The following is a 115,343-nucleotide window of genomic DNA, read 5'->3' as shown; positions in this document are numbered from 1 at the left end:
GAAGAGCGATTCGCGGTAGGTGCCGTCCTCGTTGAAGGCCTCGTTGACCACGTCCCAGTGGATCACCTGGCCCTTGAAGTGCCGGACCTCCGTCTGGATGTGGTTCTTGAGGATGCCGCGCAGCTCGTCGGCGCTCCAGGTGCCCTCGGTGAGCCATGCGGGGAGCTGGTTGTGCCAGATGAGGGTGTGGCCGCGGACCTTCTGGTGGTGGGACTTGGCGAAGGCGACGACCTCGTCGGCTTCGGTGAAGTCGAAGACGCCGCGCTCGGGCTCGGTGGCGTACCACTTCATGGCGTTGCCGGGGGTGGTCTGGCCGAATTCGCTGCCGAGGAGCTTGAGGTAGGCGGCGTCGGTGAACTCGGGGTTGTCGGTGGCGGAGCCGAAGTACTTGTGGTGCTTCGCGGCCAGTTCGCCGAGCGTCCTGGGACGGGGCTCGGCGGCTGCGGGCGCCGCGGCGAGACCGGCCGAGAGGCAGATGGCGGCGGACAGGGCGGTGAGGATCCGGGACACGGGAACGGGCAGGTGTACGGGCATGGCGGGTTACTCCTCGGGGTGCGTGCGGTTCAGTCGAGGACGATCGTGGTCAGCGCCCGCGGGGCGAGCTTCGCAGTGAGGGTCGTGCCGTGCGTGGAGACGATGTCGGCCGGGGTGATGGAGCGGGTCCCGTCGGTGACGTAGCCGTCGGGGTTCCGGTCGTGCCCGCCGCGAAGGGAGAACTCGGTGGAGCTTTCGGTGGTCGCGGTGTTGAGGATTTCGATCACGCGGCTGCCGTCGGCGTTCCGGAAGGCCGTGATCTGCAGTGCCGGGTCGGCCTTCGTGACCGGTACGCGGACGGCGCCGGGTCGGATGAAGCGGCTGAAGGCTGCCAGGGCCCAGTACCGCTTGGACACCCGGTAGTCGTCACCGGGGTTGGCGAGCTGGATGAGCCCCCGGGTCGCGCCGAGGGACGCGCCGGTCCAGTAGACGTAGGCACTGGCGTTGCCGGTGGTCAGGGTGTTCTGGATGTCGGCGGCGACGGCGAGTCCGTCGTAGCCGCTGCCGTCGTCCCAGTTCTCGTTCCAGGTGGCGCCGTCCGGGGACCATTCCGACATCCACACGGGCTTGTCGGTCGGCTGCGGGACCGCGGTCGGCCCGCTGTAGCGGTGGCCGGTGACGGTCCGCACGGACGTGCCGGCGGCGGGGTCGGCCTCGACGGCCTCGGTGTAGGCGACCTGCCGGTCCCAGCCCGCGGCGTCGCAGCAGACCAGCCCGGTCTTCAGTCCGGACGCGCGGACGATCGGCTCGAGCACCTTGAGGAAGTCGACGGCCTGCTGCGGGGTGAACCGCATCGAGGCGTAGGTCGCCGTCCAGTCGGGCTCGTTGGTGAATCCCAGGTCGGTGATCCCGATGCCTTCCTGACGGTAGAACTTCGCGTACTGCACGAGGTAGTTCGCGTAGGCCTGGCGCCATTCGGGCAGCAGCTCACCGCCGTTGTTCTCGCTGCCGTTGGTCTTCATGAAGGCCGGGGCGCTCCAGGCGTCGGCGTAGAACCGTTTGACGCCGTAGGCCTTGGCCTCCTTGGCGAGCCAGACCTGGCCGCCGTCCTGGCCGTCCCAGACGTACTTCGGTGTGGCGTCCGGCCCGCCGGGATCGGTCGGCAGGATCGTCGGCATGTGGTCGTAGACCCTGTCGGTCGACGACCCGATGCCCAGGCGCAGGATCGAGAGGCCCGCGCCCTGGTCCTTGCTGAGCAGCAGGTCGAGCACTTCGCGCTGCTTGGCCGGGCTGAGGCCGCGCGCGCCGTGCAGCAGGTCGGCCCTCTGGAAGGCCATCGAGAAGCCGAATCCGTCGATGGGCTGGAGCGCTGTGCGGAAGTCGATGCCGGTTCGCGCGGGGGCGGGCGCGGGCGAGGGGGCGGGGGCGGCCACGGCCTGCGATGTTAGCGCTAACAAAAATGGGACTGCCAGTGCGATCAGACGTTTCACAATGTCTCCTCGGGGGTGGAGGTCGCGCGGGGCGGGTCAGCCCTTGGTGGCGCCCGCCGTGAGGCCGCCGATCAACTGCCGCTCGGCGACGGCGTAGAACGCGAGGGCGGGGACCATGGCGAGCACGATGTAGGCGAGGACGAGCGCGTAGTCGGTCGAGTACTGGCCCTGGAACTGCTGGACTCCGACCGGGATGGTCTGCCATTTCGGGTCGTTGAACACCAGCAGCGGCAGGAAGAAGTTGTTCCAGCTCGCTACGATCGCCAGCACCGACACCGTGCCGAGCGCCGGACGCGCCATCGGCAGCAGGATCTTCCAGAAGAAGCGGAACTTGCCGCAGCCGTCCATGACGGCCGCCTCCTCGACCTCCGCCGGGATGGTCCGGAAGAAGCCGCGCAGGATGATGATGGTCATGGGGAGCCCGAAGGCCGCCTGCGGGAGGATCACGCCGAGCGGGTTGTCGAGCAGGTCGAAGTTGCGCAGCAGCAGGAACAACGGCAGGACGGCCACGGCGAACGGGAACATGAGCCCGATCGTGAACAGCGTGTAGAACAGCTCCCTTCCCCGGAAGGCGTAGCGGGCCAGCACGAACGCCGCCATCGCGGAGGCCGCCACCGTGCAGCAGGTCGTGCCGATCGCGATGCCCGCACTGTTGGCGATCTGCCGCCAGAACATTCCGTCGCCGAGAATGCCGGTGTAGTTGCCGGCCTTCCAGTGTTCGGGCAGCCCGAACGGGTTGGTCGTCAGCTCGCCGGTGCTCTTGAACCCGGAGAGCACCGCGTAGACCAGCGGTACGACGACGAAGGCGCCGATCAGCCAGACCACGGCGTGCAGCGACAGGCCTCGTGCCGTCTTGCGTGCGTTCATCGGCCACCTCCCGAGGTGACGGCCCCGCTCAGGTCACGGCGGAGCACGTAGCGCTGGTAGAAGAGGGAGAAGACCAGGCTGATCATGAACAGGACCACGCTGATCGCACTGGCATAGCCGACCTGGTAGCGCTTGAACCCGAACTGGAACATCGAGATCGCCATGGTCTCGGACGAGTGGTTGGGGCCGCCCGCCGTCATGACCCACACCAGGTCGAAGAGTTGGATGGCGCCGATGATCGAAAGGAAGGCGCTGATCCGGATCGTCGGGCCGAGCAGCGGCAGCGTCACGTGCCGGAAGCGCTGCCATGCGCCCGCGCCGTCGATTGAGGCGGCCTCCAGGACCTCGCTCGGGATGCTCTGCAGTCCGGCGAGGAAGAGCATCATGTGGAAGCCGAAGTACTTCCAGGTCATGACCACGAACAGGGTCGGCATGACCGTCGAGGGATCCGCGAGCCACTTCCCCTGCAGCCCCTCCAGGCCGAGGGCGCCTGCGAGATGGTCGGCCATGCCGGCACCGGGAAGGAAGATCATGGTGAAGAGGACCGCCGTGACCACCTCGGACAGGATGTACGGCGCGAAGAACAGCATCCGGTAGACGGCCCGGCCGCGCAGCCGTTGGTTGAGCAGGACCGCGGTGAACAGCGCGAACGGCAACTGCACCGTGATCGACAGGGCGATCAGGTACAGCCCGCGCCTCAGATCGCCGAGGAAGACCTGATCGCGGAAGAGCGTGGCGTAGTTCTCGAGGCCGATGAAGTCGTCCAGGGGGCCGACCCCGCCCCACTTGAAGAAGCCCGTGTAGACGGCGACGACGATCGGCGCAAGGACGAAGACGAGGAAGAGGACCAGAGCCGGGACGAGGAACCAGGCGACCGACGCCCAGCTTCCCGACCCGCGCAGGAGCGGGCGCGCCGGCCGGGCGTGCGGGTGCGCCGGCACGGCTTCCTTCGTCCGCTCCTCGGTCAGGGTGGACACGGAGCTAGGCACCCTTCGCAGCATCGGTGATCGATTTCGTGACCTGCTCGGGCGTCTTCTTGCCCGCGATGAGGTCGGCGACGCTGTCGTTGACCTCCTGACCCACCGCGGGCGGGTAGGCCTGGTCGAGGAAGAGCTGGAAGCCCGTCGCCTTGACCAGGCTGTCGGCCACCACCTTTCTGTTGGGCTCGGTGAGCTGGCTCTCCGAGCCCTTGACCACCGGCAGGTAGCCGTTGGAAGCCAGCAGCTTGGACTCGTTCTCCAGTACGAAGAACTTCAGGAAGTCCAGCGCCTCCTTCGGGGCACCCTTGCGCAACGCGAAGCCGCTGCCACCGCCGAACACCTCGGCGGCCTGGCCGACGCCGCCGTCGACCGTCGGGAAGGGGAAGAAGCCCAGGTCCGCTCCGAGGTCCGCGCCAGCGTCCTTCTGTACCGACGGCGCCCACTGCCCCATCAGCTCCATGGCGGCCTTGCGGTTGCCCATGGTCGCGGCCTGGCCGCCGGGGGTGGAGTACCCGGCGCCGAGGAAGCCCGTCTGGAACGGCTGGAGGTCGACCAGTTCCTTGAGGTGGGTGCCCGCCTGGACGAAGCCGGCGCCGGTGAAGTCCTTGGTGGTCGCGGCCTGCTGCAGCGCGGGGAGGCCCGCGACGCGCATCGCGAGGTAGGCCCAGTAGTAGTGGCCCGGCCACTTCTCCTTGCCCGCGAGGGCGATCGGAGTGATGCCCGCCGCCTTGAGCTTCTTGACGTCTTCGAGGAACTCGGCCCAAGTGGCCGGCGGAGCGGTGATCCCGGCCTGGGCGAAGAGCTTCTTGTTGTACCAGAAGCCGACCATGCCGACGTCGTAGGGCACCCCGTAGGTCCGGCCCTCGAACTGGTAGGCCTGCAGCGAGACCGGGGTGAGTTCGGAGGACCAGCCGAGCGCCTCGGTGAGGTCCTCGACCAGCCCCGCGTCGATCTGCTGCCGCAGGACGCCGCCGCCCCAGGTCTGGAAGACGTCGGGGAGCTTGCCCGATGAAGTGTTGGCCGTGAGCTTGGACTTGAACGCCTCGTTCTCCAACGAGGTCGTCTTGATCGTGATGTTCGGGTGAGCGGCGGTGAACGCCGAGGAAATCTGCGGGAACAGGGACTTGCCCGGTTCCGTCGTGGCGATGTTCCACCACGCGAAGGTCACCTTGCCGTCGGCCGCCGACCCCGAGCCGGAGCCACCGCCGCCGCAGGCCGCGGTGAGCGAGACGGACAGAGCGGTCAGGCCCGAGAGCGCGAGGAAGCTTCGTCGACTCGGGGGGGTGCTGGCCATGGGACCTCCGGGATGGGGAATGCCGGTTCGCTTCGAAAATGTTTCGTAACATTCTCGAATTGGTGCTGCCACAAACTAGGAACGGGAAGCCCCCCGGTCAAGCCTTCTTACCGAATTTCCCTCCGCAGCAGCCGACTTATGGCTTGACAACCAGGTCGCGCCGACCGGAAACTCTTCGAAAGTTTGCGATACATGTCGCTCACACAAAGCGTCAGCGCGGAGGAGAGAATTGAGCGAGCAGCGCCCCACCCTGGCCGTCATCGCCGCGGAGGCGGGGGTCTCCCAGGCCACCGTGTCCAAGGTGGTCAACGGCCGCTCCGACGTCGCACCCGCGACACGCGAACGGATCGAGAGCCTGCTGCGCTCCCACAACTACCTCCACCCCGGCGCGCAGGCCAGAGCCCGCAGGTCCGGTCTGGTCGACCTGATCATCGGCGGTCTGGACAGTGCGTGGGCAGTGGAGATACTGCGCGGCGTAGAAGCCGAGTGCGCCCAGCGCAGCGTCGGCACCGTCGTATCGCTCGTCCCGCCGGGCGAGGCCACGCCTTCGAGTTGGGCCGCACTGCCGGTCCTGCACCACAGCGACGGCGTCATCCTCGTCACCGCGTCGGTCACCCAGGCCCAGCGCGCCCAGGTCGAACAGGCCGGGGTGGCACTCGTCGTCATCGACCCGATCGACCTGCCGGGCAACGGTGTCCCGAGCATCGGCGCGACCAACTGGGCGGGCGGCCTCGCCGCCACGGAACACCTGCTGGAGCTGGGGCACCGCCGGATCGCCGCGATCGGCGGGCGCAAGGAGATGCTCTGCAGCCAGGCCCGCATCGACGGGTACCGCGCCGCGCTGGAGCGGGCCGGGATCGAGGTCGACCGCGACCTGATCCGGTTCGGCGACTTCGGGCACGAGGGCGGGTTCCAGCGCGCCCGGGAACTGCTCGCCCTCCCCGAGCCGCCGACCGCCGTCTTCGCCGGCAGCGACCAGCAGGCGATGGGCGTCTACGAAGCCGCCCGGCAGGTCGGACTGAGTATCCCGCACGACCTCAGCGTGGTCGGCTTCGACGACCTGCCGATGTGCGAATGGCTGTCCCCGCCACTGACGACGGTGCGTCAGCCGCTGGAGGAGATGGGCCGGCTCGCCGCCCGCACACTCTTCCAGCTCCTGGACGGCCAGTCCCTGGTCAGCCCCCGGATGGAGCTCTCGACCGAGCTCAAGGTCCGGCTCTCCACCGCCCCGCCCCCTTCCTAGGCGGATCCGGCCTGAGCGACAAGACACCCCCTAGGAGAACTCCTTGACCGAGCCCTGGCGTGACCCCCTCATGCCCGTTTCCATACGCGTCGCCGATCTGCTGAAACGGATGACGCTGGAGGAGAAGGCGGGTCAGCTCGCCGGCTTCTGGGCGCTGCCCTCGGATCCAGGCGCACCCGTCGCGCCGATGGAGGACGACTCCGGCGAGTCGGCGCCCGGACTCGACGACATCGTCGCCCACGGCCTCGGCCAGCTCACCCGGGTGTACGGCACCGCGCCGATCACCGCGGAAGCCGGGATGGAGCGGCTCGCCTCGCTCCAGCGGCAGGTGACCGAAGCCGGCCGGTTCGGGATTCCGGCGGTCGCTCACGAGGAGTGCCTGACCGGCTTCATGACGTTCGGAGCGACGGTCTTCCCCGGGCCACTGGCCTGGGGCGCCTCCTTCGATCCCGGACTCGTGCGCCGGATGGCCGCCGCCATCGGCGCCGGGATGCGGCGGGTCGGCGTCCACCAGGGGCTGGCTCCCGTGCTCGACGTGGTCCGCGACTACCGGTGGGGCAGGACCGAGGAGTGCATCGGCGAGGACCCCTATCTCGTCGGAGCCATCGGCACCGCCTACGTACAGGGCCTGGAGGGCGCCGGGATCGTGGCGACGCTCAAGCACTTCGCCGGGTACTCGGCCTCGCGCGGCGGCCGGAACATGGCCCCCGTCGCCTCGGGACCGCGCGAGTTCGCCGACGTACTTGTCGAGCCCTTCGTACGGGCACTGCGCGAGGGGGGCGCCCGGTCGGTGATGAACAGTTACACCGACGTGGACGGCGTTCCGGTGGCCGGCGACGAACGACTGCTGACCGAACTGCTCAGGGGCGAGCTGGGGTTCGGCGGTGTGGTCGTCGCCGACTACTACGCCGTCTCCTTCCTGGAGACCCGGCACGGCGTCACCGGATCGCGGGGCTCGGCCGGCGCGCTGGCGCTGACCGCCGGAATCGACGTCGAGCTGCCCACCGCCCGGTGCTACGGCGAGCCGCTGACCGAGCTCGTACGGGCGGGAAGCGTGCCCGAGGAGCTCATCGACCGGGCCGCGCAACGGGTCCTGCTCCAGAAGGCCGAGCTCGGCCTGCTCGACCCCGACTGGGAACCCGTCAAGCCCGAGCCGGTCGACCTCGACCCGCCGGAGAACCGCGCACTGGCCAGGCTCCTGGCCGAACGGTCCACCGTGCTGCTCGCCAACGACGGCATCCTGCCGCTGCGGCCGTGCCGGGTCGCGATCAGCGGGCCCTACGCCGACGACCCCCAGTCCTTTCTCGGCTGCTACTCCTTCCCCAACCACGTCGCGCTCCCCGGCGACCTCGGGCTGGAGATCCCGACGCTCGGCGAGGCGCTCACCGCTGCCGGGTTCACGGTCACCGACGAGGAGCCTGACGTGAACCTGCTCGTGCTCGGGGACCGGGCCGGCATGTTCGGCCGGGGCACCTCCGGAGAGGGCTGCGACGCCGAGACCCTCGACCTGCCCGGCGACCAGGCCGCACTCGCCTCCGCCGTGCTGGACTCGCAGGTGCCGACCGTCATGGTCCTCGTCTCCGGACGGCCCTACGCGCTCGGCACGCTCGCCGAACGCGCATCGGCCGTGGTGCAGGCCTTCTTCCCCGGCGAGGAGGGCGGGACGGCGCTGGCCCGGATCATCAGCGGCGCCGCGGAACCGTCCGGGCGGCTGCCCGTCTCCATCCCCCGCCAGGTCGGCGGCCAGCCCGGCACCTACCTGCACGCCAGGCTCGGCGGGCACACCGACTGGAGCTCGGTGGACCCGACCCCGCTGTTCCCGTTCGGCCACGGGCTGAGCTGGACCAGCTTCACCTGCTCGGAGCTCTCCGTGGACCCCGTCGCCGCGACGGACGGGACCGTCGCCGTTTCGGTCACCGTACGCAACGTCGGCGAGGTGGCCGGGACCGAAGTGGTCCAGCTGTACCTCTCCGACCCCGTGGCGTCCGTCGTCCGGCCGCAGCGGTGGCTCGCCGGATTCGCCAGGGTCGAACTGGGGCCGGGCGCCGCCTCCCGGATCACCTTCTCGGTCCATGCCGACCGGACCTCCTTCACCGGGCTCGACCTGCGCAGAAGGGTGGAGCCCGGGGAGATCGGCGTGGCCGTCGGACGGTCCAGCGGCGATCTTCCGCTCCACGGCTCCTTCACTCTGGAAGGCCCCGTACGCCATCCCGCGGACGACCGGGTGCTGTCCGTGCCGGTCGAGATCGTCCCGGCTCCATGAGCGGTTGCTTCGGTGATCCCGTGCTGCCCGGGTTCCGGCCCGACCCGTCCGTCTGCCGGGTGGGAGCGGACTACTACCTGGTGACGTCCAGCTTCGAATGGTTCCCGGGCCTTCCCGTGTTCCACAGCCGCGACCTCTTGAACTGGCGGCGCATCGGCTCCGCGCTCGACCGGGCGTCCCAGCTCGACCTCGACGGGTGCGAGCCCTCCCGGGGTCTGTTCGCACCGACGATCCGGCACCATGACGGGGTCTTCCACCTCGTCTGCACGCTGATGGACGGCCCGGGCCATTTCGTCGTCACCGCGACCGACCCGGCGGGGCCGTGGTCGGAGCCCCACTGGTTGGAGGGCGAGGGCTTCGACCCGTCGCTGTTCTTCGACGACGGGCCCGACGACGGGGAGGGCGAGGGGGACGAGGGCGACGGCGACGGCGACGGCGACGGCCGGGCCTGGTTCACGGCGGCACGAGTCGTGGACGAAGCCGCGGGCCGCACCGAGATATGGATGCGCGAGTACCTTCCCCGGGAACGACGGCTGACGGGACCCGAGCACGTCCTGTGGTCGGGGAGCCACCCCGGCGCCCGATGGTCGGAAGCCCCGCACCTCTACAAGACCGGCGGCACCTATCTCCTGGTCACCGCCGAGGGGGGCACCGATGTGGAGCACAGCGTGGTGGCCGCCCGCGCCGCCCGCGTGACCGGCCCCTACAAGGGCGCCCCCGGCAATCCGGTACTACCGCCCGCCAAAGGTCCGGTCACCTGCACCGGGCACGCCGACCTCGTCCAGACCCCGAACGGCGACTGGCGCGCCGTCCTCCTGGGCGTCCGCCCCGGCTCCGCCCTCGGCCGCGAGACCTTCCTCAGCCGGATCACCTGGGACGCGGGCTGGCCGGTCTTCTCCCCCGTCGACCACACGGACCTCCGCCTCCCCGTCCAGGACGACTTCGCCACGCTCGGCGCGGACTGGAGCATCCTGCGCACGCCGCGGGAGCGGTTCTGGACCACCGGCGACGGGCTCCGCCTCGAGCTCCGCCCCGATCGCCTCGGCGAACGCACCACCCCGTCCCTCCTGGCCCGCCCCCAGGAGCAGCCCGACTGCGACGTCTCCACCGAGCTGCACTTCACCCCCACCGCACCGGAGGAACAGGCCGGCCTCGCGGTGGTCTTGGACGACGACACCCATCTCCTCTTCCTCCGCACCGCGGAAGGACTCAGCCTCCGCCGCGGGGCCGAGGTCCTGGCCGCCCTGCGCGTCCCTGCGGGCCCCATTCGCCTGGGGGTCCGAATCCGCGGGTTCAGCCACACCTTCGCCCACACGGCACCCGGCGGAGCCTGGCAGGACCTGGCCACCGTCGAAGCCACCTTCCTCACCCCGCTGTTCACCAGCATCCAGCTCGGCCTCTACGCCACCTCCAACGGCCGTCCCTCCAGCAACCAAGCCCACTTCACACGTTTCGACATCACTTACCCGAGCCCACAGGAACCGCCGGGCAGGCGGTGACACCGCCGACGCCGCGGGCAGGTGGCAATCAGCCTCCACCACCTGCCCGTTCGCACCCCCACCTCCCGCCTAGTGCTGCGACCGGAAAGGTTCACCGGGTCACGGCGCCCGGCACGGCAAACCTTCCCGGCCACAGCACTAGCCGACCCCGTTGACCTCGGGGTACGTGGCCGCGATGCACCTCGCCGGAGCGGATCGACTGCCCGGACCAGCAGCGCGCGGAGTGCGGGACGGCCTCGTCGCCGCCGCCCGTCGAAGGTATTGACAGGCCAATTGTGAGCGTTAACACTCGTGCGCAGCAGGCGGCTGCCGCACCGACCTCGCTGCCGCCTGCCGACGCCCGACAGCCCTTGTGCGCGGCACCTCATCCCCCACGGACCATGGAGTTCGCCATGCCGGTTCCGCCCTTCAGCCGCCGCTCCATGATCAAGGCGACCGGTGTCGCGGCCGTAGCCGCAGCTGTCGGCCCCGTACTGAACACCGTCTCCGCGGCGGCGCAGACGCCCCCGGTCAGGTCCGACATCGGAGTGTCGGCGTTCCCGTTCGACCTGGGTCAGGTCCGGCTCACCAGCAGCCGCTGGCTCGACAATCAGAACCGCACCCTGGCCTATCTCCGCTTCATCGACGTCGACCGCCTGCTGTACAACTTCCGCTCCAACCACCGGCTCTCCACCAACGCCGCGGCCCCGACCGGAGGATGGGACGACCCGGCGTTCCCCTTCCGCACCCATGTGCAGGGCCACTTCCTCACGGCATGGGCCCAGGCCTACGCCGCGGTCGGGGACACCACCTGCCGAGACAAGGCCGACCGCATGGTGGCCGAGCTCGCCAAGTGCCAGGCCAACAACTCCACCGCGGGCTTCTCCGCCGGCTACCTGTCGGGCTTCCCCGAGGCCGACTTCACCAACCTCGAAGCAGGCACGCTGAAGAACGGGAACGTCCCGTACTACTGCGTCCACAAGACCATGGCCGGTCTGCTCGACGTGTGGCGCCTCATCGGCAACACGCAGGCCCGTGACGTGCTCCTCGCGCTCGCCGACTGGGTCGACCGGCGCACCGCCGCGCTCAGCCGGAGCACGATGCAGTCGTTGATGGGCGTGGAGTTCGGCGGCATGAACGAGGTACTGGCCGACCTCCACCAACAGACCGGCGACGCACGCTGGTTGACCACCGCCCAGCGGTTCGACCACGCGGCGGTCTTCGACCCCCTCGCCGCGAATCTGGACCAACTGGGCGGTCTGCACGCCAATACGCAGGTGCCCAAGTGGATCGGAGCCGTCCGCGAGTACAAGGCCACCGGGACGACCCGCTACCGCGACATCGCCGCCAACGCGTGGACGATCTGCACCACCTCGCACACCTACGCCATCGGCGGCAACAGCCAGGCGGAACACTTCCGGGCCCCGAACGCCATCTCCGGCTTCCTCGTCGACGACACCTGCGAGCTCTGCAACTCGTACAACATGCTCAAGCTCACCCGAGAACTGTGGCAGCTGGACCCCGGCCGGGCGTCGTACTTCGACTTCTACGAGAAGGCCCTGCTCAACCACGTCATCGGCGCCCAGAACCCGGCCGACCCGCACGGGCACGTCACCTACTTCACCCCCCTCAACCCGGGCGGCCGCCGCGGCAGGGGCCCGGCGTGGGGCGGCGGCACCTGGAGCACCGACTACGGCACGTTCTGGTGCTGCCAGGGAACGGGCATCGAGTCCCACACGAAGCTGATGGACTCCGTCTACTTCCACGACGGCGGCACCACCCTCACCGTGAACCTGTTCCTCCCCTCCGTCCTGGACTGGACTCAGCGAGGCATCACCGTCACCCAGACCACCTCCTATCCGGCCGACGACACCACGACGCTCAAGGTCACCGGCGGCATGGGCGGGACCTGGTCGATGCGCGTCCGCATCCCCGGATGGACTTCGGGCGCCACCCTCAGCGTCAACGGCGTTGCCCAGAGCGTCACGGCCAGTCCGGGCACCTACGCCACGCTCACCCGGTCCTGGGCCTCCGGCGATACGGTCACCGTGAAGCTGCCCATGCGCGTGGCCCTCCAGGCCGCCAACGACAGCCCTGGTATTGCGGCGATCACCTACGGCCCCGCCGTCCTCGCCGGCAACTACGGCAGCACCAAACTGTCTTCCCTCCCGACCCTGGACGCCTCCTCGATCACCCGAACCAGCAGCACCTCCCTCGCCTTCACGGCCACCGCCGACGGGACGAAGGTCGGTCTCGCCCCCTTCCACGACGCCCAGGGTTTCAACTACACCGTCTACTGGCGGACGGACACTCCCGGCTTCCGTCTCGTCAACGCGGCCAGCGGACTCGTCCTCGGCATCCGTGACATGTCCACCGCCGACGGGGGCCTCGCCCTGCAGTGGGCCGACTCCGGCACCGCCGACCACAATTGGCTCCTTCTCGTCGACGGCACCGCACTGCGGCTGCGCAACCTCAACAGCGGCAAGGTCCTCGGCGTGAAGGACATGTCCACCGCCGACAACGCCCCGATCCTCCAATGGGCCGACACCGGCACCCCCGACCACCGGTGGACCGTCGTCGACGCCGGCAACGGGTACCACGAGCTTCACAACGTGCACACCGGCAAGCTGCTCGGCATCGAAGGCGGCGCCACCGCCAACGGCGCCGCGGCCGTACAAGTGCCCGACACCGGAGCCTCCGCCAGCCAGTGGCAGTTCGTCCCCGACGGCGCCAGGCGCATCCAGAGCGTCGCCAGCGGGCGGGTACTCGGTGTGCGGGACATGTCCACCGCCGACGGCGGCCTCGCCGTCCAGTGGGACGACAACGGCACCGCCGACCACCTCTGGACGGCCGTCGTCGACACCGGCGGCCACCTGCGCCTGCGCAACTCCCACAGCGGCAAGGTCCTCGCCGTGGAGAACGGCGGCACCGCCAACGGCGCCCGGATCGTCCAGTGGGCGGACAACGGCACCGCCGACCACCGGTGGCGCCTGCGCCACGGCGGCGGCGACACCTTCAAGATCCAGTGCGCCAACAGCGGCCGCGTCCTCGGCGTCTCCGGCGCCTCCACCGGCCAGGGAGCACAGGCCGTCCTCTGGGACGACAACGGCACCAACGACCACCTGTGGCGATTCATCTGACCCCGTTGACCCCGCCGACCTCGCGCCGGGTCCCCCAACCGCCACAGGCCGCTCGCGGCGAAGGGAACTCGGATGGGAGGCGCTCGGGTCAGATCGGGCCGATTCTGCCGGAAGCGCCCACCGGTCAGGCGGACGCGGGCAGATCGGGGGCGGACTCGCGCACAGTCAGGCGGGTCGGGAGGATCAAGGGGCTGGGGCGGTGTCCTTCGATGGCACTGACCAGCATCCTGGCCATCTCCTGCCCCAGCGCCCGTACCGGCTGATGGACCGTGGTCAGCGGCGGGCTGGTGTGCCGGGCGCTCGCCAGGTCGTTGAAGCCGATCACCGCGACGTCCTCGGGCACCCGGAGTCCCCGTTCCCGCAAGGTGCGCAGCGCGCCGATGGCCATCGCGTCGGAGGCCGCGAACACCGCGTCGGGATCGGGGTGCGCCCGGAGCAGCCGCTCCATCGCCTCGGCGCCGCCCTCCTCGGTGAACTGCCCGGGCTCGACCCCCAGCAGGGGCAGGCCGGACAAGGTCAGACCGTCGGTGAACCCCTGCTCCCGCGCGACCGCGGCCCTGGCGTCCACCTGGCCGGTGATCATGACGGGCCGTCGGCGGCCCGTACGCGCGAAGTGCTCGGCGGCCAGGCGGGCACCGCCCCGGTTGTCGGCGTCCACGTACCACGTGGGCTCCCCGATGAGCGGGAGCCCGCCGAAGACCACGGGCAGATCGACCTCCTCGCCCAGGCGGCCCAGCGGATCGTCACCCCGCAGCGCCATCAGCATGACGCCGTCGGCCCGGCGGGAGCGCAACAGCCGCTCGAACCTCTCCCGGCCGCGCGGGGTGTTGGCCAGCAGCAGGATCAGTTCCAGCTCGGTCTGCTCCAGCGCCGCGCTGACGCCGACGATGACCTCCGCGAAGAACGGGTCCGCGAACAGCCCCGGTTCGTCGCTGGAGAGCGCCAGCACCACCGCTCCGACCTTGCGGGTCGCGAGGGCCTGCGCGGACGGATTGGGCACGAAGTCCAGCTCGCGCACCGCCCGTTGGACCGCCTCACGCTTGGCGCGGCTGACGTGCGGGGCGTTGTTGATCACCCGGGAGGCCGCGGTGCGCGACACACCGGCGCGTGCGGCCACCTCGTCGAGGGTCGGCATGCGCTTGGGTGACGGCTCCATGGAAGAACTGCTCCTCGGGCTCACGCGGACGGTGGACGGCGGACAGCGAACAGCGAACAGCGAACAGCGAACAGCGGCCATGATTCCATGCACCGCCCGACTTCGGACCTGCACTCGGACGTCGTCCTCGGTCTCGATCTGGTAGCGCTTCCAACCAATGACGCCATACCGGCCACGCCGGTAATTCCGCGTTCAACCACTTGACACACCCCGGTTACGGCCCCAATCATCCCCTCAGCGCGATTCGACCCCACACCAAAACTGGAAGCGCTTCCACTTCCCCACCCCCACCGGAGGAAGAACCATGCGCAAGTCCGTCCGAGCCGCATCCGCCCTGCTGGCCGGTGCCCTCACCGCCGGTCTCTCCCTGCTCAACGCCGGCCCGGCCTACGCCGCCGACCCGACCACCATGACCAGCGGCTTCTACACCGACCCCGACAACTCCGCCCTGCGGTGGACCAACGCGAACGCCGGAGACGGGCGGGCGGCGGCGATCCGGACGTCCATCGCCAACACCCCGGCGGCCCGCTGGTTCGGCAACTGGAGCGGCGACATCGGCGCCGCCACCGGCGCCTACGTCGGCCGCGCGGACTCCTACGACAAGTTGCCGGTCCTGGTCGCGTACAACATCCCCAACCGGGACATCTGCGCCGGCCAGTCCGGCGGCGGCGCCGGGAGCCGCGCCGCGTACGACGCCTGGATCGCCGCCTTCGCCAGTGGCATCGGCAGCCGCCCGGCCGTCGTGGTCCTCGAACCCGACGCGCTCGGCCACGAGAGCTGCATGACGGCCACTCAGATCGCCGAGCGCAACGCCATGTTGAAGAACGCGATCGCCCAGTTCAACGCCAAGGCACCCAACACCTGGGTCTACCTCGACGCAGGGAACCCCGGCTGGGTCGGCGCCTCGACCATGGCGCAGCAGCTCGCCACCGCCGGGGTCAGCGGGGCGCGGGGCTTCGTGCTGAACGTCTCCAACTACTTCACCACCGACCAGAACACCTCGTACGGCAACGCGGTCAACTCCGCCCTGGCCTCCTACGGCTACACCAAGCCGTTCGTCGTCGACACCAGCCGCAACGGCAACGGCTCCAATGGCCAGTGGTGCAACCCCGCCGGCCGCCGGATCGGCACTCCCACCCAGCGCGGCGGCGGCGCCGAGATGCTGCTATGGATCAAGGTCCCCGGCGAGTCCGACGGCAACTGCGGTGTCGGGTCCGGTTCCTCGGCCGGACAGTTCCTGCCGGAGGTCGCCTACAAGATGATCTACGGCTACTGACCCGCCCCCACCCCCCTTCCCTCGCCGAAGACCGGGCCCCTGCGCCGGGCGAGCCCAGCGGTCCGACGCCAGGGCCCGGCACCCGAGCAGCCCTACCGAAGGAACCCCGTGCGCATCCCCCTGCACCGATCAGTCCCGGCAGCGAGCGCGCTCACGCTGCTCTTCGGCGCCGTCACCCCGGCCTCCGCCGCCGAGGCGGGCTCCCACACGCTTCCCGCCAACACCCGCTTCTACGTCGATCCCGACAGCGACGCGGCCCACCAAGCCGTCACCGACCTCATCCACCGGGACTTCGAGGACGCCAAGTCGATGGCGAAGCTGGCCAGTTGGCCGGAGGCCGCCTGGTTCACCGACGGCACCCCGGAGCAGGTCGAATCCCGCGTACGCGACCTCGTGCGCCGGGCCGAACGGACCCGGACCGTTCCCGTTCTGGTGGCCTACGACATCCCGCTGCGCGACTGTTCCCAGTACTCCTCCGGCGGTGCGCGGTCAGACGCCGAGTACCAGGCCTGGATCAGCGCCTTCGCCCGGGGGATCGGCCGCAGCAAGGCCGTCGTCATCCTCGAACCGGACGGGCTGGCCAACCTCCCCTCCGACTGCGGGCCCGACAGCGACCCCACCGGCGCGATCACCACCGGACGCTACGCCGACCTCACCCACGCGATCGACGCCCTGGAGCGGCAGCCGAACAGCGTGGTCTACCTGGACGCCGGCAACAGCCACTGGCGCAGCGTCGGCGACGTCGCACAACGCCTCCTCCAGGCAGGTGTCACCCGTACCCAGGGCTTCTCCCTGAACGTCTCCAATTATCTGGCCACCGATCTGTCCACCCACTACGGCACCTGGGTCTCCCAGTGCCTGTGGTTCGCAACCAAGGGCCCGGACTGGGCCAAGGGGCACCCCGATTGGTGCGCGAGCCAGTACTACTCCCCCGCGGCACCGAACGACGGGCAGCCGGGGAACGCCGTGAACGTGGACGACCCGTCCACCTGGCACTGGACCGACCTGTGGTTCCAGCGGAACGTCGCCGCCCCGCCCGCCCAGGAGCTCACCCATCTCGTCGTGGACACCGGCCGCGACGGCCGGGGCGCCTGGACCCCGCCCGCGGGCAAGTACAGCGGCGATCCGCAGACCTGGTGCAACGCTCCCGGTCGCGGCATCGGGGCCCGGCCGACCGCGAACACCCGTGTCCCGCTCGTGGACGCCTACCTGTGGATCAAGACCGTCGGCCAGTCCGACGGCGAGTGCAACCGCAGCATCCCGGGCGGCACCATCGACCCGGAGTACGGCGTCGTCGATCCCGCGGCCGGTGTGTGGTGGCCGGAGCAGGCCAAGTCCCTCGTTCGCAACGCCGCCCCCGCACTGGAGTTCAACACGGCCCTGCGCTGACCGGAGACGCGAACTGAAGGAATTACCCGTTCATGGCGGAATCCCGCATGGCGGGATCTCGCCTAGCGGCCGCCGTTCTGATTTCGTCTGAGCTTCGGCAGCAGCCCAGTCGAGCGATCCTCATCGAAATATTTTCGATGAGGATCGCTCTATGAAAAGCGGCTATCGGGCTATTCAGAGGGACCGAATTCTCGAAAGCCTTTCGAAAGTCTTGACATGTTTCTGTCGTGTTTCCAGACTGAAGCCCGAGGCGGTACCCCCGCCTGTGTCCGGGTGCTGGGTTCCGGCCTTGGATCTTTACGCCCCGGCTGTGAGCGTCCTTTGCCAATGGACGCGGGGTCGTTCGCGCGGATTGTCCCTGCCGCGCTCCAATCCCTTCCGTGATTTCTGTCCTGGAGGCTCTTTCATGGGCTCAAATGCCATTCCCCCATCCACCGTCCGCCGGAAGGTCGGCGTTCTTCGTACGGCGCTGGTCGCCGGCGCCCTCGCTTCGGCCGCCGTGCTGGTGGCTCCGCCGGCCTCACACGCCGCCGCGAACACGCTCGGTGGCGCCGCGGCGCAGAGCGGCCGCTACTTCGGCACCGCCGTCGCCTCGGGCAGGCTGGGCGACTCGGCGTACACGACGATCGCGGGCCGCGAGTTCAACATGGTGACCCCCGAGAACGAGATGAAGATCGACGCCACCGAACCCCAGCAGGGCCAGTTCAACTTCGCCGCAGGTGACCGCGTCTACAACTGGGCGGTGCAGAACGGCAAGCAGGTACGCGGCCACACCCTGGCCTGGCACTCGCAGCAGCCCGGCTGGATGCAGAACCTCAGCGGCAGCACGTTGCGCCAGGCGATGACCAACCACATCAACGGCGTGATGGCCCACTACAAGGGCAAGCTCGTCCAGTGGGACGTCGTGAACGAGGCCTTCGCCGACGGAAGTTCGGGGGCCCGGCGCGACTCCAACCTGCAGCGCTCCGGCAACGACTGGATCGAGGTCGCCTTTCGCACCGCGCGCGCCGCCGACCCGTCCGCCAAGCTCTGCTACAACGACTACAACGTCGAGAACTGGACCTGGGCGAAGACACAGGCCATGTACGCCATGGTCCGGGACTTCAAGCAGCGCGGAGTGCCGATCGACTGCGTCGGCTTCCAGTCCCACTTCAACAACGACAGCCCGTACAACGGCAACTTCCGCACCACACTGCAGAGTTTCGCCGCCCTCGGCGTCGACGTGGCCGTCACCGAACTCGACGTCCAGGGCGCGTCGGCCACGACCTACGCCAACGTGACCAACGACTGCCTGGCCGTCCCGCGCTGCATGGGCATCACCGTCTGGGGTGTGCGCGACACCGACTCCTGGCGGTCGGAGCAGTCGCCGCTGCTGTTCGACGGCAACGGCAACAAGAAGCCCGCCTACACCTCCGTGCTGGGCGCGCTCAACGCCGGTTCCTCCACCCCCACCCCGACCCCCACGCCCGGTTCCGGACAGGTCAAGGGCGTCGGTTCGGGCCGCTGCCTGGACGTGCCCGGCGCCGGCACCACCGACGGCACCCAGCTCAACCTGTGGGACTGCAACAACCGCACCAACCAGCAGTGGTCCTACACCGCCGCGGGCGAGCTCAGGGTCTACGGCGACAAGTGCCTGGACGCCGCCGGCACCGGTAACGGCACCAAGGTCCAGATCTACAGCTGCTGGGGCGGCGACAACCAGAAGTGGCGCCTCAACTCCGACGGATCCATCGTCGGGGTCCAGTCCGGCCTCTGCCTGGACGCCGCCGGCACCGGCACCGCCAACGGCACCCTGATCCAGCTCTACTCCTGCTCGGGCGGCAGCAACCAACGCTGGACCCGCACCTGACGAACCGTCACGGCGAAAGGGTGAACCGTGGAACCGATGAAGACCTACGGTGCGGCCTCCCCCGCCCCTCCACGAAGGCATCCCTGGTGGCCCCGGTTGGCCGCCGTGGTGGCGGCGACGCTCGCGATCGGCATGCTCTTCGCGGTGAAGCCGGCGCCCGCCGAGGCGGCGACGGTGGACGGCAATGCCTGGTACGTCCTGATCAATCGCAACAGCGGCAAGGCGTTGGACGTCTACGGCGCGTCCACCGCCGACGGCGCGCGGGTCAGTCAGTGGACGCGCAACGACGGAGCCAACCAGCAGTGGCAGTTCGTGGACTCCGGCGGCGGCTTCTACCGGCTCAAGGCCCGGCATTCGGGCAAGGTCCTCGACGTGGCCGGCGCCTCGACCGCCAACGGCGCCGCGATCACGCAGCGGACCGACGGCAACGCGGCCAACCAGCAGTTCCGACTGGCCGACTCCGACGCGGGCCACGTCCGGCTGATCAACCGCACCAGCGGCAAGGCCGTCGAGGTGCAGGGCGCTTCCACCGCCGACGGCGGCAACGTCGTCCAGTACGGCGACTGGGGCGGCGCCAACCAGCAATGGCAGCTGGTCAAGCTGTCGTCCGGCGGCGGCGGATGCGGCAGCGCCCCGACGCTGGCGAGCGGTACGCACACGATCCAGAGCGGCGGCAAGAGCCGCAGCTTCATCCTCAGGGTTCCCGACAACTACTCCACCAGCCATCCCTACCGGCTGATCTTCGCGTTCCACTGGCGGGGCGGAACCGCCGGCGACGTCGCCTCGGGCGGAACGAGCGGGAGCGCCTGGTCCTACTACGGCCAACAGGAGCAATCCAACAACAGCGCGATCCTCGTCGCCCCCCAGGGCCTCGACAACGGCTGGGCCAATCCGGGCGGTGAGGACGTCACCTTCGTCGACGACATGATCCGGCGGATCGAGGGCGGCCTCTGCGTCAACCCGGCGCAGCGTTTCGCCACCGGTTTCAGCTGGGGCGGCGGAATGAGCTACGCACTCGCATGTACCCGGGCGAACGTCTTCAGAGCCGTCGCGGTCATGTCCGGCGCCGAGATCAGCGGGTGCAGCGGCGGCACCCAGCCCATCGCCTACTTCGGAATCCACGGCGTCAGCGACTCCGTCCTCAACATCGCGCAAGGAAGGTCCCTGCGCGACAAGTTCGTCAGCAACAACGGCTGCACTGCACAGAGCCCGCGCGAGGCCGCGCCGGGCAGCCGTACGCACATCACCACCACCTACTCGGGCTGCCGTGCCGGATACCCGGTCCAATGGGCCGCGTTCGACGGAGGCCACTTGCCCGGTCCGGTCGACGGCTCCTCCAACGAGAGCGGCGTCACCACCTGGACCAAGGGAGAGATCTGGAGGTTCTTCGCACAGTTCTAGCGACACAGTTCCAGCGACACGCCCGCACCATGGAGTGGAGCCAGGATCATCCTGGCTCCACTCCGTCGTGTCCACCGATCGCAGCGCTTCCCGCAAGACACCTTCGACAGTACGGTCGCGCGCACCACCTACGGCCGACGGAGGATTCCGCATGTCCGCACGCTGCTTCGAGCACTACGCGCCCGGTCAGCACGGCCGGCTGCCGCTGCCCCGGCTGGACCTAGTGCTGCGACCGGGAAGGTTCACCGGGAGCGGCCCACCGCACCAGGGTTTCCGGTGCGGCGGGCCGGCAGCAGGGCGTGGTGGGCGTTCAGGAGCAGAGCGCACCATTGAGCGTGTAGCGCGCCGGGATCGCATTGGTGCCCGAATACGTCGCCTGGAAGCCGAAGCCCACGCTGCCGCCGGACTCCAGCGTGCCGTTCCACCCGGCGTCCCGGGCGGTGACCGTACTGCCCGACTGGGTCACCGTGGCGTTCCAGCCGTTGCTGATCCGCTGATCACCCGCGAAGCTCCAGCCGAGGGTCCAGCCGGAGATCCTCGAGGTGCCGGTGTTCTTCACGGTCACCGTCGCGGTGAAACCGTTGCCCCAGGAGTTGTCGATCCGGTACGCCACCGTGCAGGCGGCCGCCGACGCGTCGTCGTCCGCCTCCGTCGCCGTGAACGCCGCCGACTGCACGCCAGGGCCCCCGACCGTGAAGGTCGCGCTGCCCGAAGACGCGTCGGAGTCCTGCGCGGCGAGGACCGAAACCTGCTGCGCCGTCGCCCAGTTGGCCGGGCTGAAGACCAGGGTTGCGGCTGCCGACAGGTCCTCGTCGCCGGAGCTCCGGGCCACCGTCACCGTCACGTTCTGCGCGGGCGCGGCCGAGAGCCGCACGCCCGCCGTCGCCGAGCCGCCCTCCGGGACCGTCACGGCCGCAGGCGCCACCTGGACCACGGGCGCCGCCGGGGCACCGCGCCGCTCGGCCGCGAAGGCCGCCAGCCAGGCCAGCGAGGCGTTCCAGTTGATGGCCACCTCGTTCGTGGAGTACGAGCCGATGTCGTCCACGTAGCACGCCGCCGGTGCGCAGCCCGTCAGCTTCTCCTTGGCCACCGGGTCCTCCAGACCGGCGTTCGGCCCTCCCGCGAAGGAACCGGCCGGCGGGTGCGGCAGCGAGGCGTCGTTCTGATGCGCCCAGAACCGGTGGTGCTGGTTCTCGGAAGTGCGGTCGCCGTAGCCGGTGACGTAGGAGAGGTCGAGCACGTTACGGCCGAGCAGGTAGTCCAATGCCTCCAACGCTCCTGAGCGGTAACGCTGTTGGCCGGTGATCTCGTACGCGACGGCCAGCACCATCGCGTTGTTGGTGACGGCACTGTTGGAGCCCCACACGTACCCGGTGGCGGCGAGCGGCACCGCGTAGCCCTGCCCCGACATCGTGGACAGGTGGCCGTCGGCCGCCGTGGTCAGCAGGCCGCGCAGCCGCGTCACGTCGTCGGCGGGCAGGCCCGCGCCGGGGACGGTGGCGAGGGTGATGCGGCCGAGCGTCGCGGTGCCGCCCCACCAGAACGCGTCGACGGGCTTGGCGTGGTGCGGGGAGGAGGTGACGGCGTCCCGGTACTGGGACTCGCCGGTGGTGGCCAGGAGTTCCGCCGCCGCCCAGTAGAACTCGTCGGAGACGTCGGCGTCCTCGTACGCCCCGCCGCCGGTGCTGTCGCTCGCCAGGGCGAGCACGTTCGGATTCGCCTTGGCGGCCGTCCAGGCCCGGCGGGCCGCGTCCAGGCAGCGCGCGGAGAACGCGGCATCGTACGGCGCGTACACCCGGGCACACTGCGCGGCCGAGGCCGCCAGGTTCAGCGTCGCGGCAGTCGACGGCTTGTGCAACTCCCGCTGCTCGGCGTCCAGTTCCGGCCGGGTCGGCAAGGCGGTCCACTTGGCATCGTGCATCTTGTGGAAGGCCATCCCGGCCATCGGCTTCCCGGCCGGGACCTGCATCCGCAGCAGGAACTCCAACTCCCAACGTGCCTCGTCCAGTACGTCCGGCGTCCCGTTTCCGCGCTCCGGCACCCGCAGCGTCGCATCGCCGAGGGCCGCATCGCCGCCCGAACGGCGAGCCCGCTCGAAGGAGTTGACCATCTCCCAGACCGAGATGCCGCCGTTGACCACGTACTTGCCCTGGTCGCCCGCGTCGTACCAGCCGCCGCGCACGTCCAGTTGGTAGTCGCACACCCCGGCTTGGCAGGGGACGGCGGTGTCGCCCTTGTTCGGGGCGACGCCCAGGTGCCCGGCGGGGCGGGCGTACGCGCTGCCGCCCACCAGGGCAGCATCGATCGCGATGCCGCTGCGCTGCTGGTAGAAGAACGACATGCTGTCGGCCCGCAGTCCGTCGTACAGCGAGGCGGAGATGCCGAAGGGGTGGCTGGTCCGGCCGTCGACGACCAGGGTGAAGCCTGTGCCGGTGCCGGTGTACGCGCCGAAGTCAACCAGGTGCGTGGACTGGCCGGACGCCTGGTCGGCGCCGCGCACCACGGTGGCGCCCGAAGCGGCCACGGTGCCGGAAGCGTCGCGCAACAGCCAGGCGAGCGGGGCGGTCGCGGAGCTGGCCACGGTGGCCCGCTTGGGGCCGTCGGGCAGGTAGCCGAGCTGGTTGACCCGGACGGGCGAGTCGGCAACGGCGGCCGCGGTGGCGGCAGCCGCGACCGGAACGGTCAGGGCGGTCGCGGACAGGGCGCCGACCGCCAGCGCGAAGCCGGCGAGCACTGCGGCCGCGCGACGTGGCACGCCGCGGGCGGAGGTGACAGGAGGCACGGTGAAGCCTTCCTCGGTGGATGAGGGGCAGAGTGGGAGCGCTCCCAATCAAGCCAGGCCCCTGCCGGACCCGTCAAGCCACCGGTACGAACCGGTAGTCGAGCGAACCGCACCCGAGACCGGGCCGACTGCCACCACAGCTCCGGCACACGTGCACGGGTGGCCCGAAACCGACGACCAGAGGTGACGTCGGCCCCGCGGAGCAGACTCGTCCGCCCCAACCCCCAACCGCTGAGCCACGCGCACCGCCCGCCGGGATCAGGGGATGCCTGGTCGATCAGGGTCGGATAGGCCTGGCCGGCTGGTGTCGTGGATTGCAGGGCGACCGTCGACAACCTGGCAAGGCGAGGCAAGGCGCGGCGCGGCACCAGCCGACCTTGCTCCACCAGACACTCCCCAGTGCCGTGGCCGGAAAGGCTTGCCGGTCGCGGCTTCCGGTGTGGTGCATCGCAAGGCGGAGGCCCACGTCTCGTACTGGACGTACTTGCGCAGTCCGACAACGCGGCGAGGTCCCGAGCCGGGCGCCGTGGCCCGGTGAACCCTTCCGGTCACAGCACCGGGCCGGTCGGCCACGCGCATGCCTGGGCGTCGACGGACGGCCGGCCAGTCGTGCACCACGTGGAGTCGGCGTCCGTCCGGGAAGGTGCCGGTCGCGGCGGCAGGGACACGGACAGGTCGCGCCTGCCGCCGCCGGGCGTCGGCGCCAGCCGGTCAACGTCGGCCGGTCGGCCGGTGACCGGGCAAGGTCGCACCCCGGCACCGGGCCGACCCAGGCGATCCGGCCCGCGCCGCCGCAGCGGGTGACGAGGGCGGGCCGACAACAGATGTGCAGGTAGTCGCACTCGGTCGGCACCGCAGCCTCGGCGACTGCGAAGGGTCTACCCACCGGGGGCGAGGTCACGCGGAGCGGGCGACGAACCTCCCGGCCGCCCGACACCCCTCACCGCCGGCGGAGCCGCGGATCGGCGTCCGCCTGCTGCAGGTCGCCGCACCGCGAGGTGGGGGGCCTCAGACGCCCGGGGCGTTGCCGTAGTAGGCGTCCGGTCCGTGCTTGCGGGTGAAGTGGCGTTCCAGTAGATGCCTCGGCGGTTCGGAGGTGTCTCCGAGGCGGGAACCCAGGGCCAGCGTGTGCAGCGCCATCTCCGCCACGGCCTCGCAGACGATGGCGTTCTCCAGCGCGGCCTTCGCGGTGGCTCCCCAGGTGAACGGACCGTGCCGTGAGACGAGCGCGCCGGGGACCTCGTCGGCCCGGCGGGGGTCGCCGTCGAGATGGGCGACGATCACCTGTCCGGTGTTGTACTCGTAGTCCTGCGCGCACTGCTCGGCGGTGAGGTCCGCCGTCACGGGGACGGGGCCGTTGAAGGTGTCGGCGTGCGTCGTGCCGAGCACGGGGATCGGGCGGCGCGCCTGGGCGAAGGCGACGGCGTGCGTCGAGTGCGTGTGGGTGACGCCGCCGATGGAGGGGAAGGCCCGGTAGAGGCACCGATGCGTTTCGGTGTCGGTGGACGGCCGGAGGTGTCCGTCGACGACCCGCCCGTCCTCCAGCGCCACCACCACCAGGTCGTCCTCGGTGAGGTCGGCGTAGGAGACCCCGGACGGCTTGATGACGAAGACGCCGGCGTCTCGATCCACTCCACTGACGTTTCCCCAGGTGAGGGTGGCCAGACCGGCCTCCGGGATGCGCAGGTTGGCCGCGAGGACCTCGCGACGGAGGTCCTTGGGAATGGTCTCGCTCACTACGCTCTCACCGTCTGTCTGACATGCGCGGCGGTTTTCTCCGGACCGGCGTCCCGCTGGCCCCGCGGTCGCGCATGAGCGGGCTGGACTGATCGGGGCCGCGCCCGGCGTCGCGGCTGCGCTGTCGCAGCTGTCCCACCCACCCGGCTACCCCGATCAAATGGAATTGTTAACGCTAACAAGCAGTAACCTCAAGAGGGTGGGAGAAGATTCATGCCCACACCATGCGACCCACGCTGCATAATGTGAACGCCCACATCGATCCTGATCGACGAACTCCCGGCCGGGCCGGGATATGCGCGCGCCGCGGCCGGTTCGGTACCTTGAGGGAAGGCCGCTCGATCTTGAGGGAAGGCCGCTCGATGAGGAAAGGAAGAGAGTTGACCCAGCTCCCAGACGTCTCGCGAGCGCCCACCATGACGGACGTCGCACGTGTCGCCGGCGTATCCCATCAGACCGTTTCGCGGGTGCTCAGCGACCACCCGAACGTCAGCGCCAAGACCCGGGCCGCCGTGACGCAGGTCATCGAGCAGCTGGGGTACCGCCGCAACTCGGCGGCCCGGGCCCTGGCCACTCGCCGGACCCACACGCTGGGCGTCATCGCGGTGAACACCACTCTGCACGGGCCCGCCAGCACCGTGGCGGGAGTCCAGGAGGCGGCTCGGGACCGCGGCTATCTGATGTCCGCCGTCACGCTTCGGACCGCCACGCAGACGGCCCTCGCCGAAGCCATGCAGCACCTCGCCGCGTGGGGCGTGGAGGGGATCGTCGCCGTCACCCCCCAACGCGCCGCGGTGAGGGCCCTGGCGGCATTGGAAGCACCGTGCCCGGTGGTCACCGTGGAAGGCGGCCACACCCTCGACCTGCCGGGGGTGTCGCTGGACCAGAGCCTCGGCGCTCGTATGATCACGGAACATCTCCTCGCGTCGGGCCATGCCACCGTATGGCATGTCGCGGGCCCTCCCGACTGGCTCGAGAGCGAGGCCCGCACCCAGGGATGGGAGGACGCGCTCCGAGACGCCGGCGCCGAGGTGCCGCCCCTGCTGCGCGGCGACTGGAGCCCGCTGTCGGGATACCAGGCCGGCCAGCAGCTCGCGGGCCGCTTCCTGGCGTCACGTGGGCAGGGCGCGGGCCTCACCGCCGTGTTCGTCGCCAACGACCAGATGGCCCTCGGCGTCCTACGGGCCTTGCGTGAGGCGGGCCTGCGCACGCCGGAGGACGTGGCGGTCGGCGGCTTCGACGACATCCCCGAGGCCGAGTTCTTCCCGCCCCCGCTCACGACGATCCGTCAGGACTTCGCCTCGATCGGCCGCGACAGCATCGGGCTGCTCCTGGACCACATCGAAGGCCGGACCGACGAGTCGACGCACCTGGTGGTGGCGCCCGAGCTCATCGTGCGCGCCAGCACGGCCCGCAGGATCACTCCCCCCGGCACATGACCCACGACTGCCCCCCGACCGACCGCTGTATGCCGTCCGTCGGCCCCTTCTACGGGAACCCGGGTCCCGGGGTCACCTCGTACGGGGAAGGGCGCCGCGGCCACGAACCACCGCCCGGCGCCCTTGCGGCACCGGACACGCAAGCCGCCGCCCGGCGCCCTCGCGGCACCGGACGGCGGCGCCGGCCGACGCCGCCCCTCTCAGGCGTCGACCGTGGTGAAACGGTGGATCGTGGTGGACCGGTACAGCTCGCCCGGGCGCAGCAGGACCGTCGGGTAGTCGGGGCGGTTCGGCGAGTCCGGGAAGTGCTGGGTTTCCAGCGCGATCCCCGCGTAGGCCTGGTAGGGCCTGCCTCCCTTGCCCGTGATGTCGCCGGTCAGGCCTTGGGCGGTGTAGACCTGGATGCCCGGTTCCGTGGTGAACACGTCCATCCGGCGGCCGGATGCCGGCGCGTACAGCACGGCGGCCTTGTGGGGACGGCCTCGCCGGGCGCCGTCGAGGACCCAGTTGTGGTCGAAGCCGCCACCGGCCAGGGCCAGTTGCGCATCCGTATGGGTCAGCGCGTCGGAGAGCCGCCGGGGCCGACGAAGGTCGAACGGGGTACCGCTGACCGAGCGGTGGGGACCGTCGGGGATCAGCTCGCTGTCGACGGGGGTGTAGCGGGAGGCCTCGACCTGGAGATGGTGGGCCAGGACGTTGCCGCGCCCCTCCCCTTCGAGGTTCCAGTAGGCGTGGTTGGTGAGGTTGACGATCGTCGGCGCGTCGGCGACTGCCTGGTACGACACGGTCAGGTTGTCGTCCCGGTCCAGCGTGTAGGTGACGCGGACGTTGAGGGCGCCGGGGAATCCCTGGTCGCCGTCGGGGCTGTGCAGGAACAGGCGGACACCGGTGCGGTGCATGGAGTGGAAGGGTTCGCACCGCCATACGCGCTGGTCGAACCCGTCGGGACCGCCGTGCAGCGCGTGCCCCGTCTCCTGGGTGGCGAGCCGGTGGTTGACGCCGTCGACGACGAGCCGGCCGCGCGCGATCCGGTTGGCGTAACGGCCCACCGTAGCGCCGAAGTAACGTGCGGAGCCCTCGCAGGCTGCGGGGTCGCGGGAGGCGAGCACCACGTCGGCGGTGTGGCCCCAGCGGTCCGGCAGGATCAGGGAATGGAGGCGGGCGCCGCGCGTGTGGACCTCCGCGCAGGCCCGTCCGGGGAAGCCGAACCGCCATCTCTCCCCCGGTCCTTCATCGTCCAGGCGCAGGGGGCGGACCGTCCGCGGACCGGCGGCGGTCCGCCTGGGCTGGGCGGCCTGGTCGACAGATTCGTATGCGTGTTCCATTGCGGCATTCCCTGGAAGTCGGTCCACCGCGGTCGCGCGCCGGGAAGCGGGCTGCGATCGCGGCGCGCGACCGCGGTGGCACGGGCTGATGGAGTCAGTCGGTGGCGGGGCGGCGGCCGCTCATCAGACGTTGCAGCACGATGAACACGAGCAGCAGGGCGCCGATGACGATCCGGGTCCACCAGGAGCTGAGCGTGCCCTGGAAGTTGACGACCGTCTGGATCATGCCGAGGACGAGCACGCCGAGGGCGGTACCCAGGACGAAGCCCGAACCGCCGGTCAGCAGCGTGCCGCCGATCACGGTGGCGGCGATCGCGTCGAGTTCCATGCCCATGGCGTGGAGGGCGTAGCCGGAGAGCATGTAGAAGGTCAGCAGCACGCCGCCGAGTGCGGAGCACAGGCCGCTGACGGCGTACACGGCGATCTTGGTGGAGCCCGCCGGAAGACCCATCAGGCGTGCGGAGGACTCGTTGCCGCCCAGCGCGTAGACGTTGCGACCGAAGCGCGTGTGGTGCAGTACGACGAAGGCGATCACCAGCACGGCCAGGGCGATGACCACCGGGATCGAGACGAACAGGCCCCCCGGGCCGTACAGCCGGGTCTGCGCGATCCCGGCCGTGGTGGGGTCGCTGATCGTGATGGATTCGGTGCTGATCGTGTAGCAGAGCCCGCGGGCGAGGAACATGCCCGCCAGGGTGACGATGAACGGCTGGATCTCGAAGGTGTGGATGATCCAGCCCATGAGCGTCCCGCTCGCGGCGCCGACCAGCAGGACGAGGGGGATGACGGCGGCCAGTGGCCAGCCGTGCGACTCGACCAGCCAGGCGGTGAGCATGGTCGACAGGGCCACCATGGAGCCGACGGACAGGTCGATGCCGCCGGTGAGGATGACGAAGGTCGCCCCGACCGCTACGACCAGGAGGAATCCGTTGTCGATCAGCAGGTTCAGCACGACTTGCGCGGAGAGGAAGCCCTCGTAGCGCAACGATCCGACGCTGAACATGGCGACCAGCAGGGCGGCCGTGACGATCAGTGGGATACGGGTCCGGGTGCGCGGCGACACGGTCGCGAAGGGGCGGGTGAGCCCAGCGGCGGCGCTGGCGATGCCGGTACTCATGCGCCTGCCTCCTGCTGCTGCGGGGCGGCGCCCGCTGTGGTGTGGGACCGGGGGGTGGTCGTCCTGCGGCGGCGCAGGACCTTGGCCCGGAAGACCGGGGACTGCACGAGGCAGACGACGATGACGACGAAGGCCTTGAAGACGAGGGTGGTCTCGGGTGGGACACCGAGGGTGTAGACGGTCGTGGACAGGGTCTGGATGATCAGGGCGCCCAGGACGGTGCCGCCGAGGGAGAAGCGTCCTCCGGTCAGGGCGGTACCACCGACGACGACGGCGAGGATCGCGTCGAGTTCGATCCACAGGCCGGCGTTGTTGCCGTCGGCGCTGGAGACGTTGGAGCTGATCATCAGCCCGGCTACGGCGGCGCACAGCGCGCTGAAGACGTAGACCAGGGCGAGCAGACCGCCGGCCCGGATGCCGACCAGGCGGCTGGCGGCGGGGTTGCCGCCGACGGACTCGATCAGCATGCCGAGCGCGCTGCGGCGGGTGACGAAGGCGGTGAGCGCGACGAGGGCGGCCGCCAGCAGGACGGCGAACGGGAACGTCAGCCAGTAGCCGCCTCCGATCATCTTGTAGGGGGCGCTGGTCACGGTGATGATCTGGCCGTCGGTGATCAGCTGGGCCACGCCTCGGCCCGCGACCATGAGGATCAAGGTGGCCACGATGGGCTGCACCCCCAGCCCGGACACCAGGAAGCCGTTGGACAGGCCCAGCACGAGGGCGACGCCGAGCGCGAGGGCGGCGGCCGTGAGCATGGTGGCGACACTGCCGGGATCCGGGGCCATGGAGATGTGCCCGCAGGCGAGGGCGCCGGCGATGGCGACGGTGGAACCCACCGAGAGGTCGATCCCGCGGGTGGCGATGACGAGGGTCATGCCGAGCGCCACCAGGACGAGGGGTGCGCCGAACTGCAGGATGTCGATGAGGCTGCCGTAGAGATGGCCGTCGCGTACCCGGACCGAGAAGAAGTCGTGCTGGAACGCGAGGTTGCCGAGGAGCAGGGCAAGCAGGATGAGCGCGGGCCACAGCAGGCGGTGGCCGGCCAGTCGTCTCCCGATTCCGCCGGCCGCCTCGGACTTGGCGGGTTGTGTGGTCATGAGTCCGTTCCGGTGGCGATGGTCGTGAGGATGCGTTCGGGCGTGACGGTGTCGTCGTTCGCGAGGGTGGCCACCATGCGGTGGTCGCGGAGCACGGCGATGCGGTGGCTCAGGCGCAGGACCTCTTCGAGTTCCGCCGAGATGAACAGCACGGAGGTACCTTCGCCCGCCAGGCGGGCCACCAGCTTCTGGATCTCCGCCTTGGCCCCGATGTCGATGCCCCGGGTGGGTTCGTCGAGGATCAGGAGCCGGGGGTCGGTCAGCAGCCAACGCGCGAGGAGGACCTTCTGCTGGTTGCCTCCGCTGAGGTGGCGTACCTGCGCTTCGGGGTCGCCGGGCCGGATGTCCAGGGCTTCGATCCAGTGCCGCGCCAGTTCGTCCTGCTTCGCCCGGGACAGCGGCCTGGTCCAGCCGCGGGCGGCCTGCAGGGCGAGGATGATGTTCTCGCGGACCGTGAGCTCGCCCACCAGCCCCTCGGACTTGCGGTTCTCGGAGCAGAACGCGATGCCCCGGGCGATGGCGTGGCGGGGGGTGCGCAGGGCCACCTTCTCGCCCTCGATGCTCACCTCTCCGGCGTCCGCGCTGTCGGCGCCGAACAGGAGGCGCGCCACCTCGGTGCGGCCCGAACCCAGAAGCCCCGCCAGCCCGATGACCTCGCCGGCGTGGATGTCGAGGTCGTACGGTTCGATCGAGCCCGTGCGGGTCAGTTGTCGCGCCCGGAGGAACGGCACGTCGGCCGCGCGTACGGCCGCTTCCTCGCGGGCCCGGCCGGACAGCTGGTCGAGGGTGGCCAGTTCTCCGCCGATCATGCGCTGTACCAGCGTCACCGGCGTCAGTTCCCCGATGGGGTACTCGCCTTCCAGTTGGCCGTTGCGCAGGATGGTGACGCGGTCGCAGAGGTCGAAGACCTGGTCGAGGAAGTGCGTGACGAAGAGGATGGCCACGCCGCGATCCCGCAGGCGCCGCACCAGGGTGAAGAGCTGGGCGACCTCCTCGCGGTCCAGGCTGGAGGTGGGTTCGTCCAGTACGAGCACCTTCGCCGAGACGTCCACCGCCCTGACGATGGCGACCAGTTGCTGTACCGCCAGCGAATGCGAGTCGAGCAGACTGGTGACGTCGAGGTCGAGGTCCAGTTCCGTCAGCAGCTCGGCCGCCCGCTGCCGCATCGCAGACCAGTGGATGAGACCGAACCGGCGCGGTTCGCGCCCGATGAGGATGTTCTCGGCGACCGAGATGTTCGGGCAGAGGTTCACCTCCTGGTAGACGGTGCTGATGCCGGCCTGCTGCGCCTGGAGGGGGTCCGCGAACGCGTGGGGCCGGCCGTCGACCACGAGGGTGCCGCCGTCGGCGGGGTGGACACCGGTGAGCACCTTGATCAAGGTGGACTTCCCGGCGCCGTTCTCGCCCATCAGGGCGTGCACCTCACCGGGGAAGAGCCGCAGGGCGACTCCGTCGAGGGCGAGCACGCCCGGGAACTGCTTGCGGATGCCCTGGGCTTCCAGGACGGGTCGCGGGGCGCCCGCGGCCGTGGGCCGCGGGGTGGACGGGGATGCCATCCGCCCTCCTCTCATGGGTGGGGTGGTGGAGCGGGCTGCCGACACTGGAGGAGGCACCTGGGTCGTCTCTTTCCGGTCTTGTCGACCGAGTTCCGGCCTGGTCGGCCGAGCCGAAAGAGACGCCTGGGACGGGCCTCCTCCCGCACTGGAAGCTGCCGCGTCAGTAGCTCCGGGACGGCAGCGCGGCCGCGGCCTTGTCCTGCGGGAAGACACCCTCCTGGGTCTCGATACGAGGCGGCACGCTCTCCCCCGCCGCGACCTTCTTGGTCAGCTCCATCAGCTGGTCACCGAGCATCGGGTTGCACTCCACCACGACGTTGATCTTGCCCTCGGTCATCGCGACGAAGGCGTCCTTGATCCCGTCCACCGAGATCACCTTGATGTCCGTACCGGGCTTCTTGCCGGACTCCTCGATGGCCTGGATGGCACCGAGGGCCATGTCGTCGTTGTGGGCGTAGAGGACGTCGATGTCCTTCTGGGACTTCAGGAACGCCTGCATGACCTCCTTGCCCTTGGCGCGGGTGAAGTCGCCGGTCTGCGAGGCGACGATCTTGAACTTGCCGTCGGCGTGGATGGCGTCGGCGAAGCCGGCCTTGCGGTCGTTGGCGGGTGCGGAGCCCGTGGTGCCCTGGAGCTCGACGATGTTGACCGGGCCCTGCTCGTTCGCATAGGCGGCGGTCAGCCACTCGCCCGCGGACTTGCCCTCCTTGACGAAGTCCGAGCCCAGGAAGGTCTTGTAGAGGGAGGTGTCCTTGGTGTCCACGGCGCGGTCGGTGAGGATGACCGGGATGCCCGCGTCCTTGGCCTCCTTCAGCACCGTGTCCCAGCCGGACTCCACGACCGGCGAGAAGGCGATGACGTCGACCTTCTGCTGGATGAAGTTGCGGATCGCCTTGATCTGGTTCTCCTGCTTCTGCTGCGCGTCGGAGAACTTGAGGGTGATCCCGGCCTTCTTCGCCGCCTCCTGGACGGACTTGGTGTTGGCGGTGCGCCAACCGCTCTCGGCGCCGACCTGGGCGAAGCCGAGCGTGATCGTCTTGCCGGATCCCGCCTTGGCCTCCGAGGGGGAGCTGGAGGCGGGGCTGCTGGTCGAGCAGGCGGTCAGCGAGGAGGTGAGGAGGGCGGCGGTGAGGACGAGAACTGCTCTGCGAGCCATGTCGGGATTCCTTTCAGGGTGTACAGGAAGAGGCGCCGCACGGCCGGGGCCGGGCTTGCCCACCAGGAGTCCCAGGAGTGCCGCGGGGCACGACGACCTTGGGTGGCCGGCGTCCGGATCCGCAGGAGAGGGACCCCCTTGGGAGGGGGCACCGTGGCATTGTGAGCGCTAACAAGCCCGGTACTCAACCCCCTTGCGCACGTTACCTCCCCGTTACCGCCTCGAGCGGGCCGACGAGGCAGGCCTCGATCCGCTCGCCAGGCCATCGGCTTCACCACCCGGATTGAGGGCGCAACCCGCTCCACATCGACGACGGATCACTGCCGGCTGGTCGCATACGGAGGCCACTGCGCCGATGGCGCTCACACGTGATCCATGCAGACCCCTTGCCCCTCGACATTGTTAGCGCTCACAATGCATTGCATTGGACCACCCGGCCGACCGCCACGATCGCGGGCGGCATCGCCGCCTGCCGGGCCGCCGCCTGCCGCCCCGCGGCTCCTTCGAAAGGCACTCCGTTGACCTCACCCAGTCCCCTCGCGCCCACCCCGTTTCCCGAGGAATCGGAGCGGTACACGGTCGGCGTCGACTTCGGCACGCTGTCGGGCCGCGCCGTGGTGGTGCGGGTTCGCGACGGTCAGGAGCTGGCCGCGGCGGTCCACGTGTACCGGCACGGCGTCATCGACCGCTACCTGCCGCACGGCGGTGCGCCACTGCCTCCGGACTGGGCCCTGCAACACCCTCAGGACTGGCGGGACGTACTGCGCCACGCCGTCCCGCAGGCCGTGGCCGCGGCCGGGATCGACCCCGCCGCGGTGATCGGCATCGCCACCGACTTCACCGCCTGCACCGTCCTGCCCACCCTGGCCGACGGGACCCCCCTCGCCGAGACCGACCTCGCCGGACGGCCGCACGCGTGGCCCAAACTGTGGAAGCACCACTCCGCCCAGTCGCATGCCGACCGCATCAACGAACTCGCCCACGCCCGCGGCGAGAAGTGGATCGCCCGCTACGGCGGCCGGATCTCCGCCGAGTGGCAGTTCGCGAAGGCCCTCCAGGTCCTGGAGGAGGATCCGCTCGTCTACGCCACCTGCGCGCGGTGGATCGAGGCCGCCGACTGGATCGTGTGGCAGCTCACCGGCGCCGAGTCCCGCAACGCCTGCACGGCCGGATACAAGGGCATCCACCAAGACGGCACCTACCCGAGCGAGGAGTACCTGGGCGCGCTGAACCCCCGGTTCGCCGACTTCGCGCGCACCCGCCTCGAATTCCCCCTCTCCGCGCTGGGCTCACGAGTGGGCTCGCTCAGTACGGAGGCGGCAGCGTGGACGGGGCTGCGCCCCGGCACAGCCGTGGCCGCGGGCAACGTCGACGCCCATGTCACCGCGGCGGCGGCCCAGGCCGTGGAGGACGGCCAGCTGCTCGCCATCATGGGGACCTCCACCTGCCATGTCGTGAACGCCCCCGTCCTCGCCGACGTACCCGGCATCTGCGGTGTCGTGGCCGGCGGGATCGTGGAGGGGACCTACGGCTACGAGGCCGGCCAGAGCGCGGTCGGCGACATCTTCGCCTGGGTACTGGAGCAAGGCGTCCCGGCGGACTACCTCGCCGAGGCCGCCGACCGCGGCGAGGACCTGCACACCCTGCTGACCCGCAAGGCCGCCGGCCAGCCGGTCGGCGGACACGGACTGGTCGCCCTCGACTGGCTGAACGGCAACCGTTCGGTCCTCGTCGACCACCACCTCTCCGGAGTCATCGTGGGGCTCACCCTCGCGACCCGCCCCGAGGACGTCTACCGCGCGCTGCTCGAAGCCACCGCCTTCGGCACCCGCGTCATCGTGGAGGCGCTGGAGAGCGGCGGCGTACCGGTGCACGAGTTCATCGTCGCCGGCGGACTGGCCAAGAACGAGCTGCTGATGCAGATCTACTCCGACGTGCTGCGCCGCCCCGTCTCCCTGGCCGCGTCCGACCAGGGCCCCGCCCTCGGGTCGGCCATCCACGCCGCCGTGGCCGCCGGCGCGCACGCGGACGTACGCACGGCCACCGCCGCCATGGGCCGCCGCCTGCCCGCCGTCTACACGCCCGACGCCTCCCGGGCCGACGCCTACGACGCCCTCTTCGCCGAATACCGGCTCCTGCACGACCACTTCGCCGTCGGCGGCCTGCTGCACCGGCTGAGGAGCATCCGCGACACGACCCACACGGGGGGCTAGGAGGTTGTCCGGCGGGCCCGTCCCTGATCCCCCGGACACCACCTGAGCCCGCCCCGCTGTTCGTAAACCACTTCCCCACCCGCCCGCCGCCCTCACCCCCGTTGCGGGACGTCACCTTCAGGAGTCCATGTGCCCAGCCCGACATCTCCCGCCCAGGAAATCTGGTTCCTCACGGGCAGCCAAGGCCTGTACGGGGAGGAGACCCTGAAGCAGGTCGCCGAACAGTCCCTGCAGATCGCCACCACCCTGGCCGACGTCTCCGGCATTCCCGCACGTGTCGTGTGGAAGCCGGTACTCACCGACGCCGACGCCATCCGCCGGACATGCCTCGACGCCAACGCCGACGACCGGTGCATCGGGCTCATCGCCTGGATGCACACCTTCTCGCCGGCCAAGATGTGGATCGCCGGACTGGACGCGCTGCGCAAGCCGTTGCTGCACCTCCACACCCAGTCGAACGTGGCCCTGCCCTGGGACACCATCGACATGGACTTCATGAACCTGAACCAAGCCGCCCACGGGGACCGCGAGTTCGGGCACATCCAGGCCCGTCTCGGCGTCCCCCGCAAGACCGTGGCCGGCCACGTCTCCGATCCGGTCACCACCGCACGCGTCGCGGTCTGGGCGCGGGCGGCCGCCGCGCGATCCGAACTGGCCACCCTCAAGGTCGCCCGCTTCGGCGACAACATGCGCGACGTGGCCGTCACCGAGGGCGACAAGGTCGAGGCCCAGTTGCGCTTCGGCGTCTCCGTCAACACCTACGGCGTCAACGACCTGGTGGAGGTCGTCGACAGCGCGGACGAGAGCGAGGTGGCTTCCCTCGTCGAGGAGTACGCGGACCTGTACCACCTGGCGCCGGAACTGCGGCCGGGCGGCGAACGGCACGACTCGCTGCGTTACGCGGCCCGCATCGAAGCCGGCCTGCGCACCTTCCTCGAAGCGGGCGGCTTCGAGGCCTTCACCACCAACTTCGAGGACCTCGGCGGACTGCGCCAGCTGCCCGGCCTCGCGGTCCAGCGGCTCATGGCCCAGGGCTACGGCTTCGGAGGCGAGGGCGACTGGAAGACCGCCACCCTGCTGCGCGCCCTCAAGGCGGCCGCCACCGGTCTCCCGGGCGGCACCTCCTTCATGGAGGACTACACCTACGACATGACGCCCGGCAACGAGCTCATCCTGGGCGCACACATGCTGGAGGTCTGCCCCACCATCGCGACCGCCAGGCCCAGCTGTCAGATCCACCCCCTCGGCATCGGCGGCCGGGAGGACCCGGTGCGCCTGGTGTTCGACGCGGCCCCCGGGCCGGCCGTGGTGGTCGGGCTCGCCGACCTCGGCGACCGCTTCCGCCTGGTCGCCAACGACATCGACGTGGTGGCGCCCCCGCACCCGCTACCCGCCCTGCCCGTCGCCCGCGCCGTCTGGCGGCCCCGCCCCGACCTGCGGACCTCCACCGAATCCTGGCTGACGGCCGGAGGGCCGCACCACACCGTCCTCAGCACCGCCCTCACCTCCGACCACCTCGACGACCTGGCCGAGATGCTCCGCATGGAACTCGCGCTCATCGACGACACCACCACCCCGAAGGAGTTCCGGCGCGATCTCCGCTGGAACCAGGCCTACCACCGGCTCGCACTGGGATTGTGAACCGCTCGGAGAGCGTGTGACGGGGGACGCGTGGAGGCCGGGCAGGCCCTGAGGGCCTGCCCGGCCTCGTCGTACGCGGAGCCGTCTCCGGGCGGGGCGCTCTGTTATTCGAGCAGCTCCGCGTACGAGCCCATGGCCAGGGCGATGTCCGCCTGGGCCCAGAACCGGTGGTAGGTGAAGACGGGCGCGGCGCCGCCCGCGAGGTAGGCCTCGACCTTCGGCCAGGCCGGGTCGTTCTTGTAGAAGCCACGGATCGAGGCGAAGGTGGACGAGGAGTTCACCGCGTCGCCGTTCGGCATCTTTCCGGTCCAGGTGCTGGGCACGTACACCGGGTCGTTGAAGCGCTTGTAGTCGGTCCGGGTCTCCTGGACGGAGAGGCCCAGCGGGTCCTGGTGGTGGGCCCACATGCCGTCGAGCAGGGCCCTGGCAACCCTCTTGGCCTCGGCGTTCCCGGACTTCGCGGCGTAGTAGGTCAGGGTCTTGGCGTATGCGGCGGCCACGCCCACGTCATCGGTGTAGTCGGCGACAGTGACGTGCAGGCCCGCGTTGGCGCCGGGAGCCGACGCGTTCCAGGTGTCCGGGGCGCCGGACCACTTGAGGGTGGAGGGGATCCGGTAGGTGCCGTCGGGGTTGATCGTGGTCTTCGACAGGGCCCAGCCGACCCACTTCTCGAGCAGGGCCTTGGCGCCCGCGTCGCCCGTCTGCTCGTAGAGCTCGGCGACCCGCTCCATGGACCAGGCCTGGAAGCCGAACCACTGGTTGGACGGCGGGTCCTGGTAGACCGGCTTCTCGTCGTAGAAGAGGCCGTGGAAGGTGGGGGTCCCGGCCGGGGGCTGTGCGTAGCGCCCCTGCCAGCTGTTGGTGGCGCCGCCCGCGATGGCGCCCTCGTCGGACTGGAGCCAGCGGTAGAACTCCAGCTGCCGGTCGAGGCTGGTCGCCCAGTCCGTGGCCCCGGTCGGCGACTTGGGCTTCAGCGGGGCGTACTCGCTGAGCGCGTACGCGGCGAGGGGGTTCTGGTATCCGCTGTGCGCGTGGCTGGAGCCGATCCGCCAGGACCAGCCGGCCGCGGTGTCGGTGGCGCCGCCCCAGGCGTAGTACCAGGACATCAGGTAGTGCGCGCTGTCCTTGCCGGTGCCCGCGGGGCAGACGGTCGGGCCCACGCAGTTGCCGGCCTTCTTGAAGTACTTGTCGAACATGGAGTACCGCAGGTAGTCGCCCATCTTCGCCGCCTTGGAGACGGTCGCGCTGACCTGGGTTCCCTTGCCCTGCTCCTTGGCCCACACGTCGGCCCAGTAGGCGGCCTGGATGGCACGCGCGTCGGCGTCCGGGGCATCGGTGAACTTCCACTGCTTGGCGTAGGAGGCGTCCCCGGTGAAGAGGTCGAGGTAGCCGTTCTTGCCGCCGTAGGTGAAGTTGTCGCAGGTGGGGTGCGGCACGGTCTCCCAGACCGATTCCTCGGGGCCGCGCTGGAAGGTGTTGATGTACGAGGGTCCGGTCGCGGTGGGTCCGGCGGAGCACTTTCCGGGCTCGTTGCCGTAGCCGTAGACGTTGTCGACGTCCTGGAGCCAGTGCATGCCGTAGATGTCGTCCGTGCCGTACGCGCTCTTCAGCTCACCGGCGATCGGGTCCGCACCGGCGGAGACTCCTCCGTCGAGCTTGGCCGGGTACTGCGAGGGGAGGTCCTGCTCGGGCGCGTAGGTGGCGGGCTTGGAGGCGTTGTAGGTGCCCGTCGTGGGCTGATCGGCATGGGTGGGGATCATGAACTTCTCCATGGTCTCCCACGCACCGTTGAACTTGGTCCAGTCCCCGGTGATCTTCCCGTACATCGCCTGCAGCCAGATCAGGTAGCTGTAGGCCTCGGAGGTCGTCTCGTGGCCCTGGTCCGGGGCCTCCACGATCAGCGTCTCGACGGAGTGGTACGGGATGCCCTCGGGTGAGAAGTAGCCGTTGGCCGGGTTGGTGATCTTCCCGTAGAGGTCGAGGAAGTGGGCGTCGTACGTGGAGTCGGCGGCCAGCTCGGCGACCGTCACCTCGGCCTTGGCGTGGCCGGGGGCGGTGACGGTGAAGACGGCGGAGCCGCTGCCGGTGGTACCGGCGGTGACCGTCACCTTCTGGGCGGTGTTCCAGTTCGCCGGGGTGAAGGTGAGCGCGGCGGGTGCCGCGGTGAGGTCGGTGTTGCCCGAGGTACGGGTCACGCCCACCATGACGTTCGCGGCCGGCTGCTTGGAGAGCTTCAGGTCGAAGGTGCCCGTCTCCCCGCGGCGCACGGAGAGCTGCGCGGGGGTGGCGACGAGCGCGGGGCCCGCAGCGACGGTGATGCCGACGGGGGCCGACTCGGCGGAGGCCCCGAGGCTGTCGTAGGCCTTGGCGTAGAGGGAGTGGGAACCGGCTGCGAGGCCGGTGGCATCCAGGGTGAAGGGCGCCGTGGTGTCCGTGCCCAGGAGCGTGGTGTCGCTGTAGAACTCGACCTTGCCCACGGTGGCGCCGTCGGCCGCGGCGGCGGTGGCGGCCAGCGGGACGGGGGTGCCCGCCGTGTAGACGGCGCCCGCGGTGGGGCTGGTCAGGACGGCGACCGGGGGCTGGTGGGCTCCGGTGCACGGCGTGCCGTTGACGGCGAAGGAAGTGGGGGCGGCGTTGGTCCCGCTGTAGCTGAACTGGGCGCCGGCGGTGACGGCCGCGCCCGCGGCGACGGTCTTGTTCCAGTCCGGGGCCGAGACGCGGACGCTCTTGCCGGACTGGGCCCAAACGCCGTTCCAGCCGTTGGTCAGCTGCTGGTTGCCGGAGTAGTCGTAGGTGAGGTTCCAACCGTCGAGAGCGGTCGCGGACCGGTTGGTGAGGGTCAGTTCGGCGGTGAAGCCCGAACCCCAGTCGTTGGTCTTGTAGTCGACGCTGCACTGCACCGCTGCGGCCGCGGCGGTGGTGGCGCCGACGGCCGTGAGTCCCAGGGGGAGGGAGAGGGCCACGGCAGTGGCGGACGCGGTGAGCAGTTTGCGTCGTCCGTGGAATCTGGGTGGGGGGTGTGACGACATGCGGATGGTTCTCCTCGCGGCTCGGGGAGACGGGATGGGAGGAGCGGCAGCGCACAAGCTCTGAACCAGTGGGAGCGCTCCCACTGTGCAGACGTGTCGGGATGGCGTCAAGACGTGTGAAGAGTCGAAAGCAATCTGCGAGGAATTTACTCAACTCCTCTTTTGCTTGCCGACACTTGGCGCTACGGTCTGGCCCCAACCAGTGGGAGCGGTTCCATCGGTCGGCGCGCCGTCAGGGCGCGACGTGCTGCAAGGACCCGCTCATCGACACCCCCGCGCCTGTCGGCACTCCTCGGCGGAGCAGCGTCGACCTCGTGCGACGGCGGTGCACAGGACCTGGTGCAGGCCGTGCTTGCGACCGGGGCCCGCAGTTTCCTGCCGGTCCCCGGGATCGCATACAACGACCCGAGCCAGTGGCTCACCGCTTCCCCCCCTCGCCTCGGTCGCTGACCGGCCCCGGTCTCGGGCGAGAGCGGCGGACACATCCGCGGACACGCGTTCACCGACCGTGCCACGGCCCGGTTCCAAGGACCGCGTCCGCTCCGTACGACGGCACCCCTTCGCACCACGGCATCCCTTCGCACCACGGCATCCCTTCACTCAACGGCACTCCTCGCACCACGGCACTCCCCCCATTCGGCACCGGGTGCGCGACCGCCTGCGCACCTTGAACTGAAAGGCACCCCGCGAAATGAGCCGTACCATCCCCCGCACCGCCCTACTGGCGGCCCTCAGTCTCGTCACCGCCGCCGGCGCCACCGCCACGGCGTTCGGTACCAGCGCCGGCGCCGCCACCGCCGGCTGCAAGGTCGAGTACCAGATCTCGAACCAGTGGAACACCGGCTTCGGCGCCAACGTGATCGTCACCAACACCGGTGACCCGGTGGCCTCCTGGACCGTGGAGTGGTCCTACGCCAACGGCGAGCAGGTCACCCAGGGCTGGAACGCCACCATCACCCAGTCCGGGGCGGCGGTGACCGCGAAGAGCATGTCCTACAACGGGTCGCTGGCCATGGGCGGTTCGACCTCCTTCGGATTCAATGGTTCGCATACCGGTACCAATGCCGTCCCCGCGACCTTCAAGCTCAACGGCGTCACCTGCAACGGCGCCACCCCGACCCAGCCCCCCACCACACCCCCGACCACCCCGCCCACCACACCGCCGACCACGCCTCCGCCCACCGGCGGCAAGGTCGACAACCCCTACGCCGGCGCCAAGATGTACGTGAACCCCGAGTGGTCCGCCCATGCCGCCGCCGAACCGGGCGGCAGCAGCGTGGCCAACCAGCCCACCGCCGTATGGCTGGACCGCATCGCCCTCGTCACGGGCACCAGCGGCACGATGGGCCTGCGCGACCACCTGAACGCGGCTCTGACACAGAAGGGCAGCGGCGAACTCGTCGTCCAGCTGGTGATCTACAACCTGCCCGGACGGGACTGCTCCGCGCTCGCCTCCAACGGCGAACTGGGCCCCACCGAGATCGACAAGTACAAGACGCAGTACATCGACCCGATCGCGGCGATCCTCGCCGACCCCAAGTACGCGGGGCTGCGGATCGTCACCACCGTCGAGATCGACTCACTGCCGAACCTGGTCACCAACGTCTCGGGCCGCCCCACCGCGACCGCCAACTGCGACGTGATGAAGACCAACGGCAACTACGTCAAGGGCGTCGGCTACGCCCTGAACAAGCTCGGCTCGATCGCCAACGTCTACAACTACGTCGACGCCGGCCACCACGGCTGGCTCGGCTGGGACGACAACTTCGGCGCCTCCGCCGAGATGTTCAAGCAGGCCGCGACCGCCGAGGGCTCCACGCTCTCCAACGTGCACGGCTTCATCGTCAACACCGCCAACTACAGCGCGCTGAAGGAGGACAACTTCAAGATCGACGACTCCGTCAACGGCACCTCCGTGCGCCAGTCGAAGTGGGTCGACTGGAACCGCTACACCGACGAACTGTCCTACGCCCAAGCCATGCGGACCAAGCTGGTCTCCCTGGGCTTCGACACCAACATCGGCATGCTCATCGACACCTCCCGCAACGGCTGGGGCGGCACCGCCCGCCCGACCGGACCCGGCGCGCTGACGAGCGTGGACACCTACGTCAACGGCGGCCGCTACGACCGGCGCATCCACCTCGGCAACTGGTGCAACCAGTCCGGCGCCGGACTCGGCGAACGACCGAAAGCGGCCCCGGCCGCCGGCATCGACGCCTACGTGTGGATCAAGCCCCCGGGCGAGTCCGACGGGGCCAGCAAGGAGATCCCGAACAACGAGGGCAAGGGATTCGACCGGATGTGCGACCCCACCTACACGGGCAACGTACGCAACGGCAACAGCATGTCGGGGGCCCTCCCGGACGCACCGCTCGCCGGCCAGTGGTTCTCCGCCCAGTTCCAGGAGCTCATGAAGAACGCCTACCCGGCGCTGTGACGCAGGGCAGGTGACGAGCCCGGAGCCTTACGGATGCATTCCCTTCCGCGGGGCTCCGGGCCTCGGCACGCTCGGGACGCGGCGGCCGACAGGCTTCCGGGCGGCTCAGGAGGAGTCCCGCACGACCAGTTCCGTCGGGAGCACCCGGCGCGGCTCCTCGCCCATGCCCTGCCTCGGGGCGGCGCCGAGTCCGGACTCCTCCGCGATCTTCTGGAGCAGGAGCCGGGTCATCGTGCGGCCCATCTCCTCGATGGGCTGGCGCACGCTGGTCAGGGGCGGGTCCATCAGGCGGGCCACCGTGGAGTCGTCGACCCCTACGAGGGCGACGTCCTCGGGGACCCGTCGGCCGGCCTCGCGCAGCACGCCGCGCGCCCCGGCCGCCATCACGTCGGAGGCGGCGAAGACGGCGTCCAGGCCGGGTGCGCGTTCCAGGAGCTCGCGCATCGCCAGCCGGCCGCCCTCCTCGGTGAAGTCCGCGGTCGCCACGAGCGACTCGTCGGGCTGGATTCCGGCCTCGGCCAGGCCCGCGCGGTAGCCGCCCAGGCGGGCGCGGGCCACGTACATGTCCAGCGGCCCGCTGATGGTCGCGATCCTGGACCGGCCGCGCCCCGCGAGGTGGGCGACGGCCGCCCGTCCCGCACCGATGTTGTCGGAGTCCACATAGGCCACCGGCTCGGCCTCCGAACGCCGCCCGTTCATGACGACCGGCAGGCCCAGCCGCGTGATCCGGTCGGGCAGCGGGTCGTTCCCGTGGACCGATGCCAGCAGCACGCCGTCGACCCGCCGGGCCGCCAGGTAGTGCTCGAACCGCTGCCGCTCGGCTTCGGTCCGGACGAGGGTGAGCAGCAGCTGCCTGTCCGCCTCGGCCAGCTCGGCGCTGACCCCGCGGATCAGGTCGAGGAAGTACGGCTCCGAGAACAGCCGGGCCTCGGTCTCCGGAATGACCAGGGCCACCGCGTCGGTCCGACTGCCGGCCAGCGCCCTGGCCGCCTGATTGGGTACGTACCCCAGCTCTGCGACAGCCCGGGCCACGGCGTCCTTGGCCCGCTCGCTCACCCGCGGCGAACCGTTGATGACCCGGGAGACCGTGCCCCGGCCGACACCGGCCAGGGCCGCGACCTCTTCCAGAGTGGGCCTGCCGCCGCTCTGCCGTCCGCTCACGCTCTTAAACTCCCCTCGTATGCCACCGAACTCGCGCTGATCAGGTAAGCAGGACGGTGCAACCGCCCCGCAGCCTTGGACACGTTACGCCGACCAGGAGTGGGAGCGCTCCCACATTACTCCCGATCCCCTCCCGCCACCACGGTCGCGTTCACAATCTGACACGGGCAGCCCGCGGAGAAGCAAGCACCCCGCCCTTGAGGCCCGTCTGCAATGAATTCGCGTTCATCTCTTGACACCCGTGCCCGCCAGGCAGCAACCTTCCGGCAACGACGTGGGAGCGCTCCCATCCAGGGGTGCGACAGCGGCTTTCACATCAGGTCCGGGCGGGCCCCTGGCCGAGCCGCGAACAACCCGCCGGACCCCATGGCGCACAACGGGCAGCACCTTGGACGAGGAGAGTGGAATGCGTACTTCCAGCAGCAGACACGGACGCGGACGCCGCACCGTGATCAACGCGGTGGCCGCGGTCGCCGTCGTAGCGACCGGTACGGCCCTGCTCGCCGGCTGCGGCGGTGACAGCGACAAGGGCAAGAGCGACGGCGCGACCGGCGGCGAGCAGATCACGCTGCGGATCGGTACCTTCGGTTCCTTCGGCTACGACGACGCGACCGGGGCCAAGCTCTACGCCGAGTACACGAAGGCGCACCCGAACATCAAGATAGAAGAGTCGAACGTCGCGGACGGCCAGAAGTACTGGGACACCCTCAAGCTGCGCCTCTCCCGCAACAGCGGCCTCGCGGACATCCAGGCCCTGGAGGTCGGCTACATCGCGGAGGCGACCGGACCCGCCATGGCCGACAAGTGGACCGACCTCGGCAAGACGGGCGGCGCGGACGTCGGCGCGTTCCTCGACTGGAAGGTCAAGCAGGCCACGACGGGCGACGGCAAGGTGATCGGCCTCGGCACGGACATCGGCCCGATGGCCATCTGCTACAACAAGGACCTCTTCGCCAAGGCCGGCCTGCCGACCGATCGCGCCGAAGTCGCCAAGCTCTGGGCGGGCGACTGGGCGAAGTTCATGCAGACCGGCGAGGCGTACAAGAAGAGCGCCCCCGAGGGGACCTCCTTCCACGACTCCGCGAGCGGCCTGTTCAACGCCGTGATCTCCAGCGAGCCCGTGCAGTACGCCAACGCCAAGGGCGAGCTGGACTACGAGAACAGTCCGGGCGTGAAGAAGGCTTGGGACACCGCCGTGGCGGCCGCCAAGGGCGAAATGACCGCGAAGCTACGCCAGTTCGACGAGAAGGGCACGTGGAACGCGGCCTTCAAGAACTCGAAGTTCGCCACCGTGGCCTGCCCGAGCTGGATGACGGGCATCATCAAGGACCAGGCGGGCCCGGAGAACCAGGGCAAGTGGGACATCGCCGCACCTCCCGTGGCCGGGAACTGGGGAGGCTCCTTCCTCGCCGTCCCGAAGTCGGGCAAGCACACCAAGGAGGCGGCCGAACTCGCCGCCTGGCTCACCGCTCCGGCCCAGCACGCCAAGGTCTTCGGCGTGAACGGCAACATCCCCTCCTCCAAGGACACCCTCAGCTCTCCGGCGGTGCGGGGCGCGAAGCTGCCGTACTTCGGTGACACTCCGGTCGGCAAGATCTACTCGGAAGCCGCGGCCGGCATCACGCCCGCCCCGATCAGCCGCTGGGACGGACAGGTGAAGACCTTCCTCACCGACAACGGCATCCTCGACATCGAGCAGCGCGGCACCGATCCGGCGAAGGCATGGGAGAACGTCAAGAAGCTGGTCGCTGACAAGATCGACAAGTAGCGGGGCATGCGGCGGCCCGCCCCCACCGCCTCGCCTCACACCGCCTTCCCGCGGGTGACGGGTGGCGGCGGGCCCCCGCCGTCCGCAGAACCGCAGCACAGCAGCACCGCACGCATCGACCTGGAAGGACGCCCCCGTGGCCACCTCCGTACGGGCGACCAGCGGCGGCTCCCCGCCGCCCGCCGCACATCCCCCGGCCCCCAGCACCGGCTCCCGCAAGCAGCGGCCCTCCGGCCGGGGCGGACTGCGCAGCACGCTCTACCGCCTGGACCTGAAGGCGGTCCCCTACGTCTTCCTCGCCCCCTTCTTCCTCACCTTCGCGGCCTTCGGACTCTTCCCCCTGATCTACACGGGCTGGCTCTCGCTCCACCGGGTGGAACTCGGTGGCAGCGCGCAGTGGAAGGGGCTGGAGAACTACACCTCCCTGGCGGGCAGCGAGTTCTTCTGGAACGCCCTCGCCAACACCTTCACCATCGGTGTGATCTCCACCGTTCCCCAGCTGCTGATGGCCCTCGGCTTGGCCCACCTGCTCAACTACAAACTCCGTGGCCGCGGTTTCTTCCGCGTGGCGGTGCTCGCCCCGTACGCCACCTCGATCGCGGCGGCCACCCTCGTCTTCGCGCAGCTGTTCAACACCGACTACGGGCTGATCAACACGGCGCTGGGCTGGGCCGGCTTCGAGCCGGTCGCCTGGGAATCCTCCAAGTGGCCTGCGCAGATCGCAATTTCGGTGATCGTGACGTGGCGCTGGACCGGCTACAACGCCCTCATCTACCTGGCCGCGATGCAGGCCGTACCCCAGGACCTCTACGAGGCGGCCGCGTTGGACGGGGCTTCGCGCTGGCGCCAGTTCCTCAGCGTGACCATCCCCTCGATCCGGCCGACGATCCTGTTCACCGTCATCGTCTCGACCATCGGGGCCACCCAGCTCTTCGGCGAGCCGATGCTCTACGGCGGCAGCGTCGGCATCAGCGGCGGCAGCGGCAACCAGTTCCAGACGCTGAGCCTGCTCATGTACGAGAAGGGCTGGGTGACCGGCGCGCTGGGCCAGGCCTCCGCCATCGCCTGGATCATGCTCCTGCTCCTGCTGCTCATCGGCGGCCTCGAGGCGCTGGTCTCCCGCTCGAACCGCAGCCGCAGCCGCAGCCGCGACCGCAACCGCGCCGGCCGCATCAGCACGAAGGCGGGGAGCTGAACCCATGAGCCGCACACTCGACACGACCGCAGCCGCCCGGGCGCCGCGCGCCAGGCGCCTTCGCCCGTCGGCCGGCCGCCAGCACCACGCCGGACCGCTGACCTACGTCCTGCTCTGCCTCGCCGCCCTGGTCTCCCTCTTCCCCCTGTACTGGAACCTGGTCGCCGCCTCCCACACGGGCGAGCGCGTGGTCAAGGCTCCGGCCCCGCTCCTGCCCGGCCCCCGGCTGTTCGACAACCTCTCCTTCGCCTGGAACCAGGTGGACATGGGCGAGGCGCTGGTCAACACGACGATCGTGGCCGGGCTCGTGGCCCTGTCCACCGTCCTGTTCTCCACCCTGGCCGGCTTCGCCTTCGCCAAGCTGCCCTTCAGGGGCCGCGGCGCCCTGCTGGCGCTCGTGGTGGCCACCATGACGATTCCGCCGCAGCTCAGCGTGATCCCGCTCTACCAGATCATCACCGACCTCGGCTGGGTCGACCAGCTCCAGTCGGTCGTCCTGCCCTCGCTGGTCGCCGCCTTCGGCGTGTTCTTCATGCGCCAGTACCTCATCGAGGCCCTGCCCGTGGAGCTGGTGGAGGCGGCGCGGATGGACGGTGCGCACAGCCTGCGCATCATCTGGCACGTGGTGTTCCCGGTCGCCCGGCCGGCGATGGCGGTCCTTGGAATGCTCGTCTTCGTGCAGGCATGGAACGACTTCTTCTGGCCGTTCATCGCACTGACCCCCGACGGGAATCCCACCCTGCAGGTGGCCCTCTCCGGCCTCGGCGCGGGAAACCACACCGTCGACCAGGCCGTCGTCCTGACCGGGGCGCTCATATCCACCCTGCCGCTGCTGCTGGTCTTCGCCGTCCTCGGCAAGCACATCGTGGGCGGCATCACCGCAGGCGCCGTCAAGAACTGACGGCGTCCGTCGAGACGGCCGACACGTCGGTCCGTTCGCACACCCTGCCTTCCGCCACCGCTTCATCCGGCACGGCTTCATCGGGCACGACCTCGTCCGGCACGGCTTCATCGGGCACAACCGTCCGGCACGGCTTCATCCGGCACGACCTCGTCCGGCACGGCTTCATCCGGCACCGCTTCACCCGGCACCGCTTCATCCAAACCCGCGTTGGGAGCGCTCTCCTATGACCGCGTCCGAGACCCGGCCACTCACGGCCACCCGCACCTTCCCGCCCGACTTCCTGTGGGGCACGGCCACCGCCGCGTACCAGATCGAGGGCGCCGCCCGAAAGGACGGCCGGACCCCTTCCATCTGGGACACCTTCTCCCACACCCCCGGCAAGGTCTTCGAAGGCCACACCGGTGACGTGGCCGTGGACCACTACCACCGGTACCCCGAGGACGTCCGTCTCATGTCGGAACTCGGCCTGGGCGCCTACCGGTTCTCCGTCTCCTGGTCACGCGTTCAGCCGACCGGCCGGGGCCCCGCCGTCCAGAAGGGGCTGGACTTCTACCGCCGGCTCGTCGACGAACTGCTCGCCGCCGACGTCACACCCGCCCTCACCCTCTACCACTGGGACCTCCCCCAGGACCTGGAGGACGCGGGCGGCTGGCCCGAGCGCGCGACCGCGGAGCGGTTCGCCGAGTACACCGGCCTGGTGGCCGACGCCCTCGGAGACCGGGTGAAGCACTGGATCACCCTCAACGAGCCCTGGTGCAGCGCCTTCCTCGGCTACGGCTCCGGCGTCCACGCCCCCGGCCGTACGGACCCGGTCGCCGCCATGCGCGCCGCCCATCACCTCAACCTCGGTCACGGCCTCGCCGTCCAGGCCGTGCGGGCGGCACTGCCCGGGGACGGCCAGGTCGCGGTCTCCCTCAACCTCCACGAGGTTCGCCCGCTGACCTCCTCGGCCGACGACCGGGAGGCGGCCCGACGCATCGACGCCGTCGGCAACCGGATCTGGCTCGGACCGATGCTGGAGGGCGCCTACCCCGAGGACCTCCTCGCGGACACCGCGCACCTGACCGACTGGTCCTTCGTCCGGGACGGCGACACCGCCACCGTGCACCAGCCCCTGGACCTGCTCGCCGTGAACTACTACACCCCGACGGTCGTCTCGCACGCGGCGCCGGGCGCGGCGGCGCCGCAGGACGACGGGCACGGCAACAGCGAGCACTCGCCGTGGCCCGGAGCGGAGGGCGTGGCCTTCCACCGGGCGCCGGGTGAGCGTACGGCGATGGACTGGCCGATCGACGCGGGCGCCCTGTACGACCTGCTGACCCGGACCGCAGCCCGGTACCCCGGGCTTCCGCTCGTGGTCAGCGAGAACGGCGCGGCGTACGAGGACGAGGTCGGTCCCGACGGCACGGTCCACGACCCGGAGCGCGCCGCCTACGTCCACGCCCACCTCGACGCGGTGCACCGGGCGATCACGGACGGGGCGGACGTGCGCGGCTACTTCCTCTGGTCGCTGCTGGACAACTTCGAGTGGGCCTACGGGTACGCCAAGCGGTTCGGCGCCATCCACGTCGACTACGACACCCTGGAGCGCACACCCAAGTCGAGCGCGCACTGGTACTCCCGCGTGGCCCGGACGGGAGAGCTGCGCGCTCCCGGCGAGGCGTAGGGCCTGTCGTCAAAGTCCCGTCTGCCCCGCGGGCGACGACGCGACTTTGACGGCAGGCCCCAGTGCTGTGGGACGCGGGCGTCACGGCCGACTTCGCCCATCCGGAGCGGTTGAACGGCTACCGGCTGGTCATCGCCCCGTCCTCCTTCCTGCTGGCCGACAAGGGAGCCGATACCCTGCGCCGTTACGTCGACGGCGGCGGCACGCTCCTCGTCCAGCACGCGAGCGGATTCGTCGATGAACGCATGCACGCCCGGCCGGGCGGCTATCAGCCGGACCCGTGACGCCTTGGACAGCGCCCACCGGAACCACGAGCAGATCCTCGGCGCGCTGCAGTCCCGCGACGCCCTGCCCGCCGCCGCCGCGGCGACGGTCCACATCACGGCCGTGGAGCAGTGGCTGGCCGCCGGTCTGAGCGACGACGCGCTGCGGGCGATCGACGGCTGAATGCGCCGCCCATCCGACCCTGTTCCACCAGACGCCCCCTACAGGGGCGGCAGGCGGCCCGGGTCGGCGATGATCTGTCGGACGGTCGACCATGCCGCGCCCAGCACCGGTCCGCGCCGGCCCAGGGCGGAGGGGCGTACCGCCTCCGGGGTCCAGGGCCGGACGGTGATCCGGGCGGCGAGTTCGGCGCGGACGGCCGGGAGGAGCCAGTCGGCGAGTTCGGCGTAGGCGCCGCCCAGAACGAGGCCGTCCGGGTCGATCAGGTTCACGGCGGAGGTGAGGGCGAGGCCCAGGGCGCGTCCCGCACGGTCCAGGGCGCGCAGGGTCGCCGCGTCGCCGGCGCCCGCCCGCTCGGCCAGCAGGGCCACCGGGTCGCCGACGTGCGCGAGCCCGGCCTCGCGCAGGACGGCCGCTTCGCCCGCGTACTGCTCCAGGCAGCCGCGTGCCCCGCAGGCGCAGCGGGCGCCCTCCGGGTGGACGGGCAGGTGGCCGAGTTCCCCCGCGAATCCGCGGGCGCCGCGGAACAGCTGCCCGCCGACGACGAGTGCGGCACCGATTCCGGCCTCGGCGGAGACGTGCACGAAGGTCCCGGTGGGGTCTCCTCGGTGCCACTGCTCGGCCAGCGCCCCGAGGTTGGCCTCGTTCTCCGGCTCGGGCACGGTGTCGGGGTCCGGCCAGTGGTCGGCGGGGCGGACCTCTTGCCAGCCGAGGTTGGGGGCGTGTCCGACCAGCCCGCCCGGCTCGTTCGGCACCACCCCCGGCACGGCCAGGACGCGGCCCGCGACGCGCAGCCCGAGGGCGGCGGCCTCGGCCTCCGCCTCGGCGCCCAGCGCGGCGGCCTCCGTCAGCACCTGCCCGGCCGGCCGGCCCGCGTTGGCCCGCTCCACCCGGCGCCACACCCGGGGTTCACCTCGTAGGTCCACGACGCACGCGGCGAGGTGGGTGACGCCGATCTCCAGGCCGAGGCCCGCGGGACCCCGGTCGTTCAGGGCCAGCGCCCGCCCGGGGCGGCCGACGCGTCCGCTGGGTGCGGTCTCCGTCTCGGTCAGCGCGCCGCGGCCGATGAGTTCGTCGACCAGAGAGGAGACTGCCGGCCTGGTCAGGCCCGTGTGCCCGGCGACGTCCGCCCGGGAGAGCGGACCGTGCGCGGCGACCGCGCCGATCACCACCGCGAGGTTCTGCCGACGCATGCCCTGCTGCGAGGCGGGCACGGCCTCCGCGCCCCCGCTCGCCCTGCCGCTCCCCGCCATCGGGCCGACCTTCCTATCGTTGTGCCGGCGGGAGCTCCTGCAAGGCCCGCGCCCGCCGCAGCGTACTGGTGATCCGTTCGAGCGTGTCCTCGTCGCGGGGTACGGGGTCCAGGATCCGGCCCCCGGCGGTCCGCCAGCGCCGGGCGACGGCGTCGGCGGGCTCACCGGTGAGGAGTGCGGCGGCCTGGGCGGCGGCCCCGAGCGCGACCGGTTCCCGGGCCTCGGGCACCTGTACCGCTCGGCCGGACAACCGCAGCACGGTCCGCTGCCAGGCGCTGCCGCGGGCTCCGCCGCCGATCAGCAACAGTGGTTCGTCGGGGGCGGGGCTTTCGCCTCCGGCACGCAATACGTCGTCCAGGGCCACGAGGAGGGCGTGGGCGGCGCCGTCGTAGGCAGCCTGCAGCAGCTGACCGGGCGTGGTGTCGTGGCGCAGGCCGTGGACCAGGCCGGAAGCGCCGGGGAGGTCCGGAGTGCGCTCGCCGTCCAGGTAGGGAAGGGCCACCACCGTGCCGCCCGCCTCGACGTCCTCGCGGCCGCGTCCGACGAGGGTGGCGAAGCGGTCGACGGCGAGGGTGCAGTTGAGCGTGCAGGCGAGCGGCAGCCAGCCGCCGAGGGCATCGGCGAAGCCGGCGACGGTTCCGCTCGGATCGGCGGGGCGGGTCCGGCCGACGGCGTAGACGGTGCCGGAGGTACCGAGGCTCAGCACGGGACGTCCGGGGGTCAGGCCCAGCCCGAGGGCGGCGGCCATGTTGTCACCGGTCCCGGTGGCCACCAGCGCGCCTTCGCGCAGTGGCATCCCGGTCCGTACGGTGCCCGCGAGGGCGCCCGGCGGGAGGACTTGCGGCAGCAGCCCGGGGTCGAGGCCGATCCGGCCGAGGACCTCCCGGTCGTAACCGTCCGGGCCCCACCAGCCGGTTCCCGAGGCGTCACCGCGGTCCGTCACCGCCTCGCCGGTCAGCCGCTCCGTCAGGTAGTCGTGGGGAAGCCGGACGGCCGCGACGCGGTCCGCCGCGGCAGGCTCGTTCGCCCGCAGCCAGGCCCACTTGGCGGCCGTGAAGGCGGCCGTCGGGACGCTGCCGGTGCGGCGCGCGAGCTCGGCCGGGCCGAAGGCGGCTCCGAGCTCTGCGGCCTGCGGGGCGGAGCGGACGTCGTTCCACAGCAGCGCCGGGCGCACCGGCCGGCCCGCCGCGTCGAGGGTGACCAGGCCGTGCTGCTGGCCGGCGATCGAGCAGGCGGCCGCGCGATCCGCCCAGCCGGTGCCCGCCGCGGCCTCGCCGAGCGCCCGCCACCACTGTTCGGGGTCGCTCTCGCGTCCGGCGCCGGTGCTTACGGCATGCGAGGCGCGGCCCTCGCCCAGGACGGCGCCGGTTTCCAGGTCGACGGCGAGGGCCTTGGTGGACTGGGTCGAGCTGTCGACACCGATCACGACACGCTGAGCAGACATGCGTTCCTCCGGCGGGGTTCCTTCTGGCGTCCCGGCATACTAATTTGTTTTTCGTCATTACAAATAGCCCTCGGCCTGATCCGGAGCGCCTCATGACCCGCGACCCGCTCGTTCCCACCCCCGCGCACAGGTTCACCTTCGGCCTGTGGACCGTCGGCTGGCAGGGGCGGGACCCCTTCGGCGACGCCACCCGGCCCGCCCTCGATCCCGTCGAGAGCGTGGAGCGGCTGGCCGAGCTCGGCGCCTACGGCGTCACGTTCCACGACGACGACCTGATCCCCTTCGGCGCCGGCGACGCCGCCCGCGAGCAGGCGGTCAAGCGGTTCCGCACCGCACTCGACACAGCCGGGCTGAAGGTGCCGATGGCCACGACGAACCTCTTCACCCACCCGGTGTTCAAGGACGGCGCCTTCACCGCCAACGACCGGGACGTGCGCCGGTACGCGCTGCGCAAGACGATCCGCAACATCGACCTGGCCGTCGAGCTCGGCGCCTCGGTCTACGTCGCCTGGGGCGGCCGCGAGGGCGCGGAGTCCGGCGCGGCCAAGGACGTGCGTGCCGCCCTCGACCGGCTGAAGGAGGCTTTCAACCTGCTGGGCGAGTACGTCGAGAACCAGGGCTACGACCTGCGCTTCGCGATCGAACCCAAGCCCAACGAGCCGCGCGGCGACATCCTGCTGCCCACCATCGGCCACGCCCTGGCGTTCATCAACGAGCTGGACCGGCCCGACCGGGTCGGCCTCAACCCGGAGGTCGGCCACGAGCAGATGGCCGGACTGAACTTCCCGCACGGCATCGCCCAGGCCCTGTGGCACGACAAGCTGTTCCACATCGACCTCAACGGCCAGACCGGCATCAAGTACGACCAGGACCTGCGCTTCGGCGCGGGCGACCTGCGCCAGGCCTTCTGGCTGGTCGACCTGCTGGAGTCGGCGGGCTACGACGGCCCCCGCCACTTCGACTTCAAGCCCCCGCGCACCGAGGACTCCGACGGCGTCTGGGCCTCGGCGGCCGCCTGCATGCGCAACTACCTGCTCCTGGCGGAGCGTTCCCGCGCCTTCCGGTCCGATCCGGAGGTCCAGGCCGCGCTCGCCGCCTCCCGACTGCCCGAGCTCGCCCTGCCCACCGCCGAGGACGGCCTGGCCGGGCTGCTGGCCGACCGGTCCGCCTTCGACGATTTCGACGTCGACGCCGTCGCCCGCCGCGGCATGGTCTTCGAGCGACTGGACCAGCTCGCCCTCGAACACCTCCTCGGCGCCCGCTGAGCCGGTGCGCGCAAGAGCCGGGCCGTGACGATCCACGGCCCGGCTCCGCCACTCCCCATTACCTTCTTGGTGGCCCCGCAATGGGGCGCCCGGCCTCCGGAGTTGGCATGACTTTCTCCCCCTGTCGCTCGCATGACCTGGGGGGGGCACCGGCTCCGGAGGCATCGACAGACCGCTGATCAGGGGCATGACCGCCGACCCTTCCGCAGGTCGGGAGGCCCTTCCTCATGTGGATGTGGCGATCGGTGCCGTGGGGCGGCCGGGTGATGGGGACGACCGGAGGACGCACGTGATCGACATCAGCGACATCGGTGCCTTCCTCGGCTTGGACGTCGGCAAGGGCGAACACCACGCCACCGCCGTCACCCCGGCCGGGAAGAAGGCCTTCGATAAACGGCTACCCAACAGCGAACCCAGGCTCCGCGAGGTCTTCGGAAAGCTGCAGGCCAAGCACGGAACGGTGCTCGTGGTCGTCGACCAGCCGGCCTCGATCGGCGCCCTGCCCCTGGCGGTCGCCCGGGACATGGGCTGCCCGGTCGCCCATCTGCCAGGGCTGACGATGCGGCGAATCGCCGACCTTTGTCCGGGGGAGGTTAAGACTGATGCCCGCGACGCGTTCGTCATCGCGGACGGCGCCCGCGTCATGCCCCACACGCTCCGCTCGGTCGACCTCGAGGACGAGACCATTGCCGAGCTGGAGATGATCGTTGGCCCGGGGGCGGGTCAGAGCTCCGGGGCCAGGCCGCGCTCGCGCAGCCAGGCCAGTTGGACGGGCGGGTTGGAGCCGAGGCCGCCGCCGTGGTCGCCGAACGGCCACACGGTCATGGTGCGGTCCGCGCCCGCGTAGCGGTTGAAGGCGGCGTAGACCGTGGAGGGCGGGCAGACCGGGTCCATCAGGGCCACGCTGAACAGCGTCGGCGCGGTGGCCCGCCGGGCGAAGTGGACGCCGTCGAAGTAGTCGAGGGTGTCGAAGGCCGGCTCCACGCGGTGCCGGCTGTGCCAGCGCAGGTACGTGGCGATCTCCTGGTACGGGCCTTCGCCACATATCGCGGTGGCGTGGCGGAAGTGGCACAGGAACGGGACGTCCGGCATCGCGGCCGCCACGCGGTCCCCGGCGAGACCGGCGACGGCGAGCGCCAGACCGCCCCCCTGGCTGCCTCCGGCCACCACGATCCGACGGCTGTCGAGTCCGGGCAGCTGCGCGACCGCGTCCACGGCTCGCACGCAGTCGGTGATCAGTCGCCGGTAGTAGTAGTCGTCGGGAGAGTCGATGCCGCGGGTCATGAACCCCTCGACCCACTGGGTGCCGTCGCCCAGGCACCGGTCCGGGGTGTCGTGGCCCTGCCCCCGGCTGTCGACGACGAGTTGGGCATAGCCGGCCGCGGACCAGAGCAGGTGGTCGGTGGGCAGTCCGCGACCGCCGCCGTAGCCGATGTAGGTGATGACGACCGGCAGCGGTCCGGCCGCGTCGCGCGGGCGCAGCAGCCAGGCGGCCACCGGTTCGCCGTTCCAGCCGGGGAAGCGTACGTCCTCGACCTCGACGGTGCGCAGCATGTGCTGGGCGGTGACCCGCTCCACCTTGATCGCCCCGTCGCGTGAGCGGGCTTCGGCGAGGGTCCGCCGCCAGAAGTCGTCGAATCCTGTCGGATCGGGCAACTCAGGCCGGTAGTGAATGAGTTCGTCCGCGCCGAGGTCGGTGAGCGGCATGGGGGCTTCCTCCGGTCGGAGAGGTGACGTGGGTGTCTGGGTGACTGGGTGACGGAGCTCGGCGGCCTCGGGGGCCTTGCCTCGCAGCTCCGGGCGGTGGTACGGGGCGGGGGTGGCGGCCCGCCCCCCTGTGGCGGGCCGCCGGTCTCGCGGGTGCGGGCCTCAGCCGGTCCTGGCGGCCTCAGCCGGTCCCGCTGGACGCGGTGAAGCCGAAGGCGGCCAGGCGGAAGCCGCCGTGCAGCGTTTCAGCCGACGACCACGCGGGGCTCGGGGGCCGGTCCGGTCACCGTGAGCCGTGCGGTGCGCACCGGGTTCTCGGCGGAGCGGCCTCTCGGCGGAGCGGCCGGCGGTGATCTCGTACCTGCCGGGGTCGACGGTGAAGGCGCCGGTCGCGGTGGACCAGTGAGCGAGCCGGTCGGCCGGGAGCGAGAACTCAACTCCCGGCACTTGCCCCGCTCCAGGCGGACCTTGCGGAAGTCGGCGAGGCGCCTGCGGGGGGCCTCGTAGCGGGCGTCGAGCGCGCGGATGTAGAGCTGGACCACCTCGCTGCCCTCCCGTGGGCCGGTGTTGGCCAGGGTCACCGTGACGTCGACCGAACCGTCCTGGCCAATCGACGGCCGCGACAGGCCCAGGCCGCTGTAGGCGAAGTCGGTGAAGGACAGCCCGTGGCCGAAGGGAGAGAGGAGCGCGGCCTCGTGGTACTGGTAGGTCCAGCAGGCCTTCATGACGTCGTAGTCGAGCGGGTCCGGCAACGGGTCCCCGCCCCGGTACCAGGTCTGCGGCAGGCGGCAGGCGGGCTCGGCCTCCCCGAGCAGCGGCGAGCGGCGCGCCCCTCGGCAACCACCGGCAGGACCATTCGGATGGCGAGGCCTTTTGCGATGCCGATGAGGTGGGGGCGGGCTCAACGCCGGCGGCGGCGAGTACGGCGGGAAGGAAGGTGCGCAGCACCTCGCCCCGCCCTCGGGATGCCGCAGGGCCCGGCCAGGCGGCTTTGGGCGCCCGGCACCGGCCGACTGGCGCTCGATGGCGGCGCGCGGATACGCGCGCAGAATGGTCGCGAGCTCCCGTCCGCCATGCACGGCGACCGGCACAGCGTGTGCGGTGAGGCTGCCGGAGGGGATGCCGAAGACGACGAGCACGGTCACTTCCTTCCTCATCCCTCGGACAGGAAACAGCAATGGCTCCCGCGGAGTTGAAGCGTCACCTCTCTCGACAAGGCAAATTGTTAGCGCGCACAATCTTCCTGTCAAGGAACCGGAACCAGGCCTCGACAAGTGCGACCGGCAATCCGCACGGCCGATGTCCAGGGCACGAGCGAGGAGTTCCCCGCGGTGCTGACGGTGATCGGGGCGACCCGCCGGGGCCTTGGCCTCGAAGTCCAGCAGGGCCCCGTGCCGCCCTGCCCGGTGTGCCGGGCAGGTGCGCTGTCCATCGCCATCGGCTGATGCGCTCGTTCAAGGGCCGGGGCAGGACGGCGGCCCGCCCGGCCAGAGCGGGCAGTTCGAGCAGCGCGGAGGGCGCGAGCCGCGGCCGGTACAGCCCCGCCTGCGCGTGCAGCGCGGCGGCCAGCACGGCGATCGGGGCGGCCGCCTCGACCGGCAGCGCCGGCCCCTGGCCGGGCCAGAGCCGTCGTGGTGAGTACGGCGGCCGGCGCATCGGCGGTCAGCAGCGGGAGGGGACCAGCTCGCTGCCGGCGGACAGCACGACCACGCGCGTGTGCTCGACGCGGGCGCGGACCCTTCGGTGTTCGGCGTTGTCCTCCTGGCCGCGCAGGAGGTGGCGTCCGGCCCTTCTGCGGTGCGGGACGATCAGCCCGGTGCCCAGGTAGGCGCCGTCCGCGAGCACCGTTGTTCCGGCCGCCGTGGTCGGGAGGTCCGACTCCCCCCAGACTTGGACCTCGGCCTTGTTGCCCGGTGCCGGCCGGGCCGAGGCGACGACCAGGCGGGTGTCGGCGTCGATGATGACCTGCACGTTCGCCGAGAACCGGTAGTTCCTCGACGAGGCGACAACCTTTCGGTCGCGGACCGGGATCAGGGTGCCGTCCACGATCCACAGGCGTTCGACGTCGGCGACGGGCAGCGGGGCCGGCTCCAGTGCCGGCAGGGGCCGCAGCCGCTGGATGAGGCGGCAGACCGTCGCCGAGGAGATGCCGAAGAGCGGGGCGAGCTGCCGCATCGTGAGGTGGGTGCGGTAGTACACGGCCACCAGCAGCACCCGGTCCGCCAGCGGCAGACACCACGGGCGGCCACCGCCCGACCCGTTCCCGCCCCGCTCCCGCACCACCTTCACCAGCTTCGCGAACCGGTCCGCCCGCAGACCCGTGAACGTCTCCGCCCACACCGGCTCAGCCCGCAACACCCCACCCATACAAGGAAAATGCCCCGACCTGAGCCTTCTGCGACACCCTCTGGCAGGCTCTGGCAGGTCAGGGTCGGCTCGGCCGGGTTGGCTGGGCGTGGATCGCAAGGCGACGACAACCCGCAAGGCGCAACAAGGCGCGGCACCAGCCAACCCGGCCCCCGCCCTGATCCACCGCGCACCTTGAGGCCGGGCCCGCGGCGCCCGCGCGACGCGGGCCCGACCCGGACGGGCTCGGCAGGCGGCACCGCAGGTCCGCGCCCCACCCCCAGCTACCCGACGAGCAGTTTCCGGAGCCGACCGACCAGGCTCGCCGAAGCCCTGCCGCACAGCAGCCAAGGGCGGAGTGAAGCAGCTGAACTCAGGAATGCCGCCAAGGCCACCGAGCCGATGCATCCCGGAATCGAGCGGCCGGAGCCGTGCGGGACGCGCGCGCAGCACACCGAGCACCACGTCCGCGTCGACACAGGAGACGCCGCAACGTCGCCCAGTCCGTCCGGCGATCCGCAATCCCACCAAGTAGCCAGCCCCGGACCCCCTACCCCGCTCGGCAAAGCCGCAGAAACCGCGGAAGCCGTCCGCGACCGGCACGCCCGGACGCCCCGCTGCGGAGCCGTCCCGGCGAACTGGCTGCCCGCCTGGGGCGATGTTGCCCAAGGGTGATCTGAGTAGACCCTTGACGACACACTTGTGAGCGTTAACACTCAGGTATCGCCAGGCCGGAGCCGCTGCAAACCTGACTTCGCAACAGCGCGGGGAACGACTCCCGGCCGGCCCCGCTCGACCGCTTCCGGTTCTCCCAGCCGGGTCGCACTGTGCCGGTCGCGGAACGTCACTGGAGGAACTGTGCGGAAGCTTTCAGCGGGACTTGTCACCCTGGGCCTGACGCTGTCGCTGGCAGCCTGCGGCCAGAGCGCCAACGGAACCGGCGACGCCCCGGCCGGCGGGGACGCCAAGGGCGGCCTCGTCGGCATCGCGATGCCGACCAAGTCGTCGGAGCGCTGGATCAACGACGGCAACAACATGGTCAAGGAGTTCCAGGCCAAGGGTTACAAAACCGACCTCCAGTACGGCGACAACGTCGTGGAGAACCAGGTCGCCCAGGTGGAGAACATGATCACCAAGGGGGCCAAGCTGCTGGTGATCGCCGCCATCGACGGTTCCTCGCTCACGAACGTGCTGCAGAAGGCCGCCGACGCCCACGTCCGCGTCATCTCGTACGACCGGCTGATCCGCGGCACCGGGAACGTCGACTACTACGCGACCTTCGACAACTACAAGGTCGGCGTCCTCCAGGGCAGCTACATCGTCGACAAGCTCGGCGTCAAGGACGGCAAGGGCCCCTTCAACGTCGAGCTGTTCGCCGGCTCGCCTGACGACAACAACGCCGCGTTCTTCTACAACGGCGCGATGAGCGTCCTCAAGCCGTACATCGACGACAAGAAGCTGGTCGTGCAGAGCGGCCAGACCTCCCTCAACCAGATCGCGACGCTGCGCTGGGACGGCGGTCTCGCCCAGTCCCGGATGGACAACCTGCTGAGCAAGTCGTATACCGCCGCCCGCGTCGACGCCGTGCTCTCGCCGTACGACGGCATCTCGATCGGCATCATCTCCTCGCTCAAGGGCGTCGGCTACGGCGCCGGCCAGGCGCTGCCCGTCGTCACGGGCCAGGACGGCGAGCTGGCCTCGGTGAAGTCGATCATCGCGGGCGAGCAGACCCAGACCGTCTACAAGGACACCCGCCAACTGGCCAAGGCCGCAGTCCAGATGGGCGACGCGCTGCTGACCGGCGGCAAGCCCGAGGTCAACGACACCAGCCAGTACGACAACGGCGTCAAGATCGTGCCGGCGCAGCTGCTCCAGCCCGTCAGCGTCGACAAGGAGAACTACCAGAAGGTCCTGGTGGACAGCGGCCAGTACACCGCGGACCAGCTGAAGTAGCCTGCGGAGCCCCACCGACGGGTCCGACGACGACGAAACGGCGGTGCGACGCCCGGGAGACCGCCCGGCAGCGCCCCGCCCCGACGATACGGATGCACAACCATGGCCCGACCCGTTCTCGAGATGCGGTCGATCAGCAAGACGTTTCCCGGTGTCAAGGCCCTCTCCGAGGTCAACCTGACCGTCGCCGCCGGTGAGGTGCACGCCATCTGCGGCGAGAACGGTGCCGGCAAGTCCACGCTGATGAAGGTGCTCAGCGGGGTCTACCCCCACGGCGGCTACGAGGGCGAGATCTACTTCGAGGGCGAGCCCTGCCGGTTCCGGGACATCCGGGCCAGCGAGCAGCGCGGCATCGCCATCATCCACCAGGAACTCGCGCTGGTGCCCTACCTGTCCATCGCCGAGAACGTCTTCCTCGGCAACGAGCACGCCACCCGGGGCGTCATCAGCTGGCACAAGACGCTGACCCACGCCGCCGCACTGATCCGGCAGGTCGGGCTCGACGAGAGCCCGCACACCCGGATCGCCGATCTCGGCGTGGGCAAGCAGCAGTTGGTCGAGATCGCCAAGGCGCTCGCCAAGAAGGTCAAGCTGCTCATCCTCGACGAGCCGACGGCCGCCCTGAACGACGAGGACAGCCGCAAGCTGCTCGACCTGATCCTCGATCTCAAGGCCCAGGGCATCTCCTGCATCCTCATCTCGCACAAGCTGAACGAGATCGCCCGGGTCGCCGACTCCGTCACCATCCTGCGTGACGGGCGGACCATCGAGACCATCGCGATCGGTCCCGAGGGCATCTCCGAGGAGCGGATCATCCGCGGCATGGTCGGCCGCGACCTGGAGCACCGCTACCCCGAGCGCGCCCCCGAGATCGGCGAGGTCGCCTTCGAGATCGAGGACTGGAGCGTCCGGCACCCGATCGACCACCGGCGCAAGGTGGTCGACGGCGTCTCGCTCAACGTCCGCCGAGGCGAGATCGTCGGCATCGCCGGCCTCATGGGCGCCGGCCGTACCGAACTGGCCATGAGCGTCTTCGGCCGCTCGTACGGTCGGTGGACCGGCGGCCGGGTACGGCTGGACGGCCGGGAGATCCGTACCCGGACGGTGCCGGAGGCGATCGGCCACGGCATCGCCTACGTGACCGAGGACCGCAAGCAGCTCGGCCTCAACCTGGGCGACGACATCAGCCGGAACATCTCGCTGAGCGCCCTCGGCAAGGTCGCCCGGCGGGGCTGGGTCGACCGGCACGAGGAGGCCCGGATCGCCGAATCGTTCCGGCGGACCATGAACATCAAGGCCCCCTCGGTGTTCGCGGAGACCGGCAAGCTCAGCGGCGGCAACCAGCAGAAGGTCGTCCTCAGCAAATGGATCTTCGCCGAGCCGGAGGTGCTGATCCTCGACGAACCCACCCGGGGCATCGACATCGGCGCCAAGGCGGAGATCTACACCGTCATCGCCGAACTCGCCGCCCAGGGCAAGACGGTACTCGTCATCTCCTCCGAACTCCCCGAACTCCTGGGCCTGTGCGACCGGATCTACACCATGGCCGAAGGCCGGATCACCGGAGAGGTCGACCGCGCGGAAGCCACCCAGGAATCCCTCATGCGGCTCATGACCATGAGCGCGGCATACCCCGACAAGCAGGTGTGAGGCATGGCCCAGACCAAGACCAACCCAGAGACCACGCCCAGCACACCGCAGACCGGCCGGCGCGTGTCGGCCGGTGCCGTACTGGCCCGAGCGCTGCGCGGCAACCTGCGCCAGTACGGGATGCTGGTCGCGCTGGCGCTGATCGTGCTGCTGTTCCAGTTCTGGACCGACGGCATCCTGCTCCAGCCGCTCAACATCACCAATCTCATCCAGCAGAACGGTTACATCCTCATCCTGGCCATCGGCATGATGATCGTCATCATCGCCGGGCACATCGACCTGTCGGTGGGGTCGCTCGCCGCCTTCGTCGGGGCGGCCGCGGCGGTGATGATGGTCAAGCACCACGTGCCGTGGCCCGTGGCGCTGGTGGCCGCGCTGCTGATCGGCGCTCTCGCCGGAGCCTGGCAGGGGTTCTGGATCGCCTATCTCGGGATCCCCTCGTTCATCGTCACGCTGGCCGGCATGCTGCTGTTCCGCGGCGGGACCCAGATACTCCTGCAGGGCCAGTCGGTGGCGCCGTTCCCCAAGGCCTTCCAGAACATCAGCAGCGGCTTCCTCCCCACGGTCGGCCCCCAGACCGACTACCACAACCTCACCCTGCTGCTGGGCCTCTTGGTGTGGGCCGTCGCGATCCTGCAGGAGGTGCGCGGCCGGCGGCGGGCCGCCTCGTACGGGCTGGAGCCGCTCCCGGCCGGGCTGTTCCTGGTGAAGCTCGGCGCGATCTCGGCGGCCGTGGTGGCCTTCACGCTGCTGCTGGCCAGCTACCACGGGGTGCCGGTCGTGCTGCTGATCCTCGGCGTCCTGCTGGTCGGCTTCGGCTACGTGATGCGCAACTCGATCCTCGGCCGACACACCTATGCCATCGGCGGCAACGAGGCGGCGGCGAGGCTGTCCGGGGTGAAGAGCAAGCGGGTCGTCTTCCTGGCCTTCGTGAACATGGGAGTCCTCGCGGCCCTCGCCGGGCTGGTCTTCGCGGCGCGCCTCAACGCCGGTACGCCGCAAGCCGGCATCAACTTCGAGTTGGAGGCGATCGCCGCCGCCTTCATCGGCGGCGCCTCCGCGAGCGGCGGTGTGGGAACCGTCATCGGTGCACTCACCGGCGGTCTGGTGCTCGGCGTGCTGAACAACGGCATGTCGCTTGTCGGCGTGGGCACCGACTACCAGCAGGTGATCAAGGGCCTGGTCCTGCTGGCGGCCGTCGGCTTCGACGTCTACAACAAGCGCAAGGCCGGAGCCTGACCTCGCCCCCTCCTCGGCTGGGCGCCGCGGCCCGCACGAGGAGGGTGCCTCGCGTACCGGTGGCCCGCCTCGCGCGGCTCCGCTCGCGCGTCCACGATCCGCTCGAAGAGGAACGCGTGCTTGAGGAAGAGACGTCGTACGGCGGCTCGCCGCTGTCGCCCGTGGGGGGCGAGGTGCGGCCCGTGCCGTCGTACAGCGACCAGCCGACGACATGGGAGTCCAACGCCGAGCTGGCCAAGTACAGGACCAGCACCTGCTGCCGCAGCACGGGCGCGGCGTCTTGCGCCCGCTCGGAGAGGATCGCTCCGGTCGTCATGCCTGTGCCTCCGCAGGGCGGTTGGAGACCCTGGTCACCCAGTGGTCGAGGTCGAAGTTCTCGTCGCCGGTCGGCGCCCGCCCCAGCAGGATGGGGTGGTACCGCTCCAGCCGGCCGGTCGCCCCAACCACCTGACGCCGCTCCTCCGCGCCGCGACGGGGGAGACGGTCGTCGGCTATATCCGAGCCCGGCGAATGGTACGGGCCCCTGTCGCCGCGTACTCGGAGCGTCTCCGCGCGGCATCCGTGCCGCCCGGCCCATGTCGCCCCACTCCCCCGCCCAGTGAGCGGGCCGCCACGGCACCGGCGCGGCTGCCCGCAGGACCCGCCGCGCGCGCTTCCTCTCCGTCGGCAACCTTTTCGCATCCCGCGGCGACCAAGGAGTGCACCTCGACTCGAACTTTCGAACGGACCGACATGCAGACTGCACGGCAGGCCGCGCGGCAGCGCAGGCGTAGACACAGGCTGATCACGGGAACGGCGGTGATGCTGACTGCCGCGGGCGTCCTCATCTGCCTTGTGACGGCCATGCTCCCCGGCCCCGAGGCCGAGGCCGGGGCCGACCTGGCCGCGCCCGCCCTCACCCGGGCGGGAGCCACGCCCACGGCCCCGACGAGCCCCACGCCCCCGACGGACGGCTCGCCTGCCGCGGCGACGCCGACCGCGGCCGTCGGTACGACCACCGCGCCGCCACAGCCTTCGACGGAGACGAGCCCGCAGGCGGCATCCAGCACGGCGCCGTCGCCAGGACGCATCCAGCCCGGAACCACCTACAAGGGCGTCGCCACCGCGTACGCTGCCGGCGACGGCAACGGCGCCTGCCTGTTCGGCCCGAGCGACGACGACCTCATGATCGCGGCGATGAACACCACCGACTACGAGTCGTCCAGGGCGTGCGGCGCTTACGTACGCGTCCGCGCCGCGAGCGGCGCCTCGATCACGGTCCGGATCACCAACGAATGCCCGCTGCCCTGCGCACCTGGACAACTGGACCTCAGCGAACAGGCCTTCGCGAAACTGGCCGATCCCAAGCTCGGCCGCATCCCGGTCACCTGGAGCCTGCTGAGCCCCCACACGTCCGGCGCGCTCTCCATCCGGTACAAAACCGGGTCCAGCCCCCACTGGTGCGGCATCCAGGTGATCGACCACCGGAATCCCGTCGCGCGGCTGGAGGTACGCAGCGCCAAGGGCTGGCGGAGGCTGCCCCGTACCGACTACAACTACTTCCTCTCCGCCGACGGCAGCGGGTGCGGCGGCGCGTTGAGGATCACCGACATCTACGGAGAGCAGCTGACCGTCGACGGGATCGCGCTGCTGCCGAACGTCGCACAACCGACCCGGGTCCAGTTCGCCCCGCACTGACACCGCACCGCGGCCGGGTGGCGGGTACGGGGCCGGTGCATCGGAGCGCCCGGGGCGCCTGGGGCGCGCCGGGCGCTGGTACGCTGCCGCCCGGATGTTAGCGCACACATTTTCCAGAGGGGGCGATCGACGGACATGGTCTTCGATGACGCGTCCGCGGAGTTCCACGAATTCTTCGAACGCCACTACGCCGAACTCGCCCGGTTCGCCCACCTCCTGACGGGCGAGGCGGACGGCGCCGACGACCTGGCCGCGGACGCCCTGATCGCGCTGTGGCAGCGCTGGGACCGGCTGCGCCAGGCCGAGTACCCACTCGCCTACGCCCGCGGCGTGGTGGCCAACCTGGTACGGTCACGCATCCGCAGCGCGGTTCGCGAGCGCCGCCGCATCGCCCTGTTCTGGTCCCGCGGCCAGGAGCCGTCGGAAGGTCCGGACGTGGCCGCCGCAGTGGACGTGCGTACTGCTCTCGCCCGGTTGCCGTTCCGCAAGCGGACATGCGTGGTCCTGCGGCACGCTTTCGACCTGTCGGAGAAGGACACCGCTCTGGCACTGGGAATTTCGGTCGGTACGGTGAAGAGCCAGACCTCGAAGGGGATGGCCGAACTGGAACGGATGCTGGGCAGTACGGGAGCAGCCGGAGAACTGTTGGCGGGAAGGAGGGGCCGGTGAACGAGGATCTCACCAGGCGGCTGCGCACAGCCGCCGAGGCCCACCAGCCCGACCGCGCCCGCATCCTGGCACGCGTGGAACGCGGCATGTCCGGCGCCCCCGACCGCTACCGCGAGTCGTCCGGCGCGAGGCCGTGGCCCAGGGTGGCGCTCGCCTCCCTCGCCGCAGTCGGCATTCTGGCGGTCGGTGGTTTCGCCGTCGCCGCCATCGTCCAGTCCCCGCCGGCCCGGCCGGACACCTCGGCCACCCCCGCCGCGCCGTCCGCGCCGTCCGCGCCGTCCGCACCGTCCGCGTCCGGGACTCCCGACTCCACGCCGTCGGCGCCCGCCACCGGCGGCCCGACCGCGCCGGACCGCTCGTCCTCGACGAGGCCCAGCCCTGCGGCGTCAGGCGGCGAGGGCCCGGCCCGGCCCGACGGCACACGCGTCCAGGACGGACCTCTGTGGTCGGCCGGCTCCTTGAACCCGGGCAGCAACACCTACTGGGCGCAGAGCGACATCACCCTCAAGACCACCCAGCCGCTCACCGCCCTCACCGTGGAACTGCGCATCACGCAGACCGGCGGAGTGCAGAGCACCGGCAGCTGGCGGACCCTGCCCGCCGACGACTTCACCGTCACCGTGCAGCACGAGGGCGGGGCCGTGGTCTACCGTTGGATCCTCAAGCCGGGCCGCACCGTCCCGGCCGGCCAGCACGTCTTCGCCGGCCAGTACAACCACGCCGCCGGCGAGCGCGAGGCCGGGCACGACGGCTACCGCGTCGACGCCAACGGTCCCCGCGGCGCCCTCTCGGTCTGGGGCGGCTTCACCCCGACACGATGAGGCCATGCCCGTAGCCTGGTCGACGCCGCCGAGGTTGGCCCGCCCGTTTACCTCGGGGTCGCCGCTGATGACGTTGACGGCGGTCCCACCGAACTGCTGCTGGTCCTCGTGGATCCGGACCCAGGTGGCGCCGCAGTCGGTGGAACGGAACAGCCCGGTGACGCCCTTCACCTTCCCGCTGAGGTAGAACGCCTGGTAGTCGGCGCCCGGGACCGCCTTGAGCTGCCGCCGCCCAGGCCGGTGGCCCGGGCGGTGAAGTGCTTCCCGCCATCGGTGCCGACGTACTGGGTGCCGCCGCCGAGGGCGTGGAAGGTGGTCCCCTCCGAACGGTCGGCAACCACGGCCGTGTCCTCGGGCAGGCCGGAGGCCGCCGCCCGTGCCGTGCCATGGTCGGTCGAGTAGCACGGGACGTGGCCCGCGGGCCGCCTGTTACAGGATGCGGTGGGTGAGGTGCGGCATCGTCAGCAGCGGCTGTACGGCGTTCGGATCGAGCTGCGAGAACAGCGTGAGGGAGAACGTGAACAGGCGCGCGCGGGTGGCGGGCGGGTTGTTCTCCGTGAGCCAGTCGGTCGCGACCTGCCCGACCGTCGCACCGGTCGACCGATCCATGACGACATGGGCCAGCGCGATGGGCAGCCGGCTCACGAGGCCCGTCGATCCGTCGACTCCGGGAAGGATCTGGAAGCCGTAGCCGACGCCCACCGCGGCGCCGGCGTCGGTGGACCCGCCGGTGAGTGTGGTGAATGCCGCGGTGAGTGCGTCTTCGAGCGGGCCCAGTGCGGTGAGGTCGACCGGTTCGTCCCAGACGTTCAACGGCGTCACGACATCGGGTGCGACGGCCGGGGCGGTGCGGAACACGAACTGCTCGTCGGTGGGCGGCCCGTCGGGGACCAGGCGCGTGTTGCGGCGGACGGTGAGCGTGGCGCGGGCGTTCTGGTACGCCATGACGTGCAGCCCGGGCCAGCACAGCCGGAACTGCGGCCACCCGGTTGCGGGCAACGGCGGGTCGAACCGGTACGTGCACGAGCCGCCGACGGGTGCGTCGGGGACGAGCGAAACGATGTTGCCCGTGGCGTCGACGTAGGCGACCTCGGGCCACGCGCCGCCGGGGCCGGGCGACGCCGTCACCGGGGTGAGCTCGACGGCGGCGAGGTACGTGGCACCGTCCTCGACCGTGTAACCGACGCGTACGCCGAGGGTGACCTCGACCAGGTCGGGACCGGGCGTCACCGCGGGCGGACCGGGGGTTGCCGGGGCGGCGGCCGGCTCGGCGGCGGGCCACCTGCGGTCCCACGCATCGGCGACCAGGCGGACGAGGTCGCCGAAGGTCCTCGCGGCGTTGGCGCAGGCCGCGCCGTCGCCCGAGTCCGAGACGTACCCGGCGAGCAGTGACCACAGGCCGTCGGCGACCGAGACGTAGCGGGCCAGCGCGCTCATGACGTCTTCGGTGCCCGCGTCGGTGGACCCGGCCCCGCCGGTGACGTTGAATGCCGCGCTCACGCGCACTTCGTCCTGCGCCGCGTGCTCGTGCGCGTAGCTGACGGCGTACGTCCACAGCGGCGCGCCGGCAAGTGTCGGCGGCTCCTGCGCGAACGTCGCGCCGGCCGTCTGCCCGAGCAGTACGGGCGATGCCGGGTACGCGCGCAGCGGCACCGGGACGTCGGCGCGTCCGAGCGAGGTCCGCAGCGCCGATGGTTTGGCGTCGCCGGTCAGCGGCGGGTAGAAGGCGAGCCACCGGGACGCCTCGTAGCCGCCGATCTGCGGCTCGGCCGCGACGTCGTACTCCAGGTCCAGGAATCCGTAGTCGAGGTCGACGGGGACGTACGCCTGCCAGCGCGGATCGGGCAGGCGCAGGAGGAATCCGACGTACGACGAGGCGGCGGACAGGTCCGTTTTCGCCGACGACAGCGTGTACGAGGCCCCTGTTGGTGTGGCTACGGTGCCGTAGAGCCGGGCCGGGCGTCCCCCCACGGTGTTCTCCGGCGGCTCGACGGTGGCGTCGTACTGCACGAGCGCGGCCGCGTCGTAGGCCCGGGAAAGGTTCACCGAGAGCTCGTCGGCAAGCCGCGCGACGGCGGCGGCCTGCGCAGGAACGGCGTGGGGGTCGGCGACGTCGAGGACGGGCCACAGGCCGCGGGCGACGGCGCGGGAGAGCGTACGTTTCGCGGCGAGTACCCGGGCCAGCGCGTCGCCGGTCGCGGGGTCTGCGTGTACGGCGGTGGCGTACGCCGCGGTGAGGAACAAGTCGATGTCGGCGAGCAGGCGCCGCGCCCACACCTCGGGGTCGACGCTGTCGAAGTCGGTCGGTGTCGCGTCGGGGGCGAGGTTGCCGTCGGGGCCGAGGGCGTGAACCGGGACGCCGCTGCGGCTGACGAGCTCGTTGGACAGCGGCCGCAGGGCGAAGACGCGCGGCATCGTCCTCGCGGTACCGTCCGGTTCCTGCCAGGTCAGGCCGGGCGCGACCTGTACGTCGGTGATGCCGCCCTCCGTGAACGCCACCACGGACAGGTCGGTTCCGCCGTCCGGAGCGTGTCCGGTGGCGAGCCGCAGCAGGGGGAACGCCGCCCTGAAGGATGTCTCGAACGCCGCGAGTGTCAGCGATTCCTCCCCCGGCTCGCCGCTGTCCGTGACGTGCGGCGGCACCGGCGCGTCCGCACGTTCGGCGGCCCCCGCGCCGTCCCCGGTCCGGAACGCGGGGTCGACGAGGATGTCGGGCCGTGCCAGTCGCAGGGCGACGGCGAGGGGGAACGGCATGGTGGTGTCCGCCAGCGGCAGTTCGGCGGGCAGCACCGCGGCGACGGAGACCCGCGCCTGTGGCAGCAGCGCCCTCGCACCGCGCCGCAGGAACGCGACGTCTGCCAGGGCGGCCGCCAGGCCGGCCGATGTCAGCGCTGCGCCGGCCGCGGCGAAGCGGGTGAGGACGGTGTTGAGGCTGTCGTGCGCTCCCGTGGTGACGCTCACGCCGTCGGCGGTCAGGGTCACGCCGTCCGCGACCAGCCCGGTGACACCGGCGTTCGCCTGCGCGAACGCCAGCGGGTCCAGGCCGTACGCTGCCGCCGCCCCCGCAGGGGTCACCGCCGGGCCCTCGCCGGCCAGCACGGCCGGCCCGCAGACGATCAGCGCACCGTCCGCGAGGTACGACGCATCGCTCGCGACGGCGGCCACCGTCTGCTCGAACGTCACCTCCCCCTGCGCCGCGAGCCGTTGCCACACCGCGTCGAGGGTGTCGTCGACGGTCGTCTGGGTGGCCACCGGTCCCTCCGAGGTGTCGACGGAGACGGTCCGGTACGGGGCGAGGACGCCCGGCATCGCCGCGTTTCGGCCTCCCAGCCCGAGCCCTGTCGTCCCGAACACCGGGCCGAGCGCGTCGAGCGTGTCGTCGGACCGCAGCGTGTAGGGCACCCGCACCGTCTCGGGCACGGTGACGCAGCCGGGCAGCACGGCGTCGGCGAGCGGGTGGGAGGCGTTCGCGGCCAGGAGCAGGGCCGGGGGGCAGGCGTAGCGGTCGGCCAGCTCGTGCAGCGTCTGCCCGGACGGCACCGTCACCCCCGCGAAGTCGCCGGCGTAGAGCAGCGTGCCCGCATCGAACAGGTCGTCGGTGTCGCCGTTCACTTCGGCGAGCCGGGCTCTCGTCGCGCCGGAGGCGTTGTAGGCGAGTGTGTCGCCTTCGACGGCGATGTAGTGCCGGGAGGTGAGCACGGCGGCAGGGTCGAGGATGCCGGGGCGCGTGGCGTTGGCGGCGGCGAGCGTTGCGACGTCCACGTCGTGGCCGAGCGCCGCGTAGGCGGCTGCCGCGTCGGCGAAGGAGTACGGGGGCTCCTGCGGCACCTCGAGCGGCACGTCCTCCCACAGGAAGACGAACCCCGGACACAGTACGCCCTGCGTCGTCGCGTTGTCCGCGGCGAGCAGCCCCGGGAGGGTGTGCGCGGTGGCGGCGACCGCGTCGAGCGGCGCGTCGGGGTCGGCGAGGGCCACGGACGCCGCGGGGATCGTCAGCGCGGTGGCGGGTCGCAGCGGGAGGTCCGCGTTCTCCTCGAGCGCGAGGAGCGCCGCACCGCTCGCCGGGTGGGGCCAGCCGGGGGCGAGTCCGTGGACGAGGTCGTCGGCGCTGCGGCCCTCGGCGTAGACGCCGTAGGCGGGGACGGCGGGCGCGTCCGGGCCGAAGAGCGCGGCGGCCTCGGCGGTCGCGTTCGCGGTCGCGAGGCCTTCCAGCGAGACGCCGTACGCCGTGACGAGGTGGGCGACGGTTGCCGAGGCGGTGGCCGGTGCGGTGGCCGCGGCGGCGGCCGACGCGAGGTAACTCGCCGCGGCGTAGCGCCACAGCGGCGTCACGTCCACGGCCAGGGGGTCGGGCGCGCCGTCGGCGCCGGGCATCAGCGTCGTCACCAGGGATGCCGCGGTCCGGCCACCGGCGAGCTGGTAGTACGCGGTCGCGTAGCGCTCGGCCTGTCGCGCTGCGGCCTCGATCGCGCCGGCCGCCGCGTCGCCGGGCTCCGGCGCCGCGGCGCCGGCCTGCGGAGCGATCGCGACCGTGAGCAGCGGACCCGCGGAGCTTGGTTCCACTGTGTACGAGAGCGACACCGCGGGCCACTGCGTCACGGCGAGCAGCGCGTCGGTGTAGCCGGCCGGCGCGTCGACGACGTACGGCGTCGCTCCGTCCGCTCCCGTCGAGACGCCCGTGTTGCCGAGCACGTCGCACAGGCCGAGCGTGATCGCCGCGACCGGTGTCGTCTCGCCGGCGATACCGCGGTACGGGTCCGCGGCGGTGTCCGGCAGGCCCGGCACCGCCGGGGACGTCTCCGGGGTCGCGGTACGCGCGTAGGGGATGACCTGCTGGAACCTCCAGTACACCGGTTCGGCCTCGGTGACGGCGCGTCCGAAGCGCCGGGCCCTTGCGAGGCGGTCTCGGTGCCATGCGGGCAGGCCGGTGCCGTCGCTGTCCGCCGGTGGGACCGGCAGGCCGCAGGCGCCGAGCGGTGTCGCGGCGTCGTACGTCAGGAGGCTGAACAGCCGCGCGACTCGGACCTCGGGCGTGTCGTCGTCCGGCGGCTGCGGCAGCGTGGTCGTGAAGCCGGTGAGTCCCTGCGGTACGACGGGCACGATGACGGTCTCGTCGCCCGGCTCGGCCGCCTCGACGTACAGTGCCGTGGCCGACGGGTCGAGGCCGGGCGCCAGGACCGCGCAAGTGTCGAAGGGCAGCAGTGTGCGGCCGCCGGGCGCGGGCTCCGCGCGGTCGTCGAGGACGACGAGCAGTGACAGGCGGGCGAGTCCGTCGGGGTCGAACGCGCCAGGCGGGAGGTCGTCGTCGGTCGCCGACCTGTAGCGGAGGTAGTAGCCCGTACCGCCGACGACGCTGCCCTGCCAGAGCAGGACGAGGAAGTCCGCGACGTCGGCCAGCGAAGCCGCACAGGGCTGCGAGCCCGTGGCGGCCGGCGCCGCGGAGGGAGGTTTGGACTCGGTGGACTCGTTCGTCTTGAGGATGAAGGTCTGCGAGGTGTCCGCCGCGAGTACCGCGAGCCCCGAGGTGTTGGACGCGTCGGGCGGCGGCGCGACGGCGAGGAAGGCGTCGGCGCCGTGGCCGTCGGCCAGGTGTGCCCAGAGCGCGAGCAGCACGTCGCGGTCGGTGGTGTCCACCCCGGCGAGCTCGTAGACGTGCGGGAGCGTGCCGACTTTCCGGACTCCGAAGGTCACCGTCGTCGCGAACGTGGAGTCCCCCACGATGTCGCCCGGCTTGGGGGTGAGACCGGGCGCGGCGGTGCGCACCACGTCGTACGGAATCGTCGGGCTCAGCGCCGCGCGGGCACGCAGCGCTGCCGGGAACGGCCACAGGCTCGCGTTGCCGGTGGCGGTCGCGTCCCGGCCGGGGACGGGGACCGGAATCGGGGACTGGAGCTCGACGCGGTGGTCGAGGCCGTAGGTGACGGGTGCCGGCTCGCCCAGGGGCAGCGGCGCGGGCGGGCTGACCGGCTCGAGCGTCATGACCGTCGGCGGGTAGAGCCGCAGCAGGTCCGCGTTGGTGAACTCCAGCGTCAGCTCGGACGTGACGTCGCCGCGGACGATCGCACCGTTCGCGGTGGCGGACTCGCGCAGCACGAGCCAGTCGGCCGCCGAGGTGAGGGTGACGTGCAGGGCGACGGAGTCCGGTTCGGACGGATCGGGCGCGGGGCTGTCGAACTGCTGGCCGGTCAGATCGTGCAGCGGTGTGAGGGCGCCGGTGGCGGCCCGGTGCCCGCCACCCGCGTCGACCGGCGCGGGGACCCGCTGACCGCTGAGGAGTTGGCGCGACACCAGCCCGGCGATCCGCCCGACCGCCTCGCCGGTGGTGACACGGGCGACGACCTGGTCGATGGACGCGGCCGGCACGTGCGGGACGCGCAACTCCGTTCGGTCGCCGGTCCGTGCGAACACCGGCCGGGTCGCGATCCGCTCGGCGAGGTCGGCCACCGGCAGCGCGTAGTACGCCGCGAGGGCGGCGAGCGTGTCACGGCCGGCGGTCACGGTCGCGGCCACGTCGGGCACCGGCACCAGCGCGAGCGGCGCCAGGACGTCGGCGGTCGCGACCAGTTGCCCGACTGTTGCGGGGGTGTAGGCGACCGTGCGGGCGGCGAGCGCGGCGAGTGTCTCCCGCGGCTGGATCCGGGTCGTCGTCGCGGGGATGGCGAACCCGCCGTCCGGCGTCCAGGTCACCGCGTCGCGGAACGCCGGCCAGCCGGGCGGCCCGCCCGCGCCGGTGGCGGCGCCCTGTGCGAGCGCGAGCGATGCCGCGACGGAGCGCGCCGTGTCGCCGGACAGTGTCGTGTACGTCGTGCGGCGCGACCAGTCGCCGAACTCGGCCGGGACCTGCAGCTCGGTTCCGCCGCCGGCGGTGTAGCCGGGGTCGAGGTGGTGCAGTGCCTGGAGGTACCACTCGAGGGATGCGACCTCGGCGTCGGGGACGTAGTGCACGAACATCGCCGCCGCCGCCTCGACGGTGGAAGCGAACGAGCCCTGTGTCAGATGGAAGGCCGGAACCTCCAGCACGGCGCCGGCGCGCAGCAGCGCCGCGTCGTCGAGCACCTTGGCGATCACGTCGGGATCCGCGACGCCGAAGCGGAGGGCCACCGCCTCGAGCGTTTCCGTCGCCTCGACCTGGTGGTCCACGGTGCCCAGCGGCAGCGGTTCGGTCACGGTCAGCGGGAAGTCCGCGTTCGCCAGCGCCACCGACTCGGCGCAGACACCGAGTTCGACCTGGAGCACGGTACCGGCGGCGGCGTGCTCGAGGTCATGGGCCATGCCGGGGTCGAGGAACGCGAGCTCTGCCGCGGTGGTCCCGAGCGCCTCGGCGACGCTGTCCAGCGTGTCGCCGGCGCGTACGGCGTAGGGGACGGTGGCACGGGGGAACTGCGAGGCGATGTCCGCGAGCGACACCGCCGCCTTCGGCGCGGGCACGGTCCAGTCCGCCAGCAGGCCGGCCGCCTCCTGCACGGCAGCCCGCGCCAGTCCGAGGCACCAGTCGCGGAAGACGTACGACGCGAACGATTCGTACGCGGCTAACGGGTCGTCGGGCTCCGCCGGGAGCGGGTCCGGCGTCGCGGCGAAACGTGCGGCGTACTCGGCGATCCCCCACTCATAGAGCGGGCCGACCTTCTGGTAGGCCGCCAGGTCGCGCCCCGGTGCCTGCGGTGAGGTCCACGCGACGAACGGCGGGACCCCGACGACCATGCCCTCCACGTCGGCCGGATTCTCACCCGCCGGGCGCCCCGTGACGTCAAGGTGGAGGTTGGTCGCCAGGAACGTGGCCAGGTCCTCGACGCCGAAGGGCGTGTCGGTCTGCCCGGGGTCGCGCAGCGTCCTCGCCAGTACGTCGAGCTGGCCGGCGGTCACGGTCGCGGGTCCGTGGCCGGGCGAGCCGGTGACCGCGGCGAGACACCAGCGCAGGAACGCCTCGACGAGCCGTTCGGCACCCGGCGTCGCGCCCGCCGGCGCGTGGAGCGGTGCGAACAGCAGCAGCGCGGCGCGATAGGTGGGCGCCGGAGGAACGGGCGGGGTGACGCCCCAGCCGACGGCAAGTCCGTCGACGGAGAACGCCGGCAGGAGCGTCAGTTCGGCGGTCCGCGGAGCATCGGGGAACACCTTCGTCGTCGGATCCCAGGTCACCGTGGTGCCGCGCGGTGCGGCAAGGGCGGCGGCCCTGCGCCCCGGGCTGCGCAAGGGCGGGAGGACGAAGGAGCGCAGCAGGGCCGCGGTCGGCGCCGACTGTCCCCCGGTGACGATCCACGGGGTGGGCCGGTCGCGGCCGACCGTGAAGCCGACGTCGATGCGCGCGCTGAACGAGAACGAGACCGTGATGAACAGGACCTTCACCGACGCCTTGACGCTGACGCCGACGTTCAGCCGGAACACCGAAGTGCGGTACGCCGCGAGCGCGACGCTCGCCTCGGCCCACGCCTCGATCGTGACATTGACCTGGACGATCTTGAAGTCGATGCGGCCGTAGACCTTGCCGTGGATGCCGACGACCGCTTGGGCCCAGTAGTACGTCGCGGGTGCGGCGCCGCTGCTCGTCGGGTTGAACCACGCCAGCACGCCCTGGAAGAGGGCGAGCACCTCGACGTAGGCACCCCCCGACAGCGGTCCGAACGACACCTCCTTGCCGACGCCGACGGCCAGGCCGACACCCAGCTCCAGCACCGGCGCGAACGTGCCGTTGGAGACGCGCGGCACGCGGCTGGAGGTCGCGCCGCTCAGGACGCCGAAGTAGACGCCGCCGCGGCCGACGAACGGCAGCACTTCGACGGAGAACGACCGGCTGAAGTCGCGGCCGTGGGGGAAGCCGAGGTCCACGAGGAAGTCGCCGTTCGTGTAGACCTCGACCACCACGATCCCGACGGTCACCGACACCGCGCCGAAGTCGATGCGGCGGAACGCGTCGGGCAGCCGCAGCTCGACCCGGAACATGCCGATGTCATCGCTGATCTTCTTGTAGAGGATCTCGAACTGCAGGCCCGCCAGCGAACCGGCGCGCTCTCCGCGCAGCCCGACGGCAAGGCCGTACAGACGGGGGTCGTTGAAGACGAACGACAGGTCCAGCGTGTCGAGGAAAGCCGCCTGGAACCCGATCAGCCACTCGCTGTCGGGCGAGAACTCGAGCTCCGGCATCTTGCCGACGGGGTTGCCGTCGGGCTTGACCGGCTTCATGTCCGCGCGCAGCCGCGCGACGGTGTCCCGGATCGTGTCGGGGTAGGTTCCGCGCAGCACCACGCGCTGCCCGATGCCGAGGTAGCGGAGGTCGAGCAGCGACTTCCCCTGGCCGGGCACCGCGGGCGGCGACCCGCCGAGCAGATCCCACGACAGCGGTCGCTGGGCAGGGTAGTCCTGCCCGAGGAAGCTGCCGGTGAGGACCATCTCGACCGTGGCGCGGCCGTCCGGCTGCCGCTTCCAGCGCACGCCGACGGTGTCCGCGGACATCACCCCGAGGTTCGCCGTCGTCGCGTACGTGAACTCCACCGTCGATTCGGTCGGGTCGACCGTCAGCACGAACGACGAAAGGTCGATCCTGGACAGGATGTCCCAGGGCGGGTCGAGCGTGACCTTCACCGTCGGCGCCGCCAGCCCGATCAGGTACTCGATGATCTCGCCGAGGGTCACGCCGCCGAGCCGGACGGAGACGACCTGGTGGTTGTCCTCTCCTCGCCGCGAGGTGGCGGCCGAGACCCACAGGTCGCCGAATTGGATCTTCAGCAGATAGGCGAGCTGCTTGGCGGCGAAGTCCACGCCGGCCGAGACCGCGAGCTTGTTCACCGAGAAGGTACCCGCCACCGAGCCGCTCACGCCGCCCTCCGCGTCACGGGAGACCGCGACGCGGGCGCCGACGGAGAGGTCCCGTGGCTGACCGAGGATGACGGGCCGCCAGACACCGACCACCGCCCCGGCGAGGTCGTAGGTCCCCGGCGTGAGCGCGAAGCGGAGCGACAGCTCGGTGAGCGTGACCGAGGGCAGCTCGTTGTCGGATGCCTCGCCCATGAATTTCCGCACCAGCGTGACCAGGTCGAGCTGGTCCCCCGCCCCCAGCTCGGCCTGGAACTCCCAAGCGGCCGACGGCGCGTAGGACGCCCCGACCGCGAACGCCGCGTCGCCGCTGCCGGCGGGCCCGACGCCGGGCAGCACGAACGTCGCCGTGATGCCGCCGGCCACACCGCTCTGGAGCACGTCGACCCGGAGGAACACGTCGCTGAGCTCGATCTCCACGTCACCGACCCGAACGGAGAAGTCGGTCGTGACGAGGGCGGCACCGGCGAAGGTCTGCGCCTGCAGGTCGGCTTCGAGCTCGAACCGCGTCACCTCGAGCGTGTACGGGAACGTCACGCCGAACAGCCAGCCGAGTGCCTGGTCGAGCGGGATCTCTCCTTGCGAGAGCGCCCCCGTGACGACGAACTGCGGGAAGTACGCCATCACGTCGAGCGAGAACACGGGGTCTTGCGGCGTCGCGAGGGCGGGCGGCCGTGCGGCCCCGCCGAGCGCGACGCGCGGTGGGCTTCCCGCGGCGACCATGCGGCGGTCGAGGTCGGCCTGACCGACCTCGACCGTGCCGAACACCGTCCCCGACACGCTCGGAGCACCGCCACCCCACAGGGCGAGCCAGCGCATGCCCACATCACTCACGACGAGGTAGGGCACCGGCGGCGTCCAGCGCTTCGCCGACCGGAACACGACCGCGACGTAATCCAGCGCCGGAGCACCGCCCGTGACCGACGGCGGCAGGAGCGAGAGGTCGATCTCACTGATCCGGAAGCCGGTGAAGTCGTCGAACGCGCGCGGCGCCGCCAGGAGGTCGGCCGGCACGCCGATCATCGACGCGATGCCTGCCAGGCCCCCGCCGAGCCCGGGCGCGTCGTCCTCGGGGAAGGTGACGTTCATGAGCCAGGTCGTCGCCATCGCGAGCAGAGGGGTGCTGACGGTCCCGGTCACCGGCTCGGTGGTGCCGAGGCGCAGCGTCGCCTCGCCATGGACCGCGGAGTACGACGCCACGGGGCTGACTGCCGGGTCGAGGTCGAGTTCGGTCACGAGCCGCAGGCCGAATTCCTCCAGGGCGACCGGCCCGAGCGTGACCGCCGGATGCGTCGATGCGGCGAACAGCGACAGGTCGGGGGCGCTCGCGGCGTCCGCGGGGATCGATACGGGCCCGTCGAAGCGCAGTGGGAACGGCCCGTAGAAGTCCGCGAACGGGTCGAACAGCGGAGACGCGCCGACCGCGCCGGTGAGCCGCAGCCCGGCCGTGCCCCCGGTCGTGGCCGTCGTGGCGAACACGACGCCGGAGACCGGCAGGTCCGCGAGGAACGACGGGCGGTAGCTCACCAACCCGCCCTCCTGGACGGGGGTGAGCGGCAGGGTGGGGAATGCCTCACCGAACGTCCACCCGGAGACTGTCGCGAGCCGCAGCGCGAAGACGCCGCCGTCATCACCGGTGGCGTACGCGAGGGTGACGCCGACCGCGAACGCCGCCCCGCCGGGGACGGCGAACGACGCCTCACCGGTCAGGTTCACCGAGCGGGCGTTCCAGGTGAGTTCGCCGACCCGGACCGGCCATGACGGCCCTGCGCGCAGCAGGTCGAGCGCCGGCCCGAGCGCGGCCAGGTCGATCTCGGCCACGACCGCGGCGGGCAGGTCGATCGTGCCGTCGTGGCGCTGGCGGACGAGCGCGTTGTAGACCTGCTCCGGCGACGGCGTCACGGCAGCTCCCGCAGTCGGGGCAGCGGCCGCTGCGATGTGGGAGCCGTACGCCGAGGCGGCGCGGGCTCGGGCGGCGCGGTGGCGGGCCCGCCTTCACCGTCGTCGGCCGCGTCTCCCGACGGCAGGGAAACCCACCGTGCGTCGCCCAGCGCGGCGGGGTCGGGCCACCCGGCCGGGACGAAACCGTGCGCTGCGACCATCCTCTCGTAGTCGGGGCGGTTGACCTGCATCTCAAGCGCTACCGTGTCGGTGACGGTGTATCTCCATGCCACACCGAGCGGGCGCGGCGGCACGGGCTTGTCCGGCACCTTGAGCGCCGACGAATTGGGGGGCAGCACGATCTCCTGCTGGCCGCCCACCTCATCAGCGTAGACGTACATGTTCGTGTAGATGTTGGAGGCGGTCTGCACCGAGTACCACCACCCGGTCTTCGGCCACTTGTACGAGATTCCCTTGCCGTCTGTGTAGGCGTAGCCGTCCTTCGGGGTGAAGTACGCGGTGTAGAAGTGCCGGTCGTCGAGCGTCGGGTCCTTCCAGTACGGCTTTCTCCGGCCGAGTTCCGCCCAGAAGTACTCCATGACCCTCGATGACGGGTGCTTGAACGTGCGCACCTTGTCCGCGCTGCCGGTGAGGGAGTACGGCCTCGTGTTGGTGACGAAGGTCTTGAGGGTGTCCTCTCCGCCGCCGCGGACATCGAAGGTCGTCGTGGCGCTGCCGTGGTGGGGCAGTGTCAGCATGATGACGTTGTTCAGGTATTTCTTGGCGACGGCAGGGCATACCACCTCGTTGATCTGGTACAGCGTCGTAGCGGTCGCATCGCCGGTGACGACGAACTGGGTGTTGAGAAATTCCAGCAGGACGACGACGGAGTTCGTGTTGGTGTTGTACCCGTCGCCGGTCTTGCGCCTTTTCGCACCACCGCTCGACGAGGCCACCCCCGACTCGGCTGCGTTGCCCATGAGGATCCACACCTTCAGGGCGTCCAGGATGTGGGTCGGCGCGTAAGGGCCCAGCCCGGTGAACGAGCTGTCCTTCGGGGGCGTCGGAGTGATGGCTTTTCCGCTCGGCATGTACGTCTCGATCCGGCCGAGGACGTTGGCCCCGTCGCGCTTCTTGTAGCGGGCCCAGTCGCCGCCGTAGATCACGTTGTTGATCTTGAGCTCTGAAGGTGTGAAGAACTTCAGCAGGTCGGGGATCAGATTGATGTGGTCGGAGTCGCTGTGCGACAGCACCACAAGGTCAAGCGTGCCGGGCTTGCCGACCATTGCGGCGACGAACTCCGCCGAGGGGAACCCGGCCGTCTGCTTCATCCGCTCCGAGCCGAGGTCGATGAGCACCGAGCCGACGAGCTTGTCACTGTCGTCGAAGACCTGGATGAAGTTGCCGCTGCCCTGGCCGACGTCGAGTACCCAGAACACCATCTTGCTCATGCCTGAAACCCGTTCTCTTCGGGGAGGGCCCGGCGGCGGCCGGCCGCGAGCCTGCGCCGTACGGCCTTCGCCTGCGTGCCGGAGTCGTACGCGCCGTACCAGCCGACCGCGGAGCTCCTGCCCTCCGGGTCCCCGAAGACCAGCACGTCCAGGTCGCCGGGCGGGAAGGAGAATGCGAGGACCGACAGCGCGAGGTGGCGCAGCCGCATCAGGTACTCGCGCCTGCCGTCCTCCTCGTACGTTGTCAATTCGAAGCCGCGGAACCCCAGCTTGAGCACGCCCTGCAGCGGCCAGGTCGCCGTCGTCGCGTCGGCGCCCGACAGCCGCAGACCGAAGTACACCGGCCTTTCGTCGCGTGTCCCGGGCGACCAGCCGACGAGGAGCGTGGCGTGCATGCCCGCGCTGCCGGCCAGCGCGCCGAGGGTGCCGAGGTCGAGGGTGAGCACCAGCCCGAACCACGGCGGGGACAGCAGCACGGCGTCGACGGGCGCGAGGACTCCGGTGTAGCCGAGGTCCTCCGGGGTCCGCCCGCGCGGCCCGCCGGGAGCGTCGGGCACCGGGTTGGCCACGGCGCCGGTGACACGGACGGGGAAGCCCCTGGTGAGCGACTGCACACGGGCCGCGCTGTTCGCGAGGTCGAACGACATCCGGTCATAGGCCGTCGTGAACGTCTGTGCGCCGGGATCGGCGGCGGGGAAGGCCATCGTCACGACGAGGTTCCCGAACCGCAGGTAGCCGTCGAACGCCGGCGTGCCGGGCGGCGGGAGCGCCGCGTTCGGGCCGTAGGAGAACAGGTCGGCGTGCGGCAGCTCGGCGAATCGCAGGTTGCCGGTGAGGACGAAGTCGACGGCCAGCGTACCGGCGTCGATCGACCCCGTGGCCGTCTGCACCTGTACGCCGAGCACCTCGACGCCGAGCAGCACCGTATTCCCGGCGGCGAAGTCGGCGCCGCCGGTGAGCGTGAACGCGTACGACGGCCTGTCGTTCTGCCGCTGGTAGGACCCGAGGAGGACGAGGTTGTTGCCGCTCTCCGGCGCGCGCTTGGTGAGCAGGGACCCGAACAGCCGGTTGGTCATCAGCTCCACGCGGGCGGAGAAGTCGGCCAGGGCGGCGTTGGCGAAGCGCGCCGACAGCTGCTGGGTCTTGAACGCGAAGTCCAGCTGCCCCGGCTCGACATAGAGGTCGGCCGGGTCTTCGTAGGAGATCAGGCCGAACGCCGCGGTCTGCCCGAGCGTGATGCCGCCGTCGGCCGTGCGCTCGAACGGCGTGACGCCGAACCCTACGTGGTGCGCGTAGAACCGGCCGGTGTCGATGCCCGCGGTGACGAACTGCAGCTCGCGCGGCAGCTCCGCCACGGCGACCGGGGCGCCCAGGACGAGGACGCCGTTCCACGCCGGGTTGTCGGCGACCTCGCGAAGGAAGCGCGCGTAGGGGCCTCCCGGGTCGCGGGCCGCGCGTTCTCGGGCGTCCTCGATGACGCCGAGCACCAGCTTCTGCGTGGGCCGCGGGTCGCCGTGCTCGTCGTACGCCGCCTCTGGCCAGCCCCAGGCGGGCAGGTCCGCGGCGAGGTCGGTGAGCGAGCGGGAGGCGAACTTCACCAGCAGCACCGTCCTGCCCTCCCCGCCGGTGCGCCACGAGCGCGGAGAGAGCTGGAACGTCCAGTCCTGGAGCACCGCCTTCAGCAGTCCGGCGACGGACAGCAGCGTGTCGAGGTATGCGCCGGCCGCCACCGCGACCTGCGCGGTGAACGCCTCCTCGGTGTCGTAGGTGTCCGGCCCGGCCGCGTCGGCGACCGCCTGGACGACCGGGGCGGGGACACCCTGCGCGAGGAGCAGGGCGCGCACGACCTCGTCGACGCGGTAGCGCACCGAGGACTGCCGGAAGAACTCCGTGACGTCCGAGACGACGGCGAACGCCTCGGCGGACTGGAGCAGCGCCTGAAGGCGCGGGCCCACTGCGGTCAGCACCAGCTCGTCGACGGGCGCGCCGGGCAGGCCGGCGAGGACGGCCTGCCGCCACGCCGTGCCGTCGCCCGACAGCCTGGCGAGCAGGCCGTTCGGTGTGACGGCGAGCGCCGTGTCCTCGCCGGCCTGCCCCCTGGCCGCGTCACGGACCGGCAGGTTCGCGCGGCGCACCGGCGCGAGGGCCGCCTGCTCGATCGTGGCGGCGTACGGTGCCAGCGCCGGGTCGACGCCGAGATATGCGCCGAGCGGGACGACGGGCGGGTCTCGGTCGGCGAAGTCGCCGAGCGTCGCCGCGGGCATCTCGTGGAAGCGGAGGAACTCGGTGTCGTCCGCCCGCGCGTACAGCGGTGACTGCCACGGCTGCGCGTAGTACGTGAGGTCCGCGGCGGCGTCGGGGAGCAGGGCGACGTATGCCGTGGTCCCGAGCGGCTCCAGCGCCGCGTCACCCCTGCCGGGCAGATACGCCGGGTGGCCCGCCTGGAAGAGTGCGATGGCACCGTCGCCGACGTCCACGTACTCCAGGCCGGACAGGCCGAGCGAAAGCCGTGTGCCGCCCTCGGCCTCGACGGCGAGCCGGAACGCTCCGTCCGGCGTCAGGTACACGTGCGGGTCGGACGGGTCGTCGACGACGCGCGGAGTGGTGGCGAACACCAGCCGTGCGGGCCACTGCGGCGGCGTCCCGGGGACCGGCGCCAGCGTCACCTCGGCGCCGAGCGTCGTGGCGAGCCGGGACCGCAACGCGGGCGGGTCGGGCGCGTCGGGCGGGCCTGGTGCGTCGGGCGCGAAGAACCCGAGCGCCGAGCGGTCGGGCACCAGCGGGAACAGCGGGTCGAACGAGAGGTACACCGTCAGCGCCCTGCCGTCCTGTGCGAGCAGCGGCATGGGAACGGCGAGCACTGCGGCGCGGCTCGGGTCGTTCGGGTCGGGCATGGAGTAGCGCAGGCCTACGTCGAGGCGCGCCATGTCATCGGGGTCGGCGTGCTCCAGCGTCAGCGTGCCGGTCAGGCAGCCGACGGTGGGGCCGGAGAACGGGATGCCCGCGCTGCCGGGCGCCGTGGGGTACACCGTGCCGTCCGGCCCGTCGAACGATGCCACGGCCAACGCGACGCCCTCCGTCGCCCGGGTCAGCGCCGTGCCGCGCGGCACCGTGACGGCGTAGCCCCCGCAGCCGAAGGACGCGCCCTGCCGGACCGTCCATACGATGGCCGGGCCGCTCCCCGTCGAGGTGGCGGTGAGGTTCCACAGCTGCCAATAGGCGGGGTCGCCGTCCGGATCGGCGATCCACACGAACCGTGTGTACGGCAGCTGGGCGAGCACCTGGTCGACCCCGGCCAGGAACGGGAGGTAGGCCCCGGGCTTCGCCGTGCAGAAGACGTACGCGCCACCGGCGTCGCGCCACACGTCGTCGAGCGTCGCGGGGTCGGGCAGGTCTCCCTTCGCGCGGTAGCCGGCCCAGTACCCGGCCACGGGCGAGTCTCCGTCCGAGGAGAGCGCGTAGAGGCCGTCGGCGACGCGGACGAACGTGGGGGCGGTCATCGCGTGGTCAACCTGTCGCCGGCGAGCAGCGGCAGCGAGAACGCATCGAGGCCGGGGCCGTACTCCGGCAGTCCCTTCCAGTCGAAGCGGACGCGGCGGGAGGCGGCGACGTCGTAGCCGCCGTTCACGGGGATCGGACCGGTCGCACGGTCGAGGGCGACGCCGCTCGCGCGGCCGGCGCCGTGCGGTGGGCGGCGGCCGTGGCGCGCGAGCATGTCGCCCACCGTCGTACCGATCGGCACGACGGCCTCGGCGCCGTCCACGAACACGCGCACGCACGCGCGCAGGACGGCGCGGCCGCGGAAGTCCACGGCGGGGCAGCCAGGGCCCGGGTCACGCCCCGCGGCCTCGATGGCCGCCCACGAGCCGGCGGCGGCGATCGCGAACCCGGCGCTCGTCCTCGCCGTCCCGACGGCGTCCGCCGCGGCCAGCCGCTCCGGGGCGAACAGCCGCAAGTACCGTGTGGGCGCGACGACGCCGAACAGGTCCGCCGCGTCGGCGAGCCCGCTCACGACGTTGCCGCTGCCGGCCGGCGCGCCGACCGAGAACGCGCCGGTCGCGACGAGCTGCGCGAGGAAGGCGTCGAGGGCGAGCCGCCTGCCGTCGGCCGCGGTCCACGGCGTGACGTCGTAATCGGCGTGGCCCGTGCCGACCCAGCCATTGACGTAGAGCGGTGGTGCGGACTGGCCGGCATTGACGTAGTCGGCGAACGCCACACGGAGCACGACGCCGGGGCGCAGGTCGACGTACCCGGCGTCGGCGTCGAGGCCGTACGCGTAATAGAGGGTCTCGGCGAACGTCTGGGGCATCGCACGGGACACCGCCTGTTGGAGCAGCGCGACTCCTGCCGCGTCCGCGCCCTCCTCCTCCACGGCGGTGAGGAAGGCGGCATACGCCTCGCGCAGCGTGGTGCGCACCGCCTCGGGTGTGAAGGGCATCGCGCGGACCGTGAGCGTGCGTCCGCTCGCGTCGACCCGGAACGGGTCCTTCTCCACCGGCCCGGTGAACGACGTCCCGAGGCCGGGCAGGGTCACGGTCACATCGCCTGCCGCGGGGGCGACGCCGGCGGAGGTGTAGAGGTACGGGTACGCCGTCGTGGCCGGCCCGGCCGAGAGGAACCAGCTCTCGGGCACGAGCGGTACCGGGGGCGAAGGCGGTCCCGCGTCCGCCCCGTTCAGCGCCTGGACGACGACGGTGTAGTCGCCGCCGGCCAAGGTGTCGACCGCGAACGTCACCTCGGTGGCGCCCACCGGCGCCCTGCCGGAGCCGGCCGACCCGGGGGCGAGGGCGGTGGCGCGGTAGCCGGTGGCGCCCTCGACCGGGAGCCACGAGACCGTTGCGTCGGCGCCGTCGAACGCCACCCGTGAGACCACCGGCTGCGCCGTCGGCAGCGGGTACGGGTCGCCGAAGGGGCCGGTGACCGTCGTCGTGGTGGTGCTCACAACGGCCGCGACCGCGATCCCGGCGTCGGCTCCCGGGGTGAGGGGGACATCGCAGCACGGCGTGGTGACGGTTCGCGGCTCGCCGTCACGGAGCCCGTCGCGGAACGCCTGTACGAGGTAGGACGTGGCGCCGGTGGTCGCCTGCCAGGCGACGGCCGTCGTCCCGGTCGCAGGGTCGGTGCTGGCAGCCGTGACCCGCGGGGCCCGGGTGACGAGGGGCAGCGGCCCGGACGCAGGCCCGACGACCGGTCCGGTCACGCCCGTTACGTCGACGATGAGCCGGCCGTCGGCGAGCTCGCCGTCGACCCGGACGTCGACGGCGCCGGAGGTTCTGCCCGCCGGCGCCGTGGCGACCACGACGCCGCCCGACAGGACGCGGAGCCGGTAGCCGGCGGGTGACCCGGCGGGCTCGGTCCACCGCGCGGTGACGGTCGTGCCGTCGTACGCGGCGGACACCAGCACCGGACGCGCGGTGAGCAGCGGCACCGGAGCACCCGGTACGCCGGTTGCCGCCCCGGCCACGGCGGCTGCGGTGACGGCGTAGGGTCCGGAGCCTGCGGGGACGTCGATCCGGCCTGTCCTGCCTTCGACGACGGCGGCGGCGACCGGTGCCTCGGCCTCCGTGACGGTGACGAGCGTGGCGCCCGTCGGAGAGCGGAGCACCAGCTCGAGCGTGCCCGGGGCGGCGCAGACCGCTGCCTCGACCGACGGCGCGACGGCCAGGAGCGGAAACGGTTCCGACGCCGGCCCCGTCGCGATGTGGTCGGCCGCGGCGACGACGAGCGCGAGAGGCGAGCCGCTCGGCACGCGTGGTACCACCACGTCGAGCACGGCGGTGTCGCCGTCCGGTGTGGCGGTGACGAGCGTCGGCCCGGCCAGGCGTGCGCGTCCGTCGAGGACGGTGACCGCGTACTGGAGGCCGGAGTTGCCAGCCGGGGCGACCTCGGCGGCGTAGCTGAGACCGGTCGCGGCGCTGCCCGAGGTGTAGGCACTCGTCAGGACGGCGGGCGGGTGCGTGTACGCCGTGGTGACCGCGGCGGGACCGGTGGAGACGGCGCGCGTGTCGGTCGCGGTCGGACGCAGCGTCAGCGTCAGCGTGCCGGGTGCGAGCGTGAGCGGCGCGCCCGCCACGTCGAAGCGCGACGCCACCGCGGCGGCGGACGGCGCGGCCGGATCCGCGGAGCCGCGCCACACCTCGGCGCCCCCCGCGGTGAGCGTCGCGACCGCCCCGGTCGCGCCCGCGCCGCCTGGCGCCCAGGCCACGTCGAGCGCGGCTCCGTCGCACGTGACGGAGACGAAGGACGGCGGCTGCCAGAGGACCGCGACGGTGTTGGATGCCATCGACGGCGGGTTGCCGACGACCGCGATCCAGTACCGGCTGCCGGGTGTGAGCGTGTAGCCGGCGCGCTTCTGGTCCCATGTCCCGCTGGTGTTGCCGTCGGCAGCGACCTGTTTACCGACGGCGTACCGGGGTTCCGCAACCGCGGACGAGAAGAGCTGCGTGGCGTACGGGAAGTTGCCCGGGGCGCCCGTCCCGCCACGTTCGCGGTGGGCGGGTGCGGGGGTGCCGTCGCCTGCCTGCCAGCGGAGCCCGAGGAACCAGGGATCGCCAGACACGTACTCGACATCGGTCAGCACGACGTCGAACGGGTTCACGACGGTCTCCTCGCGGCTACGCACATCCCGACCGTAGGCCGCGCCGCAAACGGGAGTGCCTCGACGCGGAGCGACTGCGGCCCATCGGGTGTGTCCCTTCACTCGCCCTGGTGACCAGGCCGACGGGCAGCAGGCGACCGCCTCGAGGACTGGATCACTGGAGCTGACGGGACGCCCTGGCCTCGCTCGCGCCCTTCGCCCACCACCTTCGCCGCGACTTCGACGCCGTCCGCAGCGGGCTGTCTCTGCCACACAGCTCTGGGCTGTCGAGAGCAACACCAACCGACTGAAGATGCTGAAACGTCAGATGTTCGACCGAGCCAGTCTCGATCTCCTTCGCAAACGCGTCCTGATCACCCTGGCGCTCTCCATCGTGGGCGGTCCGACCGTGGGGGTCACGCTGTACGCGACGCCCAGGGGCGGCGTCCTGCCGAACAGGCTCGTCCGCCCGAGGCCTTCGGGCCGCTCGGTCTCGGGCTCGGTCTGACCTCCATGCTCGTCGCTCTGATCGGTCTCTCGGCGACGGCCAGAACGGTCGGTGGCGGCGGCGTCGGCAATCTGGCCATGCCGTACGGCGCCTGTGCTTCGACACCTCGGTGAGGGTGGTGACGGTGCTCGTCCTGAGCATGCTCGCGCACTCGGCGCAACTGCCGGGCAACGTGCCGTCCCACGCGGTGCTCCGACGCTGACGGACCTTCCTCTCCGTGGGCGCGCGGCCACGTACGACGAACTGGATGCATTGCAGACTTCCTGGGGGTGGCGCCGCGCAGAGCGATTTCCGAGATCACACCCGGCAAGTCATGTGCAGGGCAAGGGTGTTTGTCGATTGATACCGAACGCTTTACCTGAATGCGCAGTACGCCGCCCCCACGGCAGCCTCCACCGTCACTCTCCGGCCGCCGGCGTGCGCCCGCAGCAGGTCCGCCCCCCGGCCGGAGCAAGTCCCGCCCCAGGTCGGCCCTGTCGGGTGCACCCGAGTCGGCCGAGCAGCCACCCGAATCGTCCGGTCAGCGAACACCGGGCATCGAAATTCGGACTCGATGCGGCTGATTTATGACGCGCTCCTGACAAAGATCGCGATCGCTGACACTCTCTCCCCATCCCCGCACGGATCAGCTCCGCAACGCTCTGCCCGGCCGGCCTCATCCCAGCCGCCCGGCTTAACCCCCCACAGGCAGAAGGAGTCAGCGTGAAGTCCACGCATCGTCGCAACACCACGGCCACTGGTGCCCTGCTCGCCGCAGCCGCCCTGCTCACCGTAGGTGTCCAGGCCGGCAGCGCCAGCGCGCAGCCCGAGCCGTCCGCGAACGCCGCCGCCCCCAAGGGCCAGCCGGTGCGCAACCCGGGCGCGCTGCCCGCGCAGCTCTCTCCGTCCCAGCGCGCCGAGCTCATAGCGAAGGCCCAGAGCACCACGGCCGTGACGGCCAAGGAGCTCGGCCTCACCTCCCAGGAGAAGCTCCTCGTCCACGATGTGGTCAAGGACCAGGACGGTACCACCCACACCCGGTACGAGCGCACGTACGAGGGACTCCCGGTCCTCGGCGGTGACTTGGTCGTCAGCCGTACGGCGGCGAACACGACGCAGAGCGTCAGCAAGGCGTCCGGCGCCCAGTTGGCGGGCATCTCCACCTCCGCGCCGGCCGACGCTCAGGCGGCCGCCTCCACTCAGGCCCTCGACGCCGCGAAGGCGGTCGGCTCCAAGGCCACCACGGCCGACGCCACCCCGCGCAAGGTCGTGTGGATGGCCCAGGGAGTGCCGACCCTCGCCTACGAGACCGTCATCGGCGGACTCCAGGACGACGGCACCCCCAACCAGCTCCACGTCATCACCGATGCCAAGACCGGCGCCAAGCTCCACCAGTGGCAGGGCATCGAGACCGGTGTCGGCAACACCCACTACAGCGGCCAGGTCACCCTCGGCAGCTCGAAGTCCGGTTCGAACTTCACGCTGAACGACGCCGCCCGCGGCGGCCACAAGACGTACAACCTGAACCGCGGTACGTCCGGCACCGGATCCCTTTTCAGCCAGACCACCGACACGTGGGGCAACGGAGCCAACTCCAACGCCGCCACCGCGGGCGCCGACGCCGCTTACGGCGCCGGGGTCACCTGGGACTTCTACAAGAACGTCCTGGGCCGCTCCGGCATCCGCGGCGACGGTGTCGCCGCCTACTCCCGGGTCCACTACGGCAACGCGTACGTCAACGCGTTCTGGGACGACGACTGCTTCTGCATGACCTACGGGGACGGAACGGGCAACAACGACCCGCTGACCTCGCTGGACGTCGCCGGTCACGAGATGACGCACGGCGTCACCGCCGCCACCGCCGGTCTCAACTACAGCGGCGAGTCGGGTGGCCTCAACGAGGCGACCTCCGACATCATGGGCACCTCCGTCGAGTTCTACGCCAACAACTCGAGCGTGCCGGGCAACTACCTCATCGGCGAGCAGATCAACATCAACGGCGACGGCACCCCGCTGCGCTACATGGACAAGCCGAGCAAGGACGGCGGGTCCGCGGACAGCTGGTACTCCGGCGTCGGCAACCTCGACGTCCACTACTCATCCGGTCCGGCGAACCACTGGTTCTACCTGGCCTCCGAGGGCTCCGGTGCCAAGACGGTCAACGGCGTCAGCTACAACTCGCCGACCTCCGACAGCCAGCCCGTCACCGGCATAGGCCGGGACAAGGCGCAGCTGATCTGGTACAAGGCGCTCACCACCAAGTTCAACTCCAGCACCGACTACAAGGGCGCCCGCGACGGCACGATCGCCGCGGCGACCGAGCTGTACGGCGCCGGCAGCCCCGAGGTCAAGAACATCACCGACGCCTGGGCCGCCGTCAACGTGGGCGCCCGTTCAACCGGCGGGACCACCACCCCGGGTAACGTCTTCGACAGCACCACCCAGGTCGCCATCCCGGACTCCCCGGGCCCCGCGGTCACCTCGTCGGTCAACGTCACCGGCATCACCGGCAACGCGCCGAGCGCCCTCAAGGTCGGCGTGAAGATCACCCACACCTACATCGGTGACCTGCAGATCGACCTCGTGGCGCCCAACGGGACCTCGTACCGCCTGCAGAACTCCTCCTCGGACTCCACGGCGAACCTCGACAAGACATACACCGTCAACGCCTCGGCCGTCGCGGCCAACGGCACCTGGAAGCTGAAGGTCCAGGACAAGGGCGCCGCGGACGTCGGCACCATCACCGACTTCAAGCTCACCTTCTGACTGCTTGACTGCGCGTAACCTGAAGCGGTAAACGGCCTGTTCGCACGTACGCCGGCACCCCCGCCTCCCCTACACAGGAGGACGGGGGTGTCGTGCTGTGGGTCGTCGGTACGCCTGTGGGTAGTGGGCACGACCGTGTTCTGGGCCGTCCGATGGGCGGGCAGATCCGCGGCCGGCAGATTTCTCGGCCGTCGCCCTCCCCAGCGACGCCGCACGCGCCTTCCTGTATCTGCCGTACCTTTGGTCGGGCAGACACAGGATTCAGCTACGACTGTTCCGGTCGCACCGGCCAGGTCTACTCCGCCCACGGCGTGACGATCCCCGGGACGCCCAACCGCAGTTCGACGCCGGCAGCGGGCAGGTACCCGCCGGCTCGGCCGTGGGGTGCGGATCACCGGTAGGTTCGGACGTCGTTCCGTGCGAGGCGGGGGCCGGCGAGGGTCTTGCCCCGCTCCGCGCAGTTCGGGCCCGGAGCGGAGTCTCCCCCGCCGGGCCCGAACAGCATCGCGACAGCCCGAGGCTAGCGCTCCCTACGCAGGAACCGGCTCAGAGGTCCGGACTCGCTGCTCTTCTGCCTCGTACTCCGCTCGTCCCAGTAGCCGAACACTTCCCTCTCCCGGCGTGCGGCTTCGGATGCCGCCTTGGGCTGCGGCAGTCGCGGCCTTGGCCGCGCTGGCGCTCGGGGGCTGGTGTCTCACCGAGTGGTGGACCCCCCGTCAGCATCCAGACCCCGGCTAAGACATACCCGGGATGTGACAGCGCCCAGTTGTCGCCACGCCCCGCCGGCAGGGCGAGCCCTGCCCGGTGCGGCACTCGCAGCGCATCGTATGAGCGGCGCCGACGGCGTCATTCGGGCAAGGCCCGGCCCGGACACTGAACGAGCGGGCGGCCCCACCGCCCCACGCCTCCGCCGGGCTCCCCCGTACGGCCCACACGGTCGGGTGTCACGGCACGGGGCGGTGGGGGCGCGCCCCATGGTGCGCATCGCGTGCACGAGGACGGTATCGGGCAGGAAAACCGGAATCGCTGCCGGGAAAGCAAGCGGCCGCCCCCTTGTCCCCAGGGGCGGCCGCGTGCTCCAACGAGTCGATGCGCCTGCGTCAGGCGCTCATGACAGGCCTGTCTCTCGGATGTCTCCCGTCTGCGGGCATGACGGCGAAAGGTTCCGTGTCAAGGCCGCCCTCCGTCCGTCATGCGATCCTGATGACTCATCCCCCTCTTCGGTGCCTCCCTGTGGATTGGTGCCCGGACGAGGAAATTCCGGCAGGCGCCGCCGACAGCCGCCCGCCGGTCAGCCAGATGCGCGACATCGCATCGGCCAGGGCAGGGAATCGGGCGGCCTCGCAGATCATTTCCGAGAGCACGAGCATTCCGTGTGCGGTGCACTTCGGATCGCGGTTCCGGTGCAGCCAGATCACCGCGTCTCCCAGGGGCCGGCGCCCCAGGAAGATCCCCAATCGCCGCACGGCGGCGGCCGCCTCCAGGTCGGAGCGGTCTCCACCGAACGGCAGGACTTCCGTCCGGTCGATCCCAGGTGGCGCGATGGCGTCCCGTACGCGGCGGACGCGCGCTTCCGGCGGGGCCTGTCCGTTCTCGAAAGTATTGCGGAATCCGACGATGCGCATGCCTGTGTTGTACAGAAGGAGCTCAATGTAGAGCTCGATGGACAAGCCTCGCAGCTGAATATGCAGAGGCAGGTAAGCCATCTCTCCCGGCTGTCGCGAGGCCCCGCCGAAAAAGCCCTGAGCATTCTCTACCCGCGACCGGATGGTTGACGTCAGGTGGCGGTACTCGTCTGCTGATGCGTGCGCCGGGGAGAACGACACGGGGTTCAGCATGGCCGCCTGCATCAGGGGAGGCCGCCGGAAATCATCCTTCCCTGAAGTAATCTGATCGCGATCGGTTCGATCCAGCTGTATTCACACATGCGCATCCACCGCCTTCGACATCATCCCCATCGCAGGGTTCGGATCGGTCTCATCCTTTGTAGTCGCCCTGGTGACGGCCTGGCGAATAGTTGGCCTCGGATGCTAAGAATTGAACGCGTGATTCCGATGGCCGGGCCTCGCCCGCCCGCCGGCGGTTCGGCCCGCCGGCGGTTCGCCCCGCCGCCCGTCGGCCCTCGTCAGATGGGCGGTTGTCAGGGGGAACATCAGCCGAGTGAGGGGGTCAGGGTCGGGGTTCCTGCGAAGTGCCGATTTCGCGGCAGCCCCCATGGATGCCGACGGCGTCCCCGCCACCGGCCAACGCACGAGGTAGAACGCGCAGCCACACAGCGCACCTGACCGCATCGGAGACGCCATGGCGATCACCTTGCTCAGCATCGCCATGGTGGTGGCCGCCCTCGTCATCAGGGCGGCAGTCGCCGAAGTCCGCCGGCCCGGCAGCGGACGCGCGCAGTGGAGGTTCCTGAGCAACCCGCGAGCCCTCGCTACCGGAGCCCTCACCGCCCTGTTGCTCGGCCTCCTCGCCTGGGCCACAGGGGGACCCGTCGCAGCGGCCTGGGCCGTGCTGGCCGGCGCGCTCGTCGCCTACGTGGCCGGAACCGACGAACGCGACGACTGACCAAAGCCGCACATGGGTTCCGTGGTGATCCCTCCGACATCCGGGGGATCCCGAGTCGGACACTCACGCCGACGGAGCCCGCTCGGCTTCGACTCACCTGGTGTCAGCAGTTGAGCGCAGGGTTCACGACCGCCGCGCAGTGCCCCTCCTGTTCTGTGGCAAGGGGGAACTCCGTCCAGACGGTCTTGCCGTCCCGGGTGTAGCGGGTGCCCCATCGTTCGGTGAGCTGGGCCACGAGGAAGAGACCGCGCCCGCCCTCGTCGGTGGTGCGCGCCCGTCGTAGGTGCGGAGCGGTGCTGCTGCTGTCGGAGACCTCGCAGATCAGGCTGCGGTCGCGGATGAGCCGCAGGGTCACCGGCGTGCCGCCGCCGTACCGGTAGGCATTGGTGATCAGTTCAGTGACGACCAGTTCGGCGGTGAAGACCATCTCTTCCAGGCCCCACGTGGTCAGTGTGGTCTCCGTCAGGTGCCGTGCCCGGGCGGCGGCGGTCGGCTCCGAGGGCAGTTCCCAGGAGGCGACCTGCTCCGGCGCCAGTACGCGGGTGCGGGCGAGGAGCAGTGCGACGTCATCCGGCGGGTGATCCGGCAGCAGGGCGTTCTGCACGTCCGTGCAGGTCTCCGCCAGCGAACGGCCGGGCCGGGACAGGGCTCCGCGCAGCCGCTCAAGTCCCTCGTCGAGGTCGAGGCCACGGGCCTCGACCAGGCCGTCCGTGTACAGCGCCAGCAGACTTCCCTCGGCGAGTTCCAATTCGGCGGACTCGAACGGGAGTCCGCCCAGCCCGAGCGGCGGCCCCTCGGGAAGGTCGGGCGTGCTCACCGTGCCGTCGGAGGCCACCACGGCCGGGGGCAGGTGGCCCGCCCGGGCCAGGGTGCAGCGCCGGGAGGTCGGATCGTAGACCGCGTAGAGGCACGTCGCGCCGACGATCTGCTGGCCCTGCGAACGTCCGCCTGCAGGCTCCTGCTCATCTGCCAGGCGATTGACCAGGTCATCCAGGTGGGAGAGGACCTCGTCCGGAGCGTAGTCGAGGCTGGCCAGGGTGTGCACGGCCGTGCGCAGGCGGCCCATGGTGGCCGCAGCGTGCAGACCATGGCCGACGACATCGCCGACGACCAGGGCGACGCGTGCTCCGGAAAGGGGGATGACGTCGAACCAGTCGCCGCCGACGCCGGTGGCGGGGTCGGCCGGCAGGTAGAGGTGCGCGACCTCAACCGCGCTGTATTCGGGCAACTCCTGCGGCAGCAGGCTGCGCTGCAGTGTCAACGCGGCCTGATGCTGGTGGGTGTAGCGGCGGGCGTTGTCGATGCACAGGGCGGCCCGCGCGGCGAATTCCTCTGCGAGCGTGAGGTCGTCCTCCTCGAACGGCTCACCACGCTCGGCCCGCCACAGGCTGAGCAGCCCGAGGAGCAGACCGCGGGCCGTCAGCGGTACGACGATCAGCGAGTGGGCGTGCAGACCGGCGGCGCGCTGTGCGCGCTCCGGATCCTGGAAGTACCATCCGGGGCTGCTCTGGAGCTCTGGTTCGAGGACGGGCTGCTGATCGCCGAGGCACCTGGCCTGCGGGGTGCGAGGGTCGAAGTGGAAGACCTCCCCGGCGGGGTACATCACCTGCAGCGCCTCTGCCATGACCGAGTGAACGGCCATTCTGCGGACCGGTCCCCTCGCCTCCTCGGCGGTTTCTTCACCTCGGGCCACGGACTCCAGCAGATCCACCGAGACGGCGTCTGCGAGGCCGGGGACGGCGGCGTCGGCCAGCTCCCGGGTGGTCTGGCCGAGATCGAGCGTGGTCCCGATGCGCGCGCTCGCCCGGTTGAGGAGGGCAAGCCGCCGCCGGGCCCGGTAGCGGTCGGTGACGTCCTCCACCAGTTGGGTGACTCCGAGAATCCCGCCGGAGGGGTCCTCCATCCGAAACGCCGACACCGACACCACCCGCTCATGACCGGGGTCACTCCTCAGGCGACAGGGCTGCTCGGTGAAGATCAGCGGGGCGCCCGTGTGCAGCACCCGGCGCAGCCGCGTTTCGATGGTCTCGAGGTCCGGACCGATGAGGAAGTCGCCGATGCGCCGGCCCCGGATGTCCGCCGCGGAAAGTTGCGTGAAGCGCGCCAGCGCCCGGTTGATCCGCAGGATGCTCAGGTCGGGGGCGTGGACGGACAGGCCGATCGGCGAGCGCCGGAACAGACCGTCCAGGACCGACCGGTCCGTCTCCCACTGGAGCACCTCCTCCGCCGGGGCGACGACGAGGAACCACTCGCGGGCCGAGCCGGCGCGGATGACGGCGCGGGCACGGAAGCCCAGCTCCACCCGTCGCCCGCTGCGGTGCAGGACGGGCAGGATGCCGGACCAGCCCCGGTCGCGCTCACACGCGGCCGCTGCGTCCCGGACCACCTCGCGATCACGCGAATCGAACAACACTTCGAGCGCCATGCGGCCCAGCACCTCGTCGGGCGGGTAGCCGAGGTGTTCCTGTGCGCGCTCACTCCAGCCGACGACCCTTCCGCGGTCGTCCACAACGGCCGAGGCCGAGTTGTGCAGCGCGAAGGGGTCCTCGGGCGCCTCGCCCGATCCAGGCGCTGATGCGTCCATCGCTGCCACCTTCGACCTTCCGAACGGACTGCACAGCGGGCATTTGCCGCAGCGACTACCCGGGGTGAACAGAGAACAGAGACCAGCGATTGAGCAGTCGGCTCATCTTCAGTATCGCCGCGCCGCTGTACGTCGGCAGAGGGTCGTCCACCGCGTGCCCCCGAGTCGGGCCCGAGCCGCCCGGGCCCGGTGAGTCGGGTACCGCGCGACGGCGGGCCACCGCTCGACCGCTGGAACCGGGAGTGGCGTCACCACCCCGGAGTGGCATGCCGCCTTCGGAGTAATGGCCGTTTCGCCTGTACGGCCGTGCCACGCTGTGGTCTCGATTGATCAGGGTCGTGTCAGGAGACCGGAATGCACCGCTCAGGTCAGGGGTCGTACGAAGGGATCCATCCTGCCCTGCGGGCAGACCCGAGGACGTCGGTGCGGAAGTGGAGCCATCCTGACACCGGGCGCTCGTGATGGCAGGAAACGGGGAAGAGAAACACCCAGGGCAGCCGCACCTTCCCGACCTGCACGTACGTCTGCGTACCGAGTTGGCCAGGATCGACGAGCAACTGCGCTCCCTGCTGTCCGCCATGGACCGACTGCAGGGCCTGCTGGATGCGGTGGTTTCCATCAGCCGGGAGGTGGAGCTGCCTGACGTGCTGCACCGCATCGTGACCACCGCAATGGACTTGGTCGGCGCTCGCTACGGGGCACTGGGCGTACTCAGCGATTCCGGCGAGCACTTGGAACAGTTCATCACCGCCGGCCTGTCCGAACAGGAACGCGCCGATTTGGCCGAAACCGGATTGCCCCGCGGTCTGGGTGTCCTCGGGCACATGATCCACCACCCCGAACCCCTGCGGGTCGACAGCATCTCAGCCCATCCGTCGTCCGCCGGGTTCCCGTCCGGCCACCCGCACCTGCACACTCTGCTCGGCGTCGCCATCAGCGTCCGCGGTGAGATCTACGGTGACCTCTACCTCTCCGAGCGTCGCGACGGGCAGCCCTTCGACGTCCACGACGAGAACGTCGTCATCGCCCTGGCCAGTGCCGCCGGAATCGCGATCGAGAAGGTCCGCCTGTTCGAACGGGTTCGACTCGGAGCCGAGCAATTCCAACGGCTTCTTCTGCCCTCCCTGCCGGACCTGCGGCCTTTCGCAGCCGCCGCCATCTACCGGCCCGCTGCCGAGCCGAGTCAACTCGGCGGGGACTGGTACGACGCCATCCCGCTGGCCGACGACGTCGTGGCGGTGGTCATCGGCGACGTGGTAGGTCACGATCTGAAGGCGGCGGCCTCCATGGCCTCCACCCGGAACATGCTGCGGGCTCTGCTGTTCGACCAGAGCAATCCGCCCAGCGCCATCCTGGCCCAGCTCGACCGCACCCTGCACGCCATCACGAGCAACCCCGTCACCACCACGACCCTGGCGCGCATCGAACCCGAGGCACCGGGCTGGCGGCTCCACTGGAGCACCGCGGGCCACGTCCCACCACTGCTGATCACCCCGGGGCGCCCGGCCGAGTACCTCTTCGCCGAGCCCGGGGTACCGCTCGGGGTCGACCCCGAACAGCCCCGCCCCGACCATTCCCGCTTCCTGCCTCCGGACGCGACCGTGGTCTTCTTCACGGACGGGCTGGTCGAACATCCCGAGCGAAGCATCGACGAGAGCCTCGACCTGCTCACCGATCTCGCCACCCTGTACGCCGCCCTGCCCCTGCAGGAGTTCGTTCAGGCCCTGGCCGATCACCACCCCAGTGACGGTCACGACGACCTGGCCATCCTCGCCCTGCGCACCCCGCACCTCTGATGCCCGTGTCTCACATCCAGCTCGGCAGTGCCGTGGAGGATCCGAGAGATCCGACGGATGATGGACTACGGGCCGATAGCGATGCGGAGGTGTCGCCTGATGACTGCCGCGCGGCCTGAACGGCTCCGGTCGGCCGGACTGGCCGCCCTGGAGGCATGCGCCGTTGCCGCGCTGTACTAGGGCTCAGCCAAGCTGGGACTGATCCAGCAACTGGTAGGAGGCCAGGTCACCCCCCTGTGGCCGCCGACCGGTATCGCCCTGGCGAGCCTGCTCCTGCGGGGACTGCGGGTCTGGCCCGGGATCGCGCTGGGCGCGTTGCTGGTCAACGCCCCGCTCGGCCCGTCGACCCCGGCCGTGCTCGCGATCGTGATGGGGAACACCCTCGCGCCCGTTTGCTCGTACGCACTGCTCCGCCGCACCGGGTTCCGTACGGAATTGGACCGGTTGCAGGATGCGATGGGGCTGATCTTCCTCGGTGCGCTCACCGGGATGCTGATCAGCGCGACGGTGGGCAGCGGGACCCTGGCCCTCGCCGGCGTGCTGGGCGCCGAGCAATTCTGGCCGACGTGGTCGGTCTGGTGGACCGGCGACGCGATGGGCGTCTTGGTGGTGACACCCGTCCTGCTCGTTCTCCGTTTCGCACGCTGGCCGAAACATGCGCGGCCGTCCCGTTGGGCGGAGGGACTGCTGCTCGTGGCGGCCACCGTCTACGTCGGTTTCCTCGAGACCAGCAGCACACCGCTCATGTTTCTCGGCTTCCCGCTGCTGATCTGGGCGGCCTTCCGCTTCCAGCTGGCCGGGGCCGCGCTCTGCGCCCTTTCCATGTCGACCTTCGCCATCGTCGCCGCCACCCGTGGCTCAGGCCCGTTCGCCGGTCATGACCTGCTCACCAACATGATCACCCTGCAAGCGTTCAACGGTTCCTCCTCCCTGACCGCGCTGCTGGTCGCGGCTGCCGTCAGTCAGCGCAACCAGACCCAGAAAGAGATCGCGCGGGCCTGCAGGCTGCTGGCCGACATGGTGGCCAAAGCCACCGCCGGCGGCCGCCACCTGAGGCTCCCCGATCGGGGGAGCGAGACGGAAGAGGACGGCGGACGGACCGAGAGGCCGACGGGATGACTCAGCGTGCACCGAGCACCCGCCGACGCAAGTGCTGTGAGCAACGCCTGACATGAGCTGGGTCGCGCGGTTGCGTTCGCGCCGGGAACCCGGGCGCGCGAGCTGAACGGCACGGCCGGTCCGGAGCCGGAGCCGATGCGCTGCCGGCGACCGGAGCGTACGGCACCGCGGCAACCGGGTTCGGCACTGCCCCGTGAGACGGCACGGACCGGGACACCACGGCGACCCGCGCCGGTCCCGGACATGAGAACGCTGTCGCTGATCAGCCTGCCGGCCGGCTGCTGCGACGGCGTGTCCTGGACCTCCTCCACGCCCTCGCGGCCGGCCTGTCGGTGGGCGCTCAAGCGGATCCAGGGCGCCGCTGGTGTGCACCTCAGACTTCGACGTAGGCCACGATCGTGATGGTCCGCAGGGCAGTTACGTAGTAGATGACGCGTACCCCGTCGATCTCGTCCGCGTAGTCGCGCAGCAGGGTGCCGGGCACCTCGGTGCCGAGTTCGGGGTTGACGCTGATGGCGACGATCGCTCGGTCCAGGCGATGCGTCTCGTTCGCGGTGAGCTTGGCGAGCTGGGTGAGCGCCGGCTCCACCATGACGACGCGCGAGCGGCGCGCGGCGTGGTCAGGCGACACGGGGCTGCTCGTCCGCGAGACGGGCGAGGTGGGCGTCGCGAGCGGTCTCCCACAGTACGCCGGTCTCCGGGGACGGGTAGCCGTTCGCGGCGATGTCCTCGAGCACCGAGGCGAGGACGTCCGCCTTCGCGCGCTGGTCGGCTGCGTACGCGAGGACGGATGCGGCGGCGTACTCGTCGAGGGGCTGGCGTTCGGGCACGGGCGCGGTGGCCGGCTGCTGGCTCATCCGGGGCTCCTGGGCTGTCATCTGGCGTGTGCCACCACGTTATCGCCTTCCTCCCGCATCGCCGTCCCTCTGGCCAGAACTGCCGAGACTGCGGCCACGAGCCTGTCTCCCGCGCGGTCGACACTGCCGTTCTGCGCGCTGATCGGGGCGCCTTCCAGGAAGAAGGTGATCTCTGCGGAGACATCATCGGGCACGTTCGCACCAGCCCGCTCGCACATGTCCGTGAGGCGACGCCGCTGATCGGCTTTGTGGTTCTCGATCAGCCGACGGGCCGGATGGCTGGGGTCGGGCAGACCGGCGATGGAGTTCACGAAGGGGCAGCCCCTTTGGGCGATGCCCGGCAGCCCGTCGGCGATGAAACGTGCCAATCCGAGTACCTGAGCCCGGCCATCGCCTGCATGCTCGGCTTCCACCTGGTCAACGGCGAGTCATCGCTGCCCCGATTCCCCTGCCCGGAACCCGCGTGAACTGGTGCGAGCAGTGGCCACGATGATCGAGACGCAGGAGGACAACTGGACTCTGGTGGTGGAGGCGTCCGGCCGAGCGGCCGGACCGTACCTGCTCGACGATGTGCTGCTCGAGTACCAGCTGAGCCGCCCGAGCCCGGCCAGGAACGGGCTCGCCGCGCTGCTCGACCCGCTCGATGCGCGCCCGGAGCTGCTCGTCACGTTACGCATCTTCTTCGCGTGCAGCCTTGACCGGCGCCGGGCCGCCGCCCGGCTCCAGGTCCACCCGAACACGGTCGACTACCGCCTGCGCAAGGCCACCGAGTTCACCGGACCGGACGCCGCCCGCGGCGTTCGACGTAGCCGAGGGCCTCGCTCCAGAACGCGGCGAGCCGGGCAGGGCCGGCGCAGTTGCCGGCCAGCCCACCGATGCGGCACGCCCTGCCCGTCCCGGCCAGGGACGCGCGACGTGCCCTACGCCTGCCACACCCGCGTGTCGGGGGCGGGCTCGGAGCAGAGCATGGGCATGTGCGGTATGGACGGTGTGACCGCGCGCTCATCCGCGCAGGAGGCAGTCCAACGGACCGTGCCTGCACCCGAGCCGCCAGGCATCGCGCCGACCGGCCGACCACGGGTCACAGGTGTGGCTCCTGCCTCGTGTGGCGGCCGTCAGCGGGGGCGTCGGGGGCCACCACGGTACGGGCGGCGGCGGGAGACCGCTTCGGGAGCGGCCTCGGGGGACGAGAAGCCTCCGGCCACGGCCACACGTGCCGGAGCCTGTGGGGCGGGGAGGGGCGAAGCAGGAGCCGATGCTCCGGAGGGACGAGGAGACGCCGGCTGCTCGGCACGGCCGAGGACGGCGGTGTGGGAGATCAAGGGGGCGCAAGTCTGGCAGATCTCGGCGAGGGTCCAGACTTGGCCGACGGCCGGGTTGTGGATGAGTACGAGCAGCGGGGCACCGACACACGAGGTTCTGGTGTCCTCGTGGAATCCGCACTCGGCGGCCCGGCAGGCACACGCCGCGTTGGGGCGGACTTTGACGAGGCGGGCGTGCGCGCGGGCGTGCTCGGCGGCGAACCGGCGCATGGCCGCCGTGTCCTTGGACCGGGGCGGCATGCGGCACGCCTCGGTGGTGCAGGTGACGGAGACGGTGTGGTCACCGTGGCCGGTCAGACGGACCATCCAGGTCCGCCCCGAGACACGGGATCCGGGAATCGTGGTCAAGGGAGAGTCGTCCGTTCACGTATGTGCGGTGCTGTGCCCACTGTTCGGCAGTCTTGCGTGGGGCGACGGTGCATTTTTCGCGTGGCCCGGCGCCGGGACGGGCCCCGTACTGATGGCCCGGTCAAGCGGAGAACCGCACTTTGGACGAGGAGACCGGCCGAACCCACGGGGCCTTTGTCGCACGCCGTTGGGCAGGTGTCAACGACACGCCGCCACGTCGGCCCTCCCGGCGCTGCGCGGCCCGAGGCGGTACGCGTTGCCGAAGGGGATCCGCTGCACTTCCGCAAGACCGGCGAACGCGGAGATGCCCGGGCAGGGGCAGGGCCCGGGCGCGGCGGCCCCGGCAACCGCGTGGCCGGGATGTCCGAGGATCCGAACCCGTGTGTTGCCGTCCGCGGAGGCGCGGTCCCGGTCCGGGGTGACGTGTCGGTGAAATCGGCATGTGAAGAAGACCGGACGGGGCGGGTGGCGCGTACGGTCGGCGGTGGGCCCCGCCTTGCCGTCATGGCTGTCGCCCCTCATCCGGTGGGGGCCCGGTCTCGTCCGTTGATGGCGCCGGAACAGGAGCACGCCGATGCGTCTTTACGCCCAGACTCGAGCACGTCGTTGTCGGCAGGTGCTCGCTGACCTCATCGCCGTGGTCCTGGTGGCGGCCGCGGTCAGGTTCGCGCTGGCTGTCCACGACGGCATCATGCTGCTGGCCGAGCCGGGGCGGACGGTGGAGGACGCGGGCGGCAGTCTTGCTTCCGGCCTCGGCGATGCGGGGGATGCGGCCTCGAACGTGCCGCTGGTGGGGGGCATTCTGAAGAAACCGCTGCAGTCCGCCGCCGAGGCCGGCCACGGGCTCTCCGATGCCGGGCAGTCGATGCAGGACGTGGTGGGCCGCGTGGCCGACCTGACTGCATGGGTCCTGATCGTCACCTCGGTTTCGATCGTGCTGGCGCTCTGGCTGCCCCCGCGCGTGCGCTGGATCCGGCGTAGTGCTTGGATCCGGGGTCTTCTCGACGCTCCCGGCGGTGCTGATCTGCTTGCCCTACGTGCCCTGACCGGGCCGATGAGAGACCTCGCATCCGTCTCCGTTCCGCCGGAGGGTCTCGCCGATGCCTGGCGGCGGGCAGACGAGCAGGTCATCGGCGACCTGTCCCAGGTGGCGCTCAGGCAAGCCGGCCTCCGCCCCTGAAAGCGCAGGCGCTCCCCCGCAGCGTCGTGTCGGACGCGAGGCGCGGTCCCGCTTCAAGCTTGGCGTAGGTCATTCCGCCGAACGAGATCGGTGTGCCGTCCCCGACCGCCTGTCGCCCGTTGGACCGGTCGCGTGCCACCGGACTCCAGTCGTTGGTGGACGACACCCACGCGAGGTCGCTCAGTTGGGCGTCGGCGACCGGCGCCGGCGGCACCGTCGAAACCCTGGGACAGGTCCGCCGGTGGCGCAGCCGCCACGACTGCCGCCCCGGGAGCCGACATGCGGTCTCGTCGCGCTCAACGGCGCGGTGGGGATTGCGGCAGGCGACGCAACGCGCAGGCCCCCGCATCCCACCGGCAACGGGGACCCACGCGTCGGCGCCGGACTACGGGCGCTACCAAGAGGACTTGGTGACTCCGGGGAGGAAGCCGGCGTGTGCTGTTCCCGCATGCGGACGCGGGAGAGGCCGAACTTCCGCAGATGGCCGCGGGGCCGGCCGTCGACGCCGTCCCGGTTGCGCACGCGGGTGGCGCTCGCGTTGCGCGGCTGCTTGCGCAATTCCTCGAGCACCGCACGTCGTTCGACGTCCGTCGACAACCGTCGCAGCAAGAGCTCCTTCAGCTCGGCACGCCGGGCGGCGTACCGTGCAGCGGTCGCCTTGCGCTTCTCGTTCTGCGCGATCTTGCTCTTCTTCGCCATCAGACCCTCACCCCGCGCGCGCGGATCCGGGCCACCGCGGCCTCGATGCCAAGGGTGTCGATGGTCTTGATCGCCTTCGCACTCAGGGTCAAGCGGACATGACGGCCTTCGCTCGGCAGCCAATGGCGCTTGGCCTGGATGTCAACTCACCGGCACCCAGCCGGGCTTGGCAACAACATCTCCCACTCGCACCGGCGCACCCGCTATCGCCCCCTCTCTCTGAACCAGTTATTGAAAACGATTCCCATTCCCGTATAGTGGCGGCATGGCACGCAACGAGGTACGCCCGATCGTCAAGCTCCGCTCCACCGCGGGCACCGGCTACACGTACGTCACCCGCAAGAACCGGCGGAACGACCCGGACCGCATGGTGCTGCGCAAGTTCGACCCAGTGGTGCGCCGGCACGTCGACTTCCGCGAAGAACGCTGATCCCCCCGCTCCCTGCTCAGAGGACACCGTCATGAAGCCCGGAATCCACCCCTCCTACGGTCCCGTCGTCTTCCGCGACAAGACCGCCGACTTCGCCTTCCTCACCAGGTCCACGGCGACCAGCGCCAACACCGTCGAGTGGGAAGACGGCAACACCTACCCCGTCATCGACGTGGAGATCTCCTCGCAGAGCCACCCCTTCTACACCGGCACCGCCCGCGTCCTGGACACCGCCGGTCGCGTCGAGCGCTTCCAGCGCCGCTACGGGACCAAGCCGTGACCCTGCCCGTCGTCCTCGTCGGAGGGCTCCACTGCGACGCCCGCAAGGAGGTCGTGGACCGGCTGCTGCACGCCGTCCCCGACAGCGTCTCCCTCCACCACGACCTGTCCACCGCAGCGCAGGGCACCGTGCGACGTGTGGTGCGCGACGCCTCGGGCGAGCTGTCCCGAGGCACGGCACCCCTCGTGAACGACTGCGCGTGCTGCGCGCTGCGCGAGGACCTGGTCCCCGAACTGGCACGACTGGCCGACAGCGGCCTGACCCGGCTGGCCGTCGTCGAGCTCTGGGACTCCGTGGAGCCCAAGGCGATGGCCGAGGTCGTCGCGGCACACGGCGCCGGCGTACTCGAACTCACCGCTGTGATCACCGCGGTCGACCCCGCGCTCGTACTCCCGTACCTCGTCAACGGCGATGACCTGGCAGAGGCGGGCCTCGCGGCAGCCGCCGCCGACCAGCGCACCGTCGCAGACACCTGGGCGCGGCAGCTGGAGTATGCCCCCGTCCTCGCCCTGGTTTCCGGCGAAGACACCGATGACGAGGACCGGGCCCTGCTCACCCAGCTCCATCCGACCGCCCGGCAGGTACCCGCCTCATCCGGCGAACTCGCCCGGCTGGCCTTCGCCGGTTTCGACGTGGAGACAGCGGCCGCCGCCCAGCACCCGGCCTGCGCGCTGCTCCCCCAGGAAGCCGACGAGGCGGGAGTCACCACCTTCGTCTGGCACCGCCGGCGGCCCTTCCACCCCGAACGCCTCTACGAGGCGCTGGAAGACCTCTGTTGCGCGGCCGCCCGCAGCCGCGGCCGTCTCTGGCTCGCCGACCGCCCCGACACCCTGCTCGCCTGGGACGCTGCGGGTGGCGCCCTGTCCGTCGAGAACGCCGGCCCCTGGCTGGCGTCCCTGCCGGACGCCGCCTGGGAGCTGGTCCCACCGATGCGCAGGGCGGCAGCCTCGCTCGACTGGCACCCCCAGCACGGCGACTGCTGCCAGCACCTCGTTTTCACCTCCCCCGGCCTCGACCGCCACGGCTTGGAGCAACTGCTCGAGTCCTGCCTCCTCACCGACACCGAATACGCGGCGGGACCCGATGCATGGCGCAGACTCCCGGCCGCCTTCGGCCCCCTCCTCGACCCCGTCCCCTGACCACCACCCCACGACCGGCCAAGGAAGGAAGGCACATGGCTCGCCGCCAGACCCCCCACAAGCCCCCCAAGTCCCGCCCAAACCCACTGGACGCAGCAAAGATCACGTACGTCGACTACAAGGACAACGATCTCCTGCGGAAGTTCATCTCCGACCGCGGAAAGATCCGCAGCCGGCGCGTCACCCGCGTCACGGCCCAGCAGCAGCGGCAGCTCGCCACCGCGATCAAGAACGCCCGCGAGATGGCCCTGCTCCCGTACGGCAGCAGGTGAGGCCCGCCGCCCCCTGCGCCCCGACCCACTCCCACGACACACCGACTCACTCAGGAGATCCCATGGCCACCCCCAAGCGGAAGATGTCCCGCGGCAACACCCGCCACCGCAGGGCCCGGTGGAAGGCCGCCACGCCCCGGCTCGTGCCGATCACGGTCGACGGCTCCGTGTACCAGGTGCCGCAGCGTCTGGTGAAGGCGTACGAGCGCGGCCTGCTCCGCCCCGAGGGCTGAGCCGCCCATGACGACGTACGACCGACTGCCGGTGACCGTCCTGCCCGGTTTCCTCGCCGGCGCCGCCCTCGGGGACCTCGCACGCCTCGACACCACGGTCACCGTGTTCGACGCCGCAAACTTCCTGCCGGACCCTGCCGGCGGCGACGAACTCGAGGGGCAGGGCTCAATGCGCGGCCGGTGAGCGATCGGGCCGCCTCGGAACGGTCGCCTGCGGCCTGGAGGTGCTCGATGGCCTCACCGATCCGTGTGCCCCCCACGAACCGGTGCGCGGCGAGGCGGTGCAGTAAGGGAAGTCCTCGGGCCGCGCCCGGCGACGCTCCGGCCGGAGGGGTGTTCGGTCCTCGGGCGTGGTCGACTACGCCTGGCGCACGGGATGGCGGAGCAGATAGACGGCCGCGGTCGAAACCAGGGCGGTCATACAGGCGAGGAACACCAGTCCGGCGCCCTCCAGGCCAAGGGGCCCCGTCAATACGCCCACGCCGATCACCGGTACCGAGATGCCTGCGTACGCGACCACGAACAGCATCGAGATGACCGCCGCGCGCTGGTCGGCCGGAGACGCCCCGGCCACCGCGGAGAGCGCCCCGCGGAACGCCAGGCCCTGCCCACTGCCACCGACGAGCGCACTGAGGACCACCAGCGCCAGCAGGTCCCAGTACAGGGCGCCCGCGAGCAGCACCAGCCCGCAGAGGAGTGCCGCGCAGCCCAGTGGCAGGGAACGGCCGACCCCGATGCGGCCGACGGCCAGTTGTCCGGCGGTGGACGCGAAGAAGGCCAAAGCGACGATCAGCCCGCTCACGGCCCGGTCGTGCACGCCCAGGGACTCGACGAGGAACGCCGGGCTGACCGACGTGAACACTCCGAACAGCGCGAACCCCACGAACGAGGCGGCTGCGGCGGGCACGAACACCTGCCGCACCGACGCCGGCAGAGCAGGCCGCTGAGGCCGTACCGCCGCGAGCGACTGCCGCTCCCGTACCGTCTCGGGGAGTCGCAGCAGGACGGCGGCCGAAGCGGCCACGAGGACGAGGTGCACGGCGAACGGCAGGTACAGCGGCCAGGGAACGTACTGGGCGAGCACACCGGCGAGCAGGGGGCCGCAGCCCAGCCCGCCCATGTTGGCAGCCGTCGCCACGAACGTGGCGCGGGAGGAGCCGTCCCGTGGTGCCAGTTCGATGACGTAAGCCGTGGCGGCCCCGGTGAACAGACCTGCGGACAACCCCGACAGCAGCCGGCCCGCGTACAGCCAGCCCAGCCCGGTGGCGCACAGGAAGCAACCGGCGCTCGCCGCCGCGAGTCCGAGGCCCGCCAGCAGTACGGGCCGCCTGCCGACGACGTCCGAGGCGTTGCCCGCCAGCAGCAGGACCCCCATGACGCCGAAGGCGTACACGGCGTACACCACCGTCACCTGTAGCTCGGAGAATCCGAACTTCTCCTGGTAGAGGCCGTAGAGGGGGGTGGGCAGAGTGGTGCCGGCCATGCACACGGCGAACACCGCCCCGCCGAGGAAGCACTGGCGCCAGCGTCTGCGATCACCGTCCATACCGCCGACGTTAATGGCGACCGGAATCGCGGACGGCGCGGCATGCCGACGCCACGGCATCCCGGACCGGGAGGTCCTGGGTGAGCCGGGCATGACTCGGGCACGCGAAATGATCGTGGCCGCCTGGCGGATCAGCCCCGAGGTGTGGACCGAGAAGTACCTGATGGAGCGCCTCCTGAAGGCGGACGGCGGCAGCGTGGACACGCTCGTCGCCGTCCACGCTGCGGACCTCGCCCCGAACGGCCACACGCACCTGGTGACCGCCCGGGAGCCGGAGGAGGTGGGCCGCACGGCCGAGGCCCTGGAGTAGGCCGAACGCGGGCTACGGGAGGCCGAGTCCGACACTCGTACAGCGCCTCGCGGCGCGCGTGGAGTGCCGGACGCACTCCTACGGCAAGACGATCCGTACCGTCCTGCGCCTGTCCTGAGCGCCCGGGCCCTCACAGATAGCGGCGCAGCGGGCGGACCGACAGCTCCCGGGCGCGCTGCAGCAGGGAGCGGCGCTTCCAGCGGTGCCCGACGATCCGCGTGCTGACCTCCAGGTCCTGGTCGTAGTGCTCGTCCAGGGTCCGGGTGAGGTCCGGGTCCATCACCGCCAGCATGACCTCCTCGTCGTGGTCGAGGGAGCGGCGGTTGAAGTTGGACGAGCCGATGAGGGAAACCACGCCGTCCATGGTGATGACCTTCGCGTGCATCATCGTCGGCTGGTACTGGTGGATGCGCACGCCCGTGGCGGTGAGCGCCTCGTAGTGGTGCTGTCCGGCCAGTTGACACACGCGCTTGTCGGTGTGCGGGCCGGGCAGCAGGATCTCGACCGTGACGCCACGGCGGGCGGCGGCCGCGAGCAGGTCGACGAAATGGTCGTCGGGGGCGAAGTACGCGGTTGCCAGGCGCACGCGCTCCTGCGCCGATTCGAGGATCACGCGCATCAGCGTCTGCATGTCCTGCCAGCCGAAGGCGGCCGATCCGCGCACCACTTGGACGATGGCGGAGCCGGCCGGCTCGTGGGGCCCGAATCGGTCGCGTTCGTCGAAGAGCTCCGGATGGCACTCCGCCCAGTTCTGCGCGAACGCCGCGGCGATCCCGTCGACGGCGGGTCCGCGGACCTCGGCATGCGTGTCGCGCCACTCGCCGGGGTTGCGGGCGTCACCGCACCATTCCTCGGCGATGCCCACTCCGCCGGTGAAGGCCGTCCGCTCGTCGACGACGAGGACCTTGCGGTGGCAGCGGTGGTTCTGCTTGAGCGGGGAGAGGTAGGCGGGCTTGCGGAACCAGGCGACGTCCACTCCGGCGGCGTCCATGTGGTCCAGGAGGTCCTGCTCGATCAGGCGGCTGCCGAAGCCGTCCAGGAGCAGCCGTACCCGAACCCCGGCGCGGGCGCGTTCGGCCAGGGCCTCAGCGAACCGGCGGGCGATGGCGCCCTTCCAGTACACGAACGTCATCATGTCGATGGTGTGGCGGGCGGAGGCGATGGCGTCCAGCATCGCGGCGAAGATCTCGTCTCCGTTGCGCAGGGGGCGTACGGAGTTCCCTTCGGTCGCCGCGATGCCGATCAGTCTCTCCAGCCGGCGGCGGATGCGGTGGATGCGTTCCTGCGCCTCGTCCGTGCCGGGGGTGACGGGCCCGGGCCCGGGCCCGGGTCCGGGCAGCGGCGTGGTGCGGGCGGCGGGGGTGCCGGTGACGGCGGCGCGGGTGGTGTCGGTGTCGGTCATGGCGGTGCTCCTCGGTCGGGACGGGCGGGACGGGCGGGACGGCAGGGCGGGTCAGGCGGAGGCACTCGCTCCGGGCTCCGGTCCGCCCGCCTCCCACGGAGGCGGTGCCTCCATCTCCGTCCACGCCGCCAGGGCCTCGCCGTCGACGCAGACGATCCCGCAGGTGTCGGCGTACTCGGCCGCGGGAGCGGTGAGGGAACCGGTCGTGACGAGGACCGCGACATCCGCCTGGTGGACCGCGAAACAGGTCCCGCCGAAGCGCTGGAGGTCCTGCGAACCGACCCGGTTGTCCTCGGAGTAGTGCTTGCATTGCAGCACCACCCGCCTCCCGTCCGCCGTCGTCGCAAGGACGTCGGCGCCCAGATCGCCCGCGCCGCCGACGACCTCCACCGAGGTGCAGCCGTCCCGGGCGCACAAGGCGGCGACCGTGTGCTCGAAGCCGTCTGCGTCGGCCCCGGCGTGGTCCAGGGCCCCGCTCCCCACGTCGGGGAGCTCCCTCGTCGGTGCCGCGCTCCCGTCGAGCGCCGCTGCCGGAGGCCGCCCTCGGATGCCGCGCGGTCGGGGGGCGTGGCGCCGGCCGGGGGCGACCGTCCACTTCACCAGTACCGCTCCGAGCAGCAGCGCGACCAGGGCGGCGATCGGCGACACCGGGAGTCCGGCCCCGCTCTCCGGCGCAGCCTTCACGAAGGCGACCAAGCCGCCGATGCCGATGCCGAGCAGCCCGACCACGAGCACCACGTCACGCCCGAGACCCGTGCCCCGCACGGACGCGGGCACGTCCTCGTCAGGTGTCGCCATACGAGGTCCCCTCCCCTCCCCTTCGCGCGTCGAGGTCCCCGATCCGTGTCGGACCGGGGACCTCGACGGACGTCGAACACTGTCGGACGCCCGTATGGCCGCGATTACGGTTCTCAAACCGGGGAAGGACCTCGGATCCCGTCACACCCGCCGGGGCGCGATGGTCATGGTCGTGGCCTCGGCCACACCGGGCGCGGTGGCGAATGCGGTGTCGGCGCCGGTGAGTTCCAGGAGCCGGGCCAGGCGGGCGGGTACGCTCCCGGCCAGGACCACCGGCCGTTCCAGGGCCGGCAGCAGCAGGACGCCGAGTGCGGTCGAGTCGACGAACGTCACCGCGGCGACGTCCAGTACGTACCGGGCGACACCCGGCGCCGCGGGGTCCATCGCGACCCGCAGCGCGGCCACATTGTCCATGTCGAACTCCCCCGCCATCACCACGATCCGTACGTCCCCTTCGGACCGCGTCTCGACGTGGCTGCGTGTTTCCGTGTCCTGCGTGTCCCTGTTCATGGCCGTCCTCTCCGCGTCGTTGTGCCGGTTCGCGATGCGCCCCGTTCCCGTCCGGCCCTCACCGGGCGGCGCGGGGCAGTTTGACGACCGTGATGAAGAAATCGTCGATCTGCTGGATCGCCCGCATGAACTGGTCGAGGTCGACCGGCTTCGTCACGTAGGCGTTCGCGTGCAGCTTGTAGCTGCGCAGGATGTCCTCCTCGGCGGCCGAGGTGGTGAGCACGACCACGGGGATGTGGCTCAGCTCCGGATCCGTCTTGATCTGCTCGAGCACCTGCCGGCCGTCGTACTTGGGCAGGTTCAGGTCGAGGAGGATGAGGTCGGGGCGGGGCGCGTCCGCGTACTCGCCCCGGCGGTAGAGGAAGTCCAGTGCCTCCAGGCCGTCCCGCACCACGTGCAGGACGTTCCCGATCTTGTTGTCGGCGAAGGCCTCACGGGTCATCAGCTCGTCGCCCGCGTCGTCCTCGACCAGCAGGACTTCGGCGGGGGCTGCCCGGGTGTGGTCGTCGGAGGTGCTCATGAGGGGGTTCCTTCGGTGAGTACGGGGTCCGGTACGGCATCGGCATCGGCATCGGCACCGCGGGCGACGGGCAGGGTGAAGACGATCCGGGTGCCCTCCTGGTGGGTGGTGTCGATCTGGATCTGGCCGCCCGCGTGTTCGACGATCTTCTTGCAGAGCGCGAGGCCGATGCCGGTCCCTCCGTACGTCTCGCGGCCGTGCAGCCGCTGGAAGATGACGAACACTTTCTCGGCGAACTCGGCCGGGACGCCGATGCCGTTGTCCGTGACGGAGAAGGTGGCGAAGCCCGGGTCCGCGGCGGGCTCGTCGACCACCGCGACCTCCACCCGCGCGGGGCGGTCGGGCGAGCGGAACTTGACGGCGTTGCCGAGCAGGTTCTGCCACAGCATGGTCAGGAGCGTGGGGTCGCCCACCACGTCCGGGAGCCGCTCGGGCCGCGTGATCTCCGCGTCGCTCTCCTCGACGGCGGCGGCCAGGTTGCGCAGCGCCCGGTCCAGGGAAACGTCCAGGGCGACCGTCTCGCGGGCGTCCTGGATCCGGCCCACCCGCGAGAACGTCAGCAGGTCGTTGATCAGCACCTGCATCCGCTTGGCGCCGTCGACGGCGAAGGCGATGTACTGGGTGCCGCGCGCGTCAAGTTGGTCCCCGTAGCGCTTCTCCAGAAGCTGGCAGAAGGAGGCCACCTTGCGCAGCGGCTCCTGGAGGTCGTGCGAGGCGACGTACGCGAACTGCTCCAGCTCCGCGTTGGAACGGCGCAGCTCGACTGCCTGGGCGTCGAGTTCCCCGGCCGTGCGGTCGAGCCGCTCGGCGTTGCGCCGCGACTCGTTCAGTTCGGCGACGGTGCGGTGCCGCATGGCCTCCACGGCCGCGGCCAGGTCCCGCAGGTCGGCCGGGCCGCGCAGCGGGATCTGCTCGTCGAAGGCCCCGTTCGCGACGCGTCGGGAGGCCGCGCGCACCAGTCCGAGGGGCCGGAGCACACCGACGTGCAGGAAGACCCCGAGGGCGGCGCCGGCCAGCAGGAAGCCCACGACGATCGCCAGGAGGATCTTGTCGCGCTGCGTACGCGCCTCGCCGAAGGTGGTGCGGGCTTCGGCCTGGATGCGGTCCAGGTGCGCCTGCTGCGCCGCGATCCGTCGGCGGACCTCGTCGAAACGGTCCTTGCCGGTCTGGAGCGAGGGCCGGGGGTCACCGTCGTCCACGGAGGCGATGGCGGGCAGCGCGAACTCCTGTCGCCAGGCGCGGGCGGCCTCCTGCACGGCCGCCAGGTCGGCGCGTACCCCGGCGTCGCCCTCGAGGACGGTCGACAGGCGCTGCGCGGCGGCGGCCTCGTTGGCCAGGCCCCGTTCGTACGGTTCCAGAAGCGCGGGTTCGTCGGCCAACAGGTAGCCCCGGATGCCGGTCTCCTGGTCCAGGAGGGCGGTCTCCAGCCGCAGCGCGTCCCGCTGGGCGGGCAGGATCCCGTCGACGAGCCGGTCTCCGGCCGTGGTCGTGCGGGAGAGGAGGGTGGCTCCGAGGGCGCCCGTGCCGACGACCACGAGGGCCAGGACGACGAGCACGGTGGTCAGCCAGGCTTGCAGGCTCGGCCCGTGTCGGTCGGCGGCCCGTCCTCGGCGCTCTGTCGGCGGCTGTGCGGTGGGGGTCACGTGGGGGTGTTCCATTCGAGGTGCAGTACGGCGACGTCGTCGGCCAGGCCGCCCCAGTCCGCGGCGAGGCCCTGCGCCGCCTGGATGAGGGAGTCGACGAACAGTTCGGCGGGCAGGTCGGCGTGGCGGCGGGCGATCTCCAGGAGACCGGCTTCGTCGAGCCGTTCGGACCCCGGACCGACGCGTCCCTCGATCAGCCCGTCGGTGAAGAGCATCACGGCGCCGTCCTTCTCCAGCGGGACCTCGGTGACGGGCCAGCCGGCGCCCCAGCCGGGCATGATGCCGAGCGCGGGCCCTCCCGGGACGGTCCACAACTCCACGCCGGCCGTGGAGCGGACCAGGAATCCGGGATGGCCGGCCCGCTGCACGGACACGGCGGCGGCGCCGGGCGGGCGGGTGACGGAGACCAGTGTGGCGAAGATCTCGGGGCCGGAGCGCTCCGCGAGGAGGATGCGCTCCAGCAGTCCGAGCAGCTCGGCGCCGCGCGCGCCGGCCATCACGAAGGACCGCCAAGCCACGCGCAGGCACACGCCGAGCGCCGCTTCGCTCGGGCCATGCCCGGAGACGTCGCCGACGACGGCGTGGGTGGCCCCGTCGGGGGTCTGGACGACGTCGTAGAAGTCACCGCCCAGCAGTGTCTGGGCCCGTCCGGGGTGATAGCGGGCGCAGACGCTGACGGCGTCGGCCGGGTCGTCGAGGAGCAGCGGGGTCGGCAGCAGACCGCGTTCGAGACGGGCGTTCTCCTCGGCGCGGAGCCGGCCCGCTTCGAGGGCGACCGCCGCCAGCTCGGTCCGCTTGCGCTGGATCGCGTACCGGATGGCCCGCATGAAGACGTCCGGCTCCACGCGCCCCTTGATCAGGTAGTCCTGGGCACCGGCCGCGACGGCGGTCAGTCCCGCACGTTCCTCGGAGAGACCGGTGAGGACGACGACGGCGAACTCGGCGGAGACGGCGAGGACCTTCTTCAGTCCGTCGAGCCCCTGGGCGTCGGGGAGGTGGAGGTCGAGCAGCACGCAGGCGGGCGCCTCCTCCTCCAGGAGGTGCAGGGCGTCGGCGAGGGAGGAGGCGCGGCCGAGACGGACGTCGATGCCGCTGTCCTCGACGAGTTCCTCGACGAGCAGGGCGTCGCCCTCGTCGTCCTCGATGAGCAGGACGTACGGCGGCACCCCGTCCCACAGGGCCAGCGAGTCATCCCCCTCGACGGACGCGGCCTGCCGGGCCCGGTTCACCACCTGCCGCGGTGGCGTGCGGGCAGCAGGGTGCCGGTCCCCGAGCCCAATCGTGCTCGCCATCGCGTCGCGTCTGTCCCTTCTCGCCGCCGGAAGCGGACGTCCGACGGACGCCTGGTCGTACCGGATCAGCGTAGAGCGATCATTTGCCGTCAGGCAATGTTTTACGAACTCAATGATTATGCCGTGCGCGCACCGGCGGTCGTACCAGTCCCCGCGAGGACCCCGCCCCACCCTCAGGCGGTGTCCGGGATCCGGGCGGCGCGGGGAGCTGCCGACGGGGTGGCCGCGGCCGGGGCGGCCGGCGGCACGTCCGCGGGAGGAGCGGCCGAGGGCACGTCCGCAGCGGGAGTGACCGCAGGCCCAGGGGCGGGAGGAGCGGCCGGCGGCACGTCCGCGGTGGCAGTTGCCGCGGCCGCCGGCGCCGGGGTGCTCGCGGCGACGGCGGCCGGGAAGAGCCTGGCGGCCGCTTCCCGGAACGCCGCGAGACCCGTCACCAGCGCGTCCACGTCTCCCGGTGCCATCCCGGCGAGCACCGCCGTCAAGGCGCGCTCCCGGGCCGTCCGCCGCTCGTCCAGCAGGGCCCGCGCCTGGTGCGTGAGGCGCAGCTCGACCTCGCGCCGGCTGCTCGGGTGCGGAGCGCGAGTGAGCAGGCCCATGGCCTCCAGCCGGCTGCAGAGGCGGGTGACCGACGGCGGGCGGGAGTCGAGCAGGGAACCCAGGGCCCGCAGGTTGATGCCCTCGGCCGCCTCGACGGCCAGCAGCGCCCTCCATTGCGAGGGGGACACGGCTGGTGTTCCGCCGTCCTGGCCCCGGGCGTACAGGACCGCGAGGAGTTCCGCGGCGGCGCCGAGCACCGCGCCCGGATCCTCGTGTGCTCCGGTCGGGCCGGGACGGGACATGCCACCACTGTGGCACCCTCCCGTCTCCGGCGCCTATGGCTCGCTCGGCCCCGCACCGGGCCGTCCGTGCCAGTCGAGGCAGAGGACCATGGCATCGTCGGTGGCCTCGACGGCGCCGCGGTGTCCGGCCAGCTCCTCCAGCAACGCCCGGGGCACCTGCGAGGGCGGCAGCAGACGGGTGTTCAGGACCGCCCGGCCCAGGGCGTTCAGGCCGTAGCGCTCCCCGGCCGGGGACAGGACGTCGTACACCCCGTCGCTCAGGAAGAACAGCCGGTCCCCGGGCAGCAGGCGCAAGCGCTGAGAGGCGTAGACGGTGTCCTCGAACATCCCGAGCGGCAGCTGGGCCTCCAGCGCGATCTGCTCCACCGTTCCCCCGCGCAGTCGCCAGAGACGGGGCGATCCCGCATCGACGATCTCGGCCTCGCCGGTGTCCAGGCTGATGCGGAGCAGCAGCACCGCCAGGTGCATCCGGCCCCGGTACTGGCCGTACAGGGCCTGGTCGGCCAGCGACGCCTGGTCGGCGATCCCGAGGCCGGCTCGGCGGGCGTTGCGCATGGCGCTCACGGCAAGGCTGGTCAGCAGGGCGGCGTCGATGCCCTCGCCCATGCCGTTGTTGACGGTCAGCGTCAGGTGGTCGGCCGAGGCCGACCAGTCGAAGCAGTCGCCGTAGATGGCGTAGGCGGGCTCCAACTGCGCTCCGAGGTCGTACTCCGGACGCGAGCAGGAGCGTCCGGGCAGCAGCTGCCACTGCATCTCGGCGGCCAGGGTGAGCCGCTTGGCCCGCCGGGCCTGCAGGAAGAAGTCGGTGTCCCGGTCGGCGACGAGGATCTCGTGGGCCAGCGCGTCCGCCACGTCCCGCAGGGGCCCGAGGGCCGCGGGCGTGTACGCGCCGGCCGCGTAGTGGACGCTCAGGACACCCAGCCGGTCGCCGCGCACGCTCACCGGAAGGTGGGCGGTGACCCCGCTCTCCCGGGCGACGACGTGCGGCTCTTGGGCGCCGAAGGCCCGGCCCTCCGCGCCGTTGTACGCCGAGACGGACTCCGCGGTGAACGGCTGGGCCGTGACGGGCTGGAGGCGGGCCGAGGCGTAGTCCGCCATCAGCAATTCCGCGCTCCGTGCTCCGTGGTCGCGGACCAGGGCCTCACGGACCTTCTCGAACAGCTCGTGTGGTGCCGCGTCCCGCAGGGTGCGCGCCACTCCGTCGCCTCCAGCCACCGGTTTGATACCCGCCTCTCTCACGACTGTCAAAATGGGGGACCACGAAGCCGCCGGTTCGCCGGGAAAGGCGGCTCGTACACCCGGGGGGAGTGTCACATGAGTCAACCGCCGAGCGGCTCCCACCGGCCGGTCATGTCGGCGGTGGCGGAGATGAGCGAGCTGATCGAGCTGCTGGAGGTGGTCTGGGAGCGGGGGCGTGACACGGTCAGCGAGCCGCCCGTCTCCTCCGCCCAGGCCAGGGTTCTGTTCCTCGTCGACGGGAACGAGATGAACCTGCGGGAACTGGGCCGGCTGCTGGAGGCGGCCCCGCCGTCGGTCACCCGGTTGTGCGACCGGCTCCAGGCCGTCGGCTTCCTCGAACGGCACCCCGGACCGGACGACCGGCGCGAAGTCCTGGTCCACCTGACGCAGGCCGGACGCGCCTACCTCGACGGCCTGCGCGCGCGCAGGCAGGAGTCCTTGGCGAAGGCGATGGCGACGATGTCACCGGCCTCGCGGGAGGCCCTCGCGGCGGGGCTGGCCGATTTCTGCTCGGCGGTCGCGACCCCGCTCCGACTGCCGCCCCGGCAGACGCTCGCCCCCCGGACGGCCTGACGCCCCCGGCACGTGTCCGGACCGGAATAGGGGGCAAGCGGCCGACATGAACGATACGGAAAAGACCCGCGAGCCCGGGACGGCCGAGCCGGAACTGCCCGCCAAGGTCCCCGAAAGCGAGGCGGCCCTCACTCCCGACCTTCCGCCGCTGGACCCCCCGGCGCCGGACCTGCCGGGCGCGGCGGGTGCCGGACGCGGCGAAGGTGCGGGGGACGCCGGTGGCTCCGAGAATTCCGGTGGCTCCGGGGAGGCCGGGGACGCGTCACAGGCGGAGGACGGCCGCCAGAGCAACGATCCCGTCCCGCAGGAGCCCACGGCCTGACGCCCGGTCGCGCGACGGCGTCGCGTTGCCCGTGCCCGGCCGTACGGGCCGCGGCGCGTTCCGGTCCGGCCCCTGTCCCTCGGCAACCGCTGCGCCCCTCCCTTTCCGGGAGGGGCGCAGCCCGCCCTGGAGGCTCAATGTCTGCTCGGAGGCGACTGTCCGCGCCCGAGGCAGCCGCGTGGAACCCGTTGCCAGGGCAGCTCACGGCACACGCGGTGCACGCCCCGCGGCCCGTCCCGGTCGCGAGGACCCGGCTCCGGGACACGGCAGGTCCCCGGGAAGTCGCCGGGGCCGCCCTCGTACGGGGAGCGGCACTCCTGGCCCTCGTCACGGGGGCCCTCGGTGGTTCACCGGCGGTGGCCGGGGCGGCGGTCACGGCCTGGATCGGTGCGGTGAGCACTGTGACGGCGGTGTTCGGCCACCGCCCCGTCGAACCGGCGGCGGCCCCCCGTCGAGCCTGACCTCCCCTTCCCCGTCCGGGGAAGGTTCAGCGGACCCGTCGGATCCGGATCGGGCCGCGGGCCGCCGCCGGTTCGACCCGGCGGCCGCCCTGGGTGATCTCCACCTCTCCCGACGTGACCAGCCGTCGGGCTGCGCGGCGGGCCGGCTCCATGAGCGCGCGCCAGCCGTCGTCATCCCCCTCGTACACGGCTCGTGCGGCGTCGGAGGGGGAGATCGTCGAGGCCGGACCACGGCGGTCCAGCAGGTCCAGGATGGCGCGTTCCAGGGCCCGGCCCGCCTGTCTTGCGGTGCGCGTCACCACTCCAGCCTCCCATCGCGGCGGCGCGCCGCGCTGCCGACGGGCCGGTCGCTCGCGTTCCCCGCCTCAGGCGTCGAGCGCCCGCAGGCCGTCGCCCCAGCGGGTCCTTCGCTCCTCAGCGCTCTGTTCCCACCAGGGCACGCCGCGCTCACCGAGGGCCACCTTCGCCGTCTGCACCCGGTCCCGGGCGGCGCGCTCCGCTGCCGCGTCACCGGTACGCCGGGCGGCGGCCACCGCACGGCGCGCGGCCATCAGGTGGGCGCGCAGCCGGGCGGACGCCTCCGCCGGGACGGTCGGGTCGGTGGCACGCCAGCGGCGACCGCCGATGACGACGTGGTGCCCGTCCGGGGTGACGGGCGGCGACGCTTTGCCGTTCACGACCGGCGCGTGCCCCCTGCGGGCGGCCACGAACCCTCTCCGGGGCCGGACGGCATGCCCCGGGCCGGGCCGGGGCAGGCACAGCCCGCCGGAACGCAGACGGACGGGAGACGTGATGAACGGCGACAGGGAACCGCGCCGCGGCGACGAGGTGTCGTGGAGGAGTCACGGCCAGACGGTCCCGGGCAAGGTGAAGAAGAAGATCACGAAGCGGACCCGGGCGGCGGGCCGTGCGGTCGACGCCTCCGCGGAGGAGCCCCAGTACGAGGTGGAGAGCCACAAGACGGGCCGGTCCGCGGTCCACAAGGCGAGCGCACTGCGCAAGAAGGGCACCTAGGGGGTGTCTTGCCGATCAGGCCGGATCAGGGAGCGGCGTCCGGTGCGTGCGATCGCAAGGCCGAGGAGGGAGTCGACGCGGTGGGGGCAC

At 71.2% G+C, this 115,343-nt stretch carries 81 protein-coding genes and 8 pseudogenes (1 of these 89 running past the window's edge); 44 read left to right on the top strand and 45 right to left on the bottom strand.

Annotation, left to right across the window (positions count from 1 at the left end; genetic code table 11):
* The 5 genes from ACZ49B_RS27330 to ACZ49B_RS27310 all read right to left on the bottom strand — a co-directional run.
* Positions 1–534 carry the 5' portion of an endo-1,4-beta-xylanase gene (locus ACZ49B_RS27330; RefSeq protein ID WP_468310930.1) on the bottom strand. 525 nt of this gene lie to the left of the window's left edge, so 534 of the gene's 1,059 nt are visible here — the first part of the coding sequence; the start codon lies at positions 532–534; its stop codon lies beyond the left edge, outside the window.
* 29 nt (positions 535–563) lie between these two features.
* On the bottom strand, positions 564–1,907 hold the full coding sequence (locus ACZ49B_RS27325) for a glycoside hydrolase family 30 protein (protein ID WP_468310928.1): 1,344 nt from the start codon (positions 1,905–1,907) through the stop codon (positions 564–566).
* Positions 1,908–2,000: 93 nt separating this feature from the next.
* Entirely contained in the window at positions 2,001–2,831 is an 831-nt protein-coding gene (locus ACZ49B_RS27320; protein WP_468310926.1) for a carbohydrate ABC transporter permease, read from the bottom strand.
* Positions 2,828–3,820 (bottom strand): carbohydrate ABC transporter permease, encoded by a 993-nt coding sequence (locus ACZ49B_RS27315; protein WP_468310924.1) that lies wholly within the window; start codon positions 3,818–3,820, stop codon positions 2,828–2,830. Before ACZ49B_RS27315 ends, ACZ49B_RS27320 begins: the two co-directional genes overlap by 4 nt.
* Positions 3,813–5,105 (bottom strand): extracellular solute-binding protein, encoded by a 1,293-nt coding sequence (locus ACZ49B_RS27310; protein ID WP_468310922.1) that lies wholly within the window; start codon positions 5,103–5,105, stop codon positions 3,813–3,815. Before ACZ49B_RS27310 ends, ACZ49B_RS27315 begins: the two co-directional genes overlap by 8 nt.
* A gap of 229 nt (positions 5,106–5,334) precedes the next feature.
* Here ACZ49B_RS27310 and ACZ49B_RS27305 point away from each other — a divergent pair, with 229 nt between their 5' ends.
* The 4 genes from ACZ49B_RS27305 to ACZ49B_RS27290 all read left to right on the top strand — a co-directional run bounded on the left by ACZ49B_RS27305 (position 5,335) and on the right by ACZ49B_RS27290 (position 13,229).
* Positions 5,335–6,348 carry a LacI family DNA-binding transcriptional regulator gene (locus tag ACZ49B_RS27305; RefSeq protein WP_468310920.1) on the top strand — a complete coding sequence of 338 codons (1,014 nt, stop codon included), beginning with the start codon at positions 5,335–5,337 and terminating at the stop codon, positions 6,346–6,348.
* Positions 6,349–6,418: 70 nt separating this feature from the next.
* On the top strand, positions 6,419–8,611 hold the full coding sequence (locus tag ACZ49B_RS27300; protein ID WP_468310917.1) for a beta-glucosidase: 2,193 nt from the start codon (positions 6,419–6,421) through the stop codon (positions 8,609–8,611).
* The gene (locus ACZ49B_RS27295) at positions 8,608–10,110 is read left to right on the top strand and encodes a glycoside hydrolase family 43 protein (protein WP_468310915.1); all 1,503 of its coding nucleotides are present in this window, start codon (positions 8,608–8,610) and stop codon (positions 10,108–10,110) included. The genes ACZ49B_RS27300 and ACZ49B_RS27295 overlap by 4 nt, the downstream gene beginning before the upstream one ends.
* Before the next feature lie 392 nt (positions 10,111–10,502).
* A complete protein-coding gene (locus ACZ49B_RS27290) occupies positions 10,503–13,229 on the top strand; it encodes a beta-L-arabinofuranosidase domain-containing protein (protein ID WP_468310912.1) in 2,727 nt (908 codons plus the stop codon).
* A 124-nt stretch (positions 13,230–13,353) separates the two neighbouring features.
* Here the strand turns inward: ACZ49B_RS27290 and ACZ49B_RS27285 are convergent, their stop codons facing one another.
* Entirely contained in the window at positions 13,354–14,385 is a 1,032-nt protein-coding gene (locus ACZ49B_RS27285) for a LacI family DNA-binding transcriptional regulator (protein WP_266659518.1), read from the bottom strand.
* A gap of 304 nt (positions 14,386–14,689) precedes the next feature.
* Between ACZ49B_RS27285 and ACZ49B_RS27280 the strand changes: the two genes are divergently transcribed.
* The 4 genes from ACZ49B_RS27280 to ACZ49B_RS27265 all read left to right on the top strand — a co-directional run bounded on the left by ACZ49B_RS27280 (position 14,690) and on the right by ACZ49B_RS27265 (position 20,300).
* Entirely contained in the window at positions 14,690–15,661 is a 972-nt protein-coding gene (locus ACZ49B_RS27280) for a glycoside hydrolase family 6 protein (RefSeq protein WP_468310909.1), read from the top strand.
* Between the two features lie 108 nt (positions 15,662–15,769).
* Entirely contained in the window at positions 15,770–17,050 is a 1,281-nt protein-coding gene (locus ACZ49B_RS27275) for a glycoside hydrolase family 6 protein (RefSeq protein ID WP_468310906.1), read from the top strand.
* A 406-nt stretch (positions 17,051–17,456) separates the two neighbouring features.
* The gene (locus ACZ49B_RS27270; RefSeq protein ID WP_468310903.1) at positions 17,457–18,899 is read left to right on the top strand and encodes an endo-1,4-beta-xylanase; all 1,443 of its coding nucleotides are present in this window, start codon (positions 17,457–17,459) and stop codon (positions 18,897–18,899) included.
* 36 nt (positions 18,900–18,935) lie between these two features.
* Positions 18,936–20,300, top strand: a complete 1,365-nt coding sequence (locus ACZ49B_RS27265) for an RICIN domain-containing protein (protein ID WP_468310901.1) — start codon at positions 18,936–18,938, stop codon at positions 20,298–20,300.
* A gap of 310 nt (positions 20,301–20,610) precedes the next feature.
* Here ACZ49B_RS27265 and ACZ49B_RS27260 read toward each other — a convergent pair whose 3' ends face one another.
* Positions 20,611–23,082, bottom strand: coding sequence for a glycoside hydrolase family 9 protein (locus ACZ49B_RS27260; protein WP_468310898.1), 2,472 nt, complete (start codon positions 23,080–23,082; stop codon positions 20,611–20,613).
* Between the two features lie 1,008 nt (positions 23,083–24,090).
* Positions 24,091–24,819, bottom strand: coding sequence for an L-ribulose-5-phosphate 4-epimerase AraD (gene araD / locus ACZ49B_RS27255; protein WP_468310895.1), 729 nt, complete (start codon positions 24,817–24,819; stop codon positions 24,091–24,093).
* 362 nt (positions 24,820–25,181) lie between these two features.
* On the opposite strand from araD, the gene ACZ49B_RS27250 reads away from it, so the two are divergent.
* Positions 25,182–26,258: a LacI family DNA-binding transcriptional regulator gene (locus tag ACZ49B_RS27250; protein ID WP_468310892.1), complete on the top strand. Its 1,077-nt coding sequence runs from the start codon at positions 25,182–25,184 to the stop codon at positions 26,256–26,258.
* 200 nt (positions 26,259–26,458) lie between these two features.
* Here the strand turns inward: ACZ49B_RS27250 and ACZ49B_RS27245 are convergent, their stop codons facing one another.
* The 5 genes from ACZ49B_RS27245 to ACZ49B_RS27225 form a co-directional block, all read right to left on the bottom strand.
* Positions 26,459–27,583: an aldose epimerase family protein gene (locus tag ACZ49B_RS27245; RefSeq protein ID WP_468310890.1), complete on the bottom strand. Its 1,125-nt coding sequence runs from the start codon at positions 27,581–27,583 to the stop codon at positions 26,459–26,461.
* Positions 27,584–27,677: 94 nt separating this feature from the next.
* A complete protein-coding gene (yjfF, locus tag ACZ49B_RS27240; RefSeq protein WP_468310887.1) occupies positions 27,678–28,700 on the bottom strand; it encodes a galactofuranose ABC transporter, permease protein YjfF in 1,023 nt (340 codons plus the stop codon).
* Entirely contained in the window at positions 28,697–29,797 is a 1,101-nt protein-coding gene (locus ACZ49B_RS27235; RefSeq protein WP_468310884.1) for an ABC transporter permease, read from the bottom strand. Before ACZ49B_RS27235 ends, yjfF begins: the two co-directional genes overlap by 4 nt.
* A complete protein-coding gene (locus tag ACZ49B_RS27230; RefSeq protein ID WP_468310881.1) occupies positions 29,794–31,353 on the bottom strand; it encodes a sugar ABC transporter ATP-binding protein in 1,560 nt (519 codons plus the stop codon). Before ACZ49B_RS27230 ends, ACZ49B_RS27235 begins: the two co-directional genes overlap by 4 nt.
* Before the next feature lie 160 nt (positions 31,354–31,513).
* On the bottom strand, positions 31,514–32,509 hold the full coding sequence (locus ACZ49B_RS27225; protein WP_266659540.1) for an ABC transporter substrate-binding protein: 996 nt from the start codon (positions 32,507–32,509) through the stop codon (positions 31,514–31,516).
* 518 nt (positions 32,510–33,027) lie between these two features.
* Between ACZ49B_RS27225 and ACZ49B_RS27220 the strand changes: the two genes are divergently transcribed.
* Both ACZ49B_RS27220 and araA read left to right on the top strand, forming a co-directional pair.
* Positions 33,028–34,722, top strand: a complete 1,695-nt coding sequence (locus tag ACZ49B_RS27220) for a ribulokinase (RefSeq protein WP_468310878.1) — start codon at positions 33,028–33,030, stop codon at positions 34,720–34,722.
* A 129-nt stretch (positions 34,723–34,851) separates the two neighbouring features.
* Positions 34,852–36,363 carry an L-arabinose isomerase gene (gene araA / locus ACZ49B_RS27215; RefSeq protein ID WP_468310876.1) on the top strand — a complete coding sequence of 504 codons (1,512 nt, stop codon included), beginning with the start codon at positions 34,852–34,854 and terminating at the stop codon, positions 36,361–36,363.
* A 104-nt stretch (positions 36,364–36,467) separates the two neighbouring features.
* Here the strand turns inward: araA and ACZ49B_RS27210 are convergent, their stop codons facing one another.
* Complete coding sequence (locus ACZ49B_RS27210; protein ID WP_468310873.1) at positions 36,468–39,392, bottom strand: glycoside hydrolase family 48 protein; 2,925 nt, start codon at positions 39,390–39,392, stop codon at positions 36,468–36,470.
* 691 nt (positions 39,393–40,083) lie between these two features.
* On the opposite strand from ACZ49B_RS27210, the gene ACZ49B_RS27205 reads away from it, so the two are divergent.
* Entirely contained in the window at positions 40,084–41,829 is a 1,746-nt protein-coding gene (locus ACZ49B_RS27205; RefSeq protein WP_468310871.1) for a glycoside hydrolase family 6 protein, read from the top strand.
* A gap of 105 nt (positions 41,830–41,934) precedes the next feature.
* On the opposite strand, the gene ACZ49B_RS27200 is transcribed toward ACZ49B_RS27205, so the two are convergent.
* Positions 41,935–42,990, bottom strand: coding sequence for a LacI family DNA-binding transcriptional regulator (locus tag ACZ49B_RS27200; RefSeq protein WP_468310868.1), 1,056 nt, complete (start codon positions 42,988–42,990; stop codon positions 41,935–41,937).
* Positions 42,991–43,396: 406 nt separating this feature from the next.
* Here ACZ49B_RS27200 and ACZ49B_RS27195 point away from each other — a divergent pair, with 406 nt between their 5' ends.
* The 6 genes from ACZ49B_RS27195 to ACZ49B_RS27170 all read left to right on the top strand — a co-directional run bounded on the left by ACZ49B_RS27195 (position 43,397) and on the right by ACZ49B_RS27170 (position 48,970).
* The gene (locus ACZ49B_RS27195; protein ID WP_468310866.1) at positions 43,397–44,758 is read left to right on the top strand and encodes an ABC transporter substrate-binding protein; all 1,362 of its coding nucleotides are present in this window, start codon (positions 43,397–43,399) and stop codon (positions 44,756–44,758) included.
* A 136-nt stretch (positions 44,759–44,894) separates the two neighbouring features.
* Positions 44,895–45,953: a carbohydrate ABC transporter permease gene (locus tag ACZ49B_RS27190; protein ID WP_468310863.1), complete on the top strand. Its 1,059-nt coding sequence runs from the start codon at positions 44,895–44,897 to the stop codon at positions 45,951–45,953.
* 4 nt (positions 45,954–45,957) lie between these two features.
* Complete coding sequence (locus ACZ49B_RS27185) at positions 45,958–46,854, top strand: carbohydrate ABC transporter permease (protein ID WP_468310860.1); 897 nt, start codon at positions 45,958–45,960, stop codon at positions 46,852–46,854.
* Between the two features lie 226 nt (positions 46,855–47,080).
* Positions 47,081–48,523: a GH1 family beta-glucosidase gene (locus ACZ49B_RS27180; RefSeq protein ID WP_468310857.1), complete on the top strand. Its 1,443-nt coding sequence runs from the start codon at positions 47,081–47,083 to the stop codon at positions 48,521–48,523.
* 62 nt (positions 48,524–48,585) lie between these two features.
* Positions 48,586–48,807: a beta-galactosidase trimerization domain-containing protein gene (locus ACZ49B_RS27175; RefSeq protein ID WP_468310854.1), complete on the top strand. Its 222-nt coding sequence runs from the start codon at positions 48,586–48,588 to the stop codon at positions 48,805–48,807.
* A gap of 4 nt (positions 48,808–48,811) precedes the next feature.
* The gene (locus ACZ49B_RS27170; RefSeq protein ID WP_468310851.1) at positions 48,812–48,970 is read left to right on the top strand and encodes a hypothetical protein; all 159 of its coding nucleotides are present in this window, start codon (positions 48,812–48,814) and stop codon (positions 48,968–48,970) included.
* 38 nt (positions 48,971–49,008) lie between these two features.
* Here the strand turns inward: ACZ49B_RS27170 and ACZ49B_RS27165 are convergent, their stop codons facing one another.
* Positions 49,009–50,220: an ROK family protein gene (locus tag ACZ49B_RS27165; protein WP_468310848.1), complete on the bottom strand. Its 1,212-nt coding sequence runs from the start codon at positions 50,218–50,220 to the stop codon at positions 49,009–49,011.
* A 13-nt stretch (positions 50,221–50,233) separates the two neighbouring features.
* Complete coding sequence (xylB, locus tag ACZ49B_RS27160; protein WP_468310845.1) at positions 50,234–51,664, bottom strand: xylulokinase; 1,431 nt, start codon at positions 51,662–51,664, stop codon at positions 50,234–50,236.
* Positions 51,665–51,756: 92 nt separating this feature from the next.
* Here xylB and xylA point away from each other — a divergent pair, with 92 nt between their 5' ends.
* The gene (gene xylA, locus ACZ49B_RS27155) at positions 51,757–52,929 is read left to right on the top strand and encodes a xylose isomerase (protein WP_468310843.1); all 1,173 of its coding nucleotides are present in this window, start codon (positions 51,757–51,759) and stop codon (positions 52,927–52,929) included.
* A 292-nt stretch (positions 52,930–53,221) separates the two neighbouring features.
* A pseudogene (locus ACZ49B_RS27150) lies at positions 53,222–53,641 on the top strand (IS110 family transposase); the annotation flags it as partial.
* A gap of 11 nt (positions 53,642–53,652) precedes the next feature.
* Here the strand turns inward: ACZ49B_RS27150 and ACZ49B_RS27145 are convergent.
* Positions 53,653–54,636, bottom strand: a complete 984-nt coding sequence (locus ACZ49B_RS27145) for an acetylxylan esterase (protein WP_468310840.1) — start codon at positions 54,634–54,636, stop codon at positions 53,653–53,655.
* Between the two features lie 162 nt (positions 54,637–54,798).
* A pseudogene (locus ACZ49B_RS27140) lies at positions 54,799–55,361 on the bottom strand (fibronectin type III-like domain-contianing protein).
* A 549-nt stretch (positions 55,362–55,910) separates the two neighbouring features.
* Between ACZ49B_RS27140 and ACZ49B_RS27135 the strand changes: the two are divergent.
* The gene (locus ACZ49B_RS27135) at positions 55,911–56,081 is read left to right on the top strand and encodes a hypothetical protein (RefSeq protein WP_468310837.1); all 171 of its coding nucleotides are present in this window, start codon (positions 55,911–55,913) and stop codon (positions 56,079–56,081) included.
* A gap of 271 nt (positions 56,082–56,352) precedes the next feature.
* On the opposite strand, the pseudogene ACZ49B_RS27130 reads toward ACZ49B_RS27135, so the two are convergent.
* Positions 56,353–57,003: pseudogene (locus ACZ49B_RS27130) on the bottom strand (transposase family protein); the annotation flags it as partial.
* A gap of 837 nt (positions 57,004–57,840) precedes the next feature.
* On the opposite strand from ACZ49B_RS27130, the gene chvE reads away from it, so the two are divergent.
* The 3 genes from chvE (at position 57,841) to mmsB (ending at position 61,824) form a co-directional block, all read left to right on the top strand.
* Positions 57,841–58,935, top strand: a complete 1,095-nt coding sequence (gene chvE / locus ACZ49B_RS27125; protein WP_468310834.1) for a multiple monosaccharide ABC transporter substrate-binding protein — start codon at positions 57,841–57,843, stop codon at positions 58,933–58,935.
* Between the two features lie 102 nt (positions 58,936–59,037).
* On the top strand, positions 59,038–60,585 hold the full coding sequence (gene mmsA, locus ACZ49B_RS27120; protein WP_468310832.1) for a multiple monosaccharide ABC transporter ATP-binding protein: 1,548 nt from the start codon (positions 59,038–59,040) through the stop codon (positions 60,583–60,585).
* A gap of 3 nt (positions 60,586–60,588) precedes the next feature.
* Complete coding sequence (gene mmsB, locus ACZ49B_RS27115; protein ID WP_468310829.1) at positions 60,589–61,824, top strand: multiple monosaccharide ABC transporter permease; 1,236 nt, start codon at positions 60,589–60,591, stop codon at positions 61,822–61,824.
* A gap of 312 nt (positions 61,825–62,136) precedes the next feature.
* On the opposite strand, the gene ACZ49B_RS27110 is transcribed toward mmsB, so the two are convergent.
* Positions 62,137–62,271, bottom strand: coding sequence for a hypothetical protein (locus ACZ49B_RS27110; protein WP_468310826.1), 135 nt, complete (start codon positions 62,269–62,271; stop codon positions 62,137–62,139).
* Positions 62,272–62,625: 354 nt separating this feature from the next.
* Here ACZ49B_RS27110 and ACZ49B_RS27105 point away from each other — a divergent pair, with 354 nt between their 5' ends.
* The 3 genes from ACZ49B_RS27105 (at position 62,626) to ACZ49B_RS27095 (ending at position 64,991) form a co-directional block, all read left to right on the top strand.
* A complete protein-coding gene (locus ACZ49B_RS27105; protein ID WP_468310823.1) occupies positions 62,626–63,501 on the top strand; it encodes an expansin EXLX1 family cellulose-binding protein in 876 nt (291 codons plus the stop codon).
* Between the two features lie 135 nt (positions 63,502–63,636).
* Positions 63,637–64,170, top strand: a complete 534-nt coding sequence (locus ACZ49B_RS27100) for a SigE family RNA polymerase sigma factor (protein WP_468310821.1) — start codon at positions 63,637–63,639, stop codon at positions 64,168–64,170.
* The gene (locus tag ACZ49B_RS27095; RefSeq protein ID WP_468310818.1) at positions 64,167–64,991 is read left to right on the top strand and encodes a hypothetical protein; all 825 of its coding nucleotides are present in this window, start codon (positions 64,167–64,169) and stop codon (positions 64,989–64,991) included. The genes ACZ49B_RS27100 and ACZ49B_RS27095 overlap by 4 nt, the downstream gene beginning before the upstream one ends.
* A 429-nt stretch (positions 64,992–65,420) precedes the next feature.
* Here ACZ49B_RS27095 and ACZ49B_RS27090 read toward each other — a convergent pair whose 3' ends face one another.
* Genes ACZ49B_RS27090 through ACZ49B_RS27075 form a run of 4 tightly spaced genes read right to left on the bottom strand, consistent with a single transcriptional unit; the run spans position 65,421 to position 84,752 of the window.
* Entirely contained in the window at positions 65,421–76,700 is an 11,280-nt protein-coding gene (locus tag ACZ49B_RS27090) for a hypothetical protein (protein ID WP_468310815.1), read from the bottom strand.
* On the bottom strand, positions 76,697–78,130 hold the full coding sequence (locus ACZ49B_RS27085) for a ComEC/Rec2 family competence protein (protein ID WP_468310812.1): 1,434 nt from the start codon (positions 78,128–78,130) through the stop codon (positions 76,697–76,699). The genes ACZ49B_RS27090 and ACZ49B_RS27085 overlap by 4 nt, the downstream gene beginning before the upstream one ends.
* Entirely contained in the window at positions 78,127–81,630 is a 3,504-nt protein-coding gene (locus ACZ49B_RS27080; RefSeq protein ID WP_468310809.1) for a hypothetical protein, read from the bottom strand. Before ACZ49B_RS27080 ends, ACZ49B_RS27085 begins: the two co-directional genes overlap by 4 nt.
* Complete coding sequence (locus tag ACZ49B_RS27075) at positions 81,627–84,752, bottom strand: RHS repeat domain-containing protein (protein WP_468310806.1); 3,126 nt, start codon at positions 84,750–84,752, stop codon at positions 81,627–81,629. The genes ACZ49B_RS27080 and ACZ49B_RS27075 overlap by 4 nt, the downstream gene beginning before the upstream one ends.
* A gap of 268 nt (positions 84,753–85,020) precedes the next feature.
* Between ACZ49B_RS27075 and ACZ49B_RS27070 the strand changes: the two genes are divergently transcribed.
* Together ACZ49B_RS27070 and ACZ49B_RS27065 are read left to right on the top strand one after the other, a co-directional pair.
* Positions 85,021–85,215, top strand: a complete 195-nt coding sequence (locus tag ACZ49B_RS27070) for a hypothetical protein (RefSeq protein ID WP_468310946.1) — start codon at positions 85,021–85,023, stop codon at positions 85,213–85,215.
* A 702-nt stretch (positions 85,216–85,917) separates the two neighbouring features.
* Positions 85,918–87,960 (top strand): M4 family metallopeptidase, encoded by a 2,043-nt coding sequence (locus tag ACZ49B_RS27065; RefSeq protein WP_468310803.1) that lies wholly within the window; start codon positions 85,918–85,920, stop codon positions 87,958–87,960.
* Between the two features lie 1,208 nt (positions 87,961–89,168).
* Here ACZ49B_RS27065 and ACZ49B_RS27060 read toward each other — a convergent pair.
* Positions 89,169–89,798 carry a ribosome-inactivating family protein gene (locus ACZ49B_RS27060; RefSeq protein WP_468310800.1) on the bottom strand — a complete coding sequence of 210 codons (630 nt, stop codon included), beginning with the start codon at positions 89,796–89,798 and terminating at the stop codon, positions 89,169–89,171.
* 463 nt (positions 89,799–90,261) lie between these two features.
* Between ACZ49B_RS27060 and ACZ49B_RS27055 the strand changes: the two genes are divergently transcribed.
* A complete protein-coding gene (locus ACZ49B_RS27055; RefSeq protein ID WP_468310797.1) occupies positions 90,262–90,525 on the top strand; it encodes a hypothetical protein in 264 nt (87 codons plus the stop codon).
* A 103-nt stretch (positions 90,526–90,628) separates the two neighbouring features.
* Here the strand turns inward: ACZ49B_RS27055 and ACZ49B_RS27050 are convergent, their stop codons facing one another.
* Positions 90,629–93,109 carry a SpoIIE family protein phosphatase gene (locus tag ACZ49B_RS27050; protein ID WP_468310795.1) on the bottom strand — a complete coding sequence of 827 codons (2,481 nt, stop codon included), beginning with the start codon at positions 93,107–93,109 and terminating at the stop codon, positions 90,629–90,631.
* Between the two features lie 578 nt (positions 93,110–93,687).
* Between ACZ49B_RS27050 and ACZ49B_RS27045 the strand changes: the two genes are divergently transcribed.
* Complete coding sequence (locus tag ACZ49B_RS27045) at positions 93,688–94,905, top strand: SpoIIE family protein phosphatase (RefSeq protein WP_468310940.1); 1,218 nt, start codon at positions 93,688–93,690, stop codon at positions 94,903–94,905.
* A 192-nt stretch (positions 94,906–95,097) separates the two neighbouring features.
* A complete protein-coding gene (locus ACZ49B_RS27040) occupies positions 95,098–96,024 on the top strand; it encodes an MASE1 domain-containing protein (RefSeq protein ID WP_468310938.1) in 927 nt (308 codons plus the stop codon).
* Positions 96,025–96,397: 373 nt separating this feature from the next.
* On the opposite strand, the gene ACZ49B_RS27035 is transcribed toward ACZ49B_RS27040, so the two are convergent.
* From ACZ49B_RS27035 to ACZ49B_RS27025, 3 genes and pseudogenes are all read right to left on the bottom strand, one after another.
* Positions 96,398–96,655 (bottom strand): hypothetical protein, encoded by a 258-nt coding sequence (locus ACZ49B_RS27035; protein ID WP_468310792.1) that lies wholly within the window; start codon positions 96,653–96,655, stop codon positions 96,398–96,400.
* Complete coding sequence (locus ACZ49B_RS27030) at positions 96,645–96,881, bottom strand: hypothetical protein (protein WP_468310789.1); 237 nt, start codon at positions 96,879–96,881, stop codon at positions 96,645–96,647. Before ACZ49B_RS27030 ends, ACZ49B_RS27035 begins: the two co-directional genes overlap by 11 nt.
* Positions 96,882–96,898: 17 nt before the next feature.
* A pseudogene (locus tag ACZ49B_RS27025) lies at positions 96,899–97,306 on the bottom strand (TetR family transcriptional regulator); the annotation flags it as partial.
* On the opposite strand from ACZ49B_RS27025, the pseudogene ACZ49B_RS27020 reads away from it, so the two are divergent.
* Positions 97,305–97,676 (top strand): annotated as a pseudogene (locus ACZ49B_RS27020) (helix-turn-helix domain-containing protein); the annotation flags it as partial. The pseudogenes ACZ49B_RS27025 and ACZ49B_RS27020 overlap by 2 nt on opposite strands.
* Positions 97,677–97,996: 320 nt before the next feature.
* Here the strand turns inward: ACZ49B_RS27020 and ACZ49B_RS27015 are convergent.
* The gene (locus ACZ49B_RS27015) at positions 97,997–98,551 is read right to left on the bottom strand and encodes a hypothetical protein (protein ID WP_468310786.1); all 555 of its coding nucleotides are present in this window, start codon (positions 98,549–98,551) and stop codon (positions 97,997–97,999) included.
* A gap of 574 nt (positions 98,552–99,125) precedes the next feature.
* Here ACZ49B_RS27015 and ACZ49B_RS27010 point away from each other — a divergent pair.
* Entirely contained in the window at positions 99,126–99,731 is a 606-nt protein-coding gene (locus tag ACZ49B_RS27010; protein WP_468310783.1) for a hypothetical protein, read from the top strand.
* Here the strand turns inward: ACZ49B_RS27010 and ACZ49B_RS27005 are convergent.
* From ACZ49B_RS27005 to ACZ49B_RS26995, 3 genes and pseudogenes are all read right to left on the bottom strand, one after another.
* Positions 99,706–100,080 (bottom strand): NPCBM/NEW2 domain-containing protein, encoded by a 375-nt coding sequence (locus ACZ49B_RS27005; protein WP_468310780.1) that lies wholly within the window; start codon positions 100,078–100,080, stop codon positions 99,706–99,708. The genes ACZ49B_RS27010 and ACZ49B_RS27005 overlap by 26 nt on opposite strands.
* A 45-nt stretch (positions 100,081–100,125) precedes the next feature.
* A pseudogene (gene rpsN, locus ACZ49B_RS27000) lies at positions 100,126–100,430 on the bottom strand (30S ribosomal protein S14).
* Positions 100,430–100,573, bottom strand: a pseudogene (locus ACZ49B_RS26995) (bL28 family ribosomal protein); the annotation flags it as partial. The pseudogenes ACZ49B_RS26995 and rpsN, both read right to left, overlap by 1 nt.
* A 122-nt stretch (positions 100,574–100,695) precedes the next feature.
* Between ACZ49B_RS26995 and rpmG the strand changes: the two are divergent.
* The 6 genes from rpmG (at position 100,696) to ACZ49B_RS26965 (ending at position 102,968) form a co-directional block, all read left to right on the top strand.
* On the top strand, positions 100,696–100,860 hold the full coding sequence (rpmG, locus tag ACZ49B_RS26990) for a 50S ribosomal protein L33 (RefSeq protein ID WP_030162346.1): 165 nt from the start codon (positions 100,696–100,698) through the stop codon (positions 100,858–100,860).
* 31 nt (positions 100,861–100,891) lie between these two features.
* A complete protein-coding gene (locus tag ACZ49B_RS26985) occupies positions 100,892–101,140 on the top strand; it encodes a type B 50S ribosomal protein L31 (RefSeq protein ID WP_468310777.1) in 249 nt (82 codons plus the stop codon).
* Positions 101,137–102,279 (top strand): CobW family GTP-binding protein, encoded by a 1,143-nt coding sequence (locus ACZ49B_RS26980; RefSeq protein WP_468310775.1) that lies wholly within the window; start codon positions 101,137–101,139, stop codon positions 102,277–102,279. The genes ACZ49B_RS26985 and ACZ49B_RS26980 overlap by 4 nt, the downstream gene beginning before the upstream one ends.
* Before the next feature lie 35 nt (positions 102,280–102,314).
* A complete protein-coding gene (gene rpsR / locus ACZ49B_RS26975; RefSeq protein ID WP_468310772.1) occupies positions 102,315–102,551 on the top strand; it encodes a 30S ribosomal protein S18 in 237 nt (78 codons plus the stop codon).
* Between the two features lie 62 nt (positions 102,552–102,613).
* Positions 102,614–102,784 (top strand): 50S ribosomal protein L32, encoded by a 171-nt coding sequence (rpmF, locus tag ACZ49B_RS26970; RefSeq protein ID WP_468310769.1) that lies wholly within the window; start codon positions 102,614–102,616, stop codon positions 102,782–102,784.
* A gap of 7 nt (positions 102,785–102,791) precedes the next feature.
* Positions 102,792–102,968 carry a hypothetical protein gene (locus ACZ49B_RS26965; protein WP_468310944.1) on the top strand — a complete coding sequence of 59 codons (177 nt, stop codon included), beginning with the start codon at positions 102,792–102,794 and terminating at the stop codon, positions 102,966–102,968.
* Between the two features lie 174 nt (positions 102,969–103,142).
* On the opposite strand, the gene ACZ49B_RS26960 is transcribed toward ACZ49B_RS26965, so the two are convergent.
* Positions 103,143–104,330: an MFS transporter gene (locus ACZ49B_RS26960; protein ID WP_468310766.1), complete on the bottom strand. Its 1,188-nt coding sequence runs from the start codon at positions 104,328–104,330 to the stop codon at positions 103,143–103,145.
* 91 nt (positions 104,331–104,421) lie between these two features.
* Between ACZ49B_RS26960 and ACZ49B_RS26955 the strand changes: the two genes are divergently transcribed.
* A complete protein-coding gene (locus ACZ49B_RS26955; RefSeq protein WP_468310764.1) occupies positions 104,422–104,640 on the top strand; it encodes a hypothetical protein in 219 nt (72 codons plus the stop codon).
* A 130-nt stretch (positions 104,641–104,770) separates the two neighbouring features.
* Here ACZ49B_RS26955 and ACZ49B_RS26950 read toward each other — a convergent pair whose 3' ends face one another.
* The 8 genes and pseudogenes from ACZ49B_RS26950 to ACZ49B_RS26915 all read right to left on the bottom strand — a co-directional run bounded on the left by ACZ49B_RS26950 (position 104,771) and on the right by ACZ49B_RS26915 (position 112,859).
* Complete coding sequence (locus ACZ49B_RS26950; RefSeq protein WP_468310761.1) at positions 104,771–106,042, bottom strand: phospholipase D-like domain-containing protein; 1,272 nt, start codon at positions 106,040–106,042, stop codon at positions 104,771–104,773.
* A 51-nt stretch (positions 106,043–106,093) separates the two neighbouring features.
* Entirely contained in the window at positions 106,094–106,840 is a 747-nt protein-coding gene (locus ACZ49B_RS26945) for a restriction endonuclease (protein WP_468310758.1), read from the bottom strand.
* Positions 106,841–106,981: 141 nt separating this feature from the next.
* On the bottom strand, positions 106,982–107,350 hold the full coding sequence (locus ACZ49B_RS26940) for an STAS domain-containing protein (protein WP_468310755.1): 369 nt from the start codon (positions 107,348–107,350) through the stop codon (positions 106,982–106,984).
* Between the two features lie 58 nt (positions 107,351–107,408).
* Positions 107,409–107,870 carry a response regulator gene (locus ACZ49B_RS26935; protein ID WP_468310753.1) on the bottom strand — a complete coding sequence of 154 codons (462 nt, stop codon included), beginning with the start codon at positions 107,868–107,870 and terminating at the stop codon, positions 107,409–107,411.
* Positions 107,867–109,513 (bottom strand): sensor histidine kinase, encoded by a 1,647-nt coding sequence (locus ACZ49B_RS26930; protein ID WP_468310750.1) that lies wholly within the window; start codon positions 109,511–109,513, stop codon positions 107,867–107,869. Before ACZ49B_RS26930 ends, ACZ49B_RS26935 begins: the two co-directional genes overlap by 4 nt.
* On the bottom strand, positions 109,510–110,805 hold the full coding sequence (locus ACZ49B_RS26925) for a PP2C family protein-serine/threonine phosphatase (RefSeq protein ID WP_468310747.1): 1,296 nt from the start codon (positions 110,803–110,805) through the stop codon (positions 109,510–109,512). The genes ACZ49B_RS26930 and ACZ49B_RS26925 overlap by 4 nt, the downstream gene beginning before the upstream one ends.
* A gap of 362 nt (positions 110,806–111,167) precedes the next feature.
* Positions 111,168–111,644: pseudogene (locus tag ACZ49B_RS26920) on the bottom strand (MarR family winged helix-turn-helix transcriptional regulator); the annotation flags it as partial.
* Between the two features lie 33 nt (positions 111,645–111,677).
* Positions 111,678–112,859 carry a PP2C family protein-serine/threonine phosphatase gene (locus ACZ49B_RS26915; RefSeq protein ID WP_468310745.1) on the bottom strand — a complete coding sequence of 394 codons (1,182 nt, stop codon included), beginning with the start codon at positions 112,857–112,859 and terminating at the stop codon, positions 111,678–111,680.
* Between the two features lie 99 nt (positions 112,860–112,958).
* On the opposite strand from ACZ49B_RS26915, the gene ACZ49B_RS26910 reads away from it, so the two are divergent.
* Both ACZ49B_RS26910 and ACZ49B_RS26905 read left to right on the top strand, forming a co-directional pair.
* Positions 112,959–113,456 (top strand): MarR family winged helix-turn-helix transcriptional regulator, encoded by a 498-nt coding sequence (locus ACZ49B_RS26910; protein WP_468310742.1) that lies wholly within the window; start codon positions 112,959–112,961, stop codon positions 113,454–113,456.
* A gap of 46 nt (positions 113,457–113,502) precedes the next feature.
* Positions 113,503–113,778, top strand: a complete 276-nt coding sequence (locus ACZ49B_RS26905; RefSeq protein WP_468310740.1) for a hypothetical protein — start codon at positions 113,503–113,505, stop codon at positions 113,776–113,778.
* A 487-nt stretch (positions 113,779–114,265) separates the two neighbouring features.
* Here the strand turns inward: ACZ49B_RS26905 and ACZ49B_RS26900 are convergent, their stop codons facing one another.
* On the bottom strand, positions 114,266–114,538 hold the full coding sequence (locus ACZ49B_RS26900; protein ID WP_468310737.1) for a DUF3253 domain-containing protein: 273 nt from the start codon (positions 114,536–114,538) through the stop codon (positions 114,266–114,268).
* Between the two features lie 66 nt (positions 114,539–114,604).
* Positions 114,605–114,916: a hypothetical protein gene (locus ACZ49B_RS26895; RefSeq protein ID WP_468310734.1), complete on the bottom strand. Its 312-nt coding sequence runs from the start codon at positions 114,914–114,916 to the stop codon at positions 114,605–114,607.
* Positions 114,917–115,031: 115 nt separating this feature from the next.
* Between ACZ49B_RS26895 and ACZ49B_RS26890 the strand changes: the two genes are divergently transcribed.
* Positions 115,032–115,253: a hypervirulence associated TUDOR domain-containing protein gene (locus ACZ49B_RS26890; RefSeq protein ID WP_468310731.1), complete on the top strand. Its 222-nt coding sequence runs from the start codon at positions 115,032–115,034 to the stop codon at positions 115,251–115,253.
* Positions 115,254–115,343: the final 90 nt, after the last annotated feature.

The organism is Streptomyces sp. NPDC031132 (assembly GCF_055570595.1).
The sequence above is the reverse complement of the archived record's forward strand: the minus strand, read 5'-3'. Positions and strand labels throughout refer to the sequence as shown.

Bases quoted from the DNA above. Each gene is read 5' to 3' on its own strand.
- xylB (WP_468310845.1), bottom strand. From the start codon at position 51,664: ATGTCTGCTCAGCGTGTCGTGATCGGTGTCGACAGCTCGACCCAGTCC.
- ACZ49B_RS27225 (WP_266659540.1), bottom strand. From the start codon at position 32,509: ATGGCTCGCAGAGCAGTTCTCGTCCTCACCGCCGCCCTCCTCACCTCC.
- ACZ49B_RS27270 (WP_468310903.1), top strand. From the start codon at position 17,457: ATGGGCTCAAATGCCATTCCCCCATCCACCGTCCGCCGGAAGGTCGGC.
- ACZ49B_RS26965 (WP_468310944.1), top strand. From the start codon at position 102,792: ATGACGACGTACGACCGACTGCCGGTGACCGTCCTGCCCGGTTTCCTC.
- ACZ49B_RS27245 (WP_468310890.1), bottom strand. From the start codon at position 27,583: ATGGAACACGCATACGAATCTGTCGACCAGGCCGCCCAGCCCAGGCGG.
- ACZ49B_RS26960 (WP_468310766.1), bottom strand. From the start codon at position 104,330: ATGGACGGTGATCGCAGACGCTGGCGCCAGTGCTTCCTCGGCGGGGCG.
- xylA (WP_468310843.1), top strand. From the start codon at position 51,757: ATGACCCGCGACCCGCTCGTTCCCACCCCCGCGCACAGGTTCACCTTC.
- ACZ49B_RS26985 (WP_468310777.1), top strand. From the start codon at position 100,892: ATGAAGCCCGGAATCCACCCCTCCTACGGTCCCGTCGTCTTCCGCGAC.
- rpmG (WP_030162346.1), top strand. From the start codon at position 100,696: ATGGCACGCAACGAGGTACGCCCGATCGTCAAGCTCCGCTCCACCGCG.
- ACZ49B_RS27205 (WP_468310871.1), top strand. From the start codon at position 40,084: ATGAGCCGTACCATCCCCCGCACCGCCCTACTGGCGGCCCTCAGTCTC.
- ACZ49B_RS27195 (WP_468310866.1), top strand. From the start codon at position 43,397: ATGCGTACTTCCAGCAGCAGACACGGACGCGGACGCCGCACCGTGATC.
- ACZ49B_RS27105 (WP_468310823.1), top strand. From the start codon at position 62,626: ATGCTGACTGCCGCGGGCGTCCTCATCTGCCTTGTGACGGCCATGCTC.
- ACZ49B_RS27295 (WP_468310915.1), top strand. From the start codon at position 8,608: ATGAGCGGTTGCTTCGGTGATCCCGTGCTGCCCGGGTTCCGGCCCGAC.
- ACZ49B_RS27185 (WP_468310860.1), top strand. From the start codon at position 45,958: ATGAGCCGCACACTCGACACGACCGCAGCCGCCCGGGCGCCGCGCGCC.
- ACZ49B_RS27235 (WP_468310884.1), bottom strand. From the start codon at position 29,797: ATGACCACACAACCCGCCAAGTCCGAGGCGGCCGGCGGAATCGGGAGA.
- ACZ49B_RS27060 (WP_468310800.1), bottom strand. From the start codon at position 89,798: ATGCTGAACCCCGTGTCGTTCTCCCCGGCGCACGCATCAGCAGACGAG.
- ACZ49B_RS27100 (WP_468310821.1), top strand. From the start codon at position 63,637: ATGGTCTTCGATGACGCGTCCGCGGAGTTCCACGAATTCTTCGAACGC.
- mmsA (WP_468310832.1), top strand. From the start codon at position 59,038: ATGGCCCGACCCGTTCTCGAGATGCGGTCGATCAGCAAGACGTTTCCC.
- ACZ49B_RS27145 (WP_468310840.1), bottom strand. From the start codon at position 54,636: ATGCCGCTCACCGACCTCGGCGCGGACGAACTCATTCACTACCGGCCT.
- ACZ49B_RS26890 (WP_468310731.1), top strand. From the start codon at position 115,032: ATGAACGGCGACAGGGAACCGCGCCGCGGCGACGAGGTGTCGTGGAGG.
- ACZ49B_RS27045 (WP_468310940.1), top strand. From the start codon at position 93,688: ATGGACCGACTGCAGGGCCTGCTGGATGCGGTGGTTTCCATCAGCCGG.
- rpsR (WP_468310772.1), top strand. From the start codon at position 102,315: ATGGCTCGCCGCCAGACCCCCCACAAGCCCCCCAAGTCCCGCCCAAAC.
- ACZ49B_RS27300 (WP_468310917.1), top strand. From the start codon at position 6,419: ATGCCCGTTTCCATACGCGTCGCCGATCTGCTGAAACGGATGACGCTG.
- ACZ49B_RS27030 (WP_468310789.1), bottom strand. From the start codon at position 96,881: ATGAGCCAGCAGCCGGCCACCGCGCCCGTGCCCGAACGCCAGCCCCTC.
- ACZ49B_RS27165 (WP_468310848.1), bottom strand. From the start codon at position 50,220: ATGGCGGGGAGCGGCAGGGCGAGCGGGGGCGCGGAGGCCGTGCCCGCC.
- ACZ49B_RS27210 (WP_468310873.1), bottom strand. From the start codon at position 39,392: ATGTCGTCACACCCCCCACCCAGATTCCACGGACGACGCAAACTGCTC.
- ACZ49B_RS27080 (WP_468310809.1), bottom strand. From the start codon at position 81,630: ATGACCGCCCCCACGTTCGTCCGCGTCGCCGACGGCCTCTACGCGCTC.
- ACZ49B_RS26955 (WP_468310764.1), top strand. From the start codon at position 104,422: ATGACTCGGGCACGCGAAATGATCGTGGCCGCCTGGCGGATCAGCCCC.
- ACZ49B_RS27320 (WP_468310926.1), bottom strand. From the start codon at position 2,831: ATGAACGCACGCAAGACGGCACGAGGCCTGTCGCTGCACGCCGTGGTC.
- ACZ49B_RS26935 (WP_468310753.1), bottom strand. From the start codon at position 107,870: ATGAGCACCTCCGACGACCACACCCGGGCAGCCCCCGCCGAAGTCCTG.
- ACZ49B_RS27085 (WP_468310812.1), bottom strand. From the start codon at position 78,130: ATGAGCAAGATGGTGTTCTGGGTACTCGACGTCGGCCAGGGCAGCGGC.
- ACZ49B_RS27290 (WP_468310912.1), top strand. From the start codon at position 10,503: ATGCCGGTTCCGCCCTTCAGCCGCCGCTCCATGATCAAGGCGACCGGT.
- ACZ49B_RS26925 (WP_468310747.1), bottom strand. From the start codon at position 110,805: ATGGCGAGCACGATTGGGCTCGGGGACCGGCACCCTGCTGCCCGCACG.
- ACZ49B_RS26910 (WP_468310742.1), top strand. From the start codon at position 112,959: ATGAGTCAACCGCCGAGCGGCTCCCACCGGCCGGTCATGTCGGCGGTG.
- yjfF (WP_468310887.1), bottom strand. From the start codon at position 28,700: ATGAGTACCGGCATCGCCAGCGCCGCCGCTGGGCTCACCCGCCCCTTC.
- ACZ49B_RS27310 (WP_468310922.1), bottom strand. From the start codon at position 5,105: ATGGCCAGCACCCCCCCGAGTCGACGAAGCTTCCTCGCGCTCTCGGGC.
- ACZ49B_RS27180 (WP_468310857.1), top strand. From the start codon at position 47,081: ATGACCGCGTCCGAGACCCGGCCACTCACGGCCACCCGCACCTTCCCG.
- ACZ49B_RS26950 (WP_468310761.1), bottom strand. From the start codon at position 106,042: ATGACCGACACCGACACCACCCGCGCCGCCGTCACCGGCACCCCCGCC.
- ACZ49B_RS27005 (WP_468310780.1), bottom strand. From the start codon at position 100,080: ATGCGGGGGCCTGCGCGTTGCGTCGCCTGCCGCAATCCCCACCGCGCC.
- ACZ49B_RS26940 (WP_468310755.1), bottom strand. From the start codon at position 107,350: ATGAACAGGGACACGCAGGACACGGAAACACGCAGCCACGTCGAGACG.
- ACZ49B_RS27070 (WP_468310946.1), top strand. From the start codon at position 85,021: ATGCTGAAACGTCAGATGTTCGACCGAGCCAGTCTCGATCTCCTTCGC.
- ACZ49B_RS27265 (WP_468310901.1), top strand. From the start codon at position 18,936: ATGAAGACCTACGGTGCGGCCTCCCCCGCCCCTCCACGAAGGCATCCC.
- ACZ49B_RS27050 (WP_468310795.1), bottom strand. From the start codon at position 93,109: ATGGACGCATCAGCGCCTGGATCGGGCGAGGCGCCCGAGGACCCCTTC.
- ACZ49B_RS27250 (WP_468310892.1), top strand. From the start codon at position 25,182: ATGAGGAAAGGAAGAGAGTTGACCCAGCTCCCAGACGTCTCGCGAGCG.
- ACZ49B_RS27010 (WP_468310783.1), top strand. From the start codon at position 99,126: ATGCGTCTTTACGCCCAGACTCGAGCACGTCGTTGTCGGCAGGTGCTC.
- rpmF (WP_468310769.1), top strand. From the start codon at position 102,614: ATGGCCACCCCCAAGCGGAAGATGTCCCGCGGCAACACCCGCCACCGC.
- ACZ49B_RS27280 (WP_468310909.1), top strand. From the start codon at position 14,690: ATGCGCAAGTCCGTCCGAGCCGCATCCGCCCTGCTGGCCGGTGCCCTC.
- ACZ49B_RS26905 (WP_468310740.1), top strand. From the start codon at position 113,503: ATGAACGATACGGAAAAGACCCGCGAGCCCGGGACGGCCGAGCCGGAA.
- ACZ49B_RS26945 (WP_468310758.1), bottom strand. From the start codon at position 106,840: ATGGCGACACCTGACGAGGACGTGCCCGCGTCCGTGCGGGGCACGGGT.
- ACZ49B_RS27230 (WP_468310881.1), bottom strand. From the start codon at position 31,353: ATGGCATCCCCGTCCACCCCGCGGCCCACGGCCGCGGGCGCCCCGCGA.
- ACZ49B_RS27055 (WP_468310797.1), top strand. From the start codon at position 90,262: ATGGCGATCACCTTGCTCAGCATCGCCATGGTGGTGGCCGCCCTCGTC.
- mmsB (WP_468310829.1), top strand. From the start codon at position 60,589: ATGGCCCAGACCAAGACCAACCCAGAGACCACGCCCAGCACACCGCAG.
- ACZ49B_RS27285 (WP_266659518.1), bottom strand. From the start codon at position 14,385: ATGGAGCCGTCACCCAAGCGCATGCCGACCCTCGACGAGGTGGCCGCA.